The 112,400-nt window shown below is 58.8% G+C and carries 112 protein-coding genes and 1 tRNA gene (1 of these 113 cut by a window edge); 55 read left to right on the plus strand and 58 right to left on the minus strand.

Features of this window, described 5'->3' with window-relative positions:
* Positions 1-92: 92 nt before the first annotated feature.
* The 3 genes from AC13RM_RS10020 to AC13RM_RS10030 all read left to right on the plus strand — a co-directional run bounded on the left by AC13RM_RS10020 (position 93) and on the right by AC13RM_RS10030 (position 2,002).
* The gene (locus AC13RM_RS10020; RefSeq protein WP_374815124.1) at positions 93-1,061 is read left to right on the plus strand and encodes a polysaccharide lyase family 20 protein; all 969 of its coding nucleotides are present in this window, start codon (positions 93-95) and stop codon (positions 1,059-1,061) included.
* 131 nt (positions 1,062-1,192) lie between these two features.
* Positions 1,193-1,489, plus strand: coding sequence for a hypothetical protein (locus AC13RM_RS10025; RefSeq protein ID WP_113230456.1), 297 nt, complete (start codon positions 1,193-1,195; stop codon positions 1,487-1,489).
* A gap of 306 nt (positions 1,490-1,795) precedes the next feature.
* Complete coding sequence (locus tag AC13RM_RS10030) at positions 1,796-2,002, plus strand: hypothetical protein (protein ID WP_374815126.1); 207 nt, start codon at positions 1,796-1,798, stop codon at positions 2,000-2,002.
* A 172-nt stretch (positions 2,003-2,174) separates the two neighbouring features.
* Here AC13RM_RS10030 and AC13RM_RS10035 read toward each other — a convergent pair whose 3' ends face one another.
* From AC13RM_RS10035 to AC13RM_RS10045, 3 genes are read right to left on the minus strand one after another with little or no spacing between them, the layout of a single operon-like run.
* Positions 2,175-3,407, minus strand: a complete 1,233-nt coding sequence (locus tag AC13RM_RS10035; RefSeq protein ID WP_488554897.1) for a DUF1073 domain-containing protein — start codon at positions 3,405-3,407, stop codon at positions 2,175-2,177.
* A 46-nt stretch (positions 3,408-3,453) separates the two neighbouring features.
* The gene (gene terL / locus AC13RM_RS10040; RefSeq protein ID WP_285171290.1) at positions 3,454-4,938 is read right to left on the minus strand and encodes a phage terminase large subunit; all 1,485 of its coding nucleotides are present in this window, start codon (positions 4,936-4,938) and stop codon (positions 3,454-3,456) included.
* Positions 4,895-5,242: a hypothetical protein gene (locus AC13RM_RS10045; protein ID WP_095435328.1), complete on the minus strand. Its 348-nt coding sequence runs from the start codon at positions 5,240-5,242 to the stop codon at positions 4,895-4,897. The genes terL and AC13RM_RS10045 overlap by 44 nt, the downstream gene beginning before the upstream one ends.
* Before the next feature lie 310 nt (positions 5,243-5,552).
* Between AC13RM_RS10045 and AC13RM_RS10050 the strand changes: the two genes are divergently transcribed.
* The gene (locus AC13RM_RS10050) at positions 5,553-6,230 is read left to right on the plus strand and encodes a class I SAM-dependent methyltransferase (RefSeq protein WP_374815620.1); all 678 of its coding nucleotides are present in this window, start codon (positions 5,553-5,555) and stop codon (positions 6,228-6,230) included.
* A gap of 31 nt (positions 6,231-6,261) precedes the next feature.
* On the opposite strand, the gene AC13RM_RS10055 is transcribed toward AC13RM_RS10050, so the two are convergent.
* The 4 genes from AC13RM_RS10055 to AC13RM_RS10070 all read right to left on the minus strand — a co-directional run bounded on the left by AC13RM_RS10055 (position 6,262) and on the right by AC13RM_RS10070 (position 7,957).
* Positions 6,262-6,927, minus strand: a complete 666-nt coding sequence (locus tag AC13RM_RS10055; RefSeq protein WP_285171289.1) for a DUF6362 family protein — start codon at positions 6,925-6,927, stop codon at positions 6,262-6,264.
* Complete coding sequence (locus AC13RM_RS10060; RefSeq protein ID WP_069612591.1) at positions 6,902-7,318, minus strand: hypothetical protein; 417 nt, start codon at positions 7,316-7,318, stop codon at positions 6,902-6,904. Before AC13RM_RS10060 ends, AC13RM_RS10055 begins: the two co-directional genes overlap by 26 nt.
* A 54-nt stretch (positions 7,319-7,372) precedes the next feature.
* A complete protein-coding gene (locus AC13RM_RS10065) occupies positions 7,373-7,657 on the minus strand; it encodes a hypothetical protein (RefSeq protein ID WP_113230411.1) in 285 nt (94 codons plus the stop codon).
* A 75-nt stretch (positions 7,658-7,732) separates the two neighbouring features.
* Entirely contained in the window at positions 7,733-7,957 is a 225-nt protein-coding gene (locus AC13RM_RS10070) for a hypothetical protein (RefSeq protein WP_113230410.1), read from the minus strand.
* A 361-nt stretch (positions 7,958-8,318) separates the two neighbouring features.
* On the opposite strand from AC13RM_RS10070, the gene AC13RM_RS10075 reads away from it, so the two are divergent.
* The 3 genes from AC13RM_RS10075 (at position 8,319) to AC13RM_RS10085 (ending at position 10,263) form a co-directional block, all read left to right on the plus strand.
* Positions 8,319-9,107 (plus strand): XRE family transcriptional regulator, encoded by a 789-nt coding sequence (locus AC13RM_RS10075; protein WP_285171288.1) that lies wholly within the window; start codon positions 8,319-8,321, stop codon positions 9,105-9,107.
* A gap of 479 nt (positions 9,108-9,586) precedes the next feature.
* Positions 9,587-9,820: a hypothetical protein gene (locus AC13RM_RS10080; RefSeq protein WP_374815166.1), complete on the plus strand. Its 234-nt coding sequence runs from the start codon at positions 9,587-9,589 to the stop codon at positions 9,818-9,820.
* Positions 9,821-9,867: 47 nt separating this feature from the next.
* Positions 9,868-10,263, plus strand: a complete 396-nt coding sequence (locus tag AC13RM_RS10085) for a nuclear transport factor 2 family protein (RefSeq protein ID WP_285171286.1) — start codon at positions 9,868-9,870, stop codon at positions 10,261-10,263.
* A 68-nt stretch (positions 10,264-10,331) separates the two neighbouring features.
* Here AC13RM_RS10085 and AC13RM_RS10090 read toward each other — a convergent pair whose 3' ends face one another.
* The 5 genes from AC13RM_RS10090 to AC13RM_RS10110 form a co-directional block, all read right to left on the minus strand.
* Positions 10,332-10,982 (minus strand): response regulator transcription factor, encoded by a 651-nt coding sequence (locus AC13RM_RS10090; RefSeq protein ID WP_285171285.1) that lies wholly within the window; start codon positions 10,980-10,982, stop codon positions 10,332-10,334.
* 3 nt (positions 10,983-10,985) lie between these two features.
* A complete protein-coding gene (locus AC13RM_RS10095) occupies positions 10,986-12,050 on the minus strand; it encodes a sensor histidine kinase (RefSeq protein ID WP_285171284.1) in 1,065 nt (354 codons plus the stop codon).
* A 231-nt stretch (positions 12,051-12,281) separates the two neighbouring features.
* A complete protein-coding gene (locus AC13RM_RS10100; protein WP_374815167.1) occupies positions 12,282-13,613 on the minus strand; it encodes an ABC transporter ATP-binding protein in 1,332 nt (443 codons plus the stop codon).
* 20 nt (positions 13,614-13,633) lie between these two features.
* Positions 13,634-15,394: an ABC transporter permease gene (locus tag AC13RM_RS10105; RefSeq protein ID WP_374815168.1), complete on the minus strand. Its 1,761-nt coding sequence runs from the start codon at positions 15,392-15,394 to the stop codon at positions 13,634-13,636.
* A gap of 100 nt (positions 15,395-15,494) precedes the next feature.
* Positions 15,495-15,725: a hypothetical protein gene (locus tag AC13RM_RS10110; protein WP_374815170.1), complete on the minus strand. Its 231-nt coding sequence runs from the start codon at positions 15,723-15,725 to the stop codon at positions 15,495-15,497.
* A gap of 838 nt (positions 15,726-16,563) precedes the next feature.
* Between AC13RM_RS10110 and AC13RM_RS10115 the strand changes: the two genes are divergently transcribed.
* The 3 genes from AC13RM_RS10115 to AC13RM_RS10125 are packed head-to-tail and all read left to right on the plus strand — an operon-like array spanning position 16,564 to position 18,473.
* A complete protein-coding gene (locus AC13RM_RS10115; RefSeq protein WP_374815172.1) occupies positions 16,564-17,766 on the plus strand; it encodes a hypothetical protein in 1,203 nt (400 codons plus the stop codon).
* Between the two features lie 20 nt (positions 17,767-17,786).
* Positions 17,787-17,960, plus strand: a complete 174-nt coding sequence (locus AC13RM_RS10120) for a hypothetical protein (protein ID WP_374815174.1) — start codon at positions 17,787-17,789, stop codon at positions 17,958-17,960.
* Positions 17,961-18,473 carry a GNAT family N-acetyltransferase gene (locus AC13RM_RS10125; RefSeq protein ID WP_374815176.1) on the plus strand — a complete coding sequence of 171 codons (513 nt, stop codon included), beginning with the start codon at positions 17,961-17,963 and terminating at the stop codon, positions 18,471-18,473.
* A gap of 198 nt (positions 18,474-18,671) precedes the next feature.
* Here the strand turns inward: AC13RM_RS10125 and AC13RM_RS10130 are convergent.
* Positions 18,672-18,747 (minus strand) — tRNA-Ile (locus tag AC13RM_RS10130).
* 164 nt (positions 18,748-18,911) lie between these two features.
* On the opposite strand from AC13RM_RS10130, the gene AC13RM_RS10135 reads away from it, so the two are divergent.
* On the plus strand, positions 18,912-19,655 hold the full coding sequence (locus AC13RM_RS10135; RefSeq protein ID WP_113230347.1) for an SIMPL domain-containing protein: 744 nt from the start codon (positions 18,912-18,914) through the stop codon (positions 19,653-19,655).
* Between the two features lie 123 nt (positions 19,656-19,778).
* Here the strand turns inward: AC13RM_RS10135 and AC13RM_RS10140 are convergent, their stop codons facing one another.
* From AC13RM_RS10140 to AC13RM_RS10155, 4 genes are all read right to left on the minus strand, one after another.
* On the minus strand, positions 19,779-20,117 hold the full coding sequence (locus AC13RM_RS10140) for a hypothetical protein (RefSeq protein WP_113230346.1): 339 nt from the start codon (positions 20,115-20,117) through the stop codon (positions 19,779-19,781).
* A gap of 247 nt (positions 20,118-20,364) precedes the next feature.
* Positions 20,365-20,670 (minus strand): hypothetical protein, encoded by a 306-nt coding sequence (locus tag AC13RM_RS10145; RefSeq protein WP_069612602.1) that lies wholly within the window; start codon positions 20,668-20,670, stop codon positions 20,365-20,367.
* A 178-nt stretch (positions 20,671-20,848) separates the two neighbouring features.
* Positions 20,849-21,274 carry a secondary thiamine-phosphate synthase enzyme YjbQ gene (locus AC13RM_RS10150; protein ID WP_374815179.1) on the minus strand — a complete coding sequence of 142 codons (426 nt, stop codon included), beginning with the start codon at positions 21,272-21,274 and terminating at the stop codon, positions 20,849-20,851.
* Positions 21,275-21,356: 82 nt separating this feature from the next.
* A complete protein-coding gene (locus AC13RM_RS10155) occupies positions 21,357-21,710 on the minus strand; it encodes a DUF1428 domain-containing protein (protein WP_113230344.1) in 354 nt (117 codons plus the stop codon).
* Between the two features lie 147 nt (positions 21,711-21,857).
* On the opposite strand from AC13RM_RS10155, the gene AC13RM_RS10160 reads away from it, so the two are divergent.
* Entirely contained in the window at positions 21,858-22,247 is a 390-nt protein-coding gene (locus tag AC13RM_RS10160) for a GNAT family N-acetyltransferase (protein WP_374815622.1), read from the plus strand.
* 43 nt (positions 22,248-22,290) lie between these two features.
* Here the strand turns inward: AC13RM_RS10160 and AC13RM_RS10165 are convergent, their stop codons facing one another.
* From AC13RM_RS10165 to AC13RM_RS10210, 10 genes are all read right to left on the minus strand, one after another.
* On the minus strand, positions 22,291-23,187 hold the full coding sequence (locus AC13RM_RS10165; protein ID WP_374815181.1) for a LysR family transcriptional regulator: 897 nt from the start codon (positions 23,185-23,187) through the stop codon (positions 22,291-22,293).
* Positions 23,188-23,475: 288 nt separating this feature from the next.
* Entirely contained in the window at positions 23,476-24,696 is a 1,221-nt protein-coding gene (locus AC13RM_RS10170) for an MFS transporter (RefSeq protein ID WP_488554898.1), read from the minus strand.
* 94 nt (positions 24,697-24,790) lie between these two features.
* Positions 24,791-25,522 carry a B3/B4 domain-containing protein gene (locus AC13RM_RS10175; RefSeq protein WP_374815185.1) on the minus strand — a complete coding sequence of 244 codons (732 nt, stop codon included), beginning with the start codon at positions 25,520-25,522 and terminating at the stop codon, positions 24,791-24,793.
* 81 nt (positions 25,523-25,603) lie between these two features.
* Positions 25,604-26,410, minus strand: a complete 807-nt coding sequence (locus AC13RM_RS10180) for an AraC family transcriptional regulator (protein WP_374815187.1) — start codon at positions 26,408-26,410, stop codon at positions 25,604-25,606.
* A gap of 93 nt (positions 26,411-26,503) precedes the next feature.
* A complete protein-coding gene (locus tag AC13RM_RS10185) occupies positions 26,504-27,478 on the minus strand; it encodes a DMT family transporter (RefSeq protein WP_374815188.1) in 975 nt (324 codons plus the stop codon).
* A gap of 137 nt (positions 27,479-27,615) precedes the next feature.
* Complete coding sequence (locus AC13RM_RS10190) at positions 27,616-29,172, minus strand: DUF930 domain-containing protein (RefSeq protein WP_374815189.1); 1,557 nt, start codon at positions 29,170-29,172, stop codon at positions 27,616-27,618.
* 236 nt (positions 29,173-29,408) lie between these two features.
* Positions 29,409-30,188 carry an APH(3')-II family aminoglycoside O-phosphotransferase gene (locus AC13RM_RS10195; RefSeq protein WP_374815190.1) on the minus strand — a complete coding sequence of 260 codons (780 nt, stop codon included), beginning with the start codon at positions 30,186-30,188 and terminating at the stop codon, positions 29,409-29,411.
* Positions 30,189-30,310: 122 nt separating this feature from the next.
* Positions 30,311-32,371 carry an RNA polymerase sigma factor RpoD gene (rpoD, locus tag AC13RM_RS10200; protein ID WP_095435359.1) on the minus strand — a complete coding sequence of 687 codons (2,061 nt, stop codon included), beginning with the start codon at positions 32,369-32,371 and terminating at the stop codon, positions 30,311-30,313.
* Positions 32,372-32,821: 450 nt separating this feature from the next.
* Positions 32,822-33,859, minus strand: coding sequence for an L-threonine 3-dehydrogenase (tdh, locus tag AC13RM_RS10205; protein ID WP_374815191.1), 1,038 nt, complete (start codon positions 33,857-33,859; stop codon positions 32,822-32,824).
* Between the two features lie 21 nt (positions 33,860-33,880).
* Positions 33,881-35,068 (minus strand): glycine C-acetyltransferase, encoded by a 1,188-nt coding sequence (locus AC13RM_RS10210; RefSeq protein ID WP_488554899.1) that lies wholly within the window; start codon positions 35,066-35,068, stop codon positions 33,881-33,883.
* Positions 35,069-35,330: 262 nt separating this feature from the next.
* Here AC13RM_RS10210 and AC13RM_RS10215 point away from each other — a divergent pair, with 262 nt between their 5' ends.
* Positions 35,331-36,101, plus strand: a complete 771-nt coding sequence (locus tag AC13RM_RS10215) for an SDR family oxidoreductase (protein ID WP_488554900.1) — start codon at positions 35,331-35,333, stop codon at positions 36,099-36,101.
* Between the two features lie 39 nt (positions 36,102-36,140).
* Here AC13RM_RS10215 and recQ read toward each other — a convergent pair whose 3' ends face one another.
* Both recQ and dnaG read right to left on the minus strand, forming a co-directional pair.
* Positions 36,141-38,021 (minus strand): DNA helicase RecQ, encoded by a 1,881-nt coding sequence (gene recQ / locus AC13RM_RS10220; RefSeq protein ID WP_488554901.1) that lies wholly within the window; start codon positions 38,019-38,021, stop codon positions 36,141-36,143.
* Between the two features lie 7 nt (positions 38,022-38,028).
* Positions 38,029-40,014 (minus strand): DNA primase, encoded by a 1,986-nt coding sequence (gene dnaG / locus AC13RM_RS10225; RefSeq protein WP_488554902.1) that lies wholly within the window; start codon positions 40,012-40,014, stop codon positions 38,029-38,031.
* A 570-nt stretch (positions 40,015-40,584) separates the two neighbouring features.
* Between dnaG and AC13RM_RS10230 the strand changes: the two genes are divergently transcribed.
* Together AC13RM_RS10230 and AC13RM_RS10235 are read left to right on the plus strand one after the other, a co-directional pair.
* The gene (locus AC13RM_RS10230; protein WP_488554903.1) at positions 40,585-40,818 is read left to right on the plus strand and encodes a hypothetical protein; all 234 of its coding nucleotides are present in this window, start codon (positions 40,585-40,587) and stop codon (positions 40,816-40,818) included.
* A gap of 347 nt (positions 40,819-41,165) precedes the next feature.
* Complete coding sequence (locus tag AC13RM_RS10235; RefSeq protein WP_488554904.1) at positions 41,166-42,074, plus strand: hypothetical protein; 909 nt, start codon at positions 41,166-41,168, stop codon at positions 42,072-42,074.
* Here AC13RM_RS10235 and AC13RM_RS10240 read toward each other — a convergent pair.
* Positions 42,049-42,501 carry a GatB/YqeY domain-containing protein gene (locus tag AC13RM_RS10240; protein ID WP_488554905.1) on the minus strand — a complete coding sequence of 151 codons (453 nt, stop codon included), beginning with the start codon at positions 42,499-42,501 and terminating at the stop codon, positions 42,049-42,051. The two genes, AC13RM_RS10235 and AC13RM_RS10240, sit on opposite strands and share 26 nt — an antisense overlap.
* A 301-nt stretch (positions 42,502-42,802) precedes the next feature.
* Between AC13RM_RS10240 and carA the strand changes: the two genes are divergently transcribed.
* The gene (gene carA, locus AC13RM_RS10245; protein ID WP_488554922.1) at positions 42,803-44,011 is read left to right on the plus strand and encodes a glutamine-hydrolyzing carbamoyl-phosphate synthase small subunit; all 1,209 of its coding nucleotides are present in this window, start codon (positions 42,803-42,805) and stop codon (positions 44,009-44,011) included.
* 115 nt (positions 44,012-44,126) lie between these two features.
* Here the strand turns inward: carA and AC13RM_RS10250 are convergent, their stop codons facing one another.
* From AC13RM_RS10250 to AC13RM_RS10265, 4 genes are all read right to left on the minus strand, one after another.
* Positions 44,127-44,699, minus strand: a complete 573-nt coding sequence (locus AC13RM_RS10250; protein WP_113230327.1) for an EVE domain-containing protein — start codon at positions 44,697-44,699, stop codon at positions 44,127-44,129.
* 92 nt (positions 44,700-44,791) lie between these two features.
* Positions 44,792-46,189, minus strand: coding sequence for an MATE family efflux transporter (locus AC13RM_RS10255; protein WP_488554906.1), 1,398 nt, complete (start codon positions 46,187-46,189; stop codon positions 44,792-44,794).
* A 148-nt stretch (positions 46,190-46,337) separates the two neighbouring features.
* Positions 46,338-47,594 carry a TCR/Tet family MFS transporter gene (locus AC13RM_RS10260; protein WP_285171255.1) on the minus strand — a complete coding sequence of 419 codons (1,257 nt, stop codon included), beginning with the start codon at positions 47,592-47,594 and terminating at the stop codon, positions 46,338-46,340.
* Between the two features lie 160 nt (positions 47,595-47,754).
* Complete coding sequence (locus tag AC13RM_RS10265; RefSeq protein ID WP_488554907.1) at positions 47,755-48,666, minus strand: LysR family transcriptional regulator; 912 nt, start codon at positions 48,664-48,666, stop codon at positions 47,755-47,757.
* A 123-nt stretch (positions 48,667-48,789) separates the two neighbouring features.
* Between AC13RM_RS10265 and AC13RM_RS10270 the strand changes: the two genes are divergently transcribed.
* Positions 48,790-49,782: an aldo/keto reductase gene (locus AC13RM_RS10270; protein WP_488554908.1), complete on the plus strand. Its 993-nt coding sequence runs from the start codon at positions 48,790-48,792 to the stop codon at positions 49,780-49,782.
* Between the two features lie 50 nt (positions 49,783-49,832).
* On the opposite strand, the gene ypfJ is transcribed toward AC13RM_RS10270, so the two are convergent.
* Positions 49,833-50,753, minus strand: a complete 921-nt coding sequence (gene ypfJ, locus AC13RM_RS10275) for a KPN_02809 family neutral zinc metallopeptidase (protein WP_488554909.1) — start codon at positions 50,751-50,753, stop codon at positions 49,833-49,835.
* 93 nt (positions 50,754-50,846) lie between these two features.
* Positions 50,847-51,338, minus strand: a complete 492-nt coding sequence (locus AC13RM_RS10280; protein WP_374815203.1) for a DUF2306 domain-containing protein — start codon at positions 51,336-51,338, stop codon at positions 50,847-50,849.
* Between the two features lie 86 nt (positions 51,339-51,424).
* Between AC13RM_RS10280 and AC13RM_RS10285 the strand changes: the two genes are divergently transcribed.
* From AC13RM_RS10285 to AC13RM_RS10300, 4 genes are all read left to right on the plus strand, one after another.
* The gene (locus tag AC13RM_RS10285) at positions 51,425-52,249 is read left to right on the plus strand and encodes a LytTR family DNA-binding domain-containing protein (RefSeq protein ID WP_374815205.1); all 825 of its coding nucleotides are present in this window, start codon (positions 51,425-51,427) and stop codon (positions 52,247-52,249) included.
* Between the two features lie 171 nt (positions 52,250-52,420).
* On the plus strand, positions 52,421-55,906 hold the full coding sequence (gene carB / locus AC13RM_RS10290; RefSeq protein ID WP_374815206.1) for a carbamoyl-phosphate synthase large subunit: 3,486 nt from the start codon (positions 52,421-52,423) through the stop codon (positions 55,904-55,906).
* Positions 55,907-56,158: 252 nt separating this feature from the next.
* On the plus strand, positions 56,159-56,635 hold the full coding sequence (gene greA / locus AC13RM_RS10295; RefSeq protein WP_113230320.1) for a transcription elongation factor GreA: 477 nt from the start codon (positions 56,159-56,161) through the stop codon (positions 56,633-56,635).
* A gap of 6 nt (positions 56,636-56,641) precedes the next feature.
* The gene (locus tag AC13RM_RS10300; RefSeq protein WP_113230319.1) at positions 56,642-57,721 is read left to right on the plus strand and encodes a glycosyltransferase family 4 protein; all 1,080 of its coding nucleotides are present in this window, start codon (positions 56,642-56,644) and stop codon (positions 57,719-57,721) included.
* A gap of 9 nt (positions 57,722-57,730) precedes the next feature.
* Here the strand turns inward: AC13RM_RS10300 and AC13RM_RS10305 are convergent, their stop codons facing one another.
* The 3 genes from AC13RM_RS10305 to AC13RM_RS10315 are packed head-to-tail and all read right to left on the minus strand — an operon-like array spanning position 57,731 to position 60,079.
* Complete coding sequence (locus AC13RM_RS10305) at positions 57,731-58,654, minus strand: glycosyltransferase family 92 protein (RefSeq protein ID WP_285171248.1); 924 nt, start codon at positions 58,652-58,654, stop codon at positions 57,731-57,733.
* A 45-nt stretch (positions 58,655-58,699) separates the two neighbouring features.
* Positions 58,700-59,608, minus strand: coding sequence for a glycosyl transferase (locus AC13RM_RS10310; RefSeq protein ID WP_285171247.1), 909 nt, complete (start codon positions 59,606-59,608; stop codon positions 58,700-58,702).
* A 3-nt stretch (positions 59,609-59,611) separates the two neighbouring features.
* Positions 59,612-60,079 (minus strand): Lrp/AsnC family transcriptional regulator, encoded by a 468-nt coding sequence (locus tag AC13RM_RS10315; RefSeq protein ID WP_015340578.1) that lies wholly within the window; start codon positions 60,077-60,079, stop codon positions 59,612-59,614.
* A gap of 236 nt (positions 60,080-60,315) precedes the next feature.
* Here AC13RM_RS10315 and trxB point away from each other — a divergent pair, with 236 nt between their 5' ends.
* The 4 genes from trxB (at position 60,316) to AC13RM_RS10335 (ending at position 64,313) form a co-directional block, all read left to right on the plus strand.
* Entirely contained in the window at positions 60,316-61,290 is a 975-nt protein-coding gene (gene trxB / locus AC13RM_RS10320; RefSeq protein WP_488554910.1) for a thioredoxin-disulfide reductase, read from the plus strand.
* Positions 61,291-61,313: 23 nt separating this feature from the next.
* Positions 61,314-62,210 (plus strand): LysR family transcriptional regulator VtlR, encoded by an 897-nt coding sequence (locus tag AC13RM_RS10325; RefSeq protein WP_113230315.1) that lies wholly within the window; start codon positions 61,314-61,316, stop codon positions 62,208-62,210.
* A 564-nt stretch (positions 62,211-62,774) separates the two neighbouring features.
* The gene (locus tag AC13RM_RS10330) at positions 62,775-63,068 is read left to right on the plus strand and encodes an ArsR/SmtB family transcription factor (RefSeq protein ID WP_112344094.1); all 294 of its coding nucleotides are present in this window, start codon (positions 62,775-62,777) and stop codon (positions 63,066-63,068) included.
* A 132-nt stretch (positions 63,069-63,200) separates the two neighbouring features.
* Positions 63,201-64,313, plus strand: coding sequence for an alkene reductase (locus AC13RM_RS10335; protein WP_285171245.1), 1,113 nt, complete (start codon positions 63,201-63,203; stop codon positions 64,311-64,313).
* Positions 64,314-64,414: 101 nt separating this feature from the next.
* On the opposite strand, the gene AC13RM_RS10340 is transcribed toward AC13RM_RS10335, so the two are convergent.
* Positions 64,415-65,392 carry an SDR family oxidoreductase gene (locus AC13RM_RS10340; RefSeq protein ID WP_285171244.1) on the minus strand — a complete coding sequence of 326 codons (978 nt, stop codon included), beginning with the start codon at positions 65,390-65,392 and terminating at the stop codon, positions 64,415-64,417.
* A gap of 92 nt (positions 65,393-65,484) precedes the next feature.
* On the opposite strand from AC13RM_RS10340, the gene AC13RM_RS10345 reads away from it, so the two are divergent.
* A complete protein-coding gene (locus tag AC13RM_RS10345; protein WP_285171243.1) occupies positions 65,485-66,399 on the plus strand; it encodes a LysR family transcriptional regulator in 915 nt (304 codons plus the stop codon).
* Between the two features lie 2 nt (positions 66,400-66,401).
* The gene (locus AC13RM_RS10350; protein WP_285171542.1) at positions 66,402-66,917 is read left to right on the plus strand and encodes a GrpB family protein; all 516 of its coding nucleotides are present in this window, start codon (positions 66,402-66,404) and stop codon (positions 66,915-66,917) included.
* Here the strand turns inward: AC13RM_RS10350 and AC13RM_RS10355 are convergent.
* Positions 66,914-67,195 carry a DUF2188 domain-containing protein gene (locus tag AC13RM_RS10355; RefSeq protein WP_092711617.1) on the minus strand — a complete coding sequence of 94 codons (282 nt, stop codon included), beginning with the start codon at positions 67,193-67,195 and terminating at the stop codon, positions 66,914-66,916. The two genes, AC13RM_RS10350 and AC13RM_RS10355, sit on opposite strands and share 4 nt — an antisense overlap.
* 324 nt (positions 67,196-67,519) lie before the next feature.
* On the opposite strand from AC13RM_RS10355, the gene AC13RM_RS10360 reads away from it, so the two are divergent.
* Complete coding sequence (locus AC13RM_RS10360; RefSeq protein ID WP_483315312.1) at positions 67,520-68,527, plus strand: calcium:cation antiporter; 1,008 nt, start codon at positions 67,520-67,522, stop codon at positions 68,525-68,527.
* A gap of 142 nt (positions 68,528-68,669) precedes the next feature.
* On the opposite strand, the gene AC13RM_RS10365 is transcribed toward AC13RM_RS10360, so the two are convergent.
* Positions 68,670-69,872: a pyridoxal phosphate-dependent aminotransferase gene (locus tag AC13RM_RS10365; RefSeq protein WP_113230308.1), complete on the minus strand. Its 1,203-nt coding sequence runs from the start codon at positions 69,870-69,872 to the stop codon at positions 68,670-68,672.
* 517 nt (positions 69,873-70,389) lie between these two features.
* Here AC13RM_RS10365 and AC13RM_RS10370 point away from each other — a divergent pair.
* The 5 genes from AC13RM_RS10370 (at position 70,390) to AC13RM_RS10390 (ending at position 74,697) form a co-directional block, all read left to right on the plus strand.
* On the plus strand, positions 70,390-71,550 hold the full coding sequence (locus AC13RM_RS10370) for a PQQ-dependent sugar dehydrogenase (protein ID WP_285171240.1): 1,161 nt from the start codon (positions 70,390-70,392) through the stop codon (positions 71,548-71,550).
* 97 nt (positions 71,551-71,647) lie between these two features.
* Positions 71,648-72,538 carry a DMT family transporter gene (locus tag AC13RM_RS10375; protein ID WP_113230307.1) on the plus strand — a complete coding sequence of 297 codons (891 nt, stop codon included), beginning with the start codon at positions 71,648-71,650 and terminating at the stop codon, positions 72,536-72,538.
* Between the two features lie 497 nt (positions 72,539-73,035).
* On the plus strand, positions 73,036-73,251 hold the full coding sequence (locus AC13RM_RS10380; protein WP_004116423.1) for a cold-shock protein: 216 nt from the start codon (positions 73,036-73,038) through the stop codon (positions 73,249-73,251).
* Between the two features lie 148 nt (positions 73,252-73,399).
* Entirely contained in the window at positions 73,400-73,837 is a 438-nt protein-coding gene (locus tag AC13RM_RS10385; RefSeq protein ID WP_285171239.1) for a BA14K family protein, read from the plus strand.
* A gap of 311 nt (positions 73,838-74,148) precedes the next feature.
* Positions 74,149-74,697: an AAA family ATPase gene (locus AC13RM_RS10390; RefSeq protein WP_488554911.1), complete on the plus strand. Its 549-nt coding sequence runs from the start codon at positions 74,149-74,151 to the stop codon at positions 74,695-74,697.
* Between the two features lie 8 nt (positions 74,698-74,705).
* On the opposite strand, the gene AC13RM_RS10395 is transcribed toward AC13RM_RS10390, so the two are convergent.
* Positions 74,706-75,350, minus strand: coding sequence for an MBL fold metallo-hydrolase (locus tag AC13RM_RS10395; RefSeq protein WP_285171237.1), 645 nt, complete (start codon positions 75,348-75,350; stop codon positions 74,706-74,708).
* Positions 75,351-75,595: 245 nt separating this feature from the next.
* Between AC13RM_RS10395 and AC13RM_RS10400 the strand changes: the two genes are divergently transcribed.
* The 6 genes from AC13RM_RS10400 (at position 75,596) to AC13RM_RS10425 (ending at position 80,463) form a co-directional block, all read left to right on the plus strand.
* Positions 75,596-76,234: a DUF1236 domain-containing protein gene (locus AC13RM_RS10400; RefSeq protein WP_488554912.1), complete on the plus strand. Its 639-nt coding sequence runs from the start codon at positions 75,596-75,598 to the stop codon at positions 76,232-76,234.
* Positions 76,235-76,481: 247 nt separating this feature from the next.
* Entirely contained in the window at positions 76,482-76,745 is a 264-nt protein-coding gene (locus tag AC13RM_RS10405) for a hypothetical protein (protein ID WP_092711633.1), read from the plus strand.
* A gap of 458 nt (positions 76,746-77,203) precedes the next feature.
* A complete protein-coding gene (locus tag AC13RM_RS10410) occupies positions 77,204-77,674 on the plus strand; it encodes a MarR family winged helix-turn-helix transcriptional regulator (RefSeq protein ID WP_285171541.1) in 471 nt (156 codons plus the stop codon).
* Between the two features lie 76 nt (positions 77,675-77,750).
* Positions 77,751-78,452: a response regulator gene (locus tag AC13RM_RS10415; RefSeq protein ID WP_113230302.1), complete on the plus strand. Its 702-nt coding sequence runs from the start codon at positions 77,751-77,753 to the stop codon at positions 78,450-78,452.
* Between the two features lie 22 nt (positions 78,453-78,474).
* Entirely contained in the window at positions 78,475-79,857 is a 1,383-nt protein-coding gene (locus AC13RM_RS10420) for an ATP-binding protein (protein WP_113230301.1), read from the plus strand.
* Positions 79,858-79,881: 24 nt separating this feature from the next.
* Positions 79,882-80,463 (plus strand): DUF1349 domain-containing protein, encoded by a 582-nt coding sequence (locus AC13RM_RS10425; protein ID WP_113230300.1) that lies wholly within the window; start codon positions 79,882-79,884, stop codon positions 80,461-80,463.
* Between the two features lie 34 nt (positions 80,464-80,497).
* Here the strand turns inward: AC13RM_RS10425 and AC13RM_RS10430 are convergent, their stop codons facing one another.
* The 4 genes from AC13RM_RS10430 to AC13RM_RS10445 form a co-directional block, all read right to left on the minus strand.
* Positions 80,498-80,839: a tRNA-binding protein gene (locus AC13RM_RS10430; protein WP_113230299.1), complete on the minus strand. Its 342-nt coding sequence runs from the start codon at positions 80,837-80,839 to the stop codon at positions 80,498-80,500.
* A gap of 20 nt (positions 80,840-80,859) precedes the next feature.
* Positions 80,860-81,699, minus strand: coding sequence for a pyrroline-5-carboxylate reductase (proC, locus tag AC13RM_RS10435; RefSeq protein ID WP_374815233.1), 840 nt, complete (start codon positions 81,697-81,699; stop codon positions 80,860-80,862).
* Position 81,700: 1 nt separating this feature from the next.
* Positions 81,701-82,201: a type III secretion system chaperone family protein gene (locus tag AC13RM_RS10440; RefSeq protein ID WP_069612651.1), complete on the minus strand. Its 501-nt coding sequence runs from the start codon at positions 82,199-82,201 to the stop codon at positions 81,701-81,703.
* Positions 82,202-82,591: 390 nt separating this feature from the next.
* Positions 82,592-82,852: an accessory factor UbiK family protein gene (locus AC13RM_RS10445; RefSeq protein WP_113230297.1), complete on the minus strand. Its 261-nt coding sequence runs from the start codon at positions 82,850-82,852 to the stop codon at positions 82,592-82,594.
* A gap of 264 nt (positions 82,853-83,116) precedes the next feature.
* Between AC13RM_RS10445 and lgt the strand changes: the two genes are divergently transcribed.
* The 6 genes from lgt (at position 83,117) to AC13RM_RS10475 (ending at position 89,225) form a co-directional block, all read left to right on the plus strand.
* Entirely contained in the window at positions 83,117-84,004 is an 888-nt protein-coding gene (gene lgt, locus AC13RM_RS10450; protein ID WP_374815628.1) for a prolipoprotein diacylglyceryl transferase, read from the plus strand.
* Between the two features lie 77 nt (positions 84,005-84,081).
* A complete protein-coding gene (locus AC13RM_RS10455) occupies positions 84,082-85,179 on the plus strand; it encodes a class I SAM-dependent methyltransferase (protein ID WP_374815235.1) in 1,098 nt (365 codons plus the stop codon).
* 135 nt (positions 85,180-85,314) lie between these two features.
* Complete coding sequence (gene pgeF / locus AC13RM_RS10460) at positions 85,315-86,097, plus strand: peptidoglycan editing factor PgeF (RefSeq protein ID WP_374815237.1); 783 nt, start codon at positions 85,315-85,317, stop codon at positions 86,095-86,097.
* A 1-nt stretch (position 86,098) separates the two neighbouring features.
* Positions 86,099-87,250: a M24 family metallopeptidase gene (locus tag AC13RM_RS10465; RefSeq protein WP_374815239.1), complete on the plus strand. Its 1,152-nt coding sequence runs from the start codon at positions 86,099-86,101 to the stop codon at positions 87,248-87,250.
* Between the two features lie 55 nt (positions 87,251-87,305).
* A complete protein-coding gene (locus tag AC13RM_RS10470; RefSeq protein WP_374815240.1) occupies positions 87,306-88,187 on the plus strand; it encodes a hypothetical protein in 882 nt (293 codons plus the stop codon).
* Positions 88,188-88,292: 105 nt separating this feature from the next.
* A complete protein-coding gene (locus AC13RM_RS10475) occupies positions 88,293-89,225 on the plus strand; it encodes a ribose-phosphate pyrophosphokinase (RefSeq protein ID WP_069612657.1) in 933 nt (310 codons plus the stop codon).
* A gap of 14 nt (positions 89,226-89,239) precedes the next feature.
* Here AC13RM_RS10475 and AC13RM_RS10480 read toward each other — a convergent pair whose 3' ends face one another.
* The 3 genes from AC13RM_RS10480 to AC13RM_RS10490 form a co-directional block, all read right to left on the minus strand.
* Entirely contained in the window at positions 89,240-90,475 is a 1,236-nt protein-coding gene (locus AC13RM_RS10480) for an MFS transporter (RefSeq protein WP_374815242.1), read from the minus strand.
* Between the two features lie 25 nt (positions 90,476-90,500).
* A complete protein-coding gene (locus AC13RM_RS10485; protein WP_488554913.1) occupies positions 90,501-91,961 on the minus strand; it encodes a hypothetical protein in 1,461 nt (486 codons plus the stop codon).
* 110 nt (positions 91,962-92,071) lie between these two features.
* The gene (locus AC13RM_RS10490; protein ID WP_374815245.1) at positions 92,072-93,514 is read right to left on the minus strand and encodes a hypothetical protein; all 1,443 of its coding nucleotides are present in this window, start codon (positions 93,512-93,514) and stop codon (positions 92,072-92,074) included.
* A gap of 299 nt (positions 93,515-93,813) precedes the next feature.
* Between AC13RM_RS10490 and AC13RM_RS10495 the strand changes: the two genes are divergently transcribed.
* From AC13RM_RS10495 to AC13RM_RS10515, 5 genes are all read left to right on the plus strand, one after another.
* A complete protein-coding gene (locus AC13RM_RS10495) occupies positions 93,814-94,431 on the plus strand; it encodes a 50S ribosomal protein L25/general stress protein Ctc (RefSeq protein ID WP_113230289.1) in 618 nt (205 codons plus the stop codon).
* A gap of 244 nt (positions 94,432-94,675) precedes the next feature.
* Positions 94,676-97,042 (plus strand): EAL domain-containing protein, encoded by a 2,367-nt coding sequence (locus tag AC13RM_RS10500; RefSeq protein WP_374815247.1) that lies wholly within the window; start codon positions 94,676-94,678, stop codon positions 97,040-97,042.
* 14 nt (positions 97,043-97,056) lie between these two features.
* On the plus strand, positions 97,057-97,788 hold the full coding sequence (locus AC13RM_RS10505) for a substrate-binding periplasmic protein (RefSeq protein WP_113230287.1): 732 nt from the start codon (positions 97,057-97,059) through the stop codon (positions 97,786-97,788).
* A gap of 72 nt (positions 97,789-97,860) precedes the next feature.
* Entirely contained in the window at positions 97,861-98,580 is a 720-nt protein-coding gene (pth, locus tag AC13RM_RS10510; RefSeq protein ID WP_113230286.1) for an aminoacyl-tRNA hydrolase, read from the plus strand.
* 1 nt (position 98,581) lies between these two features.
* Positions 98,582-99,055, plus strand: coding sequence for a GNAT family N-acetyltransferase (locus AC13RM_RS10515; protein WP_440478813.1), 474 nt, complete (start codon positions 98,582-98,584; stop codon positions 99,053-99,055).
* A gap of 15 nt (positions 99,056-99,070) precedes the next feature.
* Here the strand turns inward: AC13RM_RS10515 and clpS are convergent, their stop codons facing one another.
* A complete protein-coding gene (gene clpS, locus AC13RM_RS10520) occupies positions 99,071-99,382 on the minus strand; it encodes an ATP-dependent Clp protease adapter ClpS (RefSeq protein WP_113230442.1) in 312 nt (103 codons plus the stop codon).
* Between the two features lie 227 nt (positions 99,383-99,609).
* On the opposite strand from clpS, the gene ychF reads away from it, so the two are divergent.
* Complete coding sequence (gene ychF, locus AC13RM_RS10525; protein ID WP_374815252.1) at positions 99,610-100,713, plus strand: redox-regulated ATPase YchF; 1,104 nt, start codon at positions 99,610-99,612, stop codon at positions 100,711-100,713.
* A 21-nt stretch (positions 100,714-100,734) separates the two neighbouring features.
* On the opposite strand, the gene AC13RM_RS10530 is transcribed toward ychF, so the two are convergent.
* Positions 100,735-101,856, minus strand: a complete 1,122-nt coding sequence (locus tag AC13RM_RS10530) for a hypothetical protein (RefSeq protein WP_488554914.1) — start codon at positions 101,854-101,856, stop codon at positions 100,735-100,737.
* A gap of 184 nt (positions 101,857-102,040) precedes the next feature.
* On the opposite strand from AC13RM_RS10530, the gene AC13RM_RS10535 reads away from it, so the two are divergent.
* Together AC13RM_RS10535 and AC13RM_RS10540 are read left to right on the plus strand one after the other, a co-directional pair.
* Positions 102,041-102,505 (plus strand): MaoC family dehydratase, encoded by a 465-nt coding sequence (locus AC13RM_RS10535; RefSeq protein WP_440480070.1) that lies wholly within the window; start codon positions 102,041-102,043, stop codon positions 102,503-102,505.
* Complete coding sequence (locus tag AC13RM_RS10540; RefSeq protein ID WP_113230283.1) at positions 102,502-102,969, plus strand: MaoC family dehydratase; 468 nt, start codon at positions 102,502-102,504, stop codon at positions 102,967-102,969. Before AC13RM_RS10535 ends, AC13RM_RS10540 begins: the two co-directional genes overlap by 4 nt.
* 48 nt (positions 102,970-103,017) lie before the next feature.
* On the opposite strand, the gene AC13RM_RS10545 is transcribed toward AC13RM_RS10540, so the two are convergent.
* The 4 genes from AC13RM_RS10545 to petA all read right to left on the minus strand — a co-directional run bounded on the left by AC13RM_RS10545 (position 103,018) and on the right by petA (position 106,434).
* On the minus strand, positions 103,018-103,560 hold the full coding sequence (locus AC13RM_RS10545) for an adenine phosphoribosyltransferase (protein ID WP_113230282.1): 543 nt from the start codon (positions 103,558-103,560) through the stop codon (positions 103,018-103,020).
* Between the two features lie 117 nt (positions 103,561-103,677).
* Complete coding sequence (locus tag AC13RM_RS10550; RefSeq protein WP_113230281.1) at positions 103,678-104,544, minus strand: cytochrome c1; 867 nt, start codon at positions 104,542-104,544, stop codon at positions 103,678-103,680.
* 22 nt (positions 104,545-104,566) lie between these two features.
* Positions 104,567-105,841, minus strand: a complete 1,275-nt coding sequence (locus AC13RM_RS10555; protein WP_113230280.1) for a cytochrome b — start codon at positions 105,839-105,841, stop codon at positions 104,567-104,569.
* A 14-nt stretch (positions 105,842-105,855) separates the two neighbouring features.
* Positions 105,856-106,434 carry a ubiquinol-cytochrome c reductase iron-sulfur subunit gene (petA, locus tag AC13RM_RS10560; RefSeq protein WP_113230279.1) on the minus strand — a complete coding sequence of 193 codons (579 nt, stop codon included), beginning with the start codon at positions 106,432-106,434 and terminating at the stop codon, positions 105,856-105,858.
* Between the two features lie 466 nt (positions 106,435-106,900).
* Here petA and AC13RM_RS10565 point away from each other — a divergent pair, with 466 nt between their 5' ends.
* On the plus strand, positions 106,901-107,848 hold the full coding sequence (locus tag AC13RM_RS10565; RefSeq protein WP_440480073.1) for an endonuclease/exonuclease/phosphatase family protein: 948 nt from the start codon (positions 106,901-106,903) through the stop codon (positions 107,846-107,848).
* A 21-nt stretch (positions 107,849-107,869) separates the two neighbouring features.
* Here AC13RM_RS10565 and AC13RM_RS10570 read toward each other — a convergent pair whose 3' ends face one another.
* Positions 107,870-109,732, minus strand: coding sequence for an ABC transporter ATP-binding protein (locus AC13RM_RS10570; protein WP_374815260.1), 1,863 nt, complete (start codon positions 109,730-109,732; stop codon positions 107,870-107,872).
* A 311-nt stretch (positions 109,733-110,043) separates the two neighbouring features.
* Between AC13RM_RS10570 and AC13RM_RS10575 the strand changes: the two genes are divergently transcribed.
* Positions 110,044-110,655: a LysE family translocator gene (locus AC13RM_RS10575; RefSeq protein WP_113230276.1), complete on the plus strand. Its 612-nt coding sequence runs from the start codon at positions 110,044-110,046 to the stop codon at positions 110,653-110,655.
* Positions 110,656-110,758: 103 nt separating this feature from the next.
* Here the strand turns inward: AC13RM_RS10575 and AC13RM_RS10580 are convergent, their stop codons facing one another.
* Positions 110,759-112,400 carry the 3' portion of an ABC transporter ATP-binding protein gene (locus tag AC13RM_RS10580; RefSeq protein WP_440480074.1) on the minus strand. Its footprint extends 212 nt past the window's final position, so 1,642 of the gene's 1,854 nt are visible here — the last part of the coding sequence; its start codon lies beyond the right edge, outside the window; the stop codon is at positions 110,759-110,761.

Below are 112,400 nucleotides of genomic sequence, written 5' to 3' on the forward strand. Positions count from 1 at the left end.
GCTTTGAAAGTGGCGCGGCTCTCGCTTGCCTGTGGGAAGCGAACAGGTCATTGATAAACTTTACGAATGTCTCGCCACAGGAATAGTCCAACATGAATGCAAAGTACGCACTGCCCGCCATATTGGCCTGCACCTGTGCCGCGACACCGGCTTTAGCCGATAGTCCGTCTCAAATGGTGTTGCGGGATGGTTTCGACGGCACAGATTTCGCCCCATCTGGCCATCTTTACTACCGCGATAACTTCGAGCAAAGGGCCGGAACGATCGAATTTCAATCGGAAGTCAAGCATTCCGGAACGGGCGCATTGAAATTGAGCGTCAGACCATTCTGCCCACCGGGTAAAACAAACTGCAGCGAGAGAGCGGAAATATGGGAGCGCACCAAGTATCGCGTTCCATACGATCAGGGGGTTTGGTACGGTTTCGCCGTAAAATTCGCCGATCCCATACCCTCGGGCGATCATCGCTACCTTATCGCGCAATGGAAGCGAGAAATCGGGCCGAACGCCACAGGGGATTTCAGCCCCTTCCTCGCACTGCGGCTCAATAATGGCAAACTCTTCGCAACCGTTGAAACCAACTACGTTGCCCCCGTCAAGAAACACAAGCCCGAAAGTAACGGCAAGGCCTGCAGCGATGACCAAGCGCCGGTCTGGTTCCGTCCCGATACCAATCAAATGCGTGCATTGGTGGCCACCGACGACAACTGGGGCATATCTGATGGGCAAGAATTTACAGGCTGCACCGATGCCATAAAAGTAATAAATCGTGGCAACAAGCTGCCGACACCGGCATCAGGCTGGATCGATTTTGCCATCTACAGCAAACCAGGCCCCGATGGCTCGGGCCATATTGAGATATTCGCCAATAACAAATGGATCGTTACGGTTACTGGCCATATAGGACATGCCGATCACGGATTGGGAAAGAATCAATACTTCAAATTCGGCCCTTATCGCGCCGCCGATACCACAGTATGGACGCTTTACTATGATGATTTTCGTCGTTCGGCCCACTGCGCCGATGTATTATCGGACCCCAACCTTTGCCCTATGAAGTGACAAGCTGCCGAGGATGCGTGCCTCTAGATCAATATGGCTATGGACACTCCGAGGGTGCGCTTTTTTTTGAGAAATGGCCGAACTTTTTCCTTTCTCGATAGTTATCTTCTTTCGTGAAGGAGGTGACTGAAATGCTTACTACCCATCGCGATTGCAAACAGCATGTAAAGAGGAATGCGATACCCTCCCTAGGTGAAATTGAAGGGCGAGTTGCGGTCCTGGAAATTGTCGCCCAGTCTGCGCTAACGCATGTATTTGACGAAGGTGAAGTCGATATCGATGCGGCGTTGCTGGCCCAGATTCGCAGAGCCATGCATCGCAAATGCAAGGACTTGAAACTTGACGGCGACGATACGGCATCGGCACTTTTATACGCCGAGGAGCTGATTGAGGCCGCGGTTAAGGCGTCGCATCCAGTCCATCAATGATGCCTTCCAAGCCAAGGCTCGTGTTATCCTTCTAGTGGAGCTGGCAATTGCGCTCGGCGTACTCTTGTTTGTTGCACCACATGATGAAGCGGCGAGGACTACCCCTTCCGTGGCACCCCGGTGGACAGCAAAATCGGCAATAATGTGCCCAAGAATAGACCTGTGTCACGTTAAGGCACACGCAGTCTGTCCCATATCAGGCTGCCGTTAACGTCGCGGGATGAACTCGGTTGCAAATTTCCAAAACCCAAGCAGTGTTCGCTTCACCCACCCGATGCCAAGCTCCAACAATGAATGGTGTAGCGAATGTCTATGATGGTCAATGCGCCGCTTTACCCTGATGACGTCGATATCCTCGCAGGCGCACTTTTTGCATGGTGTGCCGAACGCAGCATCAGATTACAAAGTCAGGAAGGTCTGTCGGCAGCCAATCTTGCCATTGACCTCTACAATGCGGGTTATCAAACACAAGATCAGTTGCTTGGCGCACTGCATGACTACGATTTTCATTGACGTATTCCTGGGCATCCAGCTTGGTATCTAAAACCTGAGCACAATTTCTCTAGCTTTAGTATCAAAAATGCGGCGGGAATTTATGCCGCATTCTCTTTGAAAACACTCGCGATACAATCTCGCTCTTCGAGAATTCCGGTCCATTCGTCGTGATAATATGAAGAGTCGTAGATCAGCGTGAAAGGACCGTGATAGCCAGCCGCGTTGGAAAGCTTAATGCAGCGGACGTAATCCGCTGCATCGAGCCCCGCTGCTGAATAACGCCCTTTCGCATGACAGAGTTCGGCACGGCCCATGATCTTTGCCAGATCCTCGTATTTGCCGTCCCGCTCCCAATTGCCGAAATCGCCGTTGAGCCCGACTTTGCCGTGCAAAGCATCAAGAATCCGATTGACCTCCATCGGTGCCGGCAACAGGTCGAACCAATTTTCTTCATGTCGGCCGTGCCGGTCGCATTCATGCCGGCGGGAGACTGACCAAGCAATCGCGTGACCGGAATGTCGGCCGCACCGGCGACGATCTGCAGGAAGGCCATCAGAATATCCGTAAGGCCGGAGAGCTGCGCACTCTTGCTCTCGTACTCCTCTTCGGCATCGAGGATCAGCGTGCCGTTGACCCCCTTGATGGTGTTGGCGAGCGCGTAGCGGCGCAGCACCGCATCTTCATAGGCCTGATTGCCGATATTGGCCGAGAATTGTGGGACCTTGATGATGTCGATCTTGGCCTCGAAGACCAGGCTGGCGATATTGGCCGCGGTGCTGTCGGCATTCTTGATCGCATCGAAAGTCGCGGCGAGCACGCTTTCGCCCCAAGCCTGATTACCCATTCCCCCAAACTCTTCATTCGGTGTCATCGCACCTTTGAAGATGACGAGCCGAGAGGGATGGATGGTCACCTGCATGCCATTGGCACCGGTCAACCTGTAGAATTTAGGCTTGCCATACCATTCCGAGGTTGGATCACTATCAATATCGCCGGCCGCCAATTGGCGGCGCGTCAGTACCGTCAAATGTTTGAGGCCATCCTTTCCGATCCGCTCTATCCCCAACGGCCGTGCCGGATCGCCATCCTCGGACCCGATAAAGAGAGCGGCGCCACCGAAGAGACGCGCTTTCGTCGCTGCTTCCAGCACTTTGCCGCGCAGATTGAGACGGCGTTCCTCCGCTTCGATCAATCCGATCTGATCGCTCGATGCTTGCCAGTTTCGCCATTTCCGGCAGCTATCGAGAGCCGGAATGTCGATGATCTTGCGCGGCAGCCAGGAGCCGCGATAGGCGGCGATGATCTGTTCGTCCGTCAAGATGGGCTGCGTGTAGAAAACCGATGCCGCCTTGTCGCGATCGGTGCCCATGCGGGATGCAAGGCTCACCAATCCGTCGCGAACCATCGAGAATACCTGCCCCATGGATTGTCCTTTGATGTCGTGTGATGAAGAAGCTCGCCCAGCGAGCCTAGAAGTTGCTGAAGCTGAAAGATGAGCTCAGCGCGAGTTCGTTCAACGCATCGGCGAAGGCATCGACCTGGTCGTCGAACTGCCCGTTCGGAAAGGCACAGATCTCGTCGAGAAATGCTTCATTCCAATCCCCACGCAAAAGCTTGACGTTTCCCGCTTCGGCCTGCGCCGAGGCGGGTTTGGCGCGCGTCACCTTGTCGCCGGTTGGTGATATGGCTTTTACAGGAAAGCCCGCGAGCAGCTTGATCTTGGTTTCCGCATCAGCCTTGCCGGCTGCACCGGGATCCTGCGGCATGCGGATCGTCACCGTCGGCCCGTCCTGCGACGCAGTGTTCCTGAGATTGCGCTCCACCTCGGCGGGCGACCAGCGCCCGCGCGCGATGGTTTCGACATAGAAAATACCATCGATCAAAGCCATCCGTAGACCAACGGTCCAATCTGGCTTGCGACCGGGACGCTCTTTCGAAGCCGCGAAATCCCAGGCGCGACAACGCTTTGCACCAGCAGGCAGCGCTTCGACGATTTCGAAATCGCTGCGCTGAAATAGGCCGCCCGAGCGAGGAGCAGGCCGCTGTTGAAACTGGCCGGCCACCGCATAGGAGCCGAGCGGAATCTTGTCCCGCTCGATCACTGCACGAGGAAAGCGCCGCGGAAAAAGCAGTTCGCCCTCTTCCGTCCTCGGATCAGCAAATCCGATCGAGGTCCGGCATCGGCGCTCCGGCTCGAATTCCATCGGCAGCATCAGGTGCTCGTAGCCGAGCCCAAGCGCGAGGATCGTACCGGAGACATCCGCCTCATGTAGCCGCTGCATCACGACGACGATTGCCGAGCGCTGAGGATCGTTGAGCCGCGTCGGGACGGATTCGCGAAAGGTGCGGACCGTGGACAGGCGCTCGGCCTCCGATTCCGCCCCATCGACGGAATGCGGATCGTCGATGATGACACGATCGCCGCGACCGCCCGTCAACCTGGAGAACGGCACACCCTGCCGCGAGCCCATGCAGCTATTGGCGAAAGCCATCTCGCCCGTTCTTGTCAGCTTGACCCGATCGCCCCACAGCGTCTGATACCATTCAGAAGCAACAAGGTCTCGCATGCGCCTGTTGTCGCGCTTGGCGTAATGTTCCGAATAGGAGGCGCCGAGATAGCGCAGCTGCGGCTTGCCTTTCGGCCCCCATTCCCAGGCCGGCCAGAACACGCCGCAGAGAAGCGACTTCATCGTGCCCGGCGGCACGTTGATCAGCAGCCGGGTAATCTCGCCCGAAGTTACTGCTTCAAGATGTTGGCAGATGGCATCGATATGCCAGCCATGAACATAGTCAACGGAAGGCTCGACGACGTGCCAGGCCTCACGCACGAACCCGCTCAACGACTGGCAGTTGGCACGAATTTGCTCCGCGTCCATCGCAAGCTGCCTGGCATGCGCGGCTTGCTCGCGCTCAGCTCTTCGCCTCGCCTTCTCCTCCCGTATCGCCGCCATCATCGTCGCCGGATCCGGCAAGCGGACCGAAGAGGGATTCAAGTATCGCAAGCTGCTCATCCGTGGCATTGGTTAGGTCGATGGTGACGCCGCGACCTCCTTTGGTCCCGGCGCCGGAGCGCTCGCTAGGTTTCTGATGAACATAGGAGGCCGCTATCTTTGCCATTTCATCGCGCCGCTTCTGATCCGCCTCATCGTCACGCATTACTTTCAACATGTAATCAAGCGGCGTGTCGTCGGCGGAAACGGCCTTGCGACGGCGCGCACGCGGTTTGCGCGGCGCGACCGGCTTGTCGGCATTGGTCATGTTTCAGATTTCCGATGGAATTTTGAAAGAAAACAAGCGGTTCAACACAACGCTTGCGATCGTCAGTGCGTCGCTGCAACTGTTCTCATCATGTCAAAATAGATACCCCATTTCGTCACAGTTGGCGACACCCTTGAAGGCCGACAAGCGTGCAAGGAATGAGGGCTTTGACGAAGGTCGCAAACAACACTTTGAAATTATTTGCAGATATCGCAATCTGCAGTCCGACGCATTGAAGCGGATTACCTCGTTCCATCTGCTTGGGCACATGAGTTTGCTGCGGCAACAATATCGCGGTTCGGATAATGCAATGAACAATGAGTGGATTCGGCGGTTCATCGCCGCCAATCTCCCGGTCCTGCCTGTTCCCGGTATCCCGGACATTCGCCTGCGCAAAGCAGGCCCACAAAGCGGGCTGCGGCGCCTTGCGGAACAAGATCCGCAATTCGGCTCACCTTACTGGGCGCATTACTGGGGAGGAGGTCTGGTTCTAGCCCGTTATCTTCTCGACAGGCCCGAAAGTGTGGCGGGTCGCCGCGTATTAGATCTGGGCGCCGGCTCGGGAATTGTCGGGATTGCCGCCGCAAAGGCAGGCGCAGCGAAAGTATATGCCGCCGACGTCGATCCCTATGCAATCGCAGCTATCGAGCTCAATGCCGCACTCAATGAGGTGACGATCGATTCCCTACTCGCCGACTTGACGAAAAGCGAGCCGCCTGACGTCGACGTCATATGCGTCGGGGATCTTTTCTATGAAGCAGCGCTTGCGGGAAACGTCATCGCATTTCTGGATCGCTGTCTGGCTCGGGAAATCATGATTCTGATCGGCGATCCATGGCGAGTTCATCTGCCGACATCGCGCCTTCGCTTGCTGGCAGAATACACGGTCCCGGACTTCGGCGAGGTCACCACAAAGACTCGCTCAGCCGGCGTCTTTGCGCTTGGGTTAATCAAGTCATCAATCGAAGATATCCGCGCATCACAATGATTGCGGGTTCGGACCGCATCGTTGCGAAGACTTAGGCTTTCATCCTGGCACGCCTGCGGTTCCCGCGCTCCAGTCGTTTAGCCAGTTCGGCAAGTTCGGGACTTTCCGCATCGAAGACAGGCCGCGCATCATCTGGTAGCCAATGTGTTTCATGTTCAGGCACCTTGGGCCTTACCCGGTCGAGCCCGCCAGGCGCATTCGGCATCATCGGCGATATGCGCGACCAATCCGGCTCCTGCAGCATGGGCGAGGCAGCGAGAAGCACACTCGCAAGCGTCTGGAATTCGCTCTGAATGCGCCGTTCGGCGGTGCGCCGGACGCGCCCCGTCCGCGCGCAGAAATCTCGAAACGAACCGGCAATATAAGGCGCGGCAAGGCAAATGGACCATCGCGAAAGCAGGATACGCCGCTCCTCGTCCCCGACATGAACGCGCAGCCATTCCTGCAAGACCTCCTCTGCCCGGCTGATCGCCGCAGCGCTCGGACGATAGCGAATGCGGATATCGGCGTGATCCATCGGCTCGGGCAAAACCTCCGGCCAGAGTGTTCGCATCCTGTCGGGCCGGACGCCGCGTACATCGAGGTGAACCATCGTATCGGCAGCCTCGACGAAACGCGCCCGGATGATCAGGCTCAAGTCGGCGATTTCAGCCGCGCGACGGGACAGGTCGTCAAACTGCAAGGCGGACCGGTGCATCAAGTCGTTTCTCCAATTCCTGATAAATCAGCGTTCGCAATGTCGCCCGAACGGGCCAGGGCCGCCGCGCCACCGCATCCGTGCGCAATGTGGCAAGCGCGATATCGTCGAAGGCGCCCAAGAGATCACCTGGACGCTGCAGCGCCCAATCCTGGCGCTGCGCCAGAACATCGGACACGGCGCCGATCGTGTCCGACCAGAGCTCGTCGCGATTGCTCCCAGTCTGCCGGATGCATCGCAGAACGAAGACCAGATGGCCATCGCCGTAGCGGCCTCGGATTTCCTGCATCGTGCCGCGCGCGTGACTCTCCGCAGGTGCGCGGCGCCGATGGACGGGAACCAGCTTGATGCCGAGCCCATCGAGAAGAAGGTCTAGCCTGCCTTTGGTCATGACAGTTTAACTCCTTTCGCTGGTGAATTTGATGCCTCTTCCATTCCTGTGAGATCACATGACGCCTTCGGCCGCACCGGCGATTTTGGCCGATTTGGGTTTGAAGAAGGCCTCAGCCTTGGAAAGGGCTTCGACCCGCGCTCCGTCGCGCAGCATGGGCGTATTGAGATAAGCGACCATCGCCTCGCCCGCCGCAGCCTTCGCAGCATCCTGCGTCGCAAAGACAATCGGTTCACCTCGACAATCGCGGAGGATCTCGTTTGTCGCCCGGTGAACCTTGCGAATCCAGCCGAGATGACCGCCGGCAACGGCTTCTGTTCCGATTTGAAATTCGTTCATAGCAACCTCCCCCGGCTCGCTTGGCCGGGTCTATTTCTAGAGTTTCCCATTGAGTTGTAACGTTCCGGTGCCCGCCTACGGCCTGAGCTGCTTCGTCGGCCGTGCCGGGTCTCTGGGCTCAAGCGTGGGCGCTTCGACAATGCGGAAATGAATTTGGTCTCCCTCCGGAGCACCGAAGTCCCCATCCTCAGGGGATGGTATTGGCGATTTCCAAATGACGGACTTTATTGCGATCAGCATAGCGGCGAAAAATAACGCCGCGCCGATGCAAGCAAGAAGGCCCTGAAGCATCTCGATCATGGCAGCATCTCCTGGTCAGCTGCTTCGGATAAAGGCTTTGCCTCAGCCATTTCCCCAGGCTCGACGGCTACAGCACAACTCTCACAATGCAGCTCAATGATTTCCGCGATCGACAGAATTCGGAAGCATCCTGGGCACCCCCAGAAGCGGTCGAAATATCCAGCCCGCGAAGCTGCCCTCCTGCTCCCGCTGCCTATGACCATGACTTCACCTCCAAAACATTGTCTGTCGCGTACCGCGTCAGACCGCTCACCTGCCAAAAAGCGCTTTCCGCAGTCGGCATCTTGATAAACACAAATTATGTTGATAATAATCGCAATGTCAACATGATTTATGTTGGAAATTTTGCAAGGGTCAAAAGATGCAGAAATCCATGGGCGAACGACTGAGAGCGGCGCGCGAAGCCGCAAATTATCCATCAGCCACAAAGGCGGCAGAAGCGCTGGGCGTGAGCCTGTCCACCTATCGCGCGCATGAAAACGGCCAGAACGAATTCAGCGCCGAAGTCGCCAATCGCTATGCGAAGAAATTCGGTACGACCGCGGCCTATCTGCTGACTGGCGAAGGCCTGCGCAAAACCGCACGCACGGCACCGAACATCGTCATGTCATTCGATCCAGACGAACAGGATCACGATGGATTTGCCGAGAGCGGCGACGAGCTCAGCTACAGCCGGGAACACTGGAAGCCGCAGATCGAAGGCGCAACACCGGAGGTGGACGTCAAACTTGGCGCCGGTAGCGGCATCGTCGGTGAAGTCATCAACCTCCCCGTCGGCTCAGGCAATGTCGCCGGGCACAAGATTGTCGCGGAATGGCTTATTCCCACCGGCTATCTGCGAAACGAGGCAAAGGCTTCGCCGAACCATACGATCATCATGGAAGTCGTCGGTGATTCCATGCAGCCCACCTACATGCCGGGCGATCGCGTCATCGTCGATCTCTCGCAGAACCAAATGACCACCGATACCGTCTACGCGATCAGCGACGGCTATACTGAACCGCAGATCAAGCGCCTGCAGCGAGTTCCCTTCACCCATCCGGGCCAGGTCAAGATCATTTCCGACAATCCAGCCCTGGAGACCTTCACCGTCGAGCTGGATCGACTGACCATTATCGGCAGAATCTGCGGCCACATTGCCCGCAAATAGAAAGCAAACATAGGCCACAAACACCTTCGGTGTTCCAGTCGCAAATATAAACATAAATAATGTTGACATATATCGTGTTGAATGGCAATTTCGATAAGAGCCATTGGTCCTGTATGGAATGAGCCCGGGCAAGCATAGCATCTCGCTCGAAGTCAGCGAAACCGGACGTACCAAGCGCAACGATTGAAAAGGCCGCAGGGCCGTCGAAGGAGAGTGTCATTCATGCCGAAAAAGCCGAATGCTTTCATCATCGCACCGACAGAGGCGTTGAGGGGAACCGGTATTGCCGAGATATCGTCGATCACCAAGACGGGAGAATGACGGTGTATGCTCGGGAATTTTCCTGCGAATATCCTTTTGATGAGCTCAGCATCCGCCTATGCGATCGTTGGGAAACCGGATTGTTATTATATGGGCGCGCTGAATTGACATCGGCAGGAGCCGATTACGAGGATGAGTTCTACGTTTCGGCAATCAGATTGGATGGCGGTGCAAGGCTTGCACGGCCGAATGTCTCGAACAGCGCGGGCGGCTTCGAGTCCGAATTGTTTCGGCGGATAGCTGCCGTCATCGAAGACGACAGAACGCAGGCGGGCCGTCACGCCGCCGAGCTTTTTGCCATTGAATTGGAACAATCCCGGCAAGCCGACCATGATCAAAACCACAAGATCAGACAGGAAAGAAACCTGGAGATGCCTGCAGCAACACATTGAGGCCCATTGCAGCCGAGCATCAACACCAAATGGAGGTTGCTGAGACCATGGACGTCTCCCAACACGACCTTGAAGAGATTCGCCTACTGGAGCAGAAGCTGCATCTCCCCGAAATTCGGCAATCGCCGGCGATTGTGGCGGAACTGCTGGCGGAAGGCTTCGTCGAATTCGGCAGCTCCGGAACGGTCCACGACGATAGAGATGAACTAATCGCCCGTCTGGCTGCAGAAAAACCGGAAGAAGGCGCTCCGCCGATTATTTCCCGCGACTATGCCTTTCGACCGATCTCACCGGATGCCGTCCTCGTCACTTATCGCAGCATCCGACAGGCTGGAGAGAGAGGTCCGGAGCGGCATACTTTACGGAGTTCGATCTGGCAGCGCATCGATGGGCGATGGCAGATGATCTTTCACCAGGGAACGCCCACGGTTTCGCAGGATTGAATCCACAACCCGGCGCCATCGCATTTGCAAGCCATGAAATCCTTGCGACTGGGGTAAATGCGCTAAGTTTAGCGGAGCCCAGGCGCTGTATCGTTGGCTTTACCGTCTGTGAGGCCGAGGTTATCCGCCATCCGGATGAGATCGGCGACGGAGTCGGCCCGCATCTTGCGCATGGCCTGACCGCGATGGACCTTTACGGTGATTTCGCTGAGGCCGATCTCGGCGGCGATCTGCTTGTTCAGGAGGCCTCGCGCAACGAGCGCCATCACCTCACGTTCACGTGATGTGAGCGTTGAAAACCGCTCCTGAAGATCGACCTCCGCCGCCTGCTTGCGCAGGCGGGCGCGATCGATTTCGAGCGCCTGCCTGATAGCATCAAGCAGATCTTGCTCCCGGAACGGCTTTAGAAGAAACTCCACCGCCCCCGCTTTCATCGCTCTGACGGACATTGGCACGTCGCCGTGCCCGGTGAGGAAAATGATCGGGATCGCATAACCCGTCCGGGCAAGCTCATCCTGAAAATCAAGACCGCTCGCATCCGGCATCCTGACGTCCAGCACGATGCAGGCTGGCCCTTCGGGCCGGGGAGACGCCAAGAAATCCCGCGGCGACGCAAAGCCACGCGTATCGTAGCCGACGGAGCGCAATAGGCTGTCCAGTCCGTCACGCACGGATGGATCGTCGTCGATGACATAAACGGTCGACTGTTGTCTCTGCATCCCCTACCCCTTCACCTTTCCGCCGAGCGGCAAGGTGAAACCGAAGACGGCTCCGTGCGGAAAATTCGGCGCAGCATAGATGGTCCCGCCATGCGCTTCGATAATGGACCGGCTGATAGCAAGCCCCATCCCCATGCCTTTCGGCTTGGTCGTGTAAAAGGCTTCGAATATATTGTCGAGCATTTCGGCCGGCATGCCGCTGCCGGTATCGCGCAGGCTAACGGTCACCTTCCGTTCGCCCGCGGCAGCGCTGACAAGCAGCTCGCGCGTTTCCGCATCGACCTCAGCCAGAGCTTCGATCGCATTCATCACGAGATTGAGGACCACCTGCTGGAGCTGGACGCGATCACCAGCCACCAACGGCAGATCGCCCGCCAATTCGGTGCGGAATCGAATCTGATTCCGACGGATCTCGCTGCGGACGAGTTCCAATACATCATTGATCGCCTCGACCAGATCGATCGCGTCGCTAGATGGCGACGAGCGCGCCACAAGCCCGCGGACACGGCCGATGACATCGCCTGCTCGCCCCGCATCCGCGACAATTCGCTCGATGGCACGGCGGGCTTCGTCGTGATCGGCCGGTGTCGCCGAAAGCCATCGAAGCGCGGCATTGCCGTTAGCGGCAATTGCAGTGATCGGCTGGCTGACTTCGTGGGCTATCGATGTGCCCAACTCACCGACGATCATAAGACGCGACATGCGCGCGAGCTCCGATTGCGCCTGCCTCGCCCTGGCATCGAGCATTTCGATCCTGATTGCCAGATAAGTGGTCGCGCCGATCGCGACCAGACTAAGCGTACTGTTGATCAGGCCAGCCTGCGAAGCGCCATGACCCGTCAAAAAATAGCTGATGACGGTCAGAGCGGCGCATGTAATCCCGACCATCGCGATAGCTCCGGTTCGACCGGAATAGACCGCCAGCAGGATCACCGAGACATAAAGAACGGCGAAGGCGATCTCCAGATCGGTGATCGTATCACCGACGAAAATGAGGGCAGCGAGGACCGTAATGCCGAGCCAAAGCAATGGCATCTCGAAAAGATACTTCAGAAATTCCCGCCTCATTCCCTGCATCCCTGCATCACGGCTTCCGCAAGATTGCGTGCAGAAGCTGCAAACTGCCTGAACCGAAGCGCCAAAACAACAACCGCTTTCTCCGGCGCCGCCAAAGCTGGCGATCCGTAGGATCTGATGCGCTAAGCCCTGCCTTGGCGACCATCAAACCTTGGAATCCCATGGCGCCGGTCACCGCCTCAATGGGCGGCGAGGCTTCCGCATTCATTCCAGCCCAAGGTTTCAACTCGGGTTTTCCAGCGTGAACAGATCAGCGTTTTCGTCATAGGCGAAATATTCCGCGTAGCGGGCCCAGTTCGTAACAGCCTTGAGAGTGGTGTCGGCATAATCCTCGGACATGTAATCCTCCAGCTCATCGCGGAAGCGCCGTGCAGGCGCGCGGTGGGTCGGCCGCTCGTCGAGCACGCGGCGAATGTGCGCAGCCAGCGGCACATAGGTCGCCAGATGCTGCTCGAAGAGTTTCTTGCGTTCATCGACATCGCTGTCGGAGAAACGCAATCCCGGTGCCGTCAGCTTGATGTCACCCCCTTCCAGATCGGCAAAACGCAGCAGTTGAAGCGTTTCCGCAACCGGAAAGAGGTCATCGATGCCGAGATGCAGATGGGTGGCCAGCGGCGGCAGATCGGCCTGCCCGCGATAGGGCTCGGCAGCGACCGTTTCGATCAGACCGGACATCAAATTGGTCGACACGCGCGGCAGCGCCATGGCAATGCCGGTACCGGGGAAAAGGCCCTCGCGCGTCGGTGCGCCGGTCTTCACCGTCATCCGCGCATAGATATCTTCGACCAGCATGCGGAAGGCCGGATCGAGACGGTTGCGCGGCTGCGGCAGATCGACATGGATCTCCGCAATCACACGGCCGGGATTCGATCCGAAGATCAGGATGCGGTCGCACATCAGCACGGCTTCCTCGATATTGTGGGTCACCATCAGCACCGACTCGATCGGCATCCGGCCCTCACACCACAGATCAAGCAGATCCGTGCGAAGCGTTTCTGCCGTCAGCACGTCCAGCGCCGAAAAGGGTTCGTCCATCAGCAGAACCTTTGGCCGCACGACGAGTGCCCGCGCAAGGCCGACACGCTGGCGCATGCCTCCCGAGAGCTCCTTTGGATAAGCGCTTTCGAAACCGTCGAGGCCGATGAGATCGATGGCAGCGAGCGCACGCTTGCGCCTCTCGGAGGAGGCAACACCTTGCGCCTCCAACCCCAGTTCGACGTTTTGCAGCACGGTCAGCCAGGGAAAGAGCGCAAAGCTCTGGAAGACCACGGCAACATCGGAGTTGGGGCCCACGACCGGGCGGCCTTCGAAGGTGATATCGCCTCTGCTCGGGCGGATCAGACCGGCAATCGCACGCAGAAGCGTGGACTTGCCGGAGCCGGAACGGCCGAGCAAGCCAACGATTTCATTGGAATAGAGCTGAAGATCGACATTCTCGAGCACGACGAGCGAGCCGGATGCCCCCTTGTCGTAGGCCTGGCACACTTGCTTCGCGAGAACCAGCGGCGCATTTTTTTCAATATCGAGCTTCCTGGAGATGACAGCGTTTTCCATATTCGATTCTCCGATCTGAATTAATCGAGGCGCATGCGGCGTTCGGCGAAGACGTAGAGCGGCCGCCAGAGCGTTCTGTTGAAGAGCGTCACGAAGATCGACATGACGACGATACCAAGGATGACACGCGGAAAATCGCCCGCCTCCGTCGCTTTCGCGATGTATGATCCCAGTCCGAAGGCTTCGAGTTTCGTGTTGCCCCAGCTCGCCAGTTCAGCAACGATGCTCGCGTTCCATGAGCCGCCGGACGCCGTCAGTGTACCCGTGATGTAGTAAGGGAATATTCCCGGCAGCATCACGCGCCGCCACCATGTCCATGAGCGCAGCCGGTAGACCGAGGACGCCTCCCGCAGATCGGTAGGAAATGCACTCGCGCCGGCAATCACGTTGAACAGGATGTACCATTGGGTGCCGAGTACCATCAGCGGTGACAGCCAGATGTTCGGGCTAGCGCCCGTCGCAACGATCGCAACCACTGCAACGGGAAAGAGCACATTTGCCGGAAACGCCGCCAGGAATTGGGCCAGAGGCTGGACGCGCTCCGCAACAGCGGGACGCAGGCCGATCCAGACGCCGATCGGAACCCAGATGACACTGGCGACCGCAATAAGAACGATAACGCGAACAAGCGTCACGAAGCCGCCGGCAAAAGCGATCCAGACATCGGCCCAAGAGAGCGTCTGGCTGAGATAGGAAACCGCATCCCAGATACTCCAGGCACCGATGACTGCGATCAGCACATACCAGGCAATATCGATAGCCCAGCTGACGGCTCGCTGCTCGCCTCGCTCTCTTGCGACGGCTCGCGAGGCCGGCAACAGCCGCACGAGCATCAGCCGACCCCATGCAGCGGCCAAAGGTGTGGTCACGTATTTCAGGAGACGCGTGCGACGGATCAGCGAATAGACCCAGGAGCGCGGCTTCTGCTGCCCGGCCGTCTGCTCGAAGCGGAACTTGTCTGCCCAGGCGACGATCGGGCGGAAAAGCAGCTGGTCGTAAAGAAGGATGACGACCGCCATCGCAAGTACAGCCCAGCTCACCGCGGCGAAATCCTGCTTGTCGATGGCAACCGCCAGCCACGAACCCAGACCTGGAAGCTGCACGGTAGTGTTTCCCACCGTGATCGCTTCGGATGCGACCACGAAGAACCAGCCGCCGGACATTGACATCATCGTATTCCAGACGAGACCGGGTGCGGCAAAGGGAGCCTCCAACCGCCAGAAGCGCTGCCACGTCGACAGACCAAAACCGCGGCTGACCTCATCGAGATCGCGCGGAACCGTCCGCAGCGACTGATAGAAGGAGAAAGCCATATTCCATGCCTGGCTGGTGAAGATCGCGAAGATCGAAGCACATTCCGCGCCGAGCTGGCTTCCGGGGAAAAGCTCCATGAAGAAGGTCACGGTGAAGGTCAGAAAGCCGAGCACCGGGACGGATTGCAGAATGTCGAGCGCCGGAATGATGATCTTTTCAGCGCGGCGGCTCTTTGCGGCGAGCGTCGCGACGACGAAGGTGAAGATGAGGGACGCAACGATGGCAGCCATCATCCGCAAAGTCGTGCGCAAGGCGTATTCGGGCAGATCGGCCGGGTCGAGCGACAGGGGTGTCGTGGACAGACCGGCGAGCGGCGCACGCATCTCGGCTACGCCGTGAAGCGCGAGATAGGCAGCGGCCGCAATGAAGGCGAATGCAGCGAGATCATAGCCATTCGGCAGGATACGCGAACCGGCCAATGCAGCAACGGCGCTACGCTCGCGTCGATCGTTAGCAAGGAAAACCATGTGATAACCCTTTGAAACGGGATGTTATCGGCCAGGGCGCGGTCGTATAGCGCTGCATTCGCGACGCCACCGACCGGTGCGCTTGTTTAAGAAAGGACACTTATGCCGCGCGACGGCTACCATCCTCGTCGACGACGGGCTCGCCTTCCGTCGTCCAGAAGCACTCAAGCTTTCCGGTGTAGGAATTGATGTGCCAGACGGCGATCAGGCGCGGACGCTGTGGCGATACGGAGCGTTCAGCCGGACGGCTGCCAACCGAAACCGCAAAGGTGGTCGGGGCGGAAAACTTGGTTGCGAACCTGCGTCCGCGGAAAAGAACGATGTTGTTCATAGCTCACCTCTTCGGCCCACCGAACGGCAGATCCGAAGGGCGAGCCGGACAGGCTAGGCCCGACCGGCGCTCGCCCGGCGAATGCCGGCAGCGGTCCAGGTTGTTGCGATGACCGTCCGAGTGCAGCATGACGCCACAACCGGACAGCGACTAGGGTAACTGTCCATTGGTTTCTTGATCTGTTGGTTTCATAGGCTGTCGCATGATGTTGCGAGGACATAGCCGTAGTGTCACAACCACCGAGAGCGGTCAATCAGGCGATGGTGCACCGCAATTATACCAAAGTATATGCCGCGCGATCTCGATGGCAGGCGGCTCGGCGGCAAATAATGGAAACCTGTATTCAACGGTCCTGCCGCGAGCGAGCATGTGAAAATCCGCAAATCCCCGAGCTTTGCAGCAGCGATCCATTTTCCGATCGTCCAGCCTCGTCGAGGAAGATACCATTCAACCAAGCTGAAGCGTTTCCTCGCAAACCCGATGCGAAACGATCTGACGGCGCTCCATGGAAATGGAACCCAAAACCAAGCTTTTATGCAACAATAACTTTCAAAATAGAGGCAAGAGAATAGTTAATTTGCAAATATTCATGCCTTGCATCAGAAATATATAAGCGACTCCACTGTCGTTTCGGCGTTTATCCAGCCGGAACGCCGAAGGACGACGGCCATTATATATCTAAAACAATATAGAAGGCGCGATGAAATTTTTACTCAGAACTTTTGGTGAAATCGCTCTTCTGGATAGCGACGAACGCCAAATAGCGTTTCCGAAAAAGGCGCTTCTGATTATTGCCTATTTGCTCGCGAGTGACAGCAAATCCGTCAGCAGAACAAGCATGGCGCGATTTCTTTGGGGTGAAGGTGACTTGGCGAATTCGCTGACAAACCTTCGCAAGCTCGTTTCCCGTATCAAGAGCCGGCAATCGGACTTGAACGTCGACCTCCTGACCTTTGATGATACCGACATCCACATCGCAAATGGCTCGTTTACGAGCGATATTGTCCGTGCGCAAGTCAGCACGACCGGCAATTCAGCCGAGCAACTCGCCATCTTGATGGAGCGCTCGCAGTTAAAATTCCTGAAAAGAGCCAACTGCCAGACCAGAGCTTTCATTGATTGGCGAGAGAGCGAAAGAAGGCGACACCTCGCCATGTTAAAGGAAGCGCTGGATGCTGCGATGACGATTCCAGTCGCGTCCGGCAACATCGCGCTTATCCAGGAGGCGGCCCTCCTTCTTTTCGAAGCCGAACCGCAAGACGAGGCCACACATCGTATATTGCTGAAGGCGTTTGACGCCGAAGGCGGCGTCGATCAGCTCAAGCGTATATTCGCGCGGCGTAAGGATCTCGTCTCGCCGTGGGCAGCAACCTCCCGCTCTCCGACGCCAGTTACTTCCACGCATTCGCCCGCCATATCCGAGCAAGATACTGCTACGCAGCCCATCTTGCGCATACCTCGCCTCGCGCTGCTGCCGCCGGGCAACGAGAGCCTCGATGGGACTGCGACCATGATCGCCTCCTCGCTCATCGAAGACATCACGCTCGGATTTTGCGCTTTGCACAGCCTGCGAGTGATTGCCCCCTACTCCGCTGTCCAGATCGGCCGCAAAGCCGAGGATCAAGCCGCACTTTTCGAGCGATATGACATCAACTATGTCCTGGAAACCAGATTGAGCGGGCCGGATGACGATCTTTCGCTTGTCACACAACTCATCTCCCTGCCGGGCAGCGAGATCCTGTGGGCGGAGCGCTTCAATTTCGGCACGCTGGATCTTGCGCGCAATAAACGCGAAATCTCGCGGCAGATCGTGCTCGCCGCCGCGGCGGAAGTCGAGCGGCATGAGATGGCGCGTGCTTATTTCGAAGACAACCCCGTCGCCTACCATCAATATCTTGTCGGGCAGCAATATCTCCATCGCTTGACCCTGCCGAACATGCAGGGCGCGCACAAGGAGCCGCAAGCCGCCCTGCGCGAGAGTACCGACTTTGCACCGACACTCAGTTCTGTCGACGGACTTATTCGGAGGAATAACTGCTGACCGCGCGCGGTGATGACGAATTGCTGACATCGGCAGAGAATTTCGCTGCGCGCGCTGTCTCAATTCGCAACGACTTGCTGGACGGCTATTGGGAACTTAGTGTTGCCAAGCTCTTCCTGGGAGCTATCGAAGAAAGCGTGGAAGCACTGGAAATGGCGGAAACTGTCGGCCCGTATCACAAGGCGGAGTTTTGAATGGTGATATCGTTGACCCACATTCGCGCAGAAGAAGCCAAAGATATCGACGCCATTCATGCAATCACCTCTGCCGCCTTCGAAGGAAAGAACTATAGTTCGGGCACCGAGGCAGCCATCATCGATGCGCTGCGAACGGCCGGTGCGCTAACCCTTTCCCTCGTCGCCGTGGAGAACGATGAGATCATCGGCCACGTAGCCTTCTCACCCGTGACAATCGAATCCGGAGCCGAAGAGTGGTTCGGCCTTGGCCCAGTATCCGTCCGCCCCGACCGACAGAACAAAGGCATCGGAAAGGCTCTGATTGAAAACGGACTGGCCCAACTGAGAGCGCGCGGCGCCAACGGCTGCGTGGTTCTCGGCGATCCCCGCTACTACTCCCGTTTCGACTTCACGAGCGACGAAACCCTTCGCTACGCTGACGTACCGGCCGAATATTTTCAGCGGATCGTGTTCAAGGGGCCAGCCCCAAAAGGGGCGGTTGCGTTTCACACAGGCTTTGACGCAGCGTAAGAGAACCCCAGCCTTCAGAAGAGGTGCGGCTCCAGAGCCGGCATTCTATTGGCAACCGCAGCACGCACCGAGAGCGGAGGAGACTTCACGCGAACGCGGACTAATCGGAGATATTGCGGACCAGATTATTGAAGCGATCTTGCGTCGCTTGGATAGTCACGTCGGAGAGATCATCGTAGTTTGCAAGTTAGAAGCAAATGGTGGGCCCGGAGGGACTCGAACCCCCAACCAAGCGGTTATGAGCCGCCGGCTCTAACCATTGAGCTACAGGCCCAGGCGCAAGGTAAGAACTCTGCGCTTGCGACTCCGGAGCAATGGTTCCCCGAAGACGACTTGGCTCTAACCCAATTTCTGTTTTCCGACAAGGGACTGCCGTAATACCTTCACAATCAATCCGCAAAAGCGGATCTTGAGGGATTATCAACCAAGGAACGAAACATGCTTCTGACGAAAACCAGAGATTTTGCTCTTGCCGCTCTTGTCAGCGCCACTTTCTTCGTGCCTGCGGCTGCAGCCTTTGCTGAAGATGCCAAGCCGCGCGAGGCGGTCATTACCGTCACTGGTGAGGGACATGCTTCCATCACACCGGATATGGCCGTCGTAACGCTCGCAGTCGTTCAGCAGGCCAAGGCAGCCCAGGATGCACTCGATCAGAACAACAAGGCCATGGGCGCCGTGCTGGCAACACTGAAGGAAAGCGGCATCGCCGAGCGCGATCTGCAAACCTCCGGCTTTTCCATTCAGCCGCAATATACCTATCCGAACGACAAGGACGGCCACAACCAGCCGCCGGTTCTGAACGGCTATCAGGTGACGAACGGCCTGACCGTTCGCGTGCGTGATCTCTCCAAGCTCGGCGGGCTGCTCGATCAGGCGATCAAGCTCGGCATCAATCAGGGCGGCGATATCCAGTTCACCAACGACAAGCCCGATGCCACGATCGAAGAGGCTCGCAAGAAGGCAGTCGCCGATGCCGCCGCCAAGGCAAAGACCTTGACGGATGCCGCCGGCGTCAAGCTCGGCCGCGTTATCGCGATCCATGAAGGCGGCATTGCCGCCCCGCCGCAGCCCTATATGCGCAGCATGGCCGCCGCGGCTCCGATGGACAAGGCAGTTCCTGTCGCCACCGGCGAAAACGAATACAACGCATCGGTCAGCATCACCTACGCGATCCAGCAGTAATCAAAACAAAACCGCCCTTCGCTCAGATCCGATCGGGTCGAGCAAAGGGCGGTTCCGCGGCCCCCGCCAAAAAGGCGAAAAGGTCAGAGAGAAAGCGGGCGCCTCGTGCGCCCGCTTTGCTTGTCAGCGGCCTAGGAGCGGGCAACCGCGAACATTGGCAAACATCATCGTATCCGGACCGCGGCGGCCGAAACCATCGACGATAACGCGACGCGGCGTCACATCCACAACACGGGCGCGGCGCAGACCATAGCTGCGGGCAACGTCCACGGCCTGGCGGGGATCGCAGCCACGGCGGTCAAAACGCGGCGGCGGGCGATCATAATCCGGCGGTGGCGGGCGATGACGGCCCGGATTGACATAAATATCGACGCCCTGCGCAGAGGCAAAATCCGCCGTGCCCGACAAGGCAGTCACTGCGACGCAGACGGCGACTCCCAACTTTGCCAGCATTTGTTTCATTAAGTTCTCCATGAAGCAGAGGGCTTCTCTCTCATGCCTGCAATATTTGCTGAGCGAGTGCCCGAGAGGTAACGGCATGATGTTGAATGGGGCCAGAATCAGCCGTTCATCCATTATTCAGCTACAATGAACGCTAAAGGGAAACCAGATGGCCGATAATAGCACAACATAAAAAATAAAGCCGCCTCCCTTTCGGAGGCGACTTCGAATCCATCGAATAGATGTGGAAAACTTGGGCACGCTGCAATCAGCGGCGGATCAGCGGGCAACCCGGTGCGTTGGCGAAGACAACCCGATCCGGACCACGGCGGCCGAAACCTTCGACAACGACACGGCGCGGCGTGACATTGTCGATACGGGCGCGGCGCAGACCCATGTCGCGTGCTTTCTCGACGGCGAGACGCGGCGAGCACATGCGACCGCGCGGGTGGTCATAGCGAGCCTGCTGAATACCGGGATGGAAGTCGTTGGCGGAGGCCGTGACGACCGTTGCGGACATGGCGCCGAGCGCAATGAGAGCTGCAATACCTGCCTTGGCGAAAAGATTGGTCATGGTGTTTCTCCTTCAAATGCTTGCTGCGGATCGTTGCTATCCCGTTATTGGCCTCGCCATCGGCAATGCCTCGGGATTGGGGCCACGTTAGGTCAGCCAAGCTGAACCGAACACGAATTGGCCGTTCAGATTGTATTCACGACGGTTAACAATCTATTGACGCGAGAAGGCGCGCTGTTCAGCCAGAAAAATGCAGCACGATCTCGCGGCGATGCGGCCGGTCGCGATGCTCGAAAAGGTAGATGCCCTGCCAAGTGCCGAACGCCAGCCGACCGTTCATCACCGGAATGCCAATGGAAACCTGCATCAGTGCGGCTTTGATATGCGCCGGCATATCGTCCGGCCCTTCCATGGTGTGCACGATCCAGCGCATCGAGGAATCCGACGATGGCGGCACGAGCCGGCTGAAGAAGGCCTTGAGATCGGTCTTCACATCGGGATCGGCATTTTCCTGGATCAGGAGGGAACAGGAGGTGTGGCGAACGAAGACGGTCAGAAGCCCCTCACCGCCGGCGGCCGCGGTGCGGACGAATTCCGCCACCTGATCGGTAAATTCGTAGAGCCCCTGCCCATGAGTCGAAAGCGTGATCACTGTTTGCGGCATGGCATCCTCCGGGCATGGCGATAGCGATCCGCATCAGGTCGGGCGAGTGGCCGGAATGTCAAGTCCGGCCACTGCCTTGAGCCTATAATGAAATGGCGACATTGAAGCCGCCATAGATCATGCGCTTGCCGTCAAAGGGCATGTTTTCCATCTCATCCTTCAATCGCGGATCGGCCATGACCTTCGCCAATATCGCATCGCGGCTTTCTCGCGATTCATAGGTGATCCATGAGAACACCACGACCTCATCTTCCGTCGCCTGTACCGCACGCGGAAAAGAGGTAAGTTCGCCATAGGGCACATCGTCGCCTATGGCCTCGACATAGCTTAGCGCACCATATTCACGCCAAACCTCCCCGGCCCGTTGCGCGAGTGCTTTGTAAGCCTCGATCTTGTCTTTCGGCACGGCAACGATGAAACCGTCGACATAGGACATTTCAGCCTCCTCTGTTCTATGTTCACTTTTAAAGGACGATTGACGGCAACCAGATCCGACATTGGCTGCGGATATTTTCCACAGACCATCCCGTCGGCCCGAGACAGCACCGAACTCACTGAATGATCCCGCGGAGGGACGCCAATGATGATAGAATACCAGAATGATCCGAAGCTCGAAAATGAGGTGCTCAATGCCCTGTGGTCGACCGCATGGGGCAGCTCCTCTCCGCGGGATTTCCAGCCCATTCTCTCCCGAAATCTCGCGCATGTGGGCGCATTCGCGGGCGCAAGACTGGTGGGCTTCGTCAATGTCGCCTGGGATGGCGGCATTCATGCCTTTATTCTCGATACCTGCGTCGATCCGGAATTTCGGCGAAGAGGTATCGCAAGCGCCCTCGTCGCGCGGGCGAAAACCCTGGCCGGCGAACGTGGCGCGGAATGGCTGCATGTCGATTTCGAGCCGCATCTCACCGGCTTTTATCGGGGGCTCGGTTTTGCTCCCACTGAGGCCGGCCTCATTCGGCTGCAGGATTGACGGAATGCGCGCCTTAGACGGATGAGTGGCTTTGCGCGAGCAGCTAGTTGCGAAACAGGGCCGCAGCCGGGTTCAGCAAGGCGGCCGGCGGATAGACCAAATTATAGCTGACAGCAGCCGGCTGCATCTCCACAAAGCACCTGACCAGCTTTTTCTCGGAGAGATCGCGCGCCACCAGCGAGCTTCGTACGAGGGCAAAGCCGCGGCCCTGCCGGCAGGCCTCCAGCATCTCGGCAAAGGAATCGAAGAAAGGTGCCTCCTCCACGGCCCGTGCGATATCGAAACGCACGCCGTCCTCGCCGCTGCTCTCGCCAATCACCTGCTCGTGCCAGCGCTGCCAATCTAGAATCGTATGCCGCATGCCAGAGTAACGCAGAAGCGGAGCGACCCTTATGGCCCAGCGCGGCGGCAGTCGTTTGGAGAGTTCCGGCGAACTGACGACGAACTCTTCGTCCGTCAGCAATTCTTCATGCGTGAAACCGGCGTCGGCGCGGCCGAGCCAGATAGCGAGATCGGTACCTCCAGGCTGAAAATCCGGGCGCTGGTAGCCGACAGCCAGCTTCACCTCGACGTCCGGATAGCGCTGGCAGAAATCCGGCAGCCGCGCCGCCAGCCATTGGCTGGAGAACTCCGGCGAGACGGAGACCGCGACGCCGCGAACCGAAATACTCGCGCGCGCCTGGTACAACGCCGTTTCCAGCTCGGCGATCACGCCTGAGATTGCAGGATGCAGACGGGCGCCCAACGGTGTCAGCCGCGCCCCACTTCGGCCTCTGTCGAACAAGCGCCCGCCGATCCATCCTTCCAATTGCGCAAGCTGATGGCTGACTGCCGTCTGTGTCTGCCCGATCCGCTCGGCAGCACGACCGAAACCGCCGGTCTCGGCAATGGCGCAGAATGTCTGAAGCGTCGAGAGCGGTGGCAACGGCCTCTTTCCCATGAAAATCCCTCATGCTTTAAAGCGCAAGGATTCATTATACACCACTCTATTCCAGGCGCATCTATCTACTGGTCAACCATTTTGAGGTCATGGATAGATGAATATTCTTCATGTTGAAAGCTGGAGAACATGGTTCGCCCGGTTCCTGATCCGGCAAGATGCTTTGGAACGACGCTCGCATGATGAAGGTGGCAGAAAGCGAGACATGCTGCCTCTGACGAACCACCATTTGCTGCGGGATGTCGGGCGGAGCGATCTCGCGAAAGAGCAATCCAAGGATGGACGCCGCTAACCTCTGAGCGTCTTCACCCTGGTCAGATCCGGAAAGAGGCGCATCCAGAGCAGCACCACGACGATGGTTCCGACGCCGCCGGTCAGGACAGGTCCGAGAGCGCTGGCAAGCATGCCGGATTCGAATTCGCCGAGCTGATTGGAGGTGCCGATGAACAGCGAATTCACGGCATTGACCCGACCGCGCATGGCATCCGGCGTCAGGAGCTGCACGAGCGAGCTGCGCACGACGACGCTGACGGTATCCGAGGCGCCGACGACAAAGAGCGCTGCGACCGAAAGGATGATATTGGTCGACAGTGAAAAGACGATGGTGGCAATCCCGAAAACGAGGACCGCAAACAGCATCTTCTTGCCGACATCGCTCTGCAGCGGCCGGCGTGCCAGCCAGATCGACATGGCGAGCGCGCCGATTGCCGGCGCGGCGCACAACAGGCCGAGCCCCCAGGGCCCGGCATGCAGGATATCGCGCGCGAACATCGGCAGCAGCGCCGTCGCTCCGCCGAGCAGCACGGCGAAGAGATCGAGCGAAATCGTCCCCAGCATGACCGGGCGGCTCTTGATGAAGGAAACGCCGGCGAAGACGGAATTCAGCGTCACCGGCTCGCGCGACGACGGCTGCAGCCGTTCAACGCGGATCGAAATGACGTTGATGCTTGCAATGACATAAAGCACGGCTGAAACGGCAAATGGTGCAACGGGGCTGACGCCGTAAAGCAGACCGCCAAGCGACGGCCCGATGATGAAGGCCGTCTGCATCATCGAGGTAGAGGTCGCGATGGCGACCTGCAACAGCGAAGACGGCACGATATTAGGCAAAAGCGCTGCCATGGTCGGACGCTCGAAGGCCGTCGCTGCGCCCATGACGGCAACGGCGGCCAGAATGCCGGCGGGACCTATCCAGTGCTGCCAGACAGCCACAGCAAGAACCAGCGCGGTCAATGCCTCGATCAGCTGGCAGACGAGGCCGATTCGGCGGCGGTCGAACCGGTCGGCGACATGCCCGACGACAAAGGTCAGGATGACCATCGGCAGGAACTGGCAGAAGCCGACGAGGCCAAGGAAAAAGGCGCTATGGGTCTGGTCATAGATCATCCAGCCCATGGCAACCGTGACAGACTGAAAGCCTATCGAGGAAAAGACGCACGACGCAGCGAACGAACGATAGCCGGGGTGACCGAGCACGCTTGGCCGGTCAAGATTCTGCAGGGTGTCCATGAGCCTTCTTCGTCTGCCGGCACGGACGCTTGCAGACATGGTTCTCAACAGTCGGAAATTTTATAGTCCCTGCTCTGCCTGAACGCGCCTTCTGTCAATCTCGTTTTTGCTGCAGTTGCAAATTCATCGCGGACGATAGATCAAATCGCGGTGAGGATGGGCTGAGGAGGCCTTGCCTGCCCTCGATCGACCAGATGGCCGCCACTTCTACCGCGATAGCATCGATCAGCTTCGGAACATCGCTATCTGCCGATTCGTGCAGCGCCTCAGCGACAATCAGTACCGAATGCGTATCATTGCGCACCGCGGACAAACCACTCTGGCGATTGGTCCAGCGTCGGGCATGCGCTTGCCCAGCCGCATCGGCAAAGATCACCTCCCTCACTTCCGGATGCTCTATCTCGCCGGAAAAGGTCAGATAGGTTTCGCTGCCATTCGCATGCCGCACCTCGAGATCGCCGGAGATTTTCGAAAGATCGAAAACGGCGACGGGAATCGCAAAAGCGATCGAGATGGCATTGCAGAGATCGACGAGCGGATGCAGCCGCGGCAGCGATCCTTCCTGGCGAAAGCGGCGAAGCAAAGCTTCGGAGGCGCAGCGATATTGCGTCGGCTTCAACCCCATTTTGGAGAAAGCACGCCGCCATGCTTGAATTTCAGCCATTTCGCTTTCAGGACGCTGCGCCAGCCGCTCTGCAGCAATCGCATGATACTTGGCTGTTCGATCGACGACATTGACGGTCGAGATGATCCCTTCGGCGAACAGCACGCCAGGAACCAGTTCGGGAAACTCGCTCCACATTTCGTTCGAATGGCGGAAAAACATAGCACCTCCTGATAGGCATCTGCTTGTCACCGCAGAAAACCCCGTCATTATCCTCCGGTCTTGAATAAAATTGCAGAAGCTTCAGCCGATGGCCGCGGCATAGGCGCCTGGCGAAACGCCGAAATTGCGGACGAAGAGGCGCGTCATATGGCTCTGATCGGAAAAGCCGCTGGCAAAGGCCACTTCCGCGAGGGACGTGCCCCCCGCAATCAGCCGACGTGCTTCGTGAATCCGGCGCTGCATGAGGTAAGCATGAGGCGTCAGTCCCGTCGCCTTGGCGAAGGCACGCAGGAAGCGGAAATGGCTCAGCCCGCATAGTTCTGCCAGTTCGGCAAGGGTCAATGGAGCGGCCGGATCGTCATCGATCAGCTCACGCGCCTTGTTGATATCAGCGAGAACGGCATCCTCACGCAAGCGGCCCGCTCCTTCGCGCATCACCGCGGCAAGAAGCGACAGCAGCAGTCCCTCCCGCAGGAGAGGACTCTCGGCCGCGTCCTCGATCAGAAGCGAAAACAGGGTTCTGAAATGCCCGGCCGTCCTCCCGTCGCGGATGACAGGCGACGGGAATTCCATTGTACCGAACCTGCCCTCGCCGACTTCGCGCAACAGATTGCCGATCAGCGGAGGATCGAAATAGAGCATGGACCATGCGCGGCTTTCGCCGATAGGCATGCCGTCATGCACCTCGTTCGGATTGACGCTGATGACGTCCCCGGCCTCAGCCTCCACTATACCTCGCCTGCTCAGCGATCTCTGCGCGCCAGCCTCGATGATACCGATGCCGAACTGGTCATGCGTGTGTTTCGGGAAGCTATGGCCAGTTTCGGCCCGGACTGCCTCGATGCCGGCAAGGCGAGAGCGATATATCCTGAATTCACCGGACTTCATCGCTGACGCCTCTCATTCCGCCTGTTCGCTGTATTAGCTATGGCATCCTACTTTGAGCGGCAATTTTGCGCATCCGCAATCGGGATACAAGGCTCAAGAGTCTCCCGCGGCCTTGAAATCCTCTGCCGTCGCCAATGCCGCCTGCGTATCGCCGGTAACGGCAGCCGGCAATGGCGTGCCGCGCTTGCGCTCCCGCGCCAATGTCAGCAGACCGGAAAAGATGATGAGGACAATACCGATGGCCATCGGCATATCGATGCTGTCGTTGAACAGCAGGTAGCCGAAGGCGATCGCCCAGAGCATCTGGCTATATTGCGGCGGCGCAACCAGATTGGCAGGCGCCATCTGCGCGGCCGTCAAGAGCAAGACGCTGCCGCACGCGCCAAGCAGGCCATAGCTTGCGAGGAATATCCACTGCGTCGGCGTCGGCATGGTGACTTCGGAGAGCATGAGGATGCCGCTGACGATGAGCGTGCCGAAAAGGCCTGCGCCATAAAGCGAGATGCGCTTTTCCTTCGAGCCGAGCGCACGGTTGACGACGATGGATATCGCCGCGGCAAGACCGCCGATCGCTGCGCAGAGGTGGCCGACCGAAAGCTCGCGAAAACCCGGACGCAGGACGATCAATACGCCGACAAAACCGAGGATGACCGCCGTCCAGCGCTGCCAGCGCACATCCTCCTTGAGAAAGATCACTGAGAGAATGGTGACAAAGGACGGCAGCAGGAACAGCAGCGCAAAGGCTTCCGCCATCGGCAGCATGGTAAAGGCGATGACGGAGGAGATGGCGCCCGTCGCGCCGCAGACGAAACGCAACAGCCACAAGGGACGGTTCGACGTCCTCACCATGTCAAACCACTCGTCCTCCCGCTTCTTCAGGAAAGGCACGGCGGCAAAGCCGAACAGCGCGCCGATGAAAGCGACCTGATAGGAGGGGATCACCCCGTGAAGGATCTTGATCGACGCATCGCTGAAGGCGAAGACGGCATAGGACGCGAATGCCACAAGGACACCACGCAGGGCGGAATGGCCAGCGGCAGAGCTGGAATCGGCTGTGATCGAGGACATCGGAATCTTGAGAAAAGTGCGATGGGAGGACACTGAATCAGTGAGATGCGGGCAATTGTATGATGAAATGACGTGGATTTCGATTGGGGTGAGCAGTAAACTATTGTTTCAGCCACGTCGGATGCTGCGTGAGAGATTCAGTTCGTTGGAAGATTGAGGCTTTTCCATTGATCTTGCGGTATGGAAGGACCCAGGCGATAGGCAAAGGATATCACTTTCGTCGCACTGCTATCGACGTTACATTTCACCCCAACATAGTGATAGCCGTCAGACGTTCGATACACGGCCTTGTCCGTCTCTATACTCCGGCTGGCGCTTCGGCTCTCGGAAATGTGCGGCAAACCAAAACGCAGTATATGTAACCCAGCAGCGTTCAATTGGGCCGCCCCCTCGGAGTTGCAAAGCTGACTTATCCGCATTTGTGCGGAAAGTTGCTTCCATTGCGCTAGAAAGCCCTTTGGGAGTCGTGAAAGCTCATCCGCTGAGTACAATCGCTTGGCCTGAACAAAAGGCGCCGCAGAAGCTGGGGAACCTGCTTTTGCGGAAACAACTGCTCTCGCCTTTTGCTCTCCCTCTGTGAGCTCGGACCGAGAAGTCTGGCCGCGTTGTTCCGGCATTGGCTCGATCACGAGCCCAGCGCCACCCTCCGCTGTCGAGTTGCCGGGCGAATTTCTCGCTTCACCCATCTTCGGTTGTCCGGACGCCATGACGCCTGGAACAGTGACGTTTGCGGCATTTTGACGGGACTGAAGCTCGTCGGATGGATCAACTTTAGTGTCCGACGATGAATCTGTGGCCAGCACTTGCGGCGTAGATACAGGTACAGACTGACTTTGCTGGTCGGAGTTCAAGGAACCCATACCCGATTCATTCGGCTCGCCTTGTTCCGAAGGCTCAGAATTTTGCAGTTGAGAGTTGGAATCGGCCGCAGTCAACTGCGGAGTCTCAGACTCCGAAGCAGTAGGATTCTCGGCCGCTTCCTTGGCAACTGGCGACTCTCTGTCGCCAGTTGCGGCCGATGTTTGAGATTCCTTCAGCGGTTGGCTATCATTTATCTTAGGCGATAGAGTTGCGTTCTCTACTTTAGATGCCGATGACAAATCATCTTTGCTCAGATCTTCATTCCTGAAATCAGCCGCAGTTTGTTTATGATCAGGATTGGACCGCTTGGATTCGGGAGGTGTTTCCTTTGCTTCAGGCGGAGTCTCGGTCGCAGAGGGCTGTTGCTCCGCCTTCTCGACGGGCTTGTCAGCCGCGGGATCATCGGGCTTGGGTTCGGACTTCGCCTGCTCTACCGGCTTATCAGCCTTGGCCTCGTCAGGCTTGGCTGCGGGCTTCTCTGCCTGCTTCTTGCCGTTGGGATCGACTTGCTTTGGCGGCTGTTCGTCCGCCTTCTTTCCTTGCGGCCGCTGAGGCTCCTGTTGAGCTTCAGCTGTCTCCTGGGCTGGCTTCTCATCAGGTCTTGGCGTCGGCTTGGGAGGCTGGTCGGGCTTTTCATTCTCTTTCGTCGCAAGCTCCTGCTTTTCCTCCTGCTGCGGCACGAGCTCGACATTGACGCTCTGCTCGGGCTTTGCCTCCGGCGGCGCCGGCAGCAACGGCAACAGAAAAACCGCGATAAACAGGACGTGCAGAAGGATCGACAGGACGAAGCCCGGCCTTATCTCCCTATCCCGTTTTTCCGCGACCTTTTCCATCGTTCAGCGGATGGCTCGCGACGAGAAAGCAATCAGGCGAAAACAACGCATCGATTCATTCGATCCTTATCGGCAAACATATCAGAAGACTTTCCGGTCGCTGACATATGGTACCCGACCATGCGCCGCGAAAGAGGCCTCGGTCGAAATCGAACTTGTCAGGCCTCCGCGCGATCCGCAATGGCGCAAAAACAAACCTGCGTGATCGCGCATCGCCTAGACGGTCGCATTCGCCGTTAGAAGAACTCGTCCAGCAACTGATAGTATGCCATCTTTTCGGCTTGCGGCTCAAAATCGCCATAGGCGTTCAAAAACTCCGCAACCAATTCCTCTCCGAAGTTGTGCTCGATGCTGCTACAGGCAAGTGCAATATCCTGATGGCGATCAGCCACGCCGAGGCGGCCGCAATCGATATAGCCTGTGAATTTCGGGCCGTCGGCCATGAAATTCGGAAGGCAGGCATCGCCATGGGTGACGACCAGATTCTCCGTTGACGGTCTCTTGGCCTGAAGTTCGTGGAAGAGATCTTCTGCTGATCTTCCAAGCCTGGCCTCATCGAAATCGTCCTCATCAACGCGGCCGGCAAGCAAGCGCGCCTTTGCCGCAGCAATTCTGTTCTCCAGCCGATGATCGAAGGGACAGGCGGCGATATCGACGGCGTGCAATCGCCGCAACGCATCCGCCAAAAGCCGCACCCGCTCGAGCGGCTGCAGCCGCTCCGCGCTGACGAAATCGCGGCCTGGAAGAGCGCTCATCAAAAGCCATTCGCGTTCGCCATCCGTCTCGTGGGCAATGATATCCGGGCAGGCAAGCCCCTGCAAGGCCAGCCATCGCAGCCCGACAACCTCGCCTGCCAATTCACCCAAAGCATCGGCCAGCTCGGTCTTGAGATAGACCGGCGCGCGTCCATCGGCCTCAAGCCGGAAGACATGGGCCGAGGAGCGGCCAAGCCCATCCTGCCGCCATTCATACCCGGCCAGCAGATCGCGCAGTCGGACAGGAAGGGATGTCTCCATGAATTGCGGTTTGCTTGCCAAAAGTGGCTCCTCAAATTTGATAATGCCAACTAAAAACCCGGCTCACTTTCGCGAACCGGGCCTTGTTTTTATAGACGGCAGATGTCGGCTTGCTCCAGACCTCAACTGTCGAGGAAGCTTCTGAGCTTGCGGCTGCGGCTCGGATGCTTGAGCTTGCGCAGCGCCTTGGCTTCGATCTGACGGATACGCTCGCGCGTCACCGAGAACTGCTGGCCGACTTCTTCCAGCGTATGGTCGGTGTTCATGCCGATGCCGAAGCGCATGCGCAGCACACGCTCTTCGCGCGGCGTGAGCGATGCCAGAACGCGGGTCGTCGTCTCACGCAGGTTCGCCTGGATGGCGGCGTCGATCGGCAGAAGCGCATTCTTGTCCTCGATGAAGTCGCCGAGATGCGAATCCTCTTCGTCACCCACCGGGGTTTCGAGCGAGATCGGCTCCTTGGCGATCTTCAGAACCTTGCGCACCTTTTCGAGCGGCATGGCGAGCTTTTCGGCCAGTTCTTCCGGCGTCGGCTCGCGGCCAATTTCATGCAGCATCTGGCGCGACGTGCGAACGATCTTGTTGATCGTTTCGATCATATGCACCGGAATACGGATCGTGCGCGCCTGGTCGGCGATCGAGCGGGTGATCGCCTGACGAATCCACCAGGTGGCGTAGGTCGAGAATTTGTAGCCGCGGCGATATTCGAACTTATCGACCGCCTTCATCAGGCCGATATTGCCTTCCTGAATGAGGTCAAGGAACTGCAGGCCGCGGTTGGTATACTTCTTGGCGATGGAGATGACGAGGCGCAGGTTGGCTTCGACCATTTCCTTCTTGGCGATGCGCGCTTCGCGCTCGCCCTTCTGCACCATGTGAACGATACGGCGGAACTCCGAGATCGAAATACCGGTTTCGGTCGCAAGATTCTGGATTTCCTGGCGAATGTCGCGGATCGTCGTGTTTTCGCTCTTGGCGAATTCCTTCCAGCCGCGAGCAGCCAGATTGCCGATGGACTTCATCCAGTTCGGATCGAGTTCGGCGCCCTGATATTGCTCCAGGAAGCTGTCACGCTTGACGCCATAGGATTCGGCAAGGCGCAGCAAGCGGCCTTCGTTCTGCACGAGGCGCTTGTTGATGTCATAGAGCTGCTCGACGAGGGCGTCGATGCGGTTCTGGTTCAGCGACAGAGACTTGACCGACTTGACCAGCTCATCCTTGAGTTCCTTGTAGCGGCGCTCCTGCGCCGAAGAGAGCGTACCGGAGGCCGACAGGCGCTGCTCGACCTGCTGGTCCTGCAGCTTGCGCAGCTTCTTGTAGGTTTCGGCGATGATGTCGAGCGTCGTCATCACCTGCGGGCGAAGCTCGGCTTCCATCGCGGCGAGAGAGAGGTTGGATTCGTCCTCGTCCTCTTCCTCCTCCTCGATCGGCAGACCTTCACCGCCGACATTGGTGATGTCGTCGTCACCGGAAGGAGAGCGGCCGCGGCGTGCCTTTTCCTTCTCTTCGGCGGCCTTGCGGTCAGCCTCGATCTTCTCGGGGCTCTGGAACTGCGGTGCAGCCTTGGCCTCGGGACCGGAATAGGTGGTTTCGAGGTCGATGATCTCGCGCAGCAGCGTCGTGCCTTCGTTGAGTTCGTCGCGCCAGATAATCAGGGCCTGGAACGTCAACGGGCTCTCACAGAGGCCGCCGATCATCGTTTCGCGGCCAGCCTCGATGCGCTTGGCAATCGCGATTTCGCCTTCACGCGACAGAAGCTCGACGGAGCCCATTTCGCGCAGATACATGCGCACCGGGTCATCCGTACGGTCGGTCGGCTCTTTCTTCTTCGCGGTGGCCAGCGCGGAACCGGTGGAGGGGGCCAATTCGCCGCCTTCACTGTCGTCGTCACCACCCGCATCGTCGTCGTCGCTGGCCGCAGCGCCGGCCTCTTCGACATCTTCGTCCTCGATGACGTTGATGCCCATGTCCGAAAGCATGGCCATCGTGTCTTCGATCTGTTCAGACGTCACTTCTTCGGACGGAAGAACGGCGTTGAGCTCGTCCATCGTCACGTAGCCGCGCTTCTTCGCGGCCTTGATCATCTTCTTGACCGCGTCGTCGGAAAGATCGAGAAGGGGGCCGTCGGAGGTGCCGTCGCGCTCGACTTCAGCTTCTTCGTTCTCTTTGACCTTTGTTGCCATCTTTATATCGTCGCTTTCCCTGACGCTGCAAACTTACACGCGGTGAAACAATCACACTGGCTGGCGCGCCCTGCACCAGCCGCGACTCACCGACGAACACCTAACGGAATGACCTTTAATGCCCGATTAACCACGATCACCGCCACCGGAGTGCAAAGCTGGATTGCGTTTGGATTTCCGGCCATGATATCAGGTGATCCGCTTGATCCAGTTTTACCGTTCTTTCCGAAGTCAAACGGTGATTCCCAGAATTTTAGTTCTCGTCAAGCTTTTCCAGCAAAAAAGCCCGTTAAATGCGCGAAAAAGCCTTATCCACAGCCTCCGCACGCAGCAATTTATTGTTTCCCGTATTTAGGAAGTCCCCGCGCGATGACAAGAGCATCCTGAGCAAAGCCTCACATTTCCAGCATCGGCAGGTATTACCGAGCCCGGAAGTGTGTCCGAATGGCATCAATTCCAGTCCATCACGACCTTGCCGGAGTTGCCAGAACGCATGGCGTCGAAGCCATCGCGAAAATCATCGATGCCGATACGGTGGGTGATGACGGGCGATACATCGAGACCGCCCTGAACGAAGGCGATCATCTTGTACCAGGTCTCGAACATCTCGCGGCCATAGATACCCTTCAGGTTCAGCATCTTGAAGATGACCTTGTTCCAGTCGATCTCGAAGCCAGCCGGCGCGATGCCGAGAATCGCGATCTTGCCGCCATTGTTCATCTTGTCGATCATGTCGCGAAAGGCGGGCGCCGCGCCTGACATTTCCAGCCCGACGTCGAAACCCTCGGTCATGCCAATGGATTTCATCACATCGGCAAGGTTCTCCTTGGAAGCGTCGACGACGTGATCGATGCCGACCTTGCGGGCAAGCGCCAGCCGGGTCGGATTGATATCGGTGATGACGACCTTGCGGGCGCCGGAACGCTTGGCGACCATCGCACCCATGATGCCGATCGGCCCCGCGCCAGTCACCAGCACATCTTCACCAACCAGATCAAAGGAAAGCGCCGTATGCACGGCATTGCCGAAAGGATCGAAGATCGCAGCTATTTCATCCGGGATATCATCAGGTATCGGCACGACATTGGATTCGGGAATGCAGACGAATTCGCCGAAGGAGCCTGGGCGGTTGACACCGACGCCGAGCGTGTTGCGGCAGAGATGGCCCCTACCCGCCCGGCAATTGCGACACTTGCCGCAGACGATGTGGCCTTCGCCCGAGACGCGCTCGCCGACGTGATACTTCGTGACCGCCGAACCGATCTCGGCAATCTCACCGCAGAATTCGTGGCCGACGACCATGGGCACAGGAATGGTCTTCTGAGCCCATTGGTCCCAGTTCCAAATATGCACATCGGTCCCGCAAATCGCCGACTTCCTGACCCGAATGAGGACATCGTTCGGTCCGACCTCCGGAACCGGCACATGCTCCATCCACAGCCCGACTTCCGGCCTGGATTTGACCAACGCTTTCATCATGTTCGACATGATCGGTTCTCTCCAACCAATTCAAATGATTCCGAGTTCTTTTCCGGCTTCGGCAAAGGCTGCGATCGCCTTTTCGACATCGGCCTTCGAGTGGGCAGCCGACATCTGCGTGCGGATGCGCGCCTGCCCCTTGGGCACCACGGGGAAGGAAAAGCCGATGACGTAGACGCCCTTCTGCAGCATGAGCGCCGCCATGTCCTGCGCGAGTTTCGCGTCCCCAAGCATGACGGGGATGATCGGGTGATCGGCGCCGGCAAGCGTGAAGCCGAGCTTGGTCATCTCTCGGCGGAAGAGTTCGGCATTGCCTTGAAGGCGTGCACGCAAATCAGCGCCATTTTCGATCAGATCGAAGACCTTCAGCGAGGCTGCGGCGATGACGGGTGCCAAGGTGTTGGAGAACAGATAGGGGCGCGAACGCTGCCGCAACCACTCGACGATCTCACCCCTGGCAGAAGTATAACCGCCGGAAGCGCCGCCAAGCGCCTTGCCGAGCGTGCCGGTGATGATGTCGATCCGGCCTTCGACACCGCAATGCTCAGGCGATCCCCGGCCATGCTTGCCGACGAAGCCCACCGCATGGCTGTCATCGACCATGACCATCGCGCCATATTTCTCCGCCAGATCGCAGACGCCGCCGAGATTGGCGATGATGCCGTCCATGGAGAAGACGCCATCGGTCGCTATCAGCTTGAAGCGGCTGCCCTCGGCCTTCTTCAGCTCTTCTTCCAAAGCCGCCATGTCGTTGTTGGCGTAGCGGAAGCGCTTCGCCTTGGAGAGCCGTACCCCATCGATGATCGAGGCATGATTGAGGGCATCCGAGATGATGGCATCCTCTTCCGACAGCAACGTCTCGAACAACCCGCCATTGGCATCGAAGCAGGACGAATAGAGGATCGTCGCTTCCATGCCGAGGAAAGCCGAAATCCGCGCCTCGAGCTGCTTGTGCTCCTCCTGTGTGCCGCAAATGAAGCGAACCGAAGCCATGCCGTAGCCATAACGATCGAGCGCTTTCTTTGCGGCTTCGGCAAGTTCCTCATTGTCGGCGAGACCGAGATAGTTGTTGGCGCAGAAATTGAGGACGCGCGCGCCACCCAGCACGGCGATTTCGCCAGCCTGTTTGGAGGTGATGACGCGCTCGGCCTTATAGAGGCCGGCTTCTTTCAGGCCGAGAAGTTCGTTGCGCAAATGGGATATGAACGCTGAAGTCATGGTCGCATTCCGATGCTGGTCATAGTGCCTAATTAATCAAGGAATAACATAGGATCTGGCCGCTTGCTGCATCCAGCAGCGGCAAAAATGCGCAACACGGTGACGTCGGCGCGATAGGGCGCAGTTTCGATATTATCTGTCAAACCGACCGGCTTGCGCGCAACTTTTTGGCCCGATTTCAGCGATTGCTATCGCAAAAATTACTTGACTGAGTCCACTATTTCGCATCAGATTGATGCTGGCCAGAAGATGAGGGAGAGCCATGAACATATTTCACAGATTCTCCCTTGCAGGGCGAGTTGCCCTCATCACCGGCGGCGGGCGCGGCCTGGGATTCGAAATGGCGCAGGCGCTTGCCGATGCCGGCGCGCACGTCATCATCAACGGACGAACCGCAGCCATACTTAATGTAGCCGTGGAGACGATCCGAGCGAGAAACGGCTCGGCGGAAGCCGCAGCCTTCGATATTTCCGATCGTGATGCCCAGCACGCAGCAATAAACGACATCGAAAACAATCACGGCCGGCTCGACATACTGATCAACAACGTCGGTGCGCGCGACAGACGCCCGCTGGCCGACTTCGACGACGAGGCGATCCTCGCCTTGCTCAACACGGATCTTGCCGCCTCGATCATGCTCTCCCGCGACGCCGCGCGCCTCATGAAACGAAACAATCATGGGCGACTGATCTCGGTCACTTCGATCAGCGGGCAGGTCGTCATGCCCGGCGACTGCGTCTATCCCGCCGCCAAGCAGGGGCTGACAGGCCTTATGCGCAGCATGGCAGTGGAATTTGGCCCTCACGGCATCACAAGCAACGCCATCGCGCCAGGCTGGTTCGCAACGGAAACCAATGCAGCAATGGTCGCGAACGAAGACCTGATCCCCATCGTGCGCCAACGCATCCCCGTTCAACGCTGGGGACGTCCGGACGAGATTGCGGGCGCCGCACTTTTCCTCGCCAGCGATGCCGCTTCCTTTGTCAACGGCCACGTCCTGACCGTCGATGGCGGCATGACCGTGCGCATGTAGCGCGTCGGCAGCCGCGTTTCGATATCGGCCTTCAGCGCGTCACCGGTTGATGAATTCCGAAATCACGGCAAGGAACGCATCCCCATAGCGTTCCAGCTTCGATTGCCCCACACCGGATATCCCCAGAAGGTCCCTATGATTCGTCGGCCGCTCCGTCGCAAAGGCAATCAGAGTCGTATCCGGAAAAACGACATAGGGCGGCACACCCAATTCTTTTGCGATCCGGGTGCGCTCAGCCCGCAATGCTTCGAACAGCGACTGTGTCTCGCCGGAAAGCCCGTGAGCCTGCTTCTCCGGTCGCCCCGCTCTCTTGCCGCGGCGGCCCGTTTCGGGCCGATCCTTGCGGAAAAACACCTGCCGCTCGCGCTTGAAGACGGCCCTCGCCTGTTCCTGGAGCTTCATGGCACCGAAGGCCGTGTGGTCGATGTTGATAAAGCCGTTCGCCAATAATTGCCGGAAGATCGATTGCCAGGTGCGAGAGGGAATATCCTTGCCTGCGCCGAAAACTGGCATGTCGACATGGCCGAAGCGCTCGGTCTTCTCGTTGACCGTTCCCATCAGCACATCGATGACGTGGCCGGTGCCGAAACGCTCGCCGGTGCGATAGACGGCGGCGAGCGCCTTGATCGCCGCTTCCGTCCCATCCCAGGTTTCCACAGGTTTCAGGCAGGTATCGCAATTGCCGCAACCGCCGCCATGTGCCTCGCCGAAATGCGCGAGGATCGACTGCCGCCGGCAGCCCGCCGTCTCGCAGATCGCAAGCAGCGCATTGAGCTTTGCCCGCTCGACGCGCTTTATCTCCTCGGACGCACCGCCTTCGTCAATCATCCGCCCGCGCTGGATGACATCGGCCATGCCATAGGCCATCCAGACATTGGAGGGCAGCCCATCGCGTCCGGCACGGCCCGTCTCCTGATAATAGGCCTCCACTGATCCCGGCAGATCGAGATGGGCGACATAGCGCACATTCGGTTTATCGATGCCCATGCCGAAAGCAACCGTCGCCACGAGGCACAGGTCTTCCTCTTTCAAGAAGGCATCCTGATTGGCATCGCGAAGCGCCCGGTCCATGCCGGCGTGATAGGGCAGCGCGCGGATACCCTGCCCGTTCAGCCACTCCGCCGTGTCCTCGACCTTGGCCCGCGAAAGGCAATAGACGATACCGCTATCGCCACGATGTCCGTCGAGAAAGCGCAGCAATTGCTGGCGCGGCTGATCGCGCTCGACAATCTCATAGGTGATGTTCGGCCGGTCGAAGCTGGTGGTGAAGACCTTGGCATTGTCGAGCGCCAGCCGTTCGATAATGTCCTCGCGGGTATGGGGATCGGCCGTTGCGGTCAATGCAATGCGCGGCACGCCGGGAAAAAGTTCGGCAAGCCGGCCAAGATCCCGATACTCCGGTCGGAAGTCATGGCCCCATTGGGAGACGCAATGCGCTTCGTCGATCGCGAAAAGCGCGATCTTCGCCCGGCCGAGCATCTGGCAGAAACCTTCCGTCGCAATGCGTTCCGGCGTCACGTAGAGCAGATCGAGCTTGCCTGCGGCAATGGTGCGATAGACATCGCTGGCCTCGTCACGCGACAGCGACGAATTCAGGGCGGCAGCCCGGATGCCGAGCTGCTTCATCGCCTCCACCTGATCCCGCATCAGCGCAATCAGCGGCGAGACGACGATGCCGATACCATCGCGGCAAAGCGCGGGAATCTGGAAGCACAGCGACTTGCCGGCACCGGTCGGAAACAGCACGACCGCATCGCCGCCGGAGACGACATGCTCGACCACTTGCTGTTGCTTGCCGCGAAAGGCAGAATAACCATAGACACGCTTCAGGACATCAAGTGGCGCCGGCGCATCGGTATGCTCGCCGAACAAAGCGTCGTCTGCGGAAAACCGCGGCTCTTGTCTTTCAGGCTGAGGCATCTATTCCCTATTTTCCAGCGGCACCTTTGACGCGGCCGGAGAGCACGCCGAAGCCATCAATGATCGCCTCCTGGTTTTCCAGACGCAGCGCCTCGAGCTGCACTTCCTGCAAGGCGCGAATCAATGGCTCGATCGCTTCACCGTCGCCTTCTTCCGTCGCCTCGGCAATAGCACTCTCCAGCTCGATCTTGTGCCAACGCAATGCTTTCGAGCGCTTGTGGAGCGCGAGCGCCTGGCGATAGCCCTCGCGCGCATCCTCCATGGCGGCTTCCTCGGTTGCCGTCCACAAACGGGCATTGCGAATCTGCTGTTCCAAACCCTTCAGCAAGGCACCGAAATCCTGTTCTTCCAATTGCTCGACCAGTCGCTCGCGGACGAGCTGAGGCCCGACCAGAGTTGCGGCGGCCCCGAGAACCGCGGACCAGAGCCGCTGGAGTTCGCGGCTGTCATAATCGATTGCGGCGATCTCGTCATATTCGTCCTGCAGCAGCGCCGGATGGTTGACGATGGTCAATGCGAGCACGCTTTCTCGAAGGCTCGGAATATCCTGATGTCCCTTGATCATGGCCGAGCGCTGCAAGCGATCGGATGCTGTCATTGTCATCGCGGCCCCGGTGCGTGCCTGTCCACCACGACCTCCAAAGTTGCGGCCATTGCCGTCCCGGGAAAAACCACGTCCCTGCTGGCTGCCCCGCTGGAACTGCGGCTGGAACAGCCCGTTCAGCCGCTCGCGCATATTCTGCTGATAATGACGGCGCACATCTTCATCGCCGATGACCGAAACAATGCGCCGCAGCCGCGCTTCCAGCTCCGCCCGCGCTTCCGGCGTCTCGAAGGTGCCGCTGCCGGCCTCTCTCGTCCATATCAGATCGGCCAGCGGCTTTGCCTGCGCCAGTACCTTGTCGAACGGCGCGCGTCCATCCTGCCGCACGAGATCGTCGGGGTCCTTGCCATCGGGCAGCAAGGCAAAGCGCACAGTGCGGTTCGGTTTGATATGAGGCAGCGCCAGATCGGCGGCACGATTGGCGGCGCGGATACCGGCGCCATCGCCATCGAAGCAGAGCACCGGCTCCGGCGTCATCTTCCAGAGGAGATCGAGCTGGCTCTCCGTCAGTGCCGTGCCGAGCGGCGCAACGGCATTCTCGACACCGGCCTGATGCAGCGCGATGACATCCATATAACCTTCGACCGCGATAATGGTCCCGGCGCCATCGGCGCCCTGCGAAGCGCGGCGGGCGCGGGTGAAATTGTAGAGCACATTGCCCTTGTGGAAGAGCTCGGTCTCGTTGGAATTCAGGTATTTCGCCGGCGCATCCGGCGACATCGCGCGGCCACCAAAGGCAATCACCTTCTCGCGCGAGGACAGGATCGGAAACATGATGCGGTCGCGGAAGCGGTCATAGGAGACCGGCACGTTCTCATGCACGACGAGGCCACAGGCCTCCATCTGCTCCTTCAGCACGCCTTTGCCGGCAAGATGCTCTTTCAAAGCGTTGCGGCTATCGGGCGAATATCCCAGACGGAACGTTTCGATGGTGCGGCCGCTGAGACCGCGGTCGCGCAGGTAGGCCCTCGCCCGCGCTCCATTGGCCGTCTGCAGTTGATCCTGAAAGAACTGAGTCGCCATTTCCATGACATCGAGCAGCGACGTGCGTTCCTTCTCGCGCTTCGCCTCCATCGGATCGGCAACGGGCATCGGAACGCCGGCCATGTCGGCGATCTGCTGCACGGCCTCCGGAAAGCTCAAGCCCTCCAATTCGGTCAGAAAGCGGAAATGGTCGCCCGTCACCCCACAGCCGAAGCAGTGATAACGCCCCTTCCGATCCTCGCAGTGGAAGCTCGGCGACTTCTCGCCGTGGAAGGGGCAGCAAGCCCAGTAATCGCCGCGCGGCACATTTGTTTTGCGCCGATCCCAGGTCACACGACGACCGATCACGTCCGAAATCAAAACGCGGTCGCGAATCTCGTCGAGAAACGTATTGGAAAATCGCATGGCTACCTCTGGCTCATTCCATATAAACAGGAATGCCGGGCATTGCCACGGCGACGCGGCCGCCTCCCACGCTATTCACAGCCCTTTGCCGGCGATTGCATTTTCGCCCCAACGATCACAACTCCGTGAACACGACGGTAGATTTATCCGCATTCGTGTCGAAATTCCCGGCTGCCGTTGACAGGCTCGAAATACCCAAAAGTTGCCTCCGCGTGACCGAAACTGGTAGGATTACATCCATGGGAGTAACTATTTCGTCCGCAAAAATCCGCGAAAAAGCAAAGGCTTGCACAGCCTATGGTCGACAAACGCGACCAGGAGCGATGCCATGGACAATCAATGGCTGCAAAGCAATCGCGCACGCGCGACACTCTCTGACGGCGCATTTGCGGCAAGGTTCGTAAGCCAAACATTATTTTTTTGTAATTTGATTGTTCGTGTGCGCCGCAATAGCGTCCTTCTCACAGGGCGAGACAAGCCGGCAAAGAAACTTCTTTGCGACGCGACATGCCGAGACGCCCTGACGAACCGAAAGCCACTAGGTACGGGCTTTCTGTTTAGGAGAGGGAAATGCGCGTTCTGATCGTACCCTTGGCAGCAGCAGCCATCTTCGCCACAGCTACCTATAGCTCGGCCACGATGGACGGCGGCGCCAGCGAAAAGAATGTGCTTTATGCCGGTGCGGGATATCAGTTGCCGGCGAATATGAAAGTTCCTGCCCTTACGGCAGGCGTAAAGGTTCAAATGTCCGAACTGCCGCCGCAGGCATTGGCTTTGCCCCAGCAGATCAGGATTTTCAGATAAGTTCAGCAGATACTCAGGTGGGGCACCATCCCTACCCCCGGCGCCGCCCCACCTGAGTGCCTTTGCAAAAGACGTTTGATTTTTGGGCCCCACCCTGCGTCATCAAACGTCAGCAAAGCGCAAGAAGGCAGGAGCTCCCCCAGCTCCTGCCTTCTCTAATTTTGGGCCATCTCCAATTCGCGACAATACGAGCATCGACACTGCTGCGGAACATCTTTGGTTCCTCGCCGCGAGTATCTTGACGCAACGATATCGATCGATATCCTTTATTATCTACGTATATGCGATCTTAGTAATTATCTCGTCAGACAATTTGAAACTTTGTTCAGTTGATCGGAGACGGTTGCATGTCTTTATCCGCGAAGGAACTTGTTCAAGACCCCAAATTTTTCACGGAAATCCTCGGTTATACACGAGAGATTATATCCACTTATGATGAGAATCAGCGCGTATGCTCTGTCTTTGCTTCACAGCAACGCTGGCTGATGGCACTCGCTGGCTTCGCCCTCTATTGCGGCGGCATCGACGGAGAACCGCCCGGCATTCATGCCAATCGCTTCGCCAACTATATCGTCGAACACGAAATCGCCAGCCACAACACCGCACTCAGCTTCATTCAGGAGATGCTGGCTCTCGGTTTCCTGCGCTTTCTGCCTATCACCAGCGATAGGCGCGCGCGACCAATGCAGCCCACAGAAGAGGCCGCAAGGCAGCTTTCGAGATGGCTGAGCATCCATCTGTCCGTGCTGGATCGGTTGGATGGCGGCAAGCGCAACGCCTTATTTAGCAAAAAACCGGAACTCGTTACGCTGCTTCAGCCTACGATCTCGGTTGGCATCATCGAAAGCGACGAGCTGCGCAATCCGGGAGAAACGTTCGACCTGTTCACCTGGGCAAACTCGGGCGGCATCATTATGGATTATCTGATCTCCCGCATCGGGACGATCAATACGGCGACTAAGAAAGCGATTATCGGACCGGTGGCCTTTACCGATCTCTGCAACCGGTTTCTCATTTCCAGAACAAACGCAAAGCGACTCATGAACAAGGCCATAAACATGCAAAGCGTCGGATGGACGGGAGCGCCTGGGCGGAGCCAGCTTTGGCTCTCCACCGCTTTCATCGAGGAATATCGGAACTATCAGGCGGGGAAGCTCGCCATCATAGACGCCGCCTGGCAAAATACCCTCGGCAGGCGGCCAGTCCGCATACCGAGGGCGAAACAGAGTTTTACTTCAGCAGTTCCTTCAGGATAGCCGAGGCCTTGGCGAAATCCATCTGGCCGGCATAGCGCTCGCGCAAGGCGGCCACGCACTTGCCCATATCCTTTAGGCCTTGCGCGCCAAGTTCCGCGACGACGGCAACACAGATCTTGCGGACCTTCTCTTCGGAAAGCTGCTCAGGCATGAAGCCCTGGATGACCGCGATTTCCGCACGCTCCTTGTCAGCTAGCTCGGGACGGCCGCCATCGATATAGATCTTCACCGATTCCTCACGCTGCTTGATCATCTTGGCAAGCAGCTGCAGAATCTCGTCTTCGCTCGCCTGCTCCTTGCCGAGACCGCGATTGGCGATGTCCTTGTCCTTAATGGCTGCAAGGATGAGACGGACGGTCGAAAGCCTCGCCGTGTCCTTGGCCTTCATGGCATCTTTCTGGGCGTTGGAAAGGGTTTCGCGGATCATGTCTTTAACTCCTTGAAGCAGGCCGGCGACGATCGCCCCGGCCATTTACGTCATGTTGCTGTCTCTTAAACCAACAGTGTCAATCAACGCAATTGCGCCCGAGAGCCAGAATTCCTTGACGGGAAAGCAAGACCGCGCATTGACCGGCTCGCCTTGTTTAGCTATGTCCATCACCTGCACATAAGATCGATAGGAAGATCTCAAGCCGCGACCACTGTCGACGGCTGCACCTTGCTACAAACATGGCGGAACCGCCGGTCTCTTCAAGACCGCGCCCGACGCCGGAAACGGGATGACGACTATGACCGCCACAGCCCCATGGACCACTGAAAAGCCGACCGCCCTCCTCGTTCTCGCGGATGGCACTGTGATCGAAGGCAAGGGTATCGGCGCGACCGGCAAGGTCCAGGCCGAAGTCTGCTTCAACACGGCGCTGACGGGTTATGAAGAGATCTTGACCGACCCCTCTTATCTCGGCCAGATCGTCACCTTCACCTTCCCCCATATCGGCAATGTCGGCACGAACGAAGAAGACATTGAAGACCTGACGCCTGCCGCCCGCCACGGTGCCGTCGGCGTCATCTTCAAGGCCGATATCACCGACCCCTCGAACTACCGCGCCGCCAAACACCTCGATCAATGGCTGAAGGCGCGCGGCATCATCGGGCTCTGCGGCATCGACACGCGCGCGCTGACCGCCTGGATCCGCGAGAATGGCATGCCGAACGGCGTGATCGCTCACGATCCGAACGGCGTCTTCGACATCGAGCAGCTGAAGGCGGATGCCAAGGCCTGGAGCGGTCTCGAAGGTCTCGATCTCGCCAAGGTCGCCTCCTCCGGTCAGTCCTCGCAATGGTCGCAGACGCCCTGGGTCTGGAACGAAGGCTATGGCGAACTCGGCGCCGATGACGCCAAGTACCATGTCGTCTGCCTCGACTACGGCGTCAAGCGCAACATCCTGCGGCTGTTTGCCGGCCTCGATTGCAAGGTCACGGTCCTGCCGGCGACGGCTTCCACGGATGACGTCCTCGGTCTCAAGCCGGATGGCATCTTCCTGTCCAACGGCCCCGGCGATCCGGCAGCAACCGGCGAATATGCCGTACCGGTCATCAAGGACCTGCTGAAGACCGAAATTCCGCTCTTCGGTATCTGCCTCGGCCATCAGATGCTCGGTCTGGCGCTCGGCGCCAAGACCGCGAAGATGCATCAGGGCCATCATGGCGCCAACCATCCGGTGAAGGATCATACGACCGGCAAGGTCGAGATCGTCTCGATGAACCACGGCTTTGCAGTCGACTCGAAGTCGCTGCCGGAAGGTGTCGAGGAGACTCATATTTCGCTCTTCGACGGCAGCAATTGCGGTCTTCGTGTCTCCGGTAAGCCGGTCTTCTCGGTGCAGCATCACCCGGAAGCCTCTCCCGGTCCGCAGGACAGCCATTATCTCTTCCGCCGCTTCATCAATCTGGTGCGAGAAAAGAAGGGCGAAGAAGCCCTGGCCGAACGCGCCTGATAAAGCCAATGATCTAACCGCATGAGAAAGCCTCGGATTGGTGCCAATCCGAGGCTTTCTTTTTGTGCGTCAACTTGGGAGGTTTCTCGTCACATATGTTCATGCTTGCCGGAGCTCAGGCTTGCATGCGGCGCTGCTTCACCACTTCAAGCTCGCTCATCAGGATTTCCTCGAGGAACTCGAAATCCGACTGCCCGAATTCAACGAGGCCGAATCTCAGCTTGTAACCCCAATTCTTGTCCTGGGTGAAATCAAGCCAGCCGAGGAGAGGACGAAGCGGCTGTTCGGGCGCATCAAGCCAATCCACATCCTTGCGATAGGCTTTTCCGCAACCCATCTCGGCTAGGTAAGGCTCACCCTCACGCACAAAACCGATGGCAGTGAAGCTCTGAAAGCCATCCCTCTCGCCCATTTTGACAGACGGCGAATAGTAGACGATGCCGTCGCCCGGCTTGATACGCTTCAAAGGGGCCCGCTTGCCGTGGTTTACTTGCATGAAGCCCTGTTCGCGCCCAATACGCACATGCTCGGCACTGGCCACCGCCAGCCAGTAGGACTTCTGCTCCGGCTCCGGTCGCCGGGACGAAGTGTTGGCGTGTGGCAGGAGGCGTACAGCCGCCCCCCGATTGATTTGATCATCCCGCGGGAAAAGCGCGGCATCATTACGATTGCTTGCCTTGAATAACATGGTCGTCTCCCGTCTCTGGTATGAAACAGTTATAGCCGATCATGCTGTCAATTTTTGTCAGCAGTCTCGCAACGCAATGAACGCTGCCGCTATCAGGCGGTAGCCTTCTCCGCCCGTACAAGAAGGTAGAACCGTGCACAAAGCATCGTCGCCGCAGAAGCAAGGCCGAGCAGGAAGCCGAACCAGATGCCGATGCCGCCGAAGCCGAGCGGAAACGCCAACAGCCAGGCGAGGAAGAAGCCGATCGGCCAATAGGCGATCAGCGCCAGGATCATCGGCACGCGCGCATCCTTCAGTCCGCGCAGCAGACCGCTCGCGATCGCCTGCAACCCATCGACAAGCTGGAAGAAGCCGGCCACGACAATCAGCGGTGCGGCAAAGGCAAGGACCTGTGGGGCCTCGGCAGAATGGACGTCAAGGAACCAGCTTGCCAGCCAGGATGGTATAGTCGCAAACAGGATGCTGCCGCAAAGCGCGATGCAGCTCGAAACGACGATCACCACGATGGCAGCGCGCTTCAGGCCGAAATGATCGCCCTGCCCATGGGCGACGCCGATGCGTACGGTCGCCGCCTGGCTGAGGCCGAGCGGGATCATGAAGGCAATCGACGCCCATTGCAGCGCGATGCCATGCGCAGCAAGCTCGATCGTGCCGATCTGGCCCATCAGCAGCGATGCTGCCGTGAATAGGCTGACCTCAGCCAGAACCGTCACACCGATCGGAAAACCAAGCCGGATGACATCCCATAAGGCATGCCAGTCGGGCCGCCAGAATCGCACAAAGATCTCGTAGCGCCGCGCCTCCCGGTGGGCTTGCACGTAACCAACGATGAAGAGCAAACCGGCGGTCTGCACGGCGACCGAGACAATGGCCGCACCATGCAGGCCCATCGCCGGCAGGCCGAAATGGCCGAGCACCAGGATATAGGCCAGCACGGCATTCATAACCAGCATGGCGATAGTCACTTTGAGGATGATGCCAGCACGACCGATGGCGCTCACCAGCGCCCGGATGACATTGTAGAGCAGGCCCGGCAACACGGCGAAGTGGCCGATATCGATATAGCCGCTCGCTAATTTCGCGACGTCAGGCTTTTGTCCGGCTGCAAGCAGAATCTCTTCGGAATAGAAGAAGGCCGGCTGTGCCAACAGCCAATAGGCCGTTACGACCCATAGGCCCATACGCAGCGCACGGCGCACCGAGGTAACGTCGCCTCTGCCATAGGCTTGCGCCACCAGCGGCATGACCGCGATGGAAAAACCCGAACCAAAAACCAGGATCGTGAACAGAAATTGCGCGGAAAGCACCATTGCAGCTAGCTGCTCGGCACCGAGCCGGCCCACGATCATGACATCAGTGGTGTTAATCCCGAGCTGCGCCAATTGCGCACCGATCAGCGGAATGCCCAGCGCAAGCGTTGCGCGCACATGTGCAGACCACGAATTATCATTGTCATGCGCGTAAGGGCGCGCAGGTGCCGGCATATCCATAGCGAAGACTCGATCTTTAGAATCGCGCAAACCGTCCTACCCAAGGGTGCGCGAGCCTGCCGCATTAACGCAACCTAGGTTAAAAAGCCAGCAGACAAGTCGATGATGCTAAAGAATTCATCAGAACATCAAAATATCTGATGATATTTTAGGCCGCTTCGCCTGCCTGCGATTGCGATACCGCTTTCGGCTCGGTCTTGCGGACCTTCGCCACGAGCACGACAAGCCCGGCAACCACTAGAATTGCGCTCATGATGAAGGGAGCACCGGCAAAAACGACGGGTGCGGTTGGCGCGGTATAATACTGGAACAGATATGGAAACAGCACGGGGCCGATGATGGCGGTAATACTCGTCAGGCTACCGAGCGCTCCCTGCAATTCGCCCTGTGCGGAAGGCGGAACCTTGCTGGCTGCAATCGATCGCAACGGCGCATCCGCGACATTTTCGATGACCGTCAGGACGATAACTGCGTAAACCATCCAGCCTTGCCATGAAAAAGCGTAGCCGATCAGGCCGAGACAGGAAAACACCATCCCGAGCACTGCGGTCTTCCACTCGCCGAGAACAGGCACCAGTCGTGGCAACACCAGACCCATAGCAATGGCGGCGCCGATCCCATAGACGGCAAGTGAGAAGCCGATCTGTCCCTCACTCCACTCATAGCGATAGGAGGTGACGAAAGCCCAGACTGCAGGATAGACGCCGTGCGCCAGCCAATTCAGGAACATCACGACACAGACCCAACCGATACCTTGATAGCGGCGCATGTGCCTCAGCGCGCCGAACGGATTGGCGCGTGTAATCTCGAAGGGCCGGCGGTGCTTGGCATCCAGCGTTTCCGGCAACAGGAAATAGGCGCCGACGAAATTCAGGAAAGCCAGAGCCGCCGCACCATAGAAAGGCACGCGTGGACCGAACTCGCCGAGGAAGCCGCCTATCACGGGACCGAGCACGAAACCAACGCCGAAGGCCATGCCGATCAGGCCGAAATTCTTCGCGCGGTTCTCGTCATTGCTGATATCGGCGATATAGGCCGAGCAGGTCGAGAAACTTGCGCCGCTGATGCCGGCAAGAATGCGGCCGACAAACAGCATCCAGTAGGAGCCCGCAATCGCGCAGATGAAATTGTCGATCGCGAACGTCAGCACAGAGGCCAGCAACAGCGGGCGGCGACCGAAGCGATCGCTCAAATTGCCGATCAATGGCGAAAATAGGAACTGCATGCCGGCATAGGCCAGCAACAGCCAGCCGCCCTCGGTTGCCGCCGTGCTGACCGAGGCACCCGTCAACTCCTCCAGATATTTCGGCATGACAGGCATGATGATCGCGATACCGATGACGTCGAGGAAGAGGATAAGGAAGACGAGGAACAGGCCTCGACGGGCGAATTTCTGATCGATCATGGAGATGCCTTCTGGCGGCTCCGCCTCGACGAAAGAGACAGAACGTGAACGAAAAACCGGAGCGTTCCCCATACCTAAAGATTTTGGCGGAAACAATACGTGAACGCTTCAATCCTATTGATTTATCGAACGCTTTTTTTGATCCTTGGCACAAAAGCGACTATCTGTCGCGACCGCGCCGCTGGTCTCGATTGAGAAAGTCGACGAAGGCTCTGAGTGGCGCCGGCATGTGCCGCCTGCTGGCATAATAGAGAAACGGCCCGGAAAAGACCGTGTCCCATTCTTCGAGGATCGGCACCAGCTCTCCGCGGGCAATCAGCGGCGCAAGGAATTCCTTGAATGTTCGGATGATGCCCAAGCCGGCCGCGGCCGCGCTGCGTTCGATATCGATCGAATTCGTCGCGACGACCATCGGTGGCGCAATGAAGATCGTCTCGCCGTTTCTTTCGAACTCCCAGGGAACGACGGATCCGCTCAGAAAGCGATGACGGATACAGCGATGCTCCAGTATATCGCGCGGATGCCTCGGCGTGCCGTTTGCAGCCAGATAGGCCGGTGCCGCAGCCGTAACATAATGCTGTTGCCGCGGCCCGATCGGCACGGCGATCATGTCCTTTTCCAGCCGCTCATCATAGCGGATACCGGCATCGTAGCCGGCCGCCACGACATCGATGAAACTGTCCTCAGCGACGATTTCGACCGAGATCGCCGGATATTCCCTCAGGAAACGGCCGATGATGTCGGGCATGACGACCATGGCGGCAACCGTCGGCACATTCAGCCGCAAAGTCCCGCCGACGCTGTCACGAAAGCTGTTGATATCATCGAGCGCCACAGAGATCTCGCTCATGGCCGGCGTCAGCCGCTCCATCAACCGCTCCCCGGCTTCCGTCGGCGTCACGCTTCGGGTCGTGCGATTGAGCAGACGGACCGTCAGCCGCTCCTCCAGTCGCCGGACCGCTTCGCTCAACGAGGAGGCGGAAACGCCGCGCTTCCGCGCTGCCTCGCGAAAGCTGCGCTCACGGGCAACAGCGGTAAAGGCAACCAGGTCTGCCAGTGGCAAGTCATCCATTGTGCGAAATTCCAAACGACCCGTTTCGATTTACCGGGATTATCGCACAGAGAGCAGCGGAGTAAAACATCATCACAGAAGCCTCTGGCAAAGAGGGCGCACCTTCGACCAAGGAGAGTAACGATGGAAAAGCATCAACTGGGAAGAACCGGACCGCAGGTATCGACGCTTGGCCTCGGCTGCATGGGCATGTCCGGCATGTATGGGCCGTCCGATCGCACCGAAAGCATCGCCACCATCCATGCCGCGCTCGATGCCGGGATCAACCTGCTCGATACCGGTGATTTCTATGGCATGGGCCACAATGAGATGTTGATCGGCGAAGCGATCAAGGGGTTGAAGCGGGACGATTTCCTGCTGAGCGTCAAGTTCGGCGCACTCCGCGATCCCGCCGGAGCATGGCTCGGCTACGACGCCCGGCCGGCGGCGATCCGGAATTTCGTCGCCTATTCGCTGCAGCGGCTCGGCGTCGATCATATCGATATCTACCGGCCTGCCCGCCTCGATCCGAACGTGCCGATCGAAGATCAGATCGGCGCGATATCGGATCTCATCAAAGCAGGCTACATCAGGCATATCGGCCTGTCTGAAGTCGGCGCGGATACGATTCGCCGCGCCGCTGCCATCCATCCGATCATCGACCTGCAGATCGAATATTCGCTGATCTCGCGGGGGATCGAGGATAAGATCCTGCCGACCTGCCGTGAACTCGGCATCGGCATTACCGCCTACGGCGTGCTGTCACGCGGCCTCATCAGCGGCCACTGGCAGAAGGACAATGTCCATAAGGGCGATTTCCGCACGATAAGCCCGCGTTTTCAGGCCGGAAACGTCGAAAAGAACCTGGAACTGGTGGAAGCTTTACGCGGGATCGCCGAGGCGAAGGGCGCAACCGTCGCTCAGATCGCGATTGCCTGGGTCGCAGCCAAGGGCAAGGATATCGTCCCGGTCATCGGCGCCCGTCGCCGCGACCGCCTGACGGAAGCCTTGGGAGCGCTGTCGGTTGAATTGTCGCAAGCCGATATGGCCGCGATCGAACATGCGATCCCGAAAGACGCCGCTGCCGGTGGCCGCTACCCCGAAGCGCAGCTGACGCATCTCGACAGCGAGAAATAACGCGGCAAGGCTTGCCCGCTTACCGTCGTCACGGGAGCGGGCAAGCAAGATCAGACCGGATTGTTCAGCGTATCGCAATCCGAGAGCTTGCCGGATTCGAAGCCCTGTTTGAACCACTTCACGCGTTGCGCCGAAGTGCCGTGGTTGAAGCTATCGGGAACGACATAACCCTGGGTGCGCTTCTGCAGCGTATCGTCGCCGATCTGCTGCGCGGCATTCAAGGCCTCTTCGAGATCGCCGGCCTGCAATATGCCCTTCTGCTGCGTGAACTTGCCCCAGATGCCGGCGAAGCAATCGGCCTGCAGTTCGATGCGCACCGACATCTTATTGGCGTCCACTTCGCTCATGTTGCGGCGGGCCTGATTGAACTTCGGCAGGATTCCGAGCAGGTCCTGCACATGGTGGCCGACCTCATGCGCAATCACATAGGCTTGCGCGAAATCGCCGGATGCGCCGAACTGATCCTTCATCTGCTGAAAGAAGGCCATGTCGAGATAGACCTTCTGATCGCTCGGGCAATAGAAGGGGCCGGTCGCCGCCGAAGCCTGACCGCAAGCCGAAGGGAAGCTGCCGGAAAACAGCACGAGCTTCGGATCCGTATAGGTCTGGCCCATCGATTTGAAGATGCCGGTCCAGGTGTCCTCCGTATCGGCAAGAACGGTCGCGACAAACTGCTTCATCTCGTCATTGGCCGGCTGCCCGCCGCCACTATTGTTGGAGGTGCTCTGCTGATATCCGGAGCCGCCGCCCTCCAGCATGCCGCTTTGCTGTAGCAGACCGATGACATCGACGCCCATGGCTCTCAGGATTAGGAAGATCACGATAAGCACGATAATGGTGCGGAAGCTCAAGCCGCCGCCGCCAATCCCTCCGCCCGGAAATCGAAAGCCGCCGCCACCGCCGCCGCTCATGGGTGATGAGCCGCGTTCGTCCTCGATATTGTCGGATTGCCGACGCCCCTTCCAATCCATAGTGCACCTCCTGGCGATGCCTAAAATCAAAGTCCCTTGAGGCATTTATATATCCAGGAAGTATAACAAAGCCAGTTGGCGATCGACAGAAGATCAGCTTAAACGACGGCGCTGCCATATTTCTTTAGAGATCAGCCATAAAAGCGCGACGCCTATGCCTGCCACGACCACGAGCGGGACAATTTCATCGCCCTCGAAGGCCACCTTGTCCATGATGCGGCCTGGAATGAAGGTAAACGCGCCTGCGCCGACAATACCGCCGAAGTAAAGGCCTCTCACGATGCGCTTATGAGCCTCAATATTGCGTTTGCGGGCATTGACGATGGCGCCCCAGCAACCGAACAGAACATATATCGAAAGCAGGTGGATCGGGCTGAAGCCATAGAACATGTTGATCTGGTGAATGAAGAAGCTCGATAGCGCCGTAACCACCATCAGAACCAGCCATATCTTGCCGAGCAGACGGTGCCTCGGCGTCCCCTTCGGCCTGACGAGGAGATAGGTGCCGAGCAAGGCGGCGGGAATGACCGCCGCGACATGGATCTGAATCGCGAGCGGGGCATCGAGAAGCGGCTCGAAGGTCATGATTTCTATCCGGTTGAGTTTATCGAGCCTTTCCGTGATAGTATCGTTCTCTCAACCGAAATTGCACGAAAGAACGGGAAATCTTCGTGGATCACACCTTTCTGCAGTCCACGCTTCGTGAATTGCAGGTCATCCGGCGTTCACCACGCTTCTGGGCGACCTTCGCCACGATCGTCCTGATCTTTACCCTGACCGGACCGTACGGCACCCTTGACCGGCTGATGCCGGGAGCGAGACTGGGCTACTGGCTTGCCCTGCATGCCATGGCGTGGTCGATTGCAATCGTGTTTGCTGTCGCCGCCGAAATCCTGCTGCGGGGATATGTGGCGAGCATATTCGCCCGGATGATGATCGGCTCCGTCATCGCAGCATTGCCGATCGGTTTCGGCATCGAGCTCGTTGATTTCGCATTCTTCGGCGCGTTGCCCACGGTGAGCGGCAGCCTGCGTCAATCGCTGGGCTCCATACCACTTTGCGCCCTCTTCTGCATCCTCACCTATCTGACCATGCATCGGCAGATCGCGATGGCAACCGCGGGAACAGATCTCTCGGGTGCGAAGACGATATCCGCCTTCGCACCCGAGATTCGGCCCGGGACACCGCAGCCGCCAATTCTCTCGCGCCTGAAGCCGGAAAACCGTGGAGCGCTGATAAGGCTCACCATTCGCGATCACTATACGGAGGTCGTAACGACACGCGGCCGCGAACTCGTCCTGCTGCGTTTCAGCGATGCCCTGTTGGAAATCGGCAATACGGAGGGCCTGCGCCTGCACCGATCGCACTGGGTCGCGATGGATCAGGTCGCCAGCCTGAAACGCGACAACGGCAAGCTTTTCGTCATCGCACGCGATGGAATAGAGATGCCCGTCAGCCGCTCCTATGCGGAAGCCGTTCGGCGCCGTTTCGGCTGATTACGAGGAAGCTGGCAGAATTCATGTCGATTCCGCCATTTATGGGGTTCCGTTTGCAAATACATTTGCCTATAAGCCGCTTCTAGCCTGAAAATATTGCCCATGCGCCCCCGGCCGGTGATCTCCCACCCTGGCCGGTTTTTGGCGCAACGAAAAAACGGATGTGAGCTCATGCCGAAGCGCCAAGATATCAAATCGATCCTCATTATCGGTGCAGGGCCGATTGTTATCGGGCAGGCTTGCGAATTCGACTATTCCGGCACGCAGGCCTGTAAGGCGCTGCGAGAGGAAGGTTACCGTGTCATCCTCGTCAACTCCAACCCGGCAACGATCATGACTGATCCGGGCCTGGCGGATGCGACCTATGTCGAGCCGATCACCCCTGAGGTCGTCGCGAAGATCATCGCCAAGGAGCGCCCGGACGCGCTGCTGCCGACCATGGGCGGTCAGACCGCGCTCAATACCGCGCTGTCGCTGAAGCGCATGGGCGTGCTCGACCGCTATAATGTCGAGATGATCGGCGCGAAGCCCGCCGCCATCGACATGGCCGAAGACCGCGCCCTCTTCCGCGAAGCGATGGCCCGCATTGGCCTGGAGACACCGCGCTCCATGCTGGCAAACGCCACCGACATCAAGGATGCCGACCGCAAGACGCATGAAGCCGAGCGCAGCAAGCTGAAGGCATCACTTTCTGGTTCCGAGCTCGACAAGGCGCTTGATGCACTCGAAAACCAGTGGAACCTCGGTGAAAGCGACCGCAAGCAGCGCTATATGAGCCATGCGATGGCAATTGCCGCGCAGGCGCTCGACCATGTCGGCCTGCCCGCCATCATCCGTCCGTCCTTCACGCTTGGCGGCACCGGCGGCGGCATCGCCTATAACCGCTCGGAATTCTTCGAGATCGTCGGCGGCGGCCTCGATGCCTCCCCAACCACGGAAGTGCTGATCGAAGAATCGGTGCTCGGCTGGAAGGAGTTCGAGATGGAAGTCGTCCGCGACACCGCGGACAACTGCATCATCATCTGCTCGATCGAAAACATCGATCCGATGGGCGTCCACACCGGCGACTCGATCACCGTTGCCCCGGCATTGACGCTGACGGACAAAGAATACCAGATCATGCGTAACGCCTCGATCGCGGTTCTGCGCGAGATCGGCGTCGAAACCGGCGGCTCGAATGTTCAGTTCGCAGTCAATCCGAAGGACGGCCGCCTCGTCGTCATCGAGATGAACCCGCGTGTGTCGCGTTCCTCTGCGCTTGCCTCGAAGGCCACCGGATTCCCGATCGCCAAGGTCGCGGCCAAACTCGCTGTCGGCTACACCCTGGACGAACTCGAAAACGATATCACCGGCGGCGCGACCCCTGCCTCCTTCGAGCCGTCGATCGACTATGTCGTCACCAAGATCCCGCGCTTCGCCTTCGAGAAGTTCCCCGGCGCCTCGCCTGTTTTGACCACGGCCATGAAGTCGGTCGGCGAAGTCATGGCGATCGGCCGCACCTTCGCGGAATCGCTGCAGAAGGCTCTGCGCGGCCTTGAAACCGGCCTGACGGGCCTGGACGAAATCGAAATCCCGGGCATCGAGGAAGGCGAAGGCAGCCAGAACGCCATCCGCGCCGCCATCGGCACGCCGACGCCGGACCGCCTGCGCATGGTCGCGCAGGCCCTACGCCAAGGCATGAGCATTGAAGAAGTGCATGAAGGCTGCAAGATCGACCCCTGGTTCCTCGAGCAGCTGAAGAACATCGTCGACATGGAAGTCCGCATCCGCGAGCATGGACTGCCGCAGGATGCAGCCAACCTGCGCATGCTGAAGGCCATGGGCTTCTCCGACGCACGTCTCGCGACGCTGACTGGCAAGCGCCCGAAGGAAGTAGCCGAACTGCGCAATTCGCTGAATGTCCGCCCGGTTTTCAAGCGCATCGACACTTGCGCCGCCGAGTTCGCCTCGCCGACCGCCTATATGTATTCGACCTATGAGACGCCTTTCGTCGGCGCTGCCCGCTCGGAAGCACAGGTATCCGACCGCAAGAAGGTCGTCATCCTCGGTGGCGGCCCGAACCGAATTGGTCAGGGCATCGAGTTCGACTATTGCTGCTGCCATGCCGCCTTCGCGCTGAAGGATGCCGGCTATGAAGCCATCATGATCAACTGTAACCCGGAGACGGTTTCAACCGATTACGACACGTCGGATCGTCTCTATTTCGAGCCGCTGACCGCAGAAGATGTCATCGAAATCCTGCGTGCGGAGCAGGAAAAGGGCGAAGTCGTCGGCGTCATCGTCCAGTTCGGCGGCCAGACGCCGCTGAAGCTCGCCGAAGCGCTTGAGAAGAACGGCATTCCGATCCTCGGCACTGCGCCTGATGCGATCGACCTTGCCGAAGACCGCGACCGCTTCCAGAAGCTCCTGATGAAGCTGGACCTCAACCAGCCGAATAACGGCATCGCCTATTCGGTCGAACAGGCACGCCTCGTCGCTTCCGAAATCGGCTTCCCGCTGGTCGTGCGCCCGTCCTACGTTCTTGGCGGCCGCGCCATGCAGATCCTCCATTCGGAAGGCCAGCTGCAGGGCTACCTGCTCGACACGGTTCCGGAACTGGTGCCGGAAGACATCAAGCAGCGTTATCCGAACGACAAGACCGGCCAGATCAATACGCTGCTCGGCAAGAACCCGCTGCTGTTCGACAGCTATCTGACCAACGCCATCGAAGTCGACGTCGATTGCCTCTCCGACGGCACCGACGTCTACATCGCGGGCATCATGGAGCATATCGAAGAAGCCGGCATCCATTCCGGCGACTCCGCCTGCTCGCTTCCGCCGCGCACGCTCTCTCCTGCGATGATTGACGAACTCGAGCGTCAGGCGAAAGCCATGGCCAAGGCTCTAAATGTCGGCGGCCTGATGAACGTTCAATTCGCCATCAAGGACGACACGGTCTACGTGCTCGAAGTCAATCCGCGCGCCTCGCGTACCGTGCCTTTCGTCGCCAAGACCATCGGCGCGCCGATCGCCAAGATCGCCGCCCGCGTCATGGCCGGCGAGAAGCTGGATGCGACCTTTGCCGCCTATGGCGAAAAACCCGATCCGCGCAAGCTGAAGCATATCGCCGTCAAGGAAGCAGTCTTCCCCTTCGCCCGCTTCCCCGGCGTCGACACCCTGCTCGGGCCGGAAATGCGCTCGACCGGCGAAGTCATCGGCCTCGACACGGATTTCGCACTCGCCTTCGCCAAGTCGCAGCTCGGCGCCGGTGTCGAACTGCCGCGTGACGGAACAGTCTTCGTATCGGTTCGCGACGACGACAAGCCGCGCGTGCTGCCCGCCATCCGCATGCTGGCCGAGCAGGGCTTCAAGGTGCTCGCAACCGGAGGAACCCAGCGCTTCCTGGCCGAAAACGGCATCGAAGCGACGAAGATCAACAAGGTGCTTGAGGGGCGTCCACATATCGAGGACGCGATTCGCAACCGTCAGGTCCAGCTCGTCATCAACACGACCGACAGCAACAAGGCGATCTCGGATTCGAAGTCGCTGCGCCGCGCGACGCTGATGCAGAAGGTGCCCTACTACACCACCATGGCCGGCGCCGAAGCAGCCGCTATGGCGATCAAGGCGCTGAAGGCCGGAAACCTCGAAGTTCAGCCGCTGCAGAGCTATTTCTGAAGCAGCTAATTCGACCGTGAAGAGCGTGAGCAGGATAGCCGGCTCACGTTCGTTGCGACCTCGCCGGCCGATCGAATGGTCAGGGAGCTTCAACAGGACCTTCCTTAAACCTTCGAATTTTCTGGCTTTCGTCTGTCGCAATCTGCTATAGGTGACAGAATAACGGCTCTGGATGGTTCCGAAGTACCCCTTCGGGACCTGTTTTCTTTTGTGTCTGCAGCAGAGCAACACAGGGAGTGAAGGACAAGAAAAATGGTTGAAAAGGTACCGATGACGCAGAACGGGTTCGTCAAGCTGCAGGAAGAACTGCGCTGGCGTCAGCAGGAAGAGCGCCCGCGAATCATCGAGGCAATTGCAGAAGCGCGCGCCCATGGCGATCTCTCCGAAAATGCCGAGTACCATGCAGCCAAGGAAGCCCAGAGCCACAATGAAGGCCGCATCAGCGAACTCGAAGACCTGACGGCACGCGCCGAAGTCATCGATCTCACCAAGATGTCCGGCTCGAAGATCAAGTTCGGCGCCAAGGTCAAGCTCGTCGACGAAGATACGGAAGAAGAGAAGATCTACCAGATCGTCGGCGACCAGGAAGCCGATGTGAAGGCCGGCCGCATCTCCATCTCCTCCCCGATCGCCCGCGCCCTGATCGGCAAGGAAGTCGGCGATTCCATCGAGGTCAATGCACCCGGTGGCGCCAAGGCTTACGAAATCCTCTCCGTCTCCTGGGGCTGATCGCCCGTGCGCGATCGTGAGACAGCGCATGCGACCGATCTCCGCGAGATCGAAATCATAGCAACGAATTTCAAACGCCGGCTTTCCGGCGTTACGTCTACGATCGTGCAGCTCATCCCCAAGCAGGTCGAGCTCGGCTATCACATCGCCACACTCGGCCCCGGCCTGCCGGAGAACCTCCCAAGGCTCGGTTGGCTCCGCCTGCCCGGTCTCTGGATGAAGCCGCGCCGCTATCGCGTCCGCATTTGGCATGCCCGCCGCAACAACGAAATGCTGGTGGGCTTGCTGCTGCGCTCCGTTCTGCGCATGCCCCTCAAGCTCGTCTTTACCTCGGCCGCCCAGCGCCGCCACACCGGCTATACACGCTGGCTGATCCGCCGCATGGATGCTGTGATCGCCACCAGCACCCGCTCCGGCAGCTTCCTTGAAGTGCCGCACACAGTCATCCAGCACGGCGTTGATCTCAACAGCTTCCATCCGCCGGAGAGGCCTGATGACCGCATGGCCGCAACCGGCCTGCCCGGCACCTATCTGATCGGCTGCTTCGGCCGTGTCCGGCATCAGAAGGGCACGGATCTCTTCGTTAGGGCGATGATCGAGCTGTTGCCGCGTTATCCGGACTGGACGGCCGTCGTCTGCGGCCGCGTGACATCAGAGCATCGCAGCTTTGGCGAGCAGTTGGAAAAAATGGTGGCGGATGCAGGTCTCGCCGATCGGATCCGCTTCATGGGCGAAGTCGACGATATCAAGCCCTGGTATCGCCGCGCCACCCTCTATGTCGCCCCTTCCCGCAACGAAGGTTTCGGCCTGACGCCGCTGGAAGCCATGGCGTCCCGCACCGCCGTCGTCGCCTCGGATGCAGGCGCCTATGCCGAAATGATCGTGCCGGGCGAAACCGGCGCTGTAGTGCCGGCGGGCGATGGCGAGGCTCTCACCAGAGCGATCGCCTTCTATCTGGCCAATCCGGAGGAAACCCTTCGCCAAGGAGAAAATGCCGTGCGCCATGTGCGCAGCGAATTCGCCCTAGAAAAGGAAGCGACCGCCATCGGCGACGTCTACAAGCGGCTGCTCGTCGCCAATAAGTGAGCGGATCAATCAGCGGCCGAGATCGATGCGCTTGCGCTCGATGAGATTGATCATCGAACGATCCTCCACCATGTCCTCTTCGATGCTTTTGACGATGGAAAGGACCTTGTCCCGATATTTCGTCGCACTGCTGTCATAGGTCCATCCCCGCGCCAGCTTCTCCATTAGCTCCTGCCGGGATTTCGTATAATAGTGGTTCAGCTGCAGAAAACGGTTCGAATAGAACTCGGGGGACTTCCGCGCACGCCGGGTAAACCGCTTGCCCGCGTCGTTGGCCGTCAGATCGCCGTAAGTCCGCGTCCGGAACTGGTGCACACTGACTTCGGTTACTTCACATGGGTCGACGATACACTTGAAATTGCTGACGTTTTCCTTCGTCGTCATTGGATCGGCGCCACGTTGCGTATAGTTCAGCGTCAACGGCCCATCGGGCGGCGTCTCATGGCCGCTGGTCGCAAACATATGCCAGGGCAACGAGACATTCGGGAAATCGCCGACGGCCTCCAACGCCTGCTCGACCGTCGCGGCCTCCTTTGGCAGCAGGAACTCGTCGACATCGATAAACGCCATCCAGCGGTAATCACCGCCGAAATTCAGGATGGCATGCGCGAAGGTGATGACCTGACCGTTCAGCACCACCGACGTCGCCGCGTCGCGCATGCGCCCGGCCCAGGGAATAATCGTCAACGCATCTTCAGAGAGCAGATTTCGAAGAAACGAGCAGGTCTCATCCGTCGAGCCGTTGTCATAGATATAGAAATGGCGAATGCCGACCGCCCGGTGGAAGCGCACCCATTCCTCGATGTAACGAGCCTCGTTCTTCACACAGGCGGCAATGGCGATGCCATGGCGCCCTGCCCTTGGCTCGGGCGGATCGATGGATAGCTTCTTGGCGTCGGACGCCTTCGGTTTCAGCCAGCGTATAAGCTTCATTCCATCGACCCTAATTTCACAGCAGGCTCGCCGGCTCCGGCAAGATCACGTCTGCGGCTTCAACGCAAACCTGTCGTTGTAACCAAAATCATATTTGAGCAGCGCCGAAACGCGGGAATAGTTGACGAAAGCGACACCGCGCTCGGCTGCGATCTGCCGTGCAAGTACGAGATGCTCGATGATGCGGGCTTCAGCGCGCGCGATGCCGGAAAAAGCGGTATCGCCGGCGGTCTCATAAAAGCGGGGCTCGCCGGCGTTGGAGATATCAATCCCCAGAAAGCCGACTTGATGCTTTGCGCAGTAAAGAGCGAATTGCAGGGCCGAGACGGCAACGGATCCGCCCAGAAAGACCCCGCGATCAGGCGAAAGCGAAAAACCTGCCGAACCCTCAGCATCCAATCGCACATATTGCAGTTTTTTGAGATCGTCGAGGGAGCGCCGGCGCGCGCCATAGGGCTTGCGGATATCGTCGATCAGGATGATCGTCTTGTCCGCCAGCCAACTTTTGTCGATCTCGCAGAGCGCACGCAGCACCGCCACGGAAAACAGGCAAAGCGAACCGGGAGCCACCTTCTCGCGCAGCATATCAAGATGCCGCCAGACAAAACGCTCATCCTCGACTGCAATTGCCAAAGGCTCGGAGATTGTGTCGCCTGACAAGCGGATAGCACCATTCAAAAGAATGGCGCTGCGGAATTCCAGGCCGCTCAGATCGTTATCGCGAATCGATGGGCCTGACCCGACGATGTAGATCGCGTCGCCGCAGCGTTCGCGCAGACGATCCATGCCCGCAAGGCTCGCGACCTTGACGCCGCGGTAAAGTACCTCGCTGACATTCTGGCTGCGGACGATGCTGAGCCCCGGAAACCAGTCCTGCACATGAGCCCGCGAGCCGCCCAGGAAAAGGCGCACGCCAGACTTGATCAGCGACCGATGCCAGGGGCGATCCGCCATCGCCTAGAGCTCCACTAGGCCGAGCTTCTTGACTTGCCGGATGGTCAGCATAGTGCGCACGGTGTCGACATGTTCATTCGCCGTCAGAACTTCGATGACGAAGTCCTGGAAACGGGTGAGATTTTCCGCAACGCAGTGCAGCAGGAAATCACTGTCGCCGGACACCATCCATGCCTGCCGAACGAGCGGCCACGCCGAAGTTGCGCTGGCAAAAGCCTTGAGGTTCGCTTCTGACTGATGCTTGAGACCGACCATGCAGAAAGCCACGAGATCGAAGCCCAGTTTCGGGCTGTTCAGCATGGCGTGATAGCCTTCGATGACGCCGGCCTCTTCCAGCTTGCGCACGCGGCGCAGGCACGGAGGCGCCGAAATGCCGACCCTGTCCGCGAGTTCGACGTTGGTCATGCGTCCGTCCCGCTGGAGTTCCCGCAGAATCTTGATATCGATGGCATCGAGCTCAGCGCGAAGCACTTTTTTGCCTTTCTTTAATTCCCCCTCGCCAGCTTCTATATAAGGCGGGAAAATACGCAAGAAAGTTTCTCTCGCGTAGTTGATTCTTACACAAAGCAGATTTGCTCTGTGTGTAATGCAAGGCTGCCCTTGAATAAATGCATAAGGCAATCATAAATGGAGCGCGGATCGCGAAATCGCCTGTTTTGCGCGCTTGAAGCCGCGCTTTCGCAATCGCCGAATTGAAAGGACTGACTATGCCTGCCCGCCACACGAAGGTGCTCATCATCGGTTCCGGCCCAGCCGGTTACACCGCAGCGGTTTATGCCGCGCGCGCGATGCTGCAGCCCGTTCTGATCGCCGGTCTCGAACAGGGCGGCCAGCTGATGATCACGACTGATGTCGAGAACTATCCGGGCTTTGCCGATCCTATCCAGGGCCCATGGCTGATGGAGCAGATGCTTCAGCAGGCACAACATGTCGGCGCCGAGATCGTCAACGACCTCGTGACCGAAGTCGATACCAGCAAGCGTCCTTTCGTCGCCCATACCGACAGCGGCCAGGTCTGGACCGCCGATACGCTTATCATTGCCACCGGCGCCAAGGCGAAATGGCTGGGTATCGAGAGCGAGCAGCATTTCCAGGGCTTTGGTGTCTCCGCCTGCGCCACCTGCGACGGCTTCTTCTATCGCAACAAGGATGTGATCGTGGTCGGCGGCGGCAACAGCGCTGTCGAGGAAGCACTCTATCTCTCCAATATCGCCAAATCGGTAACAGTGGTGCATCGCCGCGATACCTTCCGCTCGGAAAAGATCCTGCAGGAGCGTCTGTTCGCCAAGGCAAACGTGAGGATACTCTGGAATACCGAGGTTGCCGAGATCACCGGCACGCCGGCCAAGCCGCCGATGCCGCCGTCCGTCACCGGCGCACGCCTGCGTGATACGCGTACCGGCGCCGTCACGGAAATGCCGATCGACGGCATCTTCGTTGCCATCGGCCATGCGCCGGCGACCGAGCTCTTCAAAGGCAAATTGAAGCTCAAGGACAACGGTTATCTCTGGACCGCACCGGATTCGACCGCGACAAACGTCGAAGGCATCTATGCCGCCGGTGATGTGACCGACGATACGTTCCGGCAGGCGATCACGGCAGCAGGAATGGGCTGCATGGCCGCACTTGAGGCGGAACGCTATTTGACCGGGCACATGCCCGTCGCCGTGGCTGCGGAGTGATGCAGCCGATGAGGGGAAACGGCATGCCATTGGACTGGGACAAGCTGCGTATCTTTCACGCGGCTGCCGAAGCGGGTTCGTTCACGCATGCGGCGGATAAGTTGCATTTGTCCCAATCTGCCATCAGCCGCCAGGTCAGCGCTCTCGAGCAGGATGTCGGCATCAAACTCTTCCATCGCCATGCGCGGGGCCTCATCCTGACGGAACAGGGCGAGCTGCTTTATCGCACGGCTCATGACGTTCTGCTGAAGCTCGAAACTGTCAAGATGCAATTGACCGAGACGACCGACAAGCCGAGCGGCAAGCTGCGTGTGACGACGACCGTCGGCCTCGGCCAGGGCTGGCTCACCGACAAGATCCAGGAATTCCTGCAGCTTTATCCCGATATGTCGATCCAGCTCATCCTCGACAATGAGGAGCTGGACGTGAACATGCGTCACGCCGATTGCGCCATCCGTCTGCGCCAGCCGCAACAATCGGATCTGATCCAGCGCAAGCTCTTCACCGTGCACATGCACGTCTATGCCGCCCCCTCCTATATCAACCGCTACGGCGAGCCGCAGTCGGTTGAGGATTTGGACGAACATCGCATCATCAGCTTCGGCGAGCCGGCACCGAACTACCTACTTGATGTCAACTGGCTGGAGATTGCCGGTCGCTCATCCGACAACAAGCGCATTCCGCATCTGCAGATCAACAGCCAGACGTCGATCAAGCGTGCCTGCCTGCTTGGCATCGGCATCGCGGTACTGCCCGATTATATCGTCGGCCGCGACCCGGGACTCATTCAACTCGCGATCAACGCGGACGTGCCGTCCTTCGACACCTATTTCTGCTATCCAGACGAAATGAAGAATGCGGCTAAGCTCAAGGTTTTTCGTGATTTTATCGTCGCGAAAGCGCGCAACTGGAATTTCTGACGAAGGTAAGTCACTGATAACGAACTCTTTTTACGGCCAGCATACCAGCTACGCATATGACGCATAGCTGATATGCACAAATGAGAGTTGAAGCCTGCACATTTAACTACCATATCGCACATAGCTGATGCACACGGTGGCTTTTCCTCCCAGTTCCACCGCATTGGCTGTTCCCCTCTGGAGGTTTTTGACCTTCATACCTATAGGGCCCTGGATCACTCCGGAGGCCCTTTTTTTTGCCTTTTTGCCGCCGACGTAGCAAACGCATAACTGCCATGCACAAAAAAGCATTGCGCACTGCACAAATTAGCATCATAACGCACTCAGCTGATGCACATGGTGGCTTTTCCTCCCAGTTCCACCGCATTGGCTGTTCCCCTCTGGAGGTTTTGACCTTCACACCTATAAGGGCCCTGGTTCATACCGGTGGCCCTCTTTTTTTGCCCAATTTCTAAGCACGCACGTCGGCAGTTCTGCCAAAAATAATATTCAGCGTCGCCCTTGATATATCGAAAACCGTCGATACATAAATCGTAATTATTCGATATTCATGCGGTGAACGCCATGGACAAGAACGAGATATTGAAGGCCTTGGCCAATCCGGCCCGGCTCGAAATCCTCAATCATCTGAAAGATCCGGAAACACATTTCCCGACCCAGGAACATCCGCTGGAGCTTGGCGTCTGCGCCAGCCAGTTCGAGCGCTGCGGCCTGTCGCAATCGACAGTCTCGGCGCATCTCGGCACGTTGCATCGCGCTGGACTGGTGACGACGCGACGACTTGGCCAGTGGATTTTCTATAAACGCAACGAGGAAACAATCGCCGAATTCCTCGAAGCCATGCAAAAGGAGTTGTGAAGATGCGCCTTGCACTCCCCCTGCTCGCACTCAATTCCTTCGCCATCGGCGCGACCGAAAAAGAAGAGGCACCTACCTCTTCCTGATCTCCTCCTCCTCTCTTCTTCTCCCCCTCATAGAAAGGACTACCCCATGACCAAATTATTCGAACCGACGAAGCTCGGCGATATTTCCATCGCCAACCGCATTGTCATGGCACCCCTGACGCGCAACCGTTCGCCGAACGCCGTGCCGAACGATCTGAACGTCAAATATTATGCCCAACGCGCCACCGCGGGCCTGATCATCACCGAAGCAACGGCAATCACCCATCAGGGCCAGGGCTATGCCAACGTTCCCGGCCTTTACAGCAAGGAAGCGCTCGATGGCTGGAAGAAGGTGACGGACGCCGTGCACGCCAATGGCGGCAAGATCGTCGTGCAGATGTGGCATGTCGGCCGTATCTCCCATACAACCCTGCAGCCGAATGGCGGCAAGCCGGTCTCCTCGACCTCCAGGCGCGCTGAAAATTCAAAGACCTATCTGGTCAACGGCGACGGCACCGGCGGCTTTACCGACGTCTCGGAGCCGCGTGCGCTCGAAACCTCGGAAATCCCGGGCATCATCGAGGATTACCGCAAGGCCGCCCGCGCTGCGATCGATGCCGGTTTCGATGGCGTCGAGATCCATGGCGCCAACGGCTATCTGATCGACCAGTTCCTGCGCGGCGATATCAATGACCGTACAGACCAGTATGGCGGCTCGATCGAGAACCGCACCCGCTTTCTGTTCGAAGTGGTCGATGCGGTCTCCAAGGAAGTGGGCGCGGGCCGCACCGCGATCCGCATTTCGCCCGTCACGCCGTCTGGCGATGCCAGCGACCCGGCTCCGCAGCAGCTCTTCACCCAGGTCGTCGAAGGCCTGGCGAAATACGGCCTTGCTTATATCCATGTCGTCGAAGGCCAGACCGGCGGCAAGCGCGACTTCCTGCCCTTCGACTACGACGCTCTCCATGCGGCCTATAAGGCTGCAGGCGGTAAGGCAGGCTGGATGCTCAACAATGCCTATACCCGCGAAATGGCGATCGAGGCTGTAGACAGCGGCAAGGCCGATGTCGTTGCCTTCGGCAAGCCGTTCATTTCGAATCCGGATCTTGTCCGTCGCCTGAAGGAAAACGCACAGCTCGCCCAATGGGACCAGGCAACGCTCTATGGCGGCGGCGCCAAGGGCTATGCCGACTACCCGACGCTCGAAGAAGCAGCCTGATTAGGGCTTCCCAGCCAGATTGCGCTTTCGACAAAGAGCCCTCGCAACCCATGTTGCGGGGGCTCTCCATATCGGCTTCTGAGGCGGGTGAAACGAGCCATTCACGCAGTTTGCAGGCAACCGATCGATACAAGGCTTGCCCTTACCGCCTCATCGATCGGCGTATGCGGCTCTTCGCCGAGCACGGACACCAGCTTGTCGTTCCGCATTTGCAGCGGCACGTCCCAGAGATAGCTCATTTCGCGCAGCTCCCGCATGAATGTCACGAAGGGAGAGGCTAGCGGCACGATCCACCAGGGAAATGATTTTACCTTCACCCTGTGACCAACGACGCGCTGGACGGCCTCGATCATCTGCCTGCCGTCTCCATCCCAATGACCGCGCATATGATAGGCGGCGAAGGCCGGCAGCTGGTCGCCTTTCTCGATCAGCCGGATCATGGTTTCAGCAACATCGGGCAGATAGGCCCATTGATGGCCGACGCCGCGTTTGCCCGGATAGGTCATCGAAGTGATCAGTTTACCTGGCGTCACCATGGCTTGAGAAAACCAGCTGTTGGCGCGCGCACCCCCGAAGAAATCGCCGGCGCGAACGATGATGACAGGGGTATCGCCCTGCTCCGCCGCAGCCTTCAGACGTCGCTCCATCTGCACGCGGATGGCCCCCTTGCGGGTCTTCGGCCGTTGGGCGCTCTCTTCCGTGACAATCGGGAAAACATCGGGACCGAAATTATAGACCGTACCTGGCAGCACGATCCGTGCACCGACCGCCTTGGCGGCGGCAATGGTATTGTCGAGCATAGGCAGGACGACCTTGCCCCAATTGCGGTAGCCGGGCGGGTTGACAGCATGCACGATGACATCCGCGCCTTGCGCCGCCTTCAGAACATCATCCGCCTGCATGGCATCGCCCTGGAACCAGTCGAATTCCGGCTGGCGACGAGCCGCCTCGGCCGCATTGCGGTTCAGCGCCCGAATGCGCCAGCCGCGAAGGGCAAGCCCTTCCGCGACGGCACCGCCGATGCCGCCGGTCGCGCCGAGTATCAGGGCGGTCTTCGTGCTTTCCTTATTGTTGCTCATCGTCATCTCCATCGGTTTCGATGGCCTGACTATGCTTGGTATCGATGATAAACGAAATTGCCGAAAAATCTGCAGATGATATACATAAATGTATGACTCGAGTCGCTGAGCCAAGCTGGGATTTCTATCGCACCTTTCTTGCCGTGCTGGAGCACGGCTCACTCTCGGCTGCTGCGCGCGAACTCGGCCTGACACAGCCGACGGTCGGCCGTCACATCCTTGCCTTGGAGCAATCGGTCGGCGCGGAGCTGTTCACGCGTTCGCAACAGGGGCTGCTACCCACCGATACCGCCCTCGTTCTGAAACCCTATGCCGAGACTTTGGCGAGCACGACCGCCGCACTGTTGCGCGCAGCCTCCGCCTCGAAGGATAAGGTCAGCGGCACGGTACGCATCAGCGCGAGCGAGGTCATCGGCGCCGAAGTGCTGCCACCGATCCTTGCCAAGCTGCAGGCAGGATTTCCGGATCTGATCGTGGAGCTTTCAGCCTCCGATACGGTGGAAGATCTGCTGCAGCGCGAGGCCGATATTGCCGTACGCATGGTCGCGCCGGCGCAAGAAGCACTGCTTGCCCGGCATATCGGCATCATCTCACTCGGCCTCTTCGCCCATCGCAGCTATATCGAGCGGTATGGCAAGCCCGAAACTCTGGAGGAACTGCGTCGGCACAAACTCATCGGCTTCGATCGCCAGACAGCCTATATACGCATGATGACGAAGCGTTATCCGATGCTCGAAGGCGTCTCTTTCAGCTTTCGCTCCGATCACAGCATTGCTCTGCATAACGCCCTGCGCGCCGGCATCGGCATCGGCTTCCTTCAAATTCCCCTGGCAGGCCGCGACCCAGCCCTCGTCCAGCTGTTGCCGGAGATCGAGGTCGAGATCGACACCTGGATCGTCATGCATGAAAATCTGAAGACGTCGCCACGCTGCCGGGTGACATTCGATGCCCTGGTGATGGGTTTGCTCGATTACATTAAGGAAAACAACGTGAAGAACGGATCTTGACCATGGGAACGGCGGTGGAACTGGTGCCATACGACCCGCGATGGCCAGGGGATTTCGAGCGCATCCGCGAAAAGCTCGAACGATTGCTGGCGCCCTGTGTCATGACGATCGAACATATCGGAAGCACATCCATTCCCGGAATCGCAGCAAAACCGCTCATCGATATCGACGTCATCCTGCGCGGCGCAGCCGACGTGCCTGCTGCAACGCAGATTCTTCTCAAGCAAAATTACGAACCCCGCGGCAATCGCTATGATGATGATGTTTGGGCCTTCATGCGACGCGACGGCAGACCGCCGGAACGAATTTATCTCTGCCCGCCGAACAACCGGACCCATGAGCGCAGGGTGATCTTTCGCGATTATCTTCGGGCACATCCTGCAGAAGCGGCAGCCTACGCCACGCTGAAATTGGAGCTCGCCGAAATGCATCGACATGATGGCGATCGCTACACCGCCGAGAAACGTCACTTCGTCGACGCGATTATCGAGAAGGCAGCCGGTCAGCGGCAGATCTAGGCGCCAGGGGCAGTATCGACCGGCGGAAAATGCATCTGGCCGTCGATAACTTCCGTTTCCGGGCGGTCACCGCCGTCGGCATATTCCTCATGCCACTTGCCGCTCTCGTCCTGCCAGCTGATTTCGGCTGAATCTCCCCCGATTTGCTGTTCCGCCGCCACGATCCTGGCGGCCTCCACGGCCTCGGAATGTGTTGGAAACGCTTCCGAATAAACGTCACGGAAGCGATAAGCCCATCCACCGTCATGCGGCACGATTTCGTAAACGACCTTGACCATTCAGACCCTCCTTCTCATCTGCCAAGACCTTCAAACCGGACGTTGCCGGCAGAATCGCGTGCATCTGAGACGGTTTCGAGGATGCCGCTGCATTGTGGTTGGGCAGACCTATTCGCGCAGTATTCCATTAAACCGCGTTAACTGCAAATTTCGCCCTCTTCCTTGCAAGCTTGATGTGCGAACTCCTTGCTTTAGAGTGCAACCGTGAATCGGCGCAAAGGTGGGAAAGTGATCTTAGCGAAGTGGTTTAAGCAGGAAAGAAGCCTGCTGGTAGCATTGATAATTGCCGTTGGCGCCTATGTCGGCGAACATTCCATTCTGGAAATGGGCCAGGGCGCATCAATGATCGCAGCAGCGGCATTGATCGCGACGATCGTACTGGCCTCCATGCGCGTCGCCCATCATGCCGAGACGCTCGCCGTCAAGGTCGGCGACCCCTACGGCACGATGATCCTCACTCTTTCGGCCGTTGCCGTCGAGGTCATCATCCTCGCCATCATGATGAGCGGCGAGAGCTCGCCGACGCTGGTGCGCGACACGATCTATGCCGCCGTCATGCTCGATATCAACGGCATCCTCGGCCTAGCCGCCCTGCTCGGCGGCCTGAAACACGGCGAACAGCCCTATAATGACGATTCCAGCCGGACCTATGGCGTGATGATCCTGACTGCCATGGGCATTTCGATGATCGTGCCGGAATTCATACCGGATGCGAAATGGCACTATTATTCCGCCTTCACCATCGTTGCAATGATCGCTCTCTATGCGCTGTTCCTGCGCATGCAGGTCGGCCGGCATAGCTATTTCTTCAGCTACAGCTATCCGCGCACGGAAAAGAAGCTCGCAGCTGGGGAGGCTGAAGAGCATCATGAAGAGGAATCCACGGCAACTTCGATCGTGACAATCCTGATCGGCGTCGTGCTGATCGGTGCTTTGGCGGAGTTTATGTCAGCCTTCATGGACACCGGCCTCAAGGGCACCGGCGCTCCGCCCGCCATCGCCGCGATCGTCGTTGCCGCCATCTCGGCCGCGCCGGAAATTCTGACGGCGCTGCGCGCAGCCCTCAGAAACCGCATGCAGGCGACGGTCAACATCGCCCTTGGCGCTTCGCTCTCGACAGTCATCCTGACGGTGCCGGTCATGGAGGCGATCGCGCTCTATACCGGCCAGCCCTTCATCATGGCCATGTCGCCGGTGCAGACGGTCATGGTGATGATCACCCTGATCGTCGCCGCCATCAACCTCAACGACGGCGAAACCAACGCCATCGAGGGCATGACCCATTTCATTCTCTTCGCGACTTTCATCATGCTGACGGCGCTCGGTCTTTAATTCCGATTTCAAGGACTTGCGCCGCCAGGCGGATTCAAATTGCGAAGCGCTTGAATCATTTAATGAAGCCGAAACCGTCAGCCTGAATACGAAAAAGCCCGCCATCTCTGGCGGGCTTTCCATGTAAGCTATCGCTGGCCGCTTACTTGCAGGCGCCGCAGAAGCGCTGGATGCGGCGGCAAGCTTCCTCGAGCAGCTCTTCCGAGGTCGCATAGGAGATGCGGAAGTTCGGCCCGAGGCCGAAAGCCGAACCGTGGACAACGGCAACACCTTCCGATTCCAGCAGCTCGGAGACGAAATCCTCATCCGTCTCGATGACCTTGCCGGTCGGAGCCGTCTTGCCGATTAGGCCGGCGCAGGACGGATAGACGTAGAAGGCACCTTCCGGAACCGGGCACGAAATGCCCTTCGCCTGGTTCAGCATCGATACGACGAGATCGCGGCGACCTTCGAAGATCTTCTTGTTGCGCGGAATGAAGTCCTGCGGACCGTTCAGCGCTTCGACTGCAGCCCACTGGGCGATCGAGGTCGCGCCAGAAGTCTGCTGACCCTGGATCATATCCATCGCCTTGATGAGCTGCAGCGGGCCGGCGGCATAGCCGATACGCCAGCCGGTCATGGCATAGGCTTTCGACACGCCGTTCATCGTCAGCGTGCGGTCATAGAGGCTCGGCTCGACTTCGACCGGGGTGGCGAATTTGAAATCGCCATAGGTCAGGTGCTCGTACATGTCGTCGGTCAGGATCCAGACATGCGGATGCTTGACCAGCACGTCCGTCAGCGCCTTCAGTTCGGCATGCGAATAGGCAGCGCCCGACGGGTTGGACGGCGAGTTGAACATGAACCACTTGGTCTTCGGCGTGATCGCCTTTTCAAGATCGGCAGGCTGGAGCTTGAAGCTGTTGGCCTGCGTGGTCGCGACGAAAACCGGCGTACCGCCGCACAGCGCCACCATTTCCGGGTAGGAAACCCAGTAAGGGGTCGGGATGATGACTTCGTCGCCCGGGTTCAGCGTCGCCATGAACGCGTTGAACAGGATCTGCTTGCCGCCGGTGCCGACGATGGTCTGCTCGGGAGCATAGTCCAGATTGTTCTCGCGCTTGAACTTGGCGGCGATCGCCTTGCGCAGTTCCGGGATGCCGGCGACCGGCGTGTACTTCGTCTCGCCGCGGTTGATCGCGTCGATGGCCGCCGTCTTGATATTATCGGGCGTATCGAAATCCGGCTCACCGGCGCCGAGGCCGATCACGTCGCGTCCTTTTGCTTTCAGCTCGCGCGCTTTCTGGGAAACGGCGATGGTGGCAGAAGGCTTTACACGGGAAAGAGCGTCGGCAAGAAAGGCCATGGTGATCGGTCCTATTCGGTTGAAAATGGCAGAAAGCCTGTGGACCAGATTTCTGCGCTAAGCTCTATGTCGAATATGGACCGACGTTTCAAGCACAAAGGCGTCACAGTGGCTTTATTTCATGGCTTTCCGGGCTCCGCACGCTAGCTTTTCTTACCCGGCTAGAAGCCTGCCCACGAGACCAGGCGCCGCTTTCGCCGAGGACAGATCAAGCGTAGCCGGGCACCGTAGCCCCTCTGAACTTGAATCATCACGCGAAGCACCTGAATCGGATTCTGAAGACGGCGAAAATTTCCAATAGAGATCAAATACTTCATGAATATCCGATTCTCAGAAGGCAAGCTGCACACCTCCTTACGCGGGAAATACCTCGCCTACACGCGGGTTCGGAAGACCCGAAAAGCTTCTTTCAGCCGGAAGCGAGAACACAAAGACGTTATCGGTTCCACAACCAGCCTTGAACGGCAGTCGAACGGCCCCACCTTGCGAAAACAAGACTCTTGGGGAGGTCGAACGGATGCACAGGGCCAAAACAGGATCAGGCAGAAGCGGATTTACGATCGCTTTGATGGTCTGTGCCCTGCTCGCGGGAACACCGGTGCTCGCCGCGCCGGCACAGACCATCAAGACGCAAAAGGTTGATGTCAAAGTCGAGAAGATAGCGACAGGGCTCGAGCACCCCTGGGCGGTGGAAGTGCTACCAGATGGCGCTTACCTCGTGACCGAGCGGCCCGGCCGTATGCGTCTTGTCCGCGATGGGAAAGCCTTGGCCCCGATTTCCGGCGTGCCAGAGGTCTATGCGCGCGGCCAGGGTGGCCTGCTCGATGTCGCCCTTGATCCGAAATTCCCAAGCAACCGCACTCTCTATTTCACGGCTTCCGTGGCAGGCGATGGCGGAAGCGGCACGGCCGTCTTTCGCGCCAGACTATCGCCGGACGAAACTCGGCTGACCGATGTGAAGCGTATCTTCCTGATGAACAAGCTGTCGCGCGGCAATATCCAGTATGGGTCGCGCATTGCGATTGCCCGCGACGGCAGCCTCTTCGTCAGCCTCGGCGACCGTGGTCAACAGGACCGCGCCCAGGATTTTCAGGACGATGCCGGCTCCATTATCCATATCGAAGCCGATGGCAGCATTCCCGCCGACAATCCGTTCACGGACGGCAAAAGCGCTCTGCCGGAAATCTGGTCGAAGGGCCATCGCAACCCACAGGGCATCACTTTCGACAGCCAGACGAACAGGCTCTACACTGCAGAGCACGGCGCCCGAGGCGGCGATGAGATCAACACGCCCGAAGCTGGCAAGAACTATGGTTGGCCAGTTATTTCCTACGGCGTCAATTACAACGGCACGAAGATCGGCATCGGCACGGCAAAGCCCGGTATGGAGCAGCCCCGTTTCTATTGGGATCCATCGATCGCCCCGGGCGCCATTGTCGTCTACCACGGCAAGATGTTTCCTGAATGGAACGGCGATTTCCTCGTCACGGCACTGAAGTTCGAGCTGCTCTCACGGTTGAGCCAGGATGGCAAAGGCAAGATCACCGAACAGGAACGTATGTTTGACGGCGAATTCGGGCGCTTACGTGATATTACGGTCGCGCCAGATGGCGCGCTGCTGGTCACGACCGATGAAGACAACGGTGCGCTTCTGAGGATTTCGAGAGCCGCGAGCTAGGCTCAGCGCTCCGCTCCGGGCAGCTTTCGGCCTTGCCGCGAGCAAAAGCAGCTGCTAACGATCGCCTCATTCTTCCTCCCCTTCCCGCAGGATACAGATGTCTCGCATACAGGCGAATTTGTTGTTGTTGCTTGCCGCCGCGATCTGGGGCGGCGGTTTCGTTGCGCAATCGACAGCGATGAAGGCGATCGGACCGTTCTGGTTCATCGGCCTCAGATTTGCCGTGGCCACCATGGTCGTCCTGCCTTTCGTGTGGATGGAAAACAGAAAGGCCACGAAGCCGCTGACGTCGCGCAACTGGCTCTCCTTTTTGTTGATCGGCCTCGCTCTTTTCGGCGGAGCGGCAACGCAGCAGCTTGGCCTGCTGACGACGACGGTTACGAATTCCAGCTTCATCACCGGCCTTTATGTGGTCTTCGTTCCGCTGATCGCTGTTATCTTCCTGCGCCGCTCGCCGCATTGGGTCATCTGGCCAGCGGCATTGATGGCGCTTTGCGGCATCTACCTGCTCTCGGGCGGCTCCTTCTCGCGCCTTACCGTCGGCGATTTCCTGACCGTAATCTGCGCGCTCTTCTGGGCTGCGCAAATCACGCTTGCCGGCTCGGCCGTCAACGAAACCGGACGCCCGCTTGGTATTTCCGCCGTGCAATTTGCCGTCACTGCCGTTCTCGCTCTCGCGGTTGCCGCCGTCATCGAACCAATCAGCATCGCCGATATAAGCGCCGCACTCGGCGAGATCCTTTATGTCGGCATCTTTTCCTCGGGCCTGGCTTTCGCGCTGCAGATCATTGGCCAGCGTTATACGACCGCGCCGCAGGCGGCGATCTTCCTATCTTCGGAAGCGCTGTTCGGGGCTTCGCTCGGCGCCTTGCTGCTCGGCGAGACCATCGGCCCGCTCGGCTATGCCGGCTGCGCTTTGATGTTTGCGGCGATGCTGGCCGTGGAATTGGTGCCGGAATTGACTCGCCGACGCGACGCCACGGCATAAAAAACGCCGAAAATGCGCGCTTTTAGCCGCTTGACGGCATGCCTCGCCAAAATTTTTCGGGCGCTCGAAAATGGCCGTTCACACCAGCGAATTTGGGGAAATTTCGCCAATACTATATCGCGAGCGATGCAAAACCCTTAGAAACTTGTTTCAAAGTGGGAAAATTTGCGAATCGCCCTAACATATTCGCGTTACGGTATTGTAGCGGTTGTGCCACGTTAAAAAACTTTTGCTTGCCAATTTCCCATAAACACAGCACTCTCAATAGTGTTCGGGCATTTTTAGAGCATGGGAAGTCCTAATAGAATTGCGAGCCGGAAACGCTAATATTCCGGTCAGCCTGGTCGAGAAGCGGGTGGCAAACATCGCATTGAGATCATGCCGAGTTACGGGGACCTTTTCCTTCAAATTTCGAGAACTGCCTGCAAGCGCCCGCAAGGGCAACTAAAGTAATGCTGCCCGTGTGGATGGTGGGCAGAGAGAAAAGGACCTGAGGCATGGCCGAGACTGGCACTGTAAAGTTTTTCAATACCGATAAGGGCTTCGGTTTCATCAAACCGGACAAGGGTGGCGCAGACATCTTTGTACACATTTCTGCAGTTCAGGCTTCTGGTCTGGCAGGATTGTCGGAAAACCAGAAGGTAAGCTTCGACACGGAACCGGATCGCCGCGGCAAGGGACCGAAGGCCGTCAATCTGCAGATTGCTGGCTAAGACACCTTACGGCTTTCAAATTCGAGTTGAGGCCCGGCAGCAATGCCGGGTTTTGTCATTCAGTCTGCATTCAGTTTGCCACGTATAATTTGCCTCCCATGAAAGAGCGGGAATGACTTTTGTCCCGCTTCCGTTAGAGGATAGGCCAATGACCATACTCGGCAAAACGCTCGTCATGTCCGCCGTCGCAGCGGCATTGACGATCACTTCCATGAGCGCCGCGTCCGCCGACGAATATTGGCACCATCATAACCGTGATGGTTGGGCGCTGGGTGCTGCCGGGCTTGCAACTGGCCTGATCGTCGGCTCCGCCATCGCCAGCCAGCCGCGGTACGTCGAACCGTCCCCGGCTTATGTCGACCCGGGCTACGACGCGCCTCCTCCTGGCTACTACTATCGACCAGCACCGCGCCGCGTCTATGTCGAGCGCGACGTCAGCTATTATGCGCCAGCGCCGGCATACGGTCTGCGTCCCTGGTCATCCGCATGGATGCGTTATTGCTACGACCGCTACAGAAGCTTCGATGGCCGCACCGGCACCTATGTCGGCTTTGACGGCATGCGCCATTTCTGCACGACCGACTAATTTCAGCCGTGCCCCGAACGAAAATGCGAGGAACCACGGTGCCGCTTTCGAGCGGCGCCTGATTGATACGGAATAGGTCCCATCGGGAAGCGTTCGTCTTTCCGCCTGGATTTGCGACAGCGTGACCGCCTCTCGCTCGCTGAACGACGCGCCACGCCTCCCGCCTGGATACAACGTCTCCGATAAGAGCTCCGGCCCCATCGCGCGGGAGCTCTCATCCAAATACTGTGTGATAATGTCCTGCCATGGTCACACTGGCATTTAGGCGTATAGCCGTTGGCCGCGCGAGGAAGCTTTCCCGAGGTTGGAGAATGGGCGTCAGGAACTATTTGATCGAAGGCGTTTCTGGCGCCGGCAAGACTGCAGTCGCCACAGAGCTGCAGCGGCGCGGCCATCATGTTATCCACGGTGACCGCGAATTGGCGTACAAGGGTGATCCGGAGACGGGTGAACCTCTGGATGACTCTGCCAATGAGCCGCACACCCTGGATGTGACCTTCGGGCACAGGCATCACCTTTGGAATCTCGACAAAGTCAAATCCCTTGTCGCCGATCGAAGCCATCCGACCACCTTCTTCTGCGGCGGTTCCAGGAATTTCCATCGCTTTATCGATCTGTTCGATGGGGTCTTCCTACTCAACCTCGATCTGGACACGCTGAATCGCCGGCTTGCCGCCAGGCCGGAAGATGAGTTTGGCGGCAAGCCTGCCGAGCGAGACGTCATCGTGCGATTGCACGCGACACAGGAGGACATTCCGAAGAATGCGATAAGCATCGACGCGGCCGCCCCGCTCGCAAGCGTTGTCGACGATATTCTTTCCAGATGCCGCGAGAACGCGGGGCAAAAGGCCCGCCAATAACGCTTTGCCTACAGCCCGCGCAAAAAGGGATTGGCGCGACGCTCGTCGCCGATCCGGCTCCCCGGCCCGTGACCACAGATGAAGCCGACTTCATCGCCCAGCGGAAAGACTTTGTCGCGGATCGATTCTAAAAGCTGCTGGTGATTGCCGCCGGGCAGATCGGTTCTGCCGATCGAGCCGTTGAACAGCACGTCGCCGAGATGGGCAAAGCCCTGCTTCCGGTTGACATAGATGACATGGCCCGGCGCATGGCCCGGGCAATGGAAAACCTCGAATTCATGCTCGCCGAAGGAGACCTTGTCACCCTCCTTCAGGAAGCGGTCCGGCGTGACGTTGCGCACGCCGCTGATGTTGAACATCTTGGCTTTGGCTTCGATATCCTCGAGCAGGAAGCGATCATCCTCATGCGGGCCGATCACCTCGATGCCGAGCTTTTCGCGCACCTCGTCGGCACCACCGGCATGATCGATATGGCCGTGCGTCAGCCAGATAGCCTTCAGGGTAATGCCGTTCTCGCGCACGGTCTGCAGAATGATATCGACATCGCCACCCGGATCGACCACCACGCCCTCCTTCGTCTCCGGATCGAACAGGATCGTGCAGTTCTGTTCGAAAGGGGTCACCGGAATAATGCCGGCTTGGAGCATGCCCATGGAGCGCCTCGTCTGTTTGATCGTCGTGCTGCCGGTATAAAGGCAAACATCAGACAAAGCAGCCCCCGAAGTTTCAAAGTGATGGAATGCCGGCAGCCGAACCTCGAGATTCGATAGTATCCGTTTATTTCAAACGGTTATTTAGTCCTCCCATCGAACGATGACCTATTGGTGTCCGGCAAATCGGAACACTCAGGCACTCGAAACGTTGAAGATAAGTCTTTCAAGACAGAAGGAGAAAACCAATGTCCTTGAAGAGGAATCTGTTGCTGACCGGCTTTGTCCTTCTCGGCAGTGCGGGTCTCGCTCAGGCCGAGATGGCCGCAACCACCGCCACGGATATAGAAGTTCGTTCCGGGCCGGGTGCGGAATTTCCGACGGTCGGCGTCGCCACTCGCGGGTCCGAAGCAACGCTCGACGGTTGCGTCGAAGGGAGCCGCTGGTGCCGGGTTGACGTCAATGGCATGCGCGGCTGGGTCTATGCGCAATATCTGAGCGTCGAACAGAATGGCATCTCGGTCGTCGTTCAGGACCACCGGGATGATCTGGGCATCCCCACCATCACCTACGAACAGACCGATCCGGTCCAGACCGGCAGCGTCCAGCGCGTTCAGCCCGATCCGAGCGACGAATTGCTGGGGCCCGCCGATCAGAGCAGTGGCGATGTAGTCGCAATCACTCCGCCCGAGGAAGTACGGACCTACATTGACGACAATCCGGTCGATGCGGTGCAGTTGCGTGGAGATCTGGCGGTCGGCGCCACCATTCCACAAAGCGTCGAAGTGCACCGTATTCCAGACTACCAATACAGCTACGTCGAGGTGAACCACCAGCCCGTATTGGTCGATCCGGGTACACGCCGCATCGTCTACGTCTACCGCTGATTCGCCCCGTAGTGCCACATAAGATGGCGAAATTGACATGCGGCGGGGCGGCCGCATGTCCAAATCGCGAATTTCCCCTGAAATTATTGCGGGATTCTCCCGTTTGAGTTGCCCTTCTATTTCCAGCGATCCGTGCATGATGTAATCCTAATATCAATGAAGGATTATCGCCGCTCCCTGGCACCGATCCGGGACGCCGCGAGAGGGCATCCGGAAGCGTCTCCGGAATTATGGGAGAAGGGCAGTCATGGAAAGTCTAGGGCCTATCATTACGCAATTGATTGCCGGTGCGATCGGTGGCAACGCCGCAAGCGCCGTTTTGAAGCAGGATGGGATCAATCTCATTGCGAGAACGATCGCCGGGGCCGTGGGCGGCCTTGGCGGCGGCCTCATCCTGAACCTGATCGGCAGCGAAGCTCTGACCGGCCTCATCGCGCAAGGCATATCCTCGTTGGTCGCCGGCGGCGTGCTCTCCGCGATCGTTGGTGCCGTTCTCGGCCGCAAGTCCTAACTAGATCGGATCGCACAAGCCCGGCCGGGCAACGGTCAGGCTTGTGCGGATCAATGCGCAATTCTGCTTGGCAACAGCCGCTTTCACCGTGCATCGAGCTAGGCAAGGCGAAAGCATGCCATCGCTACGATATTTGCTGCCTTCAATGACCGGATATGTGCACTCTCCCACCCGAGAGCCCATCTAAGGCTTTCATTTTGCCCCGGGCGATCTTACCGTTTCACCAAGCATCTGATCCCTGCGTCTCCGTGCCGGCGGGAGCGGAAGAGAATGCAGGATATGTTGGAGTTTTTATGGGGCCGCACTTAATTTCTTAATGAAGCAGCGCCATTTGGGCGGCATGGCATTGTGCGAAAGCGGGCAACGACGTAAAAATGCGTCAACATAACTGACATATTTTTGCGGAAGTTTCCCGGATGCTCCATAATAGGAAAGGAAATGTCACGGTGCCACGACAGATGAGCCAGAATGCGGCAAAGACTGAGCTGCTGGCTACGCCGATGCAGAATGCGGGAAGCATCGATTTCGAGATTATCGAGCTGCTTTTCTTCGCTTACCGTGATTTTGTCTCCGATCCGGACCAGATCCTCGTCAAGAGCGGTTTCGGCCGGGCTCATCATCGTGTCGTCCATTTCGTTAACCGCGAACCCGGCATGACGGTTGCGGACCTTCTGGAAACATTGCAGATCACCAAACAGAGTTTGGCGCGGGTTCTCAAACAATTGATCGATTCGGGTTATATTCGCCAGGTCGCAGGTCCGGAGGACCGGCGGCAGCGCAAACTGTACCCGACGCAGGCAGGGCGCGATCTGGCGCTGGCGCTGGCCGAGCCGCAATCGCGCCGCATTGAAAGGGCATTCGAAGGCGCGTCGGAAGCGACGCGCGAAAGCGTGAAGCGTTTCCTGCGGGGAATGCAGACCGAGAAATGACGGCAATCCCGCCCGTGGGGCCGGTGCGGAATGCGTCAACTCAATCGATGGGTAGGACAGGATCGAGACGAACCGAATGACGACAAAAGCAGCAATCTCGGATGACGCAGCACATCTTCTGGTGGTGGATGACGACACACGTATCCGTGCCCTCCTCAACCGTTATCTTATGGAGAAAGGTTTTCGCGTCACGGCTGCCGCCGATGGCGCCGAAGCCCGCCGCAAGCTGGAAGGGCTCGATTTCGACCTCATCATCATGGATGTGATGATGCCCGGCGAATCCGGCATTGCGCTGACGTCGAGCCTGCGTGCTATCAAGAACATTCCGATCCTCATGCTGACGGCGCTGGCCGAAGCCGATTCCCGTATAGCGGGCCTTGAGGCCGGCGCGGACGACTATCTGCCAAAGCCCTTCGACCCGCGCGAGCTGGTGCTGCGCGTCAACAATATTCTTCGCCGCAACGCGCCCGCCGATTCCCCGAAGATCGAGCTCGTGATGTTTGGTCCTTATACGTTTTCGCTCACCCGTAAGGAGCTGAAGAAGGCGGCGGAGCTCATCCGGCTTACCGATCGCGAGCAGGAAATCATGCTGTTGTTTGCCAAGCGCGCCGGCGAGACGATCCCGCGCCATGAACTCATCGGCAACGATGCCGAAGTGGGCGAGCGGACGATCGACGTGCAGATCAACCGGCTGCGCCGCAAGATTGAAGATGACCCTGCCAACCCTATCTGGCTGCAGACGGTGCGTGGCATCGGCTATCGCCTGAGCATAGACTGAGATCGGCCCGCGGGATCAGATTATGGTGACATTCGATTCGATCAGACGCGACCAGGATCACACGCCATCCAACGGCCTGAGGTGGCTTTCGCGCTGGATGCGTCGCTATATCCTGCCGACCGGTCTCTATGCCCGCTCATTGCTGATCTTTATCCTGCCGATGATCATTCTGCAGGCGGTTGTCACCGTCGTCTTCATGGAGCGCCACTGGCAGATGGTGACGCAGCGGCTGTCGATGGCGACCACGCGCGACATCGCCGCCATCATCACCATCATCCAAACCTATCCGCAGGATGCTGACTATTCCGCCATCACCCAGATGGCGCGTCAGAAGCTCGACCTTAGTATATCGATCGAACCTGGGGGTGAATTACCGCCCCCGCGCGAAAAGCCCTTCTTCTCCATCCTCGATGGCATTTTGAGCGACGAGATAAAGGAACAAATCAATCTACCCTTCTGGATCGATACGGTCGGTAACTCCAGTCTGGTCGAAATCCGCGTTAAGCTGCCGGACAAGGTGCTGCGCGTCTTCGCAAAGCGCAGCCAGACCTACGCCTCGAACACCCATATCTTCATTCTATGGATGGTCGGTACGTCGCTAGTGCTAATCGGCATCGCCGTCCTATTCCTGCGCGGCCAGATCCGCCCGATCCTGGCGCTGGCTCAGGCGGCGGAGAGCTTCGGCAAGGGCCAGCGCCTGGAAAACTACTCTCCCCGCGGCGCCGACGAAATACGCCGCGCGGGCCTTGCCTTCATCCTGATGCGCGAGCGCATCGAACGGCAGATCGAACAGCGCACGGCCATGCTCTCCGGCGTCAGCCACGATCTGCGCACCGTTCTCACCCGCTTCAAGTTGCAGCTCGCCCTTGTCGGCGAAAATCCGGATCTTGTCGGCCTCAGCGAAGATGTGGAGGACATGCAAAGCATGCTCGAGGGCTATATGGCCTTCGCTCGCGGCGAGGCCGAAGAAGATGTCGGACAATTCAAGCTCAGCGATATCCTCGAGAAAGTCCGGCAGGACTTCACGCTGCATGACAAGTCCATGAGCTTCTCCATCGAAGGAGATGACGAAATCTCCGTCCGGCCGAATGCATTTACCCGCCTGGTGACGAACCTCGCCACCAATGCACGACGCTATGCCAACAGCCTCCGCGTGGAAGCGAGGCATAGCGCCAAGTGGCTGACGATCATCTTCGACGATGATGGGCCCGGCATTCCGGTCGCCGCACGGGATGATGTATTCAAACCGTTCTTCCGGCTGGATTCGGCCCGCAATCTCGACAAGTCGGGCACAGGCCTCGGCCTTGCCATTGCACGCGACATCGCCCGTAGCCATGGCGGCAATGTCACGCTCGGCGACAGCCCGCTCGGCGGCTTGCGCGCCACCATCCGCATTCCTGCCTGAGAGAGAGAGAGAGAGAGAGAGCATATGCCGATCGATATCGATGGCATGCACTGGTTGAACACGCCGCCGATGTGGGAAGTGAACCAGGGACGCCTGTTCGTCCAGTCCGGCAATAAGACCGATTTCTGGCAGGAAACCTATTACGGCTTCCACCGCGACGACGGTCATTTTCTCGGAATGCCCCGCCGCGGCGATTTCACCGCCGTAGTCACCTTCGTCGGGCATTATCGGGAACTTTACGATCAGGCCGGCCTGATGGTCCGCCACGATGCCAGGCACTGGATGAAATGCGGGATCGAATACACAGACGGCGGCAGGCATTTCAGCGTCGTCGTCACCAATGGCAACTCCGATTGGTCGGCCTTCCGGCTCGATCACGAGTTCGATGCCATGTCGGCACGGGTCACCCGCAACGGCGACGCCCTCTTCATCCAGTATCGCACCGACCGCATGAGCGAATGGCGCATGGCAAGGCTCGCCTGGTTCGATCCGACGCTCGATGAAGTGTTGGTCGGCCCGACCTTCTGCTCGCCGCAACGCGAAGGCTTCGAAGCAGAATTCCTTGATTTCAGTCTGACCGATCCGGTATCAAAAGATATTCACTGAGGACACGTCCTTTCGATTGTGAAAGGGGCGCCGCTCACATCATCCTTTTGCCATTCGGCACCGGATGGGTCACCGCAGCCAGAACGATCGCGCCGGACTCATCCTCGAAACCGAGCGTCAGCACTTCGGAGCGAACCGGCCCGATCTGGCGTGGCGGGAAATTGACCACGGCCAGCACTTGCCGGCCGACAAGAGTTTCCGGCGTATAGTGCACGGTGATCTGCGCGGAGGAGCGCTTGATGCCGATCTCCGGCCCGAAATCGATCCTGAGCTTGTAAGCAGGCTTGCGCGCTTCCGGAAAAGTCTCCGCTTCGATGATCGTTCCGACGCGGATATCCACCCGCTCGAAATCGCCGTAAGTGATCTCTTCCGCCATATCCTGCCTTTATAGGAAACTCAACCGGCCAGTTCCTGCGCCCGTTTGCGCGCCGCTTCGAGGGCCGCGTCGAATAGAGGCTGCATGCCATCCTCCGCCATCAGGACGCTCAGCGCGGCAGCGGTCGTGCCACCGGGAGAGGTCACATTCTGGCGCAGGCGCGAAGCGTCGTCGGGAGACTGGTGCAACAATTCACCAGCCCCCGCGACAGTTTCCCGTGCGAGCCGCATGGCGAGGTCCGCCTGCAGGCCGAGCTTCCGGCCCGCCTCCGCCATGCATTCCACGAGATAGAAAACATAAGCCGGGCCGCTGCCCGAAACCGCAGTCACCGAATCGATATCGGCTTCGCCGGGCACCCATTCGACCGGGCCGGACACTTTCAACAGGTTCTGAACCAGCTGCCGCTGGCGGTCACTCACGCGTGCATTGGCAAAAGCGCCCGTCACACCGCGCCCGACCATGGCGGGCGTATTCGGCATGGCGCGCACCATGGCCGCTTCACCCAGATGCGTCTCAAGCGCGGAGAGCGTCTTGCCGGCCGCGATAGAGACGACGACCGTCGTCTCCCCGACAAGCGGCTTGAACGGCGGCAGAACCGCGTCCATCAGCTGCGGCTTGACGGCGATGAAGAGAACCCCCGCCGTCACACCTTTCGGAACTTCGGTGACATGGCTTGCACCGGCATCCGCAATCATTTTCCCCATCGCTTCCGCCGGATTGGGATCGACGACGATGACCGATGATCCCGGCACGCCGTTTTTCAGCCACCCCGTCAGCAATGCCCCGCCCATATTGCCGGCGCCGATCAGAACGATCGGTCCTGAGGATGCAAATGCATTGGCGGATTGTTCGCCTGTCATGTCACGCTTCGCCTACCGTTTCGAAAAGTACGGCTTCCATGGCGCGATTTGCATCGAGCCCGGACCATACGACGAATTGGAAAGCCTGATAGTAAGCCTCGCAGGTGTCAAGCGCGTTGGAAAGCAGCACTTCCACCTGACGGTTGGTGGGCTCCGCCCCGCCCGACAAGAGAAGGGATTGGCGGAAAATGACGATGTCTTCCTGACGCCACAGATCGAAATGACCCATCAGCACCTGCCCGTTGATGCACGACAAGAGCTTGATCACCTCGTTGACGCGCGGGTCCGGAACCTTGACATCGAACGCGCAGGCTATGTGCAGCGCTTCGAATTCCTCCATCCACGAGAACGAGACGTGATAGTCGGTCCATCGCCCTTCGACGGTCATGGCGATTTCGTCCTCGCCGGACCGTTCGAACGACCAGTCGTTGTTGGCGGCGACGAATTCGATCATGTCGACCGGATTCGATTGTCGTTCGGCTTCCATTTCCATAAGGCTCATGCAGCACCTTCTTGACCGGATCGGTTGCAGTTTTCCCGTGGCTCGACACTGAAAGAACGCAAACAATTTTACTCCGGAAACATCCTCGGGATGATGTTGAACGGCTGCCAGACTAACGCTTCCACCATGCCCGGGGCTTACCAAGTCCGTTTCGAATCATCATTTAAAATCAGTGTATAGCGGCATGCCCGGCATGCCAGCCCCTGAACGATGATTTTGGAAACGGCACTGTGGAAAGCTCTTCCGGCGTCTATTCAGAAGGGAGTCATAACCGACTCTGGCGATTGGCTTTTTTGCCTATGTCCACAGGTGGAAAACCGGACGGAAATTTTCAGAGGAAAAAGGCACGGCAAACGGGTGCCGCGCCGATCAGCAAACAGAAGTCCAGGCTTATTTGCCCTTGGAAGCGAGCTTGGCTTCGAGCGCTTCGATTCTCGCCAGCAACGCCTCGTTCTCGTCGCGCGCCTTGATCGCCATTTCGCGAACAGCCTCGAATTCCTCGCGCTTGACGATATCCATGCTGTTCAGCCAGCGCTCGGCATGGGCATTGAAGGCGGTCTCGATTTCGCGGCGCACGCCTTGGGCAGCACCGGCGGCATCGGTCATCAGCTTGGCGAATTCATCGAAGATTCGGTTCGGTCCAGTGCTCATGGCAGTCTCCTTGCGGCCGTCGGCCCTCAACGGTCAGGCATCGATATGGGCCAGATAGTGCTGAGGTAGGATTTCCAAGGGGCCGATGCAAGCAAATTGAGATAGGACTGGACAACCGGACCTGCCATCTCGGCGAGATCAACAATCGACTTGACCGTTTCGACAGCGAACGCCATGTTCCGCGCACATTTTGGATATTTAGCATGATCTTGCCCCGAAATGGCACGATGCTTTCGGGAACATGCTGCAACGGGCCTGACGATCTTGCTGACTTCCGCCAATCTCGCCGCCATCCTGCCTTTTCCGGATATTGATCCGGTCGCCGTTTCTCTCGGCCCGGTTTCAGTCCATTGGTACGGGCTTGCCTATGTCGCTGGCATTCTGCTCGGCTGGTTCTATGCCAGACGGCTGGTCGATAACGGCAAGCTCTGGCTGAACGATACGGCACCGATGACGCGCCAACATCTGGACGATTTCATCCTCTGGGTCGCCTTCGGCATCGTTCTCGGGGGCCGCATCGGCTATATCCTTTTCTACGATCTCGATCCGGTGCTGGCCAATCCGATCCGCGCCATCGAAGTCTGGAACGGCGGCATGTCCTTCCACGGCGGATTAATAGGCACGACCATCGCCATGATTTTGTTCGCAAGGCGAAACAAGATTCGCGTCTGGAGCCTGTTCGATATCGTCGCCGCCGTCGCCCCGATTGGCCTGTTCTTCGGCCGCATCGCCAATTTCATCAACGGCGAGCTCTGGGGCCGCGTCTCGGACGTTCCTTGGGCGATGGTCTTCTGCAGCCCGCATGTGATCGCCGCCCATAATGGCGTCTGCCCCGCAGGCTCCGATCCGCGCCACCCCAGCCAGCTTTACGAGGCTGGCATCGAAGGCATTATCCTCTTCCTCCTGCTCTTCATTTTGACCCGCTGGGCCCTAGCGTTGAAAAAGCCGGGCACGGTCAGCGGTATTTTTGTCATCGGCTATGCCTTCTCGCGTATTTTTGTCGAATTCTTCCGTCAGCCTGACGAGCAGCTCGGCTATCTGCTCGGCACGAACTGGCTGACGATGGGGATGGTGCTGTCGCTTCCGATGGTGGCGATCGGCCTTTGGGCCGTTATCCGCGCCCGTCAGGCAGCGGCAAGGCAGATGGCTTGAGGTGGAGTTCAATATCGCGTGGTCTTCATAAAGGTTGCTCCCATTTTGTCTGGGCCACGCATTAGCGAAAGCATAGAATGACAACGGCGCTCGGGGAAAAAATCAAAGCCATCATCCGCACCAACGGGCCATTGAGCATTACCGATTATTTTTCGCTGTGCCTCGCCGATCCGGTGCATGGTTATTACAAGACGCGTGAACCCTTCGGCCAATCCGGCGACTTTGTCACCGCGCCCGAAGTCAGCCAGCTATTCGGCGAGATGATCGGCGTCTTCATGGTCCATGCCTGGCAGCGGCATGGAACCCCTGCCGAGGTGCGTCTCGTCGAAATCGGCCCGGGCCGTGGCACGATGATGTCCGACATGCTGCGCGTCATCGGCAAGCTGGCCCCGCCGCTCTATGATGCCATGACGGTCCATCTCGTCGAAACCAGCGAGCGCCTGCAGGGCTTTCAGCGCCAGACCCTCGAGCCCTACGGCGCAAAAATCTCCTGGCATACGGATTTCGGCGAGGTGCCCGAGGGTTTCACCCTGCTCGCCGCCAACGAACTCTTCGACGCCATTCCCATCCGCCAGTTTGTTCGCACCGCCAACGGTTTCCGCGAGCGCACGGTCGGCCTCGACGCCAATGACGAGCTGAGCTTCACGGCAGGCGTCGCCACGCTCGATCCTGCACTTCTTCCGGAGGGCGGACTGCCGCCGATCGGTACGATCTTTGAAATCGCGCCAGCCCGCCAGGCCGTCATGACGACGATCTGCGACAGGCTTGCCGCCCATGGCGGCACGGCGCTTGCCATCGACTACGGCCACATGGCGACAAGCTTCGGCGATACGCTGCAGGCCGTGCGCATGCACGAATACGATCCGCCGCTGGAACATCCGGGCGAAGCGGATCTCACCAGCCATGTCGATTTCCAGCATCTGGCACAGACCGCCCTCGCCTCCGGCCTGCACATCAACGGCTGCTGTCATCAGGGCGATTTCCTCGTCGGGCTCGGCCTATTGGAGCGGGCGGCGGCCCTCGGCAGAGACCAGGATGCGGCAACCCAGCAGAACATCCGTGTCGCCGTAGAAAGGCTGGCCGGCGCCGGCGAAGGCAAGATGGGAGAGCTCTTCAAGGTGCTGGCGGTTTCCAGCCCGGCGATCGATCTCCTGCCCTTTCGTGCCGTCAGCTGAGGCTTGACCACCAATCCTACGGATTGACAGTGCGCGCCGGACTGGGCCAACATCCCAGTCAAATCGAACTGCTTCGCCGCGGCTGCGTTATTCATCGCACGACAGGCTGAACCAAGACACCAAGGGACACTGCAGTTGCCGACACCACTTGCAAGCACGCTGCTGAGCGCCGCCGAGGCTGCCGGCATTCGCCATGGTTATTTCACCCGCGCCGGCGGCGTTTCCGAAGGCCTTTATCGCGGGCTGAATGTAGGCTTGGGTTCGCATGACGATCACGAGCACGTGCAGGAAAACCGCCGCCGCGTGGCCGGCTGGTTCGGTCTGCCCGTCGAACGGCTTGCTACCGTGCATCAGATCCATTCGCCCGATGTCGTGACAATCGGCGCCTATTATGATGGAAGCCGGCCGCAGGCCGATGCGATGGTCACGGCGACACCGGGCATCGCAATCGGCGTGCTCGCCGCCGATTGCGGCCCCATCCTTTTTGCCGATCCGGAAAATCGGGTCATTGGCGCCGCTCATGCCGGATGGAAGGGCGCGCTGACCGGTGTGCTGGAAAATACCATCGATGCGATGGTGGCGCTTGGCGCTAGACGTGAAACGATCATTGCCTGCCTCGGCCCGTCCATCAGCCGGGCGTGCTATGAGGTCGGCCCCGAATTCGTCGAGCGCTTCCTCGCCCATGATCCCGATTATGCCAGATATTTCATCCCTTCGGAGCGCGACGGCCATGCCATGTTCGATCTGCCGTCCCTCACGGTCGATCGCCTGCACAAGGCGGGCGTCACCGCCGAAAGCCTGAACCTATGCACCTATCCGGATCCTGAGCGCTTCTTCTCCTATCGGCGCACGACGCATGCGAAGGAGCCGGATTACGGACGGCAGATTTCCGCCATCGCTATCGGAAAGGCAGCTTGATATGGCCTTGCATTTCGAACGCAGCGAATTCGACGCTCGTCTGGCACGGCTGCTGGCGAGAATGCAGGAAGAAAAGCTCGATGCCATGCTGCTTTTCGCACAAGAGAGCATGTATTGGCTGACGGGCTACGATACGTTCGGCTTTTGCTTTTTCCAGACGCTGGTCGTCAAGGCGGATGGATCTCTGACGCTGATGACGCGCTCGGCCGATCTGCGCCAGGCGCAGCTGACTTCTGTCATCAGCGACATTCGCATATGGGTCGATCGCGTCAACGCCGATCCGACGCTCGATCTCAAGGAGCTGTTGTCCGATCTCGATCTGCTCGGTGCCCGTATCGGTGTCGAGTATGACACTCACGGCATGACGGGCCGCATCGCTCGCCTGCTCGATCATCAGCTTGCGAGCTTCGGACAGATCATCGACGCCTCTTATCTTATAAGTCGACTGCGTCTGACGAAGAGCCCAGCGGAAATCGCCCATGTCGAACGTGCCGCCGCACTGGCCGACGATGCCCTCGATGCGGCGCTGTCTGTGGTCAAAGCCGGCGCGGACGAATCGGATATTCTCGCGGCCATGCAAGGCGCCGTCTTTTCGGGTGGAGGCGATTATCCCGCCAACCCATTCATCATCGGCTCGGATGCGGAAGCCCTGCTCTGCCGCTACAAGTCCGGCCGCCGCAAGCTCGGCGCCAATGACCAGCTGACGCTCGAATGGGCCGGTGTGGATGCTCATTATCACGCCGCCATGATGCGCACCGTCGTCATCGGCACTCCCACCCATCGCCATCGCGAGCTCTATAGCGCCTGCCTGGAAACGCTGCAGGCGATCGAAACGATCCTGATGCCGGGACACACCTTCGGTGACGTCTTCGACATGCATGCGAAGATCATGGACGAGCGTGGCCTTGCCCGCCACCGGCTGAACGCATGCGGCTATTCGCTCGGCGCCCGCTTCTCGCCGTCATGGATGGAGCATGAAATGTTCCATATGGGTAATCCGCTGGAGATTCAGGAGAACATGTCGCTCTTCGTGCACATGATCATCATGGATTCCGACAGTGGCACCGCCATGACCCTCGGACAGACCTATCTGACGACCTCGCAGGCTCCGAAAGCCCTTTCCCGCCACCCTCTCGAATTTCTTAACCGTTAGGGGCGTAAGATAGCGATCCTGGACGGTAAGACCGTCGGGAGAAAGGATCGCGTCAATGGGAGTGGTCAGGATAACGTTGACTGTCGCCGGCTTTTGCCTCGCGCTCTCCGCCTGCAATACCACGGACGCCCTGACGCCGCCCGAAGCCATCGGTGATGCCGGCTCCAGCCCTGTCACCCAGCGCGATGTCGAGCGCATGGCTTCGACACCCCAGCGCCGCCAAACCTATCAAAGCGCGCAGGAGAGTTACGGCTATCAGCAGCAGACCACGCAGCAGGCCTATCAGCCGCAAAACTACGGCGGCAGCGGCACGCTGGACGACCAGGCCTCGGCGTTGAGGTCGAACGGCACCAATCCCTATGCGTCGCGCCCGCTCGACGGGTCCCGCACTGCTTCCATCGCTCCAGCCAACAATCAGTTTTCGGAAGCCGACGAGCAGCGCGAAGCCGACCGGCGCTTGTCGGACGATCAGCAACCCCGGCAGCAGCAGCAAACTGCCGACGACCCACAGCCGGAACAACAGCAACCGGATCAACAACAGGCGTCGCTACCGCCCACGGCTGCGGCCGGCGGCAACAGCGTCCGCTTCCTGCCGATCATCGGCGCTCCCGTCGAAGCCGTCACGCCGCTGTCGCGCCAGCTCGGCGCCGACGCCCGCTCGCTCGGCCTGACGATCAAGAGCTCAAGCGATTCCAGCGCCGCCTATATCCTCAAGGGCTACCTTTCCGCCTTTGAAGACGGCCCGCAGATTTCCGTGACCTACGTTTGGGACGTGCTTGATAGTAATGGCAACCGCGTCCACCGCATCCAGGGTTCAGAAAGCGCGCCTCTGAAGCGTGGTGACCCTTGGTCAGCCGTTCCTCCAACGGTCATGCAGAAAATTGCCACCAAAACCATGTCGGATTTCAATTCCTGGCGCGAATCCAACGGTGGATAGCTAAAAGCTTTTCAGAAATATGAAAGCTAACACGCCTCTCCCTCTTGCATTCGAGAGCAAGGCGGTTAAAAGCGCGGCTATCAGGTTGGTAATAGGCGGGCCACAATGAAGGTTTTCGCAGGCAATTCGAACCGGCATCTCGCCGAAGCGATCTGCAATTATCTCAACGTTCCCTTGGGAAGAGCTAGCGTCCGTCGGTTCGCCGACCAAGAGATTTTCGTAGAGATCCAGGAAAACGTACGCGGCGAGGATGTGTTCCTGGTACAGCCGACGTCGTTTCCGACCAACGATCATCTCATGGAACTGCTGATCATGATCGATGCGATGCGCCGCTCGTCGGCACGGCGCATAACCGCGGTCATCCCCTATTTCGGTTATGCCCGCCAGGATCGTCGCGCCTCTGGGCGCACGCCGATCTCGGCAAAGCTGGTCGCCAATCTGATCACCGAGGCTGGCGCAGATCGCGTTCTGACGCTCGACCTGCACGCAGGCCAGATCCAGGGCTTCTTCGATATCCCCACGGACAATCTCTATGCGGTTCCGATCCTGACGCGCGATATCAAGGCGAATTATGATATCGGCAACGTGATGGTTGTCTCGCCCGATGTCGGCGGTGTCGTGCGCGCCCGCGCCCTGGCAAAACGTCTCGACTGTCTGTTGGCGATCGTGGACAAGCGCCGCGACCGCCCGGGTGAGTCCGAAGTGATGAACATCATCGGCGAGGTAGCCGGGAAGGATTGCATCCTGATCGACGATATCGTCGATTCCGGCGGCACGCTTTGCAATGCTGCCGAAGCACTGCTCGCACAAGGTGCGGCAAGCGTCACCGCCTACATCACCCACGGCGTTCTCTCCGGCGGCGCGGTGACCCGCGTGGCAAATTCGAAACTGAAGGAACTGGTAATTACCGATTCCATCCAGCCGACGACAGCCGTACTTTCGGCGCCGAATATCCGCGTCATCACGACGGCGACGCTGATCGGCGAAGCCATCAATCGCACCAGCCAGGAAGAATCGGTTTCCAGCCTGTTCGACTGAGCCTTGGGGCCGCCTCAGGTGGCCTTTGCTCCCGCAGGATGCGCCTGCTTCCATGCGAGCAGGCCAATGCCCAACAGCCCCGAGATGAAGACGGCCGCACCCGATCCCATGATCGAAGGCCCGATGCCGAACCACCCAAACAGCGTTGGCGACATCAGGTAGGCCAGAAGCAGGCCGGTGAAGATCGCGCACATCAATAGGCGATAGACCTGCGCCAGACGATGCGGCTCAGCGCGCGTCTGCATCAGATGCAGCATAGCAAGGTTCTCGAAGGGTCCGTTGATCGCCGCAAAGCAGGCAACAATCATCAGCCCTATCCGATCATGCATCAGCGGCAACAGGAAAACGCCAGATCCGAAAATGAGCTTCGCCGCGATGATCCAGACCACCGGCCGGCGCGGCTTGACGCTGCCGAGGATCAGATTGGTCGTCAGATTGCCGACGCCGTAAGCCGTCATCATCAGGCTGTAGTCGGTGAGCGGGTCGGCGCTGGTTTCGCGCAAGTGCAGGATCATCCCAAGTAGGATCCCCATCGCCCAGGCGACGTTTCCCATCAGGTTGGTGAAGAGGCCGTAGAGAATTGCCGCATGGCCACGCGCTGCGCGCCACCCGCCGAGAATGCCGTCCATGACGGCCGCCATTCCGGAGAAATCGCGACGCCGCGACGCCATCGGGAGTTTTGCCACCGCGAGCCATACGGCAACCGCCGACAATATGAAAGTAGCGGCCGTGACCGTGAAGAACTGAGATTTCGGCAGCAACCCGTTCACAAGCGCGATCAGGCTCGGACCGAGAATACGCGCCATGCGGCGGGTGGCATCGAACAAACCGTTTGTCGCATGCCGGATTTCGGCATCCACCGCAATCGTCGGCAAGGTCGCCTGCAGCGAAGGGTCGAACGTTGACGTCAGCAGTGCGATGCTTCCGGCAAGCACGATCAACAGCGGCAGGCTCATCAGATGCAGCGTTCCTGCTAGCGATAGGGCTAGCAATAGAGCCGCCCGCATCAGATCGGCCGTGATCATCGTCGTGCTATGCCGCCAGCGATCCGTGACGATCCCGCCGAACAGGCTGCCGAACAGCAGCGCGCCCGACTGCAACGCGGAAACATATCCCGCATTGCTGCCGATGAAGTCAGCCGCAATCCACACGACTGCGACCATGTAAAATTCGGAGCCTGTAGCCGCCAGCACCTGGCCGGCCCATAAGAGAGAGATCGAGCGCTGGCTCAGCGGCTTCAGGACAAACATGATCGCATTCTGATTTCGGAGTGGCTTATTTCATGACCTGCCCATTGACTGTCACGTGACCGTCGTCGGAAAGATCGATATCCCAGCGCGAGCGTCCATCGGCATCCGTCTTGGCAAAGCCCTTGGCCATCATCAGGCCGAAGGAGAGCTGAGACAGATCCTCCTTGGTCTTTGCGGCCTCCTGGATGGCGGCAATGGTCTTGTCGAGATCTCGGGCAAGAACCGTCATCTTCATGGCGACGCGGTCCTTTTCGGTCAGCCAGCCGCGCATACTGCCCGACGCCTCGACATCATAAAGATCCGAGACAGCGCTAATCTTCGGGAAGTTGATGGTCATTGTCCCGTCAGGGAACATGGCCTTCTGCAGCTTCTCGTCCAGGGCTTTATCGCTCTCCGGGTTCTTGAAGTCGGCTTGCTGGAACACATCCGCCAGAGCGGAGAAATTCAAGTTCGGCACCTGCACCTGGATATCGGCCGTATTGGGAATGAAGGCGACATAGTCTTCGGGGATGAGGCCCGTTTCCAGGGCAAGCTTCTCGGCATTCAGCCCGAAATCGGCATTCATGGCATCGGCCGGTCCGGCAATCTTGAAGAAATAGCCCATCTTCTGCAGGCCGCCATTGCCGAATGGCGTCGTGACCGCGATATCCTTGATCGCGACGGACTCCTCGAAGGAGCCGACAATCGGCATAGCATCCATCAGCAAGGACTTGACCGCTTTGCTATCGGTATCAGAAAGCGTCTTCTCATTCTTGTGTTCGGAGACGAACTGCAGCAAGGAATTCAGTGCCTTCAACGGCAGTTTCGTTGCCCCCATGTTGAAATCGATCGCCGCGATCTTGACTTCCCCGAGCGTTGCGTCGTCGGCCGAGATCTTGTCGTAGAGCGATTGCAGGCTGCCGTTCATCTTGAGATCGAGCCTGCCCGGCTCACCGCTGTCTGCCGACGACACGGTATAGGTAATGCTCTCGGCTGTGGCGTCATTGCTCTGGACGCTTTTATCTTCGTCGGTAGTTTTTGTCGCAATGGTGATGCCGTTGCCCTTCATATCCATGGAACGCAGATAATGAAGTGCGGGATCGAACACGCCCTGAAAGGTCGACGACGCCAGGGCGTAGCGAACTTCAGTGTTGGGGCCCTTGCCAGGCTTAGACTTCGCAGTGATATCGAGGGCATTGTTGCCTTCGATATTCCAAAGGCCGCTATCGAGCGGCGTCGCCAGCATGATCAGGGGCTTGAGGCCACTAATGGCGAAATCGCTCACGTTCAGCTTGTCGAGTAGCTTCTGCACATCATAGGTGACTTCGTAGTGCGAGCTGACCGGCTTGACCGAGATCGCGCCGCTCTTGGCGATATCATCAGGCAGAAAATAAGTCAGATTGCCGTAAAGATCCTTGGCACCCTGCTCGCTGACATCAGCCGCCTGCACAAGGCCGGCCACGCCGGCAGCGAGAACAGCCGCCGTGGCAACCGCTTTGAAACGCATAATTCACCCCCAAATATGATGGAAAAGAAACGTGGAAATCTGGAAAGCGCCGACCGGCCTTTCGCGTGGAACTTTATCATCGCCCTGATACATGGGCTTGCCCTCAAACCTCAAGGCTTCTTCATCACCTGTCCGTTGACCGTCACCGTCCGGTCTTCATCCATCGTGACGTCCCAGCGCAGACGGCCGTCCGGGTCGGTCTTGGCAAAGCCCTTTGCAGCCAGCAGGCTGAAGGAAACGCTGTTCAAACGAGGCTGAGCCTTGGCGGCATCCTGAAGTGCTGCAACCGTCTTGTCGAAGTCGCGCGCCAGGATCGTCGCCTGCAGCGAAATGCCGGAATGCGGCTTGGTCGAGCCCTTCAGCGCGCCGGAAACCTCGACGTCGTAGACATCAGACTTTGCGCTGATCTTCGGGAACTCCAGCGTTCCATAGCCGTTCGGAAACATCGTGCGTTTCAGAGCCTCCCCGGAGACCGGCGTCGCCCGTGTTGCAATCGAATCGAGACCGGCATCGATGAGACCGGTAAAGTTGATATTGGGCACGCCGAGCTGAACGTCCAGCACCGCGGGCAGGAAAGGCGTAAAGGCATCAGGCACCAGACCGGCGTCGGGCGTGAACTGCTCGGCCCTAAGCTCCAGGTTGACGTTCGAAGCCTTGGTCAGACCGTCCATCTTGAAACTGTAATCGATGCGCTTGACACCGACCTTGCCCTTCTCGGTTGCCACCAGTGCGTTGTTCACTGTCACGGTCTTGCCGAGCGAACCGAAAACCGGCAGGGCCTGATGGACCAGCTGCTCGAACTTCTCGCTGCCGCTTTGCGATAGCTGCTTGGCCTTGACGTGTTGAACGAAGAAACGGATGAGCGCGCCCAGATCCTTCACCGGCAGGCTCGTGGCAGTGACGTTGGTATCGACGCTATCGGCGCTGAAGGTGATGGGCGAAGCATCCGGACGCACCGTGAACTGCTCATGCAAGCGTTGCAGCGTTCCTTGCAATTGCAGGTCGACCTTGCCCGCTTCGCTGCTGTCGGTGACCGTATGGGCAAAGGAGGCACTGTCGATGGTGGCATCGATCTTGCGCCCGCTTTTCGGGCCGCTGCCGGCGCTCGAAAATTTCATGCCGCTGCTCTTGATACCCATAGACCGCATCATTTCGATGCCAGGATCGAAAATGCCGTCGAAAGAGCTGGAGGCGATCGAATAGGCGATGTCAGCGGTCGGCGAGTGCAGGGCGACATCGAGGCTATTGTCACCCGTCAGATGCCACCGTCCCTTTTCGACCGGCTGCGCAAAAAGCGAAAGCGGCTTGAAACCTGTGACCGAAAACGCGCTCGAATTGATCTTGTCGAAGAATTTCGCAAGATCGTAGGTAATCTCATATTGATCGCCGGCCGGCTTGACGGTCACGAAATCGCTGCGGGCAAGGTCCTGCGAGAGCGAATGGGTCAGGACGTTGCGGAGTTCCTTGGCGCCTTGCTCATTGACGTCGGCAGCCTGTGATGCGCCAGCAAGACCAATGGAAAAAACCGCGGCGGCGATTGCTCTGGAACGCATGCCCGACCTCTCCTTCTGACGCCAATCGATTGGATTCGACTGTTGATGGGGCCGAGGGTATATGTCAAGGCGTTGATAGACATGATACCTCAGGCTTGTTCGTGGCAGTTGCAATGTCACCACAAGGCTTCGTATTCCGGGGTGCTTGCACCTTTAGCCGCTTTGTATTATACGCCACGCGTCCGCGTAGACACCCTTGGAGGCAACGCGGATGAGGCAGGGCATGCCCTCCTCCAGTTCAATCGATACGGCGTAGGCCGACCGAATGAACTCTCCAAATAACCTCGAAAGGAATAGCTATGAGCCACGAAAGCTACGAGCTCAAGGCCGAGGCGCGCGAACGGGTTGGTAAGGGGTCCGCCCGTGAACTTCGCCGCAATGGTCTGATCCCCGCTGTCATCTATGGTGACAAGCAGGCCCCCATTTCTATCGCTCTCAACACCAATGAGGTGACGAAGCGCATCCACGCCGGCGGCTTCCTCACGACGATCGCAACGATCGACGTCGGCGGCAAGAAGATCAAGGTTCTGCCGAAGGACTACCAGCTCGATCCGGTCCGTGACTTCACGGTTCACGTCGACTTCCTGCGCGTTTCCGGCAACACGGCGGTCACCGTCGAAATCCCGGTTCACTTCGAAAACCATGAGAAGTCCCCGGGCCTCAAGGCTGGCGGCGTCCTGAACATCGTTCGCCACGAAGTCGAAGTTCATTGCCCGGCCGATGCGATCCCGGAATTCTTCACCGTTGACCTCTCCGGTCTGAAGAGCGGCGACAGCATCCACATCTCGGCCGTCAAGCTGCCGAAGAACGTGACCCCGGTCATCGCCGACCGCGACTTCACGATCGCAACGATCGTTGCTCCGGCAGCCGGTCTTGCTGAGGACGAAGCAGAAGGCGGCGAAGAAGCCAGCGCCTGATTGGCATCTTCGACCTGAAGCATTGAAACCCGCCTCCCCTCGGGAGGGCGGGTTTTTTCATGTTCGGAAACAAATATTAGAGAAAGTAAAAATAAGAACGTCTTGGATCTATACTATCGTTGATTTCCATTAACCCCACAGTTTCAGCAACATTTAACGGATTCATGAAAATCTGCTCGAAAGAGTTGTAGAAAGCGGCGCCCTCCCAAATCCGCTGGTCTATAACCGGGGAGCTAACGGAACTATGAGCCATTCGGTCGAAAACCGGTTTTTCGCGATCGTTTGCGGTGCGCTGCTGGTTTTCGTGGCGCCGCTCTTCGTGCTTTTCCTTTTTCTGTCGTCCGAACGCGCCGAAAAGGAAATCAAGGATCACATAGCCGTTCTACTCGTCGCCAATGCCCAGGCCCTCGCAAAGCCGTTATGGGACCTTGATGAAGACAGCGTCACCCAGATCAGCGCGACCACCGTCGCCGAAGGCGCGATCGTCCGCGTCAATGTCCGCGATCTTTCCGGCCAGCTCGACGTCACGCAATCGACCATCCCGAAATCTTACAAGGGCAATCTGGAGTCCGTTGACCGGCCAATTATCTACAACGGCGTCGACGGTGCGAAGCGGCTTGGCACCATCACCGTCTATTATCCTCAGCTCGGCCTGTTCGACGGCCTGAAGAGCGAAGAGATCGTCTTCATCTCCATCTTCATCTTCGCCGTGTTGACGGTCTTCGGCGCGGCGCTGATCGGCAATCGCATCTTCGTCATCCAGCCGCTGATGCGGCTGACGCATGCCATCGAGGCCACACGGCGGCTCGGCTCGCGTCATCACGTCGACTGGCAGTCAAACGACGAGATGGGCCGGCTTGCCAGCAGCTTCAACGATATGCAGAGCAAGCTCCAGCGCGAGGAAAACGAACTGAAGCTGGCCCATCGGCGTGCGACGGATACCTATAATCTGACGCCCGCCATGCTTTTCTCGCTCGACAAGAACGATTGCATCGCTGCCGTCAGCGACTACTGGCTCGCTGCCACAGGCTATGATCGCGCCGAGGTGATCGGCCGCGAGTTTGCAAGCCTGATCCTGCCGGATTCACGCGTGCAATATATCGAGCGCAAACGCGGCAACCCCGATAGTGCCGCCCGCCTTGCCGTGACGGTGAAATTCCTTTGCCAGGATGGGTGGATCATGGATGTCCTGATCCTCGAAACGACCGCGATCCAGGACGGTCTGTCGCTCTCCGTCATGACCGACGTTACCGAACTCAAGCAGTCGGAAGACCGTAATCTGCGGCAGGCGATTACCGATCACCTGACCGGCCTTCTCAACCGCCAGGGCTTCGAGAGCGCGCTGGACGCAAAGATCAATGAAGCCGATCTGCGCAAGCGCGAACTCGCCTGCCTCTTCATCGATCTCGATCGCTTCAAATGGATCAACGACAATATGGGCCATGCCGCCGGCGATGCGGCACTGCGCGAATTGGTATCGCGCCTGCAGAAATGCCTGAAGCCGGGCGACATCGCCGCCCGCCTCGGCGGCGATGAATTTGCCATGCTGCTTCTGGCCGAAAATGCGGAAGCAAGAGCGATCGACATGGCGGCTCTTATCGCCGAGGTCTTCGAGGCGCCCTTCATCGGCGATGCGCGCCTCAGCGCCAGCATCGGCATTGCGATTTATCCCAGTCAGGCCGCCAATGCAGCCGAACTGCTGCTGAAATCCGACATCGCCATGTATGCCAAGAAGCGCGATGGCAAGAACGGCGCACAAATTTTCGACAACGGCATGCTGGACGATTCCCGCCGCCGCGCCGAACTGGAGAACCATATCGAAACCGGCCTCAACGAAGACTGGTTCGAAGCCTATCTGCAGCCCGTCGTCAATATAGACGACCGCTCGATCGCCGGTTTCGAGGCGCTGATGCGCCTGCATCACCCGCAAAAAGGCATCCTGCCCCCTGGCCGCATCATCGAGGTTGCTGAAGAGACCGGATCGATCATTCGCATCGGCAATCGCATCATGGAGAAGGCTATCGCCGATTTTGCTCGCCTCTCGCGGATCGAGGGCATGCATGACACCTATCTCGCCATCAACTTCTCGCCGCTGCAGTTCGAACAGGAATTGCCGCTGCGCATTGCGGCCCTGCTGTCGCGCCACGAAATTGCCGCCCGACGCATCGTCGTCGAAATCACGGAGGCTGTGCTCATGGATGACAATCCGGAGACGCGCATGGTGATCAACGAGATCTGCCGCTACGGCTGCCGCATTGCACTCGACGATTTCGGCACGGGTTATTCGTCACTGAGCTATATCAACCGCTTCCCCGTTGACATTATCAAGATCGACCAATCCTTCATCCGCGCCATCAACGACACCGCCTCCGATGTCAGCGCCAAAAGCCGCATGCTGGTCGAAAGCATCACCACGCTGTCGCACAAGATGAATTGCACAGTGATTGCGGAAGGCGTGGAGACCGAGGAGGAATGCGCGACCCTGCGTGCCATGGGTATCGACTATGGCCAGGGCTATCTGTTCTATCGGCCGCTGCATCCAGACAATCTGATACGGACGCTGGTCGGCTCGCACCAACATCACCCTTCCCCCGTAGCACAAGCGTCATAGCGATGAGGAACAGCATGCGAAAACCGCTGCTTATGATTGCTACCGGCCTGTTTTCGCTCACGCTTTTCTCCTCCGTCCACGCCGAGACAATCCATTTCACCACCGAGGAATATCCGCCCTTCAACTATCGCGAGGGTAAGACCGTTGTCGGAGCGACCACCGACCAGGTGCGGAAGGTAATGACCGATCTCGGCGTCGACTATACGATCGACATCATGCCCTGGGCGCGAGCCTACACCCAGGCGCTGATGGAACCCATGACCTGCGTATTCGTTGCAGCTCACAACGAAGAACGCGACAAGCTCTTCAAATGGGTACAGCCGCTGCTGATCGACCGTAACGTTTTAATCAAGCATAGCGGCTCCAGCGTTACCGCCGGCAACATCGCCGAAGCCAGAAAGTATCTCGTCGGCACCTGGCGAGAGGATTATACGGAAGCGATCCTGCGCCGGAACGACTTCCCGCGCATCGACGTCGGTAGCGACTTCAAGGCCGCGTTGAAGAAGCTGATGAGCGACCGCATCGACCTGATGCCGATTTCGGAATTCTATTTCGACAAGTTGCAGAAAGAGGGCAACGCCGTGGAGAAGGTGACCCTTCTCTCGCAACAGCCTATGGGGATCGCCTGTCACAAGGATTTCCCCAGCGACCTCTTGGATAAGATGCAGACGGCTTTGAATGCGCTGATTGCCGACGGAACGCAAAAGCGGATTTTCCTGAAGTACGGCCTGCACCTCAGCGACTGACCGCATCCCGCCTTGACTTTGTCGTCAAATCGCTGTGGTGAAGGGCATCGGCATTTTCGAAGGGCGAAGCACATGCTTCTCATCGCAGGCCTCGGCAATCCGGGCGCCAAATATCAGGGCAACCGCCACAATATCGGATTCATGGCCGTGGAGGCGATCCACCGCCGCCACAACTTTTCGCCCTGGTCGAGGAAATTCAAGGCGGAGATTGCCGAAGGCGAATTCGGCGGCCAGAAGGTGCTGCTCATCAAGCCGCAGACCTTCATGAACCTCTCGGGCGAATCCGTCGGCGAAGCCATGCGCTTCTATAAGCTGCAGCCGTCCGACCTCGTCGTCATCTACGATGAACTCGATCTGCCCGCCGGCAAGGCGCGGCTGAAGACCGGCGGCGGCCATGGCGGCCATAACGGCATCAAGTCGATCGATGCCCATTGCGGCAAGGACTATCGCCGCCTGCGCCTCGGCATCGGCCATCCCGGTGCCAAGGAGCTGGTGCACAACCACGTTCTCGGCGATTTCGCCAAGGTGGACAGGGACTGGCTGGATCCCTTGTTCGATACGCTTGCCGACAATGCCGACATGCTGGTGCGCGGCGAGGACTCGCAACTGATGAACAAGATCGCGCTTGCCCTGGGCGGCAAGGCGGAGGACGACGCGCCCAAGCCGGAGAAGAAGGCGCAAGCCAGCAAATCTCATATTCATCAGGCGCGCAATCACATCAAGCCGAAGATCCCGGAAACGGGTCCCATGGCGGAGATGCTGAAGCGGATGTTCGGCAAGAAGGACGATTGAGATGTCGGAGATAGCGCCGGAAAGCGGAGCAGATATCGTCGTCCGGTCGGTCGCGATGGCGGACCTGCCGACGCTGCTTGCACTTTACCGGCACCTGAACGCGGAAGATCCGATACTGGAGCTAGGGCTGGCGGAGAGCCGCCTTACGGAAGTCCTTGCCCATCCCGGCATGACGATCTTGGCCGCCTTTGACGGCGACGAGGCCGTCTCCTCCGTGACGCTGGTTGTCATTCCCAATCTCACGCGGGGCGGCGCGCCTTATGCCTTGATCGAGAATGTGGTAACCCACGCCGACCACCGTCGGCGCGGCCTTGCCGGCACGGTTATCCGCAGGGCGTTCGCAAGCGCCTGGGAGAGGAACTGCTACAAGGTCATGCTGCTGACGGGCTCGAAAAATCCGGCAACGCTGCGTTTCTATGCCAATTGCGGCTTCAAGCAGGACAAGACTGGCTTCCATATCCGCCGGCCTGCCTAGCAAATATCACCATGCCTATTCCTCAGGCTCGGTCGTGAACATCAGCGGGAAACCGGCGCTTTTGGCAAGATCGACCGCTTCCTGCGCCTTCGTCTCGGCAATATCCCGCGCACAGACCATGACCACGCAAGTGCCGAGCTTGTGTGCCGTCATCATGACGCGATAGCCGCTCTCCTCGCTCATGCGGAAGACGGCTTTGAGCACCATGATGACGAATTCCCGCGGCGTGTAATCGTCGTTCACGAGAATGATCTTGTAGAGCTTTGGCCTCTCGACCTTCGGCTTTGTTTTAGTCTTTGGTTTCAGGACAACATCATTGTCACTCATCGGCATCACCGTTGACGACAGGGGAAAGGGTTTTGGGCTAATGGGGAGATTATAGTGCAGCGCACCACATCCTTCAAGGATGGTCGTGTCAGGGAGACAATGTGGCCGTTTCCCGCTCTCAGCCCTCCATCAGCAGAAAAGCGGCTGTTTGCCCGCACAAGACTTGACCCGCAACGGCCGTTCCCCCATACGCACTGCAAAGATTTTCAAGATATGGACAAGGTGCCATGGGTTTCAAATGCGGTATCGTCGGGCTGCCGAATGTCGGCAAGTCCACTCTGTTCAACGCACTGACCAAGACGGCAGCGGCGCAGGCGGCGAATTATCCGTTCTGCACGATCGAGCCGAACACGGGTGAAGTCGCGGTTCCCGATCCGCGCATGCGCAAGCTTGCCGACATCGCCAGGTCGAAGGAATTGATCCCGACGCGCATCTCCTTCGTCGACATCGCCGGCCTCGTGCGCGGCGCGTCGAAGGGCGAAGGCCTCGGCAACCAGTTCCTCGCCAATATCCGCGAAGTCGATGCCATCGTGCATGTGCTGCGCTGCTTCGAAGATAGCGACATCACCCATGTCGAAGGCCGCATCAATCCGGTCGCCGATGCCGAGACGATCGAAACCGAGCTGATGCTCGCCGACCTCGAGAGCCTTGAGCGCCGCACCGAGCAGACGCGCAAGCGCGCTACCGGCAAGGACAAGGAATCCATGGCGATGCTGCCGATCATGGATGCGTCGCTCGCATTGCTTCAGGAAGGCAAGCCGGTGCGCACGCTGCTCTCGAAGCTCGACGCCGAAGAGACTCGCATCCTCAAGGGCCTGAACCTGTTGACCTCGCACCCGGTGCTCTACGTCTGCAACGTCGCCGAGGGCGATGCCGCGACCGGCAACGAGCATACGGCAGCAGTCGCTGCCATGGCCAAGGAGCAGAATTCGGAAGTCGTCATCATCTCCGCCGCCATCGAGGCGGAAGTGGCGCAGCTGCCCGACGAAGAGGCGAAGGAATTCCTCTCCGCGCTCGGCCTCGACGAAGCTGGCCTCGACCGCCTGATCCGCGCCGGCTACAAGCTCCTGCACCTCATCACCTACTTCACCGTAGGCCCGAAGGAAACGCGCGCCTGGACTATCGAGCAGGGCACGAAGGCACCGCAGGCCGCCGGCGTTATCCATTCGGATTTCGAACGCGGCTTCATCCGCGCCAACACGATCGCCTATGACGATTACATCGCCTATAACGGCGAAACCGGCGCGAAAGAAGCCGGCAAAGCCCGTGACGAAGGCAAGGAATATGTCGTCCAGGACGGCGACGTCATCCACTTCCGCTTCAACACCTGATCGCCTTTATCTTGCCGGCGCCTATCTCAACGCCGGCAATCTCGCTTGCATGCCAGCAGGCAGGCACCTCACGATGAGGCGGCGCAGATCGGCCCAGCCGATGCCGATCACGAGCACGACCAGCCCTACGATCATCAACACCAGGAAGCCGACCTTATCGAGACCGGCATTGTTGTGCCTGAGGATGGCTGCCGTCGCCAAGCCCAGCGATACGAGGCCGGCGGTGACGAAAGCGCGGCGATCGATGACGAGCCCGATCAGCATCATCACCAGAACCGCCACGAGGACGGTCACCGCTTGCAGATAGCCCCCGAAGAGGGCATCGGTGAGATTGGTGAACACAATACCGTTACTGGCAAGCTCGAGGCGCAATGCCAACAGGATTGTCGAGTAGAGTAAGGCCGGCGCCGTAGCGAGATGCAGCCAGAAGGCCACGTCGGACCGGCGCGTAACTCTCTGCGGATCGCTGAGATCATAGCGCATTGCCAATATAAAGCTGCCAAGAGCGGTCACCAGCAAGATCATCATCGTCTGGATGGGATAATCCGCCGGCACATTCGAAGAGCCAGTTACCGTGCCGACGGCATAGAAGACCGCGGCGAGAAACAGGCCGAACAAGGAAAACAGGAAGAGCGCCAGCGCCAACGGCACGCGGTAGCGCCAGTAAAACAAGGCCAGAGACAGCGGGAATGGCGCCACCAGGACGATTGCGCCGATCGTGAAATCGTTGCTGAGTGCCGGTGTGGAGCTGACATAGGTCACCACCGTATAGAAAACCCAGACGGCGAGGGCGACGGTCAAGACCACGGCCGGAAGCGCCAGTCGCTGGCGGCGCACCAGGATCTCGGCAAGCACGACGATCGCCAGTATGGGCGCATAGCGGTTCGCCAATCCCCATAGTCCGATGAGCAGCACGATGACGCCGATAGTGATGAGTACATCGTGAAAGCCACGCACGAAACGCGGCGCTTCCGTATCTTCCAGCGGATTGGGATCGTCCTGCCCGTGCTGCGATGAAAGAGCCTGCGCCGGCAGCACGCCGATATTCCTCGCAGTGAGGTAGGGCAGCAATCGTTCTGCCTGGCCCGAGGAAATAATCCCTTCGCCTGCAGCATCTTCCAATGCGACCTTGAGTTCGCTCATTCTCCCTCTCGCTTCATTTCATCACCGCCAAGCCTCAACATATCGTTGACCCACAATCAAGGGCTGTCGGTCGTCGATAGACAATCATCTTTGGCCACACCTTGTCACGAGCATGAAAATGCTTGCACCGTCACTGCAGGCTATGCGATTGCCGATGGATTAGACGTGGAGGACGACAGCAGACATGACGAAACTCGTCTACGAAGACTTCCAGCCAGGACGAGAATTTGCCCTCGGCCCGAAGCATATGACCGCGGCGGAGATCATTGAATTCGCCAGTGAATTCGATCCGCAACCGATGCATCTGGACGAAGAAGCCGGCCGCGCCAGCATTCTCGGCGGCCTTGCCGCTTCCGGCTGGCACACCTCGGCGGTGTTCATGCGCATGATGTGCGATTCCTATCTCCTTGCCACCGACGCGCAAGGCGCACCGGGCATCGATTTCATGGAATGGAAAAAGCCGGTTCTGGCCGGGGATACCCTGTCAGGCCGTTCCATCGTGGTCGAGGCGCGCCCCATGCGCTCCCGCCCCGGCATCGGCATCGTCAAATTCCGTCATGAAGTCGAAAACCAGCGCGGCGAACTCGTCTGCCTTGGAGAAAACGCGACCATGATCCGCATGCGCGCCGGCGCGGAGGTTTCGGCATGAAAATGAGCGACCTCTATGCCATCGGTGAACGCATCGAGATCGGCAGCCACACCTTCACACCCGAAGCCATCGTCCACTTTGCCTCGCGCTTCGATCCGCAGATCTTCCACATGGATGCGGAAGCGGCCAAACATTCCTTGTTCGGCGGCCTCTGCGCCTCCGGTTGGCACAGCTGCTCCATGTGGATGCGCAGCTTCGTCGATTTCTGGAAGTCCGAAACGGCAAGACTGACCGCCGAAGGCAAGACGCCACCCAATCTTGGCCCCTCGCCCGGCTTCAAGAACCTGCAATGGCTGAGGCCGGTCTTTGCCGGCGATACCATCAGCTATGGCGTGGCGATCCTCGACAGCCGCGCCTTGGCCTCGCGCCCCGGCTGGACGCTCTACACACTCGCTTGTGACGGGATAAACCAGGATGGCTTGCCGGCCCTGCGCTTCGAAAGCACGGTGCTTGCCTTAGAATAGCAAGCCGCGGGGGCCGCTCGTGATGACCCCGCCCATCTTCCAGGCCGATCAGTGACCGGCGAATTCCACCAGCGTATGCACGGGCACGTCAAGCTCTTCCAGCTTCCTGCGCCCACCAAGGTCAGGCAGATCGATGACGAAGCAGGCTGCAACCACTTCGGCGCCGATCTGGCGCAGAAGCTTCGTCGCGCCGACGGCGGTGCCGCCCGTCGCGATCAGGTCGTCAACGAGGATGACCCTCTCACCCGGATTGACCGCATCACGGTGCATCTCCATTTCGTCGACACCATATTCCAGGCTGTAAGCGATGCGGACGATGTCGTGCGGCAGCTTGCCCTTCTTGCGGATCGGTACGAAGCCGGACGACAGCTGATGCGCCACCGCGCCGCCAAGAATGAAGCCGCGCGCTTCCATGCCGGCGACCTTGTCGATCTTGGTGCCGGCATAGGGATGCACCAGCGCATCGACGGCGCGGCGGAATGCCCTGGCGTCGCCAAGCATCGTCGTGATGTCGCGGAAGATGATACCGGGCTTGGGGTAATCCGGAATGGAGCGGATGCTGGCGGCAAGCTCCGAAGCGATAGTGTTCATCAAATATAGTCTCTCAGGCTGTGATAGGGCCGGCTGCACCCTATCAATACCAGGGCGCTATACCAACAGAAAAGGCGGCCTCGCCGGGCCGCCTTCTCTAGATCGTTGTCGCGATGCTCAGTGAGCGCCAGCCTTGGCATAGACGGAACGCTTGGTGAGATAGATCAAGATTGAGAAGATCAGCAGGAACACCATGACCATGAAGCCAAGGTGCTTGCGATCTTCCAGGTGCGGTTCTGAAGTCCACATCAGGAATGCGGAGACATCTCTCGCATACTGATCGACCGTCTGCGGCGCGCCGTCGTCGTAAGTCACCTGACCGTCCGAAAGCGGCTTCGGCATCGCAAAGGTCGCAGCCGCATCGAAATACGGATTGTAGTGCGAGTTCTGCGGTACGGTGAAGCCGGCCGGCGGCTCTTCATAGCCTGTTAGCAGCGAGTAGATGTAGTCCGGGCCACCTTCCTGATATTGCGTGAAGATGTCGAAGATGAACTGCGGGAAGCCGCGCTCGATTTCGCGCGCCTTGGCAAGCAGCGACATATCAGGCGGCACGGCTCCGTTGTTGGAGGCAGCGGCAGCCTCGTCGTTTGGGAACGGCGAGTTGAAATGGTCAGACGGAAGCGCCTTGCGGGTGAACATTTCACCCTGAGGGTTCGGGCCGTCCTGCACTTCGTAATTGGCCGCAAAGGCCTTCACCTGTGCTTCCGTATAGCCGAGGTCTTCCAGCGTGCGGTAAGCCACGAGCTTCATCGAATGGCAGGCGGAACAGACTTCCGTATAGACCTTGAGGCCACGCTGCAACTGCGCCTTGTCATAATAGCCGAACGGGCCGGAGAAGGTCCAATGCTGCTCGCGCGGCTCCTTCAGCGGGTAATGCGGCGTTTCGGCTTCGGCAGCGGGCTTCGTTTCCGCGGCGATTACGGCGGCAGTCGAGATGCCGCCGATGAGCGTCAGGGATAGAAGGCCGACAATAATCTTCTTCATCGTTTTCTTCCTCTATCGCCGGTTATGCTTGAACCGGAGCGGCAACTTTACCGCCCTGTTTCTCAAGAACCGCTTCCGTAATCGAATTTGGAATGCGCCTCGGAGTCTCGACAATGCCGAGCACCGGCATGATGACGAGGAAGAAGAGGAAGTAGAACAGCGTCGCGAACTGCGCAGCCGTGGTGTAGATGCCTTCCGCGGGCTGCGAGCCCAGCCAGCCGAGCAGGACGGCATCGGCGATGAACAGCCAGAAGAACAGCTTGTACCACGGGCGATAGACGGCCGAGCGGATCTTCGACGTATCGAGCCAGGGCAGGAAGAACAGCACGATGATCGCGCCGAACATCGTCAGAACGCCGCCGAGCTTGGAGTCGATCGGGCCGATGTTGAAGGTAATCGAGCGCAGCATCGCGTAGAACGGCAGGAAGTACCATTCCGGAACGATGTGGGCCGGCGTCTTCAGCGGGTTGGCCGGAATGTAGTTATCGGCATGGCCGAGGAAGTTCGGCAGATAGAAGACGAAGTAGGCGAAAACCAGCAGGAAGACGGAAACGCCAAGCGCATCCTTCAGCGTCGCATAGGGCGTGAAGGCGACCGTGTCGGTCTTCAGCTTGACTTCGACGCCGGTCGGGTTCGTCTGGCCGGTCACATGCAGCGCCCAGATGTGCAGGATGACGACACCCGCGATCATGAACGGCAGCAGATAATGCAGCGAGAAGAAGCGGTTGAGCGTCGGATCATCAACGGCGAAGCCGCCGAGCAGGAAGGTCTGGATCCAGTCGCCGACCCATGGGAAGGCCGAGAAGAAGCCGGTGATGACGGTCGCACCCCAGAAGGACATCTGACCCCAGGGCAGAACGTAGCCCATGAAGGCGGTTGCCATCATCAAGAGGTAGATGATCACGCCAAGAATCCAGAGGATTTCGCGTGGCGCCTTGTAGGAGCCGTAGTAAAGGCCGCGGGCAATATGCAGGTAGACGGCCACGAAGAAGAAAGATGCGCCGTTGGCGTGCATGTAGCGCAGCAGCCAGCCGTGATTGACGTCGCGGACGATCTTTTCGACCGAGTTGAACGCAATCGCAGTATTGGCCGCATAATGCATCGCCAGCACGACGCCGGTCAGGATCTGCAGGACCAGCATGACCGCCAGCATGGCGCCGAACGTATAGGCATAGTTCAGGTTGCGCGGAACCGGATATGCGATGAAACTATCATAGACCATACGTGGCAGCGGAAGCCGCGCGTCGACCCATTTTTCGAGCCCCGTAGATGGCTCGTAAGACGAATGACCACTCATGATTCAGCTCCCCCTCAACCGACCTTGATCTTCTTTTCCGACGTGAACGCATATTGCGGTATGAAGAGGTTCTGCGGCGCAGGCCCATGGCGGATGCGGCCGGCGGTATCGTAGACCGAGCCATGGCAGGGACAGAACCACCCGCCATATTCACCTGCCTGGCCGAGCGGAATGCAACCCAGATGGGTGCAAACGCCGATCATGACGAGCCAGTTTTCCTTGCCCTCGCCGGCCGAACGGGCAACATCGGTTGCCTGTGCGTCAGCCGGAAGATTGGCGTTGCGCGCGATCGGATCCTTCAGGTCCGACAGCTGCGCGCCCTTGGCATCGTCGATTTCCTTTTGCGTGCGGTTACGGATGAAGACGGGTTTGCCGCGCCATTTCACCGTCAGCGACATGCCAGGCTCGAGGCTCGACACGTCGACTTCGATGGAAGCAAGAGCAAGGGTCGATGCATCCGGGCGCATCTGATCGATAAACGGCCATGCGACCGAAACCGCACCAACGGCGCCGGCCATGCCTGTTGTCAAATAAAGGAAATCGCGGCGCGTAGGCTCGCCTGTGGATTCACTTGTCGTACTATGCTCGCTCAACGCTGCACATCCTCTTCCCGCAAACCACGGCAAAACCGTGGTACCCCTCACTAACGGCGAATCATCGCGACCATAATTCCGCCATAGATTCCTCCGTAACCCGCTGCGTTCTAAGCTTGATCGCAAATTATGTCCAGTCTTGGCAAGGGGTCAGGGCACAATGTCGCGGCAAAACTGCGCTATTGCGTCGCAAGGCTGGAGCCTGAACATTCTCAGAGCCGATGCGAAAAGTTAAACCCATGAAAAATCTGGGGATTTCTGTAGTATTTTCTTATATTGCAAGGCAAAATAGACAATGATTTCAATGCTGCATTGCGGAAGGCAACGTACTATCGGCACTTTCACCACTTCGTGGGACCTACGCTTTACTACTTAAATCCCAATGGATTTCCCCCGCGATTTATGGAGGATTGCGTTCGTTGTCTTGCGCATACGAAGCAGCGAAAATGAAGTACGAGAACTTCTCATGAGACACACGATTTATTGCATCCTATGCGTTCTCGCCACGCTGGCGGTCGGCATTCTTGCCGCACGTTACATTGCCGATTCCTGGCTGCTGGCCTTTTTCGAAAGTCTGCAGACCCATATAAGCCTGTTCGCGATCCTGCTTGCCTTGATCGCATTCGCCTTCAAGCGCCACTGGTATGCGCTCTTCCTGATTGCCGCCGGAATCATCCTGCTGGTTCACTCCATCCTCATGCTGCAGGAATACGCTGCGTCTTCGCTCGTCGCTTCGGCTGAGGCGAGCGGCGAGCATTTCAGGTTGCTCTCCTTCAACATCGAGGACAGCAATTTCGAAAACGGCCCTCGCATCGCCGATCTCATCATCGCCTCGAAAGCCGACGTCGTCGAAATCTTCGAGGCGGGACCGATCTTTTCCGAGATGGACCGCATCTTGAAAGTCTATCCCAACCGCATCGGCTGCGGCGTGATGACCACCGATTGCGACTCCCTGCTGTTGTCAAAGAGACCGTTCCAGACCCAACTCATGCGCAGCCTCGGCAGCCTCTGGGACAATCGCTTCATTCTTGCCACCATCGACATGGACGGCCAGCCCGTGAACTTCGCCTCCGTTCATCTGAGCAAGCCTTATTTCGATGCATTCCACCAAATCGAGCTTGGCCTGCTCGCTCCGGCCCTCAATGACGTGAAAGGGCCGTTGATAGTCGCAGGAGATTTCAACGCTTCGGTCATCACGCCCGACATGCGCGATTTCCTGGCGGCAACCGGCCTTCGCCATGCCTTTCCCGAGCCCGCCACATGGCCGATTGCTGCTGGAGCCTATGGGATCACCATCGATCACGTCTTTGCCCGCGCGCCGCTTCGGCTGATATCCGTGAAACAGATCCGCGACGCCATGGGCTCGAACCATTTCGGCCTCATGACGGAGTTCAGCATGCCTCGGCAGCAATGATCCGGCGGGTTTCAGGGTGGCTCAATCGGCATCCGCCGCAATGAAACCGCCGGACTGGCGTGCCCAGAGCTCGGAATAGAGGCCGTCCCGCGCGATCAGCTCGTCATGCGTCCCCTCCTCGATGATCTCGCCCTTGTCGATGACGACAAGCCGGTCGAGCTTGGCGATGGTCGACAGCCGGTGCGCGATCGCAAGCACGGTCTTGCCCTCCATCAGCCCATCGAGATTGGACTGCAGCACGGCTTCGACTTCCGAATCCAGCGCCGACGTCGCCTCGTCGAGCACGAGAATGGGCGCGTTCTTCAGCATGACGCGCGCGATCGCAATGCGCTGGCGTTGGCCGCCTGAAAGCTTGACGCCGCGTTCGCCGACATGGGCGGCATAGGCGGTGCGCCCCTTCTGATCCTCGAGAGCGGTGATGAAGCGATCTGCCTCCGCCCGCCGGGCCGCCTCCACCATCTGCTCGTCGCTGGCGTCGGGTCGACCGAAGAGGATATTATCGCGGATGGAGCGATTGAGGAGAGCGGTGTCCTGTGTCACCATGCCGATCGCGCTACGCAGCGACTCCTGCCTGATGGCGGCGATATCCTGTCCGTCGATCAGGATGCGGCCGCCCTCCAGATCGTAGAAGCGCAGCAACAGGTTGACGAGCGTCGTCTTGCCTGCTCCGGAGCGGCCGACGATGCCGACCTTTTCTCCCGCGCGTATGTCGAGAGAGAAATTGCCGATGATGCCGCCGCCGCGCCCATAGTGAAACGTTACATTGTCGAAACGAATTTCAGGTCCGGTGACGACCAGATCCTTGGCATCAGGCCGATCGACCAGACCGATAGGCTCGGAGATCATTTCGGCCGAATTCTGGATGGTGCCGAGATTGCGCATGATGGCATTGAACTGCGACATCATCCGGCCGAAGAGCATGTTCAGGCGCAACACCATGCTGAGCGTGAAGGCGACGCCTCCAGTCGAGATTTCACCCGCCAGCCAGAGATGAACCGCGAGCGCGCCGATCGTGGTGATCATGACGCCTGACAGCAGCGCCAGCGATGAGCGCACGCCAGTCAACAATCGCGTGAACGGCATGACAGCCGCCTGGAAGCGGTCGAAACCATTGCGGATGTAATGGTCGTTCTGCTCCTCCCGCCCGAAGAGCTTCAGCGTCTGAATATTGGCGTAGGCATCGACCATGCGACCATTCAGCATCGAGGAGGCCTCGGCTGCATTGCGCGCATGCCGACGGATGCGCGGCACGAAATATCGCGCAAGCAGAGAGAAGACGCCGATCCAGACCGCGATTACCAGCGCCAGCCGCCAATCCAGCCCGCCGACCAGCGCGATGGTGGAGACCGCATAGATGATGATGAACCAGACGACCTGCAGCAGCGAGACGACGAGATCGCCCGTCGCCTGCCCCGCCGACCAGACCTTGGTGACAACACGGCCGGAAAAATCATTCTGGAAGAATTCGACGGATTGCCTCGCCACATGCCGATAGGCCTGCCAGCGCACGAGATTGAGAAACCCCGGCACGACCACCTGTTCCTCGACCAACGCGCCGAGGCTGACGACCACGAACCGCACTACGAGTACGACGAAAACCATGCCGACCAGCGCCGCGCCATGGCCGGCAAGCAGCCCTGACCATCCCCCACCCGGTTTCACCTTGTCGAGGATGTCGACGAGATGCCCGACGAACCAGAACAACGCCGCCTCGAGCATGGCGACCGCGCCGCCGAGTGCCGCCATCGCCAGGAAGGGTCCTTTGGCCTGACCAACATAGTACCAGATGAAGGCACCGAGCGACCGCGGCGGCCGAAGATCGCCGCTGCGATAGTAAGGATCAATCCAGGTCTCGAACAGACGGAACACGGAACGGATGAGCATGCCAGCGATATAGGGAATTTCGGTGCGTCCGGAAAGTAAAGAGAGGCTGCGACAAAAGTTACATTTTCGTTAGGTTGAATAAGACGATGAGCTGGAATAGCGACCGACCCGCAATTTCATTCAAGACCCGAGAACACGACACCTCGATATTGCTTCAGGCCATCATCGAGAGGGATCCATGCTTGCCATTTCCCCACACATCGACGCGACGCATCAACGGCCTCCGTCATCCGTCGGCAGCTGCCCCGCAACGAACGGTCCGATCGGGCTTCCGCCGCACAAAAATATCACTCTGTCCTGAGGGCAATCATATGAGCATGGAGTTTCTGATAACGACGCTCATCATCGTGGCGTCTCCCGGCACTGGCGCAATCTACACGCTTGCGGCCGGATTGTCGGGTGGCATAAGGGCAAGTGTGGTCGCCGCGCTCGGCTGCACGCTTGGCATCATCCCGCATTTGCTCGCCGCGATAAGCGGCCTTGCCGCACTTCTGCACGCCAGCGCGATGGCATTTCAAGCCCTCAAATGGCTCGGGGTCGCCTATCTGCTTTATATGGCCTGGTCGATGTTTCGAGAACGAGGTGTTTTGCGTGTCGACGGCGCACCGACCGACAGGAGTACGCGGCAGGTGATTGGCTCGGCGATCCTGATCAACCTGCTCAATCCGAAATTGTCGATCTTCTTCTTCGCTTTCCTGCCTCAATTCGTGACGCCGGATCAGACAAGTCCGATCATGCTGATGCTGAAGCTCAGCCTGGTCTTCATGGCGCTCACCTTCATCATTTTCGCAGCCTATGGTGTGTTCGCGGCCTACCTGCGCCGCCATATCGTCTCAAATCCGACTGTTCAGTCGTGGATGCGCAGAAGCTTCGCGACCGCATTCGGAGTGCTCGCAGCGCAGCTTGCCCTTGCGAGCCGTTAGCGTGTTGCCTTCCAGACTTCTTTGTTAGATTTTGGATTTTTGGAAAATGGTCGCTTAGGAAAATAGCAGCTGGGGCGCCGTGGCGCCCCAGCTCTTCGGTTCATTATTGCGCTGCCGCCTCGACCTCTTCGTGGTCGGCGAGGAAGCCACCGGACTGCCTGCTCCAGAGCTCGGCGTAGATACCGCCCTCCTGGACCAGTTCCTGATGCGTGCCCATCTCGATGATCCGGCCCTTGTCGAGAACGACGAGACGGTCCATCTCGGTCAGCGTCGACAGGCGGTGGGCGATGGCAATCACCGTCTTGCCGTGCATCAGCGCGAAGAGGTTTTCCTGGATCGCCGCTTCCACTTCGGAATCGAGCGCCGAGGTTGCCTCGTCGAGCACCAGGATCGGCGCGTCCTTCAGAAAGACACGGGCGATCGCGACGCGCTGCCTCTGGCCGCCTGACAGTTTCACGCCTCGCTCGCCGACCTGCGCATCGAGCCCTGTGCGGCCGTGCATATCGACCAGACCTTCGATGAAGTCCCAGGCATTGGCGCGCTTGGCCGCCTGGATGATTTCCTCGTCGGTCGCCTCCGGACGGCCGTAGGCGATGTTGTCGCGGATAGAGCGGTGCAGCAGCGATGTGTCCTGCGTCACCACGCCGATCATGGAGCGAAGGCTGTCCTGCGTGACGCCTGCGATATCGTGGCCGTCGATGGTGATGCGGCCGCTCTCCAGATCGTAGAAGCGCAGCAGCAGGTTCATCAGCGTCGTCTTGCCGGCGCCCGAACGGCCGACCAGGCCGACCTTTTCGCCCGCGCGGATATCGAGGGTCAGATCCTCCATGACACCCTTCGCCTTGCCGTAATGGAAGCGAATGTGCTCGAAGCGGATCGCACCCTGCTTGGCAACGATCGGCGATGCTGCCGGCTTGTCGACGATATCATGCGGCTTCGACATCATCTCCATGCCGTCGTAGACGGTGCCGATGTTTTCGAAGAGCGCGGAGACCTCCCACATCACCCATTGCGACATGCCGTTGACGCGCATCGCAAGGCCGATGGCAATGGCGATGGAGCCGACCGAGATCGAGCCGCTGAGCCAGAACCAGATCGACAGAGCCGAGACGATGAATAGCGCCGCGCAGTTGTTGAAATAGACCGAGGCGTGGAACAGCGTCACCTTGCGCATCTGCTTGTGCACGGTATTGAGGAATTCCTCCATACCGGCCCTGGCATATGTCTCTTCGCGGCCCGCATGCGAGAACAGCTTCACCGTCGCGATGTTGGTATAGCTGTCGACCACGCGGCCCGTCATCATCGAGCGCGCATCGGCCTGCTGCGCGGCGATCTTGCGCAGCACCGGCACGAAATAGGCGACGATGGCGACATAGACACCGAGCCAGACCAGGATCGGAATCATCAGCCGCCAGTCGGCTGCCGCGATGACAAGGATCATCGACAGGAAGTACGTGAACACGTAGACGAAGACGTCGAGGATCTTCATGACCGTTTCGCGCACGGCAAGCGAGGTCTGCATCACCTTGGTGGCGACGCGGCCTGCAAACTCATTGGCGAAAAAAGTCATGCTGTGGCGCAGCAGGAAGCGGTGCATCTGCCAGCGCGCGATCATAGGATAGTTGCCGAGCAGCACCTGGTGCATGATGAAGCTGTCTAGGATCGCCGCAGCCGGCAAGCCGATCAGCACCATCGCGCCCATCCAGAAAAGCTTGTGCCATTCCGTCTGCAGGAAGGTCGCCTTA

The organism is Martinezella sp. CNPSo 3732 (assembly GCF_057784515.1).

What these genes read in the sequence shown, in the direction of transcription:
- AC13RM_RS10270 (WP_488554908.1), top strand. Translation starts at nt 48,790, where the DNA reads ATGGAAAAGCATCAACTGGGAAGAACCGGACCGCAGGTATCGACGCTT.
- AC13RM_RS10150 (WP_374815179.1), bottom strand. Translation starts at nt 21,274, where the DNA reads ATGCCGCAAACAGTGATCACGCTTTCGACTCATGGGCAGGGGCTCTAC.
- AC13RM_RS10415 (WP_113230302.1), top strand. Translation starts at nt 77,751, where the DNA reads ATGACGACAAAAGCAGCAATCTCGGATGACGCAGCACATCTTCTGGTG.
- AC13RM_RS10135 (WP_113230347.1), top strand. Translation starts at nt 18,912, where the DNA reads ATGCTTCTGACGAAAACCAGAGATTTTGCTCTTGCCGCTCTTGTCAGC.
- AC13RM_RS10240 (WP_488554905.1), bottom strand. Translation starts at nt 42,501, where the DNA reads ATGATCCGCGAAACCCTTTCCAACGCCCAGAAAGATGCCATGAAGGCC.
- AC13RM_RS10505 (WP_113230287.1), top strand. Translation starts at nt 97,057, where the DNA reads ATGCGAAAACCGCTGCTTATGATTGCTACCGGCCTGTTTTCGCTCACG.
- AC13RM_RS10575 (WP_113230276.1), top strand. Translation starts at nt 110,044, where the DNA reads ATGAGCATGGAGTTTCTGATAACGACGCTCATCATCGTGGCGTCTCCC.
- AC13RM_RS10470 (WP_374815240.1), top strand. Translation starts at nt 87,306, where the DNA reads ATGGGAGTGGTCAGGATAACGTTGACTGTCGCCGGCTTTTGCCTCGCG.
- AC13RM_RS10025 (WP_113230456.1), top strand. Translation starts at nt 1,193, where the DNA reads ATGCTTACTACCCATCGCGATTGCAAACAGCATGTAAAGAGGAATGCG.
- AC13RM_RS10260 (WP_285171255.1), bottom strand. Translation starts at nt 47,594, where the DNA reads ATGATCGATCAGAAATTCGCCCGTCGAGGCCTGTTCCTCGTCTTCCTT.
- AC13RM_RS10075 (WP_285171288.1), top strand. Translation starts at nt 8,319, where the DNA reads ATGCAGAAATCCATGGGCGAACGACTGAGAGCGGCGCGCGAAGCCGCA.
- recQ (WP_488554901.1), bottom strand. Translation starts at nt 38,021, where the DNA reads ATGCCTCAGCCTGAAAGACAAGAGCCGCGGTTTTCCGCAGACGACGCT.
- AC13RM_RS10360 (WP_483315312.1), top strand. Translation starts at nt 67,520, where the DNA reads ATGGGCCAGGGCGCATCAATGATCGCAGCAGCGGCATTGATCGCGACG.
- AC13RM_RS10515 (WP_440478813.1), top strand. Translation starts at nt 98,582, where the DNA reads ATGTCGGAGATAGCGCCGGAAAGCGGAGCAGATATCGTCGTCCGGTCG.
- AC13RM_RS10145 (WP_069612602.1), bottom strand. Translation starts at nt 20,670, where the DNA reads ATGACCAATCTTTTCGCCAAGGCAGGTATTGCAGCTCTCATTGCGCTC.
- AC13RM_RS10170 (WP_488554898.1), bottom strand. Translation starts at nt 24,696, where the DNA reads ATGGACACCCTGCAGAATCTTGACCGGCCAAGCGTGCTCGGTCACCCC.
- AC13RM_RS10495 (WP_113230289.1), top strand. Translation starts at nt 93,814, where the DNA reads ATGAGCCACGAAAGCTACGAGCTCAAGGCCGAGGCGCGCGAACGGGTT.
- AC13RM_RS10105 (WP_374815168.1), bottom strand. Translation starts at nt 15,394, where the DNA reads ATGGTTTTCCTTGCTAACGATCGACGCGAGCGTAGCGCCGTTGCTGCA.
- AC13RM_RS10330 (WP_112344094.1), top strand. Translation starts at nt 62,775, where the DNA reads ATGGACAAGAACGAGATATTGAAGGCCTTGGCCAATCCGGCCCGGCTC.
- AC13RM_RS10255 (WP_488554906.1), bottom strand. Translation starts at nt 46,189, where the DNA reads ATGGATATGCCGGCACCTGCGCGCCCTTACGCGCATGACAATGATAAT.
- AC13RM_RS10465 (WP_374815239.1), top strand. Translation starts at nt 86,099, where the DNA reads ATGGCCTTGCATTTCGAACGCAGCGAATTCGACGCTCGTCTGGCACGG.
- AC13RM_RS10305 (WP_285171248.1), bottom strand. Translation starts at nt 58,654, where the DNA reads ATGAAGCTTATACGCTGGCTGAAACCGAAGGCGTCCGACGCCAAGAAG.
- dnaG (WP_488554902.1), bottom strand. Translation starts at nt 40,014, where the DNA reads ATGCGATTTTCCAATACGTTTCTCGACGAGATTCGCGACCGCGTTTTG.
- AC13RM_RS10530 (WP_488554914.1), bottom strand. Translation starts at nt 101,856, where the DNA reads ATGAGCGAACTCAAGGTCGCATTGGAAGATGCTGCAGGCGAAGGGATT.
- AC13RM_RS10325 (WP_113230315.1), top strand. Translation starts at nt 61,314, where the DNA reads ATGCCATTGGACTGGGACAAGCTGCGTATCTTTCACGCGGCTGCCGAA.
- ypfJ (WP_488554909.1), bottom strand. Translation starts at nt 50,753, where the DNA reads ATGGATTGGAAGGGGCGTCGGCAATCCGACAATATCGAGGACGAACGC.
- AC13RM_RS10420 (WP_113230301.1), top strand. Translation starts at nt 78,475, where the DNA reads ATGGTGACATTCGATTCGATCAGACGCGACCAGGATCACACGCCATCC.
- AC13RM_RS10090 (WP_285171285.1), bottom strand. Translation starts at nt 10,982, where the DNA reads ATGCAGAGACAACAGTCGACCGTTTATGTCATCGACGACGATCCATCC.
- AC13RM_RS10380 (WP_004116423.1), top strand. Translation starts at nt 73,036, where the DNA reads ATGGCCGAGACTGGCACTGTAAAGTTTTTCAATACCGATAAGGGCTTC.
- AC13RM_RS10390 (WP_488554911.1), top strand. Translation starts at nt 74,149, where the DNA reads ATGGGCGTCAGGAACTATTTGATCGAAGGCGTTTCTGGCGCCGGCAAG.
- AC13RM_RS10175 (WP_374815185.1), bottom strand. Translation starts at nt 25,522, where the DNA reads ATGTTTTTCCGCCATTCGAACGAAATGTGGAGCGAGTTTCCCGAACTG.
- AC13RM_RS10155 (WP_113230344.1), bottom strand. Translation starts at nt 21,710, where the DNA reads ATGTCCTATGTCGACGGTTTCATCGTTGCCGTGCCGAAAGACAAGATC.
- AC13RM_RS10265 (WP_488554907.1), bottom strand. Translation starts at nt 48,666, where the DNA reads ATGGATGACTTGCCACTGGCAGACCTGGTTGCCTTTACCGCTGTTGCC.
- AC13RM_RS10060 (WP_069612591.1), bottom strand. Translation starts at nt 7,318, where the DNA reads ATGACCAAAGGCAGGCTAGACCTTCTTCTCGATGGGCTCGGCATCAAG.
- AC13RM_RS10500 (WP_374815247.1), top strand. Translation starts at nt 94,676, where the DNA reads ATGAGCCATTCGGTCGAAAACCGGTTTTTCGCGATCGTTTGCGGTGCG.
- AC13RM_RS10365 (WP_113230308.1), bottom strand. Translation starts at nt 69,872, where the DNA reads ATGGCCTTTCTTGCCGACGCTCTTTCCCGTGTAAAGCCTTCTGCCACC.
- AC13RM_RS10355 (WP_092711617.1), bottom strand. Translation starts at nt 67,195, where the DNA reads ATGGTCAAGGTCGTTTACGAAATCGTGCCGCATGACGGTGGATGGGCT.
- AC13RM_RS10235 (WP_488554904.1), top strand. Translation starts at nt 41,166, where the DNA reads ATGTCTTTATCCGCGAAGGAACTTGTTCAAGACCCCAAATTTTTCACG.
- AC13RM_RS10370 (WP_285171240.1), top strand. Translation starts at nt 70,390, where the DNA reads ATGCACAGGGCCAAAACAGGATCAGGCAGAAGCGGATTTACGATCGCT.
- AC13RM_RS10165 (WP_374815181.1), bottom strand. Translation starts at nt 23,187, where the DNA reads ATGGGAAAGAGGCCGTTGCCACCGCTCTCGACGCTTCAGACATTCTGC.
- terL (WP_285171290.1), bottom strand. Translation starts at nt 4,938, where the DNA reads ATGATGGCGGCGATACGGGAGGAGAAGGCGAGGCGAAGAGCTGAGCGC.
- AC13RM_RS10570 (WP_374815260.1), bottom strand. Translation starts at nt 109,732, where the DNA reads ATGCTCATCCGTTCCGTGTTCCGTCTGTTCGAGACCTGGATTGATCCT.
- AC13RM_RS10405 (WP_092711633.1), top strand. Translation starts at nt 76,482, where the DNA reads ATGGAAAGTCTAGGGCCTATCATTACGCAATTGATTGCCGGTGCGATC.
- AC13RM_RS10480 (WP_374815242.1), bottom strand. Translation starts at nt 90,475, where the DNA reads ATGTTTGTCCTGAAGCCGCTGAGCCAGCGCTCGATCTCTCTCTTATGG.
- carA (WP_488554922.1), top strand. Translation starts at nt 42,803, where the DNA reads ATGACCGCCACAGCCCCATGGACCACTGAAAAGCCGACCGCCCTCCTC.
- AC13RM_RS10070 (WP_113230410.1), bottom strand. Translation starts at nt 7,957, where the DNA reads ATGATCGAGATGCTTCAGGGCCTTCTTGCTTGCATCGGCGCGGCGTTA.
- AC13RM_RS10195 (WP_374815190.1), bottom strand. Translation starts at nt 30,188, where the DNA reads ATGGAGACATCCCTTCCTGTCCGACTGCGCGATCTGCTGGCCGGGTAT.
- AC13RM_RS10395 (WP_285171237.1), bottom strand. Translation starts at nt 75,350, where the DNA reads ATGGGCATGCTCCAAGCCGGCATTATTCCGGTGACCCCTTTCGAACAG.
- AC13RM_RS10485 (WP_488554913.1), bottom strand. Translation starts at nt 91,961, where the DNA reads ATGCGTTTCAAAGCGGTTGCCACGGCGGCTGTTCTCGCTGCCGGCGTG.
- AC13RM_RS10160 (WP_374815622.1), top strand. Translation starts at nt 21,858, where the DNA reads ATGATAGAATACCAGAATGATCCGAAGCTCGAAAATGAGGTGCTCAAT.
- AC13RM_RS10550 (WP_113230281.1), bottom strand. Translation starts at nt 104,544, where the DNA reads ATGAAGAAGATTATTGTCGGCCTTCTATCCCTGACGCTCATCGGCGGC.
- AC13RM_RS10565 (WP_440480073.1), top strand. Translation starts at nt 106,901, where the DNA reads ATGAGACACACGATTTATTGCATCCTATGCGTTCTCGCCACGCTGGCG.
- AC13RM_RS10100 (WP_374815167.1), bottom strand. Translation starts at nt 13,613, where the DNA reads ATGGAAAACGCTGTCATCTCCAGGAAGCTCGATATTGAAAAAAATGCG.
- AC13RM_RS10095 (WP_285171284.1), bottom strand. Translation starts at nt 12,050, where the DNA reads ATGAGGCGGGAATTTCTGAAGTATCTTTTCGAGATGCCATTGCTTTGG.
- tdh (WP_374815191.1), bottom strand. Translation starts at nt 33,859, where the DNA reads ATGTCGAACATGATGAAAGCGTTGGTCAAATCCAGGCCGGAAGTCGGG.
- AC13RM_RS10345 (WP_285171243.1), top strand. Translation starts at nt 65,485, where the DNA reads ATGACTCGAGTCGCTGAGCCAAGCTGGGATTTCTATCGCACCTTTCTT.
- AC13RM_RS10335 (WP_285171245.1), top strand. Translation starts at nt 63,201, where the DNA reads ATGACCAAATTATTCGAACCGACGAAGCTCGGCGATATTTCCATCGCC.
- carB (WP_374815206.1), top strand. Translation starts at nt 52,421, where the DNA reads ATGCCGAAGCGCCAAGATATCAAATCGATCCTCATTATCGGTGCAGGG.
- AC13RM_RS10555 (WP_113230280.1), bottom strand. Translation starts at nt 105,841, where the DNA reads ATGAGTGGTCATTCGTCTTACGAGCCATCTACGGGGCTCGAAAAATGG.
- AC13RM_RS10280 (WP_374815203.1), bottom strand. Translation starts at nt 51,338, where the DNA reads ATGACCTTCGAGCCGCTTCTCGATGCCCCGCTCGCGATTCAGATCCAT.
- AC13RM_RS10210 (WP_488554899.1), bottom strand. Translation starts at nt 35,068, where the DNA reads ATGACTTCAGCGTTCATATCCCATTTGCGCAACGAACTTCTCGGCCTG.
- AC13RM_RS10180 (WP_374815187.1), bottom strand. Translation starts at nt 26,410, where the DNA reads ATGAAGTCCGGTGAATTCAGGATATATCGCTCTCGCCTTGCCGGCATC.
- AC13RM_RS10085 (WP_285171286.1), top strand. Translation starts at nt 9,868, where the DNA reads ATGGACGTCTCCCAACACGACCTTGAAGAGATTCGCCTACTGGAGCAG.
- AC13RM_RS10055 (WP_285171289.1), bottom strand. Translation starts at nt 6,927, where the DNA reads ATGCACCGGTCCGCCTTGCAGTTTGACGACCTGTCCCGTCGCGCGGCT.
- greA (WP_113230320.1), top strand. Translation starts at nt 56,159, where the DNA reads ATGGTTGAAAAGGTACCGATGACGCAGAACGGGTTCGTCAAGCTGCAG.
- AC13RM_RS10385 (WP_285171239.1), top strand. Translation starts at nt 73,400, where the DNA reads ATGACCATACTCGGCAAAACGCTCGTCATGTCCGCCGTCGCAGCGGCA.
- AC13RM_RS10065 (WP_113230411.1), bottom strand. Translation starts at nt 7,657, where the DNA reads ATGAACGAATTTCAAATCGGAACAGAAGCCGTTGCCGGCGGTCATCTC.
- AC13RM_RS10445 (WP_113230297.1), bottom strand. Translation starts at nt 82,852, where the DNA reads ATGAGCACTGGACCGAACCGAATCTTCGATGAATTCGCCAAGCTGATG.
- AC13RM_RS10185 (WP_374815188.1), bottom strand. Translation starts at nt 27,478, where the DNA reads ATGTCCTCGATCACAGCCGATTCCAGCTCTGCCGCTGGCCATTCCGCC.
- AC13RM_RS10125 (WP_374815176.1), top strand. Translation starts at nt 17,961, where the DNA reads ATGGTGATATCGTTGACCCACATTCGCGCAGAAGAAGCCAAAGATATC.
- AC13RM_RS10350 (WP_285171542.1), top strand. Translation starts at nt 66,402, where the DNA reads ATGGGAACGGCGGTGGAACTGGTGCCATACGACCCGCGATGGCCAGGG.
- AC13RM_RS10140 (WP_113230346.1), bottom strand. Translation starts at nt 20,117, where the DNA reads ATGAAACAAATGCTGGCAAAGTTGGGAGTCGCCGTCTGCGTCGCAGTG.
- AC13RM_RS10400 (WP_488554912.1), top strand. Translation starts at nt 75,596, where the DNA reads ATGTCCTTGAAGAGGAATCTGTTGCTGACCGGCTTTGTCCTTCTCGGC.
- AC13RM_RS10215 (WP_488554900.1), top strand. Translation starts at nt 35,331, where the DNA reads ATGAACATATTTCACAGATTCTCCCTTGCAGGGCGAGTTGCCCTCATC.
- AC13RM_RS10440 (WP_069612651.1), bottom strand. Translation starts at nt 82,201, where the DNA reads ATGAGCCTTATGGAAATGGAAGCCGAACGACAATCGAATCCGGTCGAC.
- AC13RM_RS10410 (WP_285171541.1), top strand. Translation starts at nt 77,204, where the DNA reads ATGAGCCAGAATGCGGCAAAGACTGAGCTGCTGGCTACGCCGATGCAG.
- AC13RM_RS10110 (WP_374815170.1), bottom strand. Translation starts at nt 15,725, where the DNA reads ATGAACAACATCGTTCTTTTCCGCGGACGCAGGTTCGCAACCAAGTTT.
- AC13RM_RS10045 (WP_095435328.1), bottom strand. Translation starts at nt 5,242, where the DNA reads ATGACCAATGCCGACAAGCCGGTCGCGCCGCGCAAACCGCGTGCGCGC.
- AC13RM_RS10475 (WP_069612657.1), top strand. Translation starts at nt 88,293, where the DNA reads ATGAAGGTTTTCGCAGGCAATTCGAACCGGCATCTCGCCGAAGCGATC.
- ychF (WP_374815252.1), top strand. Translation starts at nt 99,610, where the DNA reads ATGGGTTTCAAATGCGGTATCGTCGGGCTGCCGAATGTCGGCAAGTCC.
- AC13RM_RS10545 (WP_113230282.1), bottom strand. Translation starts at nt 103,560, where the DNA reads ATGAACACTATCGCTTCGGAGCTTGCCGCCAGCATCCGCTCCATTCCG.
- AC13RM_RS10455 (WP_374815235.1), top strand. Translation starts at nt 84,082, where the DNA reads ATGACAACGGCGCTCGGGGAAAAAATCAAAGCCATCATCCGCACCAAC.
- AC13RM_RS10540 (WP_113230283.1), top strand. Translation starts at nt 102,502, where the DNA reads ATGAAAATGAGCGACCTCTATGCCATCGGTGAACGCATCGAGATCGGC.
- proC (WP_374815233.1), bottom strand. Translation starts at nt 81,699, where the DNA reads ATGACAGGCGAACAATCCGCCAATGCATTTGCATCCTCAGGACCGATC.
- clpS (WP_113230442.1), bottom strand. Translation starts at nt 99,382, where the DNA reads ATGAGTGACAATGATGTTGTCCTGAAACCAAAGACTAAAACAAAGCCG.
- rpoD (WP_095435359.1), bottom strand. Translation starts at nt 32,371, where the DNA reads ATGGCAACAAAGGTCAAAGAGAACGAAGAAGCTGAAGTCGAGCGCGAC.
- AC13RM_RS10425 (WP_113230300.1), top strand. Translation starts at nt 79,882, where the DNA reads ATGCCGATCGATATCGATGGCATGCACTGGTTGAACACGCCGCCGATG.
- AC13RM_RS10310 (WP_285171247.1), bottom strand. Translation starts at nt 59,608, where the DNA reads ATGGCGGATCGCCCCTGGCATCGGTCGCTGATCAAGTCTGGCGTGCGC.
- AC13RM_RS10250 (WP_113230327.1), bottom strand. Translation starts at nt 44,699, where the DNA reads ATGTTATTCAAGGCAAGCAATCGTAATGATGCCGCGCTTTTCCCGCGG.
- AC13RM_RS10535 (WP_440480070.1), top strand. Translation starts at nt 102,041, where the DNA reads ATGACGAAACTCGTCTACGAAGACTTCCAGCCAGGACGAGAATTTGCC.
- AC13RM_RS10035 (WP_488554897.1), bottom strand. Translation starts at nt 3,407, where the DNA reads ATGGGGCAGGTATTCTCGATGGTTCGCGACGGATTGGTGAGCCTTGCA.
- AC13RM_RS10230 (WP_488554903.1), top strand. Translation starts at nt 40,585, where the DNA reads ATGCGCGTTCTGATCGTACCCTTGGCAGCAGCAGCCATCTTCGCCACA.
- AC13RM_RS10430 (WP_113230299.1), bottom strand. Translation starts at nt 80,839, where the DNA reads ATGGCGGAAGAGATCACTTACGGCGATTTCGAGCGGGTGGATATCCGC.
- AC13RM_RS10115 (WP_374815172.1), top strand. Translation starts at nt 16,564, where the DNA reads ATGGCGCGATTTCTTTGGGGTGAAGGTGACTTGGCGAATTCGCTGACA.
- AC13RM_RS10490 (WP_374815245.1), bottom strand. Translation starts at nt 93,514, where the DNA reads ATGCGTTCCAGAGCAATCGCCGCCGCGGTTTTTTCCATTGGTCTTGCT.
- pth (WP_113230286.1), top strand. Translation starts at nt 97,861, where the DNA reads ATGCTTCTCATCGCAGGCCTCGGCAATCCGGGCGCCAAATATCAGGGC.
- AC13RM_RS10340 (WP_285171244.1), bottom strand. Translation starts at nt 65,392, where the DNA reads ATGAGCAACAATAAGGAAAGCACGAAGACCGCCCTGATACTCGGCGCG.
- trxB (WP_488554910.1), top strand. Translation starts at nt 60,316, where the DNA reads ATGCCTGCCCGCCACACGAAGGTGCTCATCATCGGTTCCGGCCCAGCC.
- AC13RM_RS10375 (WP_113230307.1), top strand. Translation starts at nt 71,648, where the DNA reads ATGTCTCGCATACAGGCGAATTTGTTGTTGTTGCTTGCCGCCGCGATC.
- AC13RM_RS10190 (WP_374815189.1), bottom strand. Translation starts at nt 29,172, where the DNA reads ATGGAAAAGGTCGCGGAAAAACGGGATAGGGAGATAAGGCCGGGCTTC.
- AC13RM_RS10020 (WP_374815124.1), top strand. Translation starts at nt 93, where the DNA reads ATGAATGCAAAGTACGCACTGCCCGCCATATTGGCCTGCACCTGTGCC.
- AC13RM_RS10030 (WP_374815126.1), top strand. Translation starts at nt 1,796, where the DNA reads ATGTCTATGATGGTCAATGCGCCGCTTTACCCTGATGACGTCGATATC.
- AC13RM_RS10050 (WP_374815620.1), top strand. Translation starts at nt 5,553, where the DNA reads ATGAACAATGAGTGGATTCGGCGGTTCATCGCCGCCAATCTCCCGGTC.